This is a genomic window from Helicobacter pylori, assembly GCF_011140715.1.
GTDB lineage: Bacteria > Campylobacterota > Campylobacteria > Campylobacterales > Helicobacteraceae > Helicobacter > Helicobacter pylori_DA.
The window spans coordinates 1-96,367 of the sequence record NZ_SFZZ01000075.1; the positions used below are offsets into that span (position 1 = coordinate 1).

Here is a 96,367-nt window from a genome sequence, read left to right on the forward strand (position 1 = left end):
GAGAGAAAGAGAGAGCCAGAGGGATTTTTTGATTTTCATGTTTTCTCCTTTTAATAGATTTTTGTTGGTTTCGCATTCCCATGATAGTCATGTTTATGAAATTTCGCCATTTTACCACACAATTCTTATTTTTAACTTAAAATTTATATTTTGAAAAAAAAAAAAAACAATTTTAAGTATTTTTTACAATAAAATATCATATAGCTTGATTTAAGAAAAGGGATTTTATCCGGTTTGAAATTGGTTTTTAAATCTTTGGTTACAATCAAGCCATTCTAATGGGAAAGAAAGGCATGTTGGAAAAGATACAAAAAGAATGGTTGAGTAACATTCAAAAAGATTTGTTGTCTGGTTTTGTGGTGGGGCTTTCTGTGATCCCAGAGACGGCCGGCTTTGCGATCATGGTGGGTTTAGATGTGGGCGTGGCGTTTTATACGACCTTTTATATGGCTTTTGTGTTGTCTCTTTTTGGGGCTAGAAAGGCGATGATTAGTGCAGCGGCCGGCTCAGTGGCGCTCATTTTGGTGGGCGTGGTTAAAAACTATGGGCTTGAATACGCGGGCGTGGCGACTCTTATGGCAGGAATGTTGCAAATTCTTTTAGGCTATTTGAAAATAGGGAATCTTTTAAGATTTATCCCTCAATCAGTGATGTATGGCTTTGTGAACGCGCTAGGCATTTTGCTTTTAATGGAGCAATTCAAATTCCTTCAAAACCAAAATTTAGGGGTGTTTATTTTGCTTTTTATTGGAATATTGATCATTTATCTCTTCCCTTTAATCACTAAAAAAATCCCCTCTAATCTGATTTGTATCCTTGCAGTGAGCGCGATCGCTTTAATTTTTGATATGCATGCGCCGAATTTGGGGAGCATTGAGCAAGGGGTTTCAGGCTTTCATTTCATCATTATCCCCAAAAATTTGGATTTTAAAATCGTTATAGGATTGTTGCCTTACGCTTTTTCTTTAGCACTAGTGGGCACGATAGAAAGCTTATTGACCGCTAAAACTTTAGATGTCATTTTAAAAGACGGCATGAGCGATAAAAATAGAGAAACTAAAGCGCAAGGCTTGGGGAATATCATCTCAGGGCTTTTGGGGGGAATGACAGGGTGCGCTTTAGTGGGGCAGTCTATCATTAACGCAAAATCCGGGGCCAAAACAAGGCTTTCTACTTTTTTTGCCGGCTTTTCTTTAATGGTGCTAATATTAGTGTTTAATGAATATGTGGTTAAGATCCCCATTGTGGCGGTTGTGGCGGTGATGGTGATGATTTCTTTCACCACTTTTAATTTCCAATCCGTTATGAACATTAAAACAATCAAGCTCTATGACACGCTCAACATGCTCTTAGTCGTGGCGGTGGTTTTATACACGCATAATTTAGCGATAGGGGTTGTGGTGGGGGTGTTAGTCAATGCGTTATGGATCAAATCAAAAGGGATTGCGTGAATTTTTGTTGTAAAAAGAAAAAAGATGGGTTAAAAGTATGGCTCCAGATGTAGGATTCGAACCTACGACCAAGCGGTTAACAGCCGCCTACTCTACCGCTGAGCTAATCTGGAATTTCGCTCAAAAATGAAAAGAAATTTTAGTGTGTTTTTTGTAGAAAGTCAAGTAAAATGATGCCGTTATTCATTGAGAGCCAAAAGATTGGCTTTGTCCTCATTAGTAATGAGAACCGATTCAATATCAATAAGCCAAAACATAATTGAAATACACGCTATAAAGTCTTCTATAGGCTAATTTAGCGCCCATGAAAGAATAGTAATTGGTGTTGATCGTGGGGATTTTCACGCCTAATTCAATGCCATGGTGAATCCCTTGAAGCCTTAAACCGGTATTGAATAAGAATTGGAAATTGGTGTTGTTGATTTTAGCGTTGTAGGCGCTATTGGTGATTTTTAAATTCGCAGATTGGTTATTAAGCCATGTCGTGCCGGCTAATGCGATGCCCCCAAAAATGCCAAAAGAGACTTTGCGGTTTTTATCGGATCCGCCATTGATGAAATTCAATAAAAGATCACTGCCCGCACCATAGGTGAAAACATTGGAAGCGGAGTTAAAAAAGTTGGATTTGATATAGGCATGGTTGTAATCAAAAAAGGCATAATACCGGATCCCAAAAAATTTATTTTTCCCAAAGAATTGCTTATAGCCTAATTGCACGCCCACGCCATTCATCGCCCCGTTATTGCTTTGAGAGTTAATCAATCCCACGCTTCTAAAAGGGTTATGGCCAAACTCTTTGGTGGTAGTTTGGAATTCAGAATATTGGGTTTCGTTGAGGGAATAACTATAGCTAGATCGGCTCACCAAACTGTGAAACCCTTTAGAACCGGGCGTTTTTTGAAGGGTGTTATAGATGGTTGCTAAATTGTCCCCTTTGAGGTAAGAGATCGTATCGTTAATAACGCTTGATACTTGATTAAGGTTTTTATTGAAATCAGCGTTGGTAAACGCGCTTGGTTGGTTTGGACTTTCTGGGTCAGTTCTTCGGGCTTCTGCGGCGGCTTTTTTAGCGCTATCAATCATACTAGTAATGGCGTTAAAGGTGCTGCCAAAAATAGCGCATGCGTTCCCGCTTGCATTAATGCCCCATGGTTTGCCATTGCCCCCGTCTATTCCTGGGCATTGGCTTTGAAGGGTATTAATAATGGTGCTAGCTTGCCCTAAAAGATGTTCGTAGTCATTTCCAATAGTGAGATTATTGTTTTTATTTTCTAGAGTATTTTGGAGCAATTGAGAAATCGCATTGATTTTGTCGTATTCATTAGTGGGTAGCGTACCACTAGCTAAATTAGAGGCTACCACTTGCCACATGCCCACCGCAGAGCTGAGCGCTGAAGACACGGCTTGATTGGCACTATTAGGGGTCGTTTTTAATCGGTTAGCGCTCTCTTTTAGATTATTAATCGCTTGAGTAGTGCTTGAATTGGTGTTAGAGGCCGTTTGTTTGAGCTCGTTTATAGCGGGTTAAAAGATTGTTCAAGTTTTCGTAAGCGTTGGAGACTTTTTGGATTTCGCCGGTGTTTTTCACCATTTGAGCGGCTTCGCCGATTTGATAGCCCACGCTCATAAAAACGCCGTCATCTTCAGCAAGGAGAGATGAAACCATAAGAGAAAGTAAAATCGTTTTTTTCATAAAATGTTCCTTAAAGTAATGTTTTATTTGTAAAATCGTATCAAATTGAAACTTTATTTACAATGAGTTTAAATTGTGCCATAAATTTATTGAATTTTTAATAAAATTGAGCAAAAATTAAGAAATTTTGCTTTTTTTTGGATTTAAAAAGAGGTTTTTAATGGTGAAAAATGCTTTGAGTGCTTTTTAAAATTTATCTCTCAAGGGGATTGGGGCTAAAAATTTTCAAAGCGTTTTGCAAATCTTCTTTGGTGTCAATGCCCACGCTTTGGCTTTGAACGATTTTTACTAGAATCTTTTTTTGGTAATACAAAGCCCTTAATTGCTCTAATTTTTCTGTATCCTCTAAAACGCAAGGTTTTAAAGCGCATAATTCTTCTAAGATTTCTTTATTGTGGAAGCCATAGATACCGATATGCCCTAAAAGGGGGGTTTGGCGTTTCGCATCAAAATCTCGTAAAAAGGGGATAAGGGAGCGCGAAAAATACAAGGCGTTATTTTGATTGTCTAAAACCACCTTGACTAAATTAGGGCTTTTGGCTTGCTCTTCATCAATGACCTTAGCGCAAGTCGCCATGAAAGGGGCGTTTTTGGTGGCTTCTAATAACGCTAAAATGACTTCTTTTTCTAAAAAAGGCTCATCGCCTTGCAAGTTTAAAACCCTTTCATCGTTTTTTAACCCTAAAATTCGCGCCGCTTCCAAACAGCGTTCTGTGCCGCTATTGTGGTGTTTGGAGGTTAGCACCGCTTTAATGTGGAATTTTTGGCATGTTTGCATGATGCTTTCATCATCGCAAGCGACTACGCATTCATCTACAAGATTTGCATTTTTAGCGCAACGGACTACCATAGGCAAGCCAAAAATATCTTCTAGCACTTTATTTTCAAAACGACTGGATTTTAACCTAGCAGGAATGATAATCATCTTTAAACCTTTTTAAGCCAAAATAGGGGATTTTATGGTATTATACCCATTAAAAGCTTATTCCTTTTATTGTAAGGGTTTATGCTATTGAACTTTAGGAGTTTTAATGATATTAAGAGCGAGTGTGTTGAGCGCGTTACTTCTTGTAGGCTTAGGGGCAGCCCCTAAACATTCAGTTTCAGCTAATGACAAACGGATGCAGGATAATTTAGTGAGCGTGATTGAAAAACAAACCAATAAAAAGGTGCGTATTTTAGAAATCAAGCCTTTAAAATCCAGCCAGGATTTAAAAATAGTCGTTATTGAAGATCCGGACACTAAATACAATATTCCGCTTGTAGTGAGTAAGGATGGTAATTTAGTCATAGGGCTTAGCAACATATTCTTTAGCAATAAAAGCGATGATGTGCAATTAGTCGCAGAAACCAATCAAAAAATCCAAGCCCTTAACGCTACGCAACAAAATAGTGCGAAATTGAACGCTATTTTTAATGAAATACCGGCTGATTATGCGATAGAGTTGCCCTCTACTAACGCTGCAAATAAGGATAAAATCCTTTATATTGTTTCTGATCCCATGTGCCCGCATTGCCAAAAAGAGCTCACTAAACTCAGGGATCACTTGAAAGAAAATACCGTGAGAATGGTTGTAGTGGGGTGGCTTGGAGTCAATTCAGCTAAAAAAGCGGCTTTGATCCAAGAAGAAATGGCGAAAGCTAGGGCTAGGGGAGCGAGCGTTGAAGATAAAATCTCTATCCTTGAAAAGATTTATTCCACCCAATACGATATTAACGCTCAAAAAGAGCCTGAAGATTTACGCACTAAAGTGGAAAATGTCACTAAAAAGATTTTTGAATCTGGCGTGATTAAGGGTGTGCCTTTCTTATACCATTATAAGGCATGATATAAGGCTACTCTCATGAAAAAACCCTACAGAAAGATTTCTGATTATGCGATCGTGGGTGGTTTGAGCGCGTTAGTGATGGTGAGCATTGTGGGGTGTAAGAGCAATGCCGATGACAAACCCAAAGAGCAAAGCTCTTTAAGTCAAAGCGTTCAAAAAGGCGCGTTTGTGATTTTAGAAGAGCAAAAGGATAAATCTTACAAGGTTGTTGAAGAATACCCTAGCTCAAGAACCCACATCATAGTGCGCGATTTGCAAGGCAATGAACGAGTGCTAAGCAATGAAGAGATTCAAAAGCTCATCAAAGAAGAAGAAGCCAAAATTGATAACGGCACGAGCAAGCTTGTCCAGCCTAATAATGGAGGGAGTAATGAAAGCTCAGGCTTTGGCTTGGGGAGTGCGATTTTAGGGAGCGCGGCGGGGGCGATTTTAGGGAGTTATATTGGCAATAAGCTTTTCAATAACCCTAATTATCAGCAAAATGCCCAACGGACCTACAAATCCCCACAAGCTTACCAACGCTCTCAAAATTCCTTTTCTAAAAGTGCACCCAGCACTTCAAGCATGGGCGGAGCGAGTAAGGGACAGAGCGGGTTTTTTGGCTCTAGTAGACCTACTAGCTCGCCGGCGGTAAGCTCTGGGACAAGGGGCTTTAACTCATAATTTAATTGATTCAAGGCTAAAAAATGCAAGTGATTCCTTTAAAACCTTTAGACAATAAGACCTTAGAAGAAATCGGCTTAGATTGGCACACGAATGATGACATGTCATCTTATATCGCTGATGAAATGGTGGTTGTTTCTCAAAAAGAAGCGGACACTTATTATGACGCTTGTAATGAGCTTTATGACATGTTTGTAGAAACGGCTGAAGAGGCCATTAAAAACGATCGCTTTTTTGAATTGGATATTCCTAACGCGCTCATTCCTATGATCAAACAGAGTTTTGAAGAGGAAGTGCATTGGCATATTTACGGGCGTTTTGATTTAGCCGGGGGGCTTGATGGCAAGCCCATTAAATTATTGGAATTTAACGCTGATACCCCTACCATGCTTTATGAAACCGCGCTGATCCAATGGGCGTTACTCAAAGCGAATGGCTATGATGAAAACAAGCAATTCAATAACCTTTATGAAGCGCTTGGCGAGAATTTTAAACGCATGGTAACTTTGGGCGAAGACACGAGCCGTTTTGAGGAAATGTATGAGGGGTGGAAAATCCTTTTTTCAAGCGTTAGGGGGAATATTGAAGAAGAGCGCACCATGCGTTTTTTGCAAGACGCTGCTCAGAGCGTGGGGTTTGAAACGGATTTTTCTTACATTGATGAAGTAGAGTTTAATGTAGAAGAGGGCGTGTTTAAAAACGGCTTGAATTATGAGTTTTTATTCAAACTGATCCCATGGGAAAACATCGCTATTGATGAGCCAGAATTAGCCCTTTTGATGCAAGGCATGATGGAAAATAAAAACACGATTTTTTTAAACCCGGCTTATACGATCCTTTTCCAATCCAAGCGTTTTTTAAAACTTTTATGGGACAGATACCCCAACCACCCCTTATTGTTAGAAACGAGTTATGAGCCTTTAACCCATAAAAAGCAAATCAAAAAAGTGGCTTTTGGTAGGGAAGGGGCGAATAGTGAAATCTTTGAAGCTTCCATGCAATCGCTTTTGAAAACGGACGGCGTTTATTCTAACCACAAACCCGTTTATCAAGAGTTTTACGAACTCAATTCGCATAATGGGTTGTATTATCAGCCGAATGTGTTTTTTGCTTATGAATCTTGCGCGTTAGGGTTTAGAAAAGGGGGGCTAGTCTTGGATAATTTTTCTAAATTCGTGAGCCACAGGTTGCAATAATGAGCGCAATGATGCGTTATTTTCACATTTATGCGACCACTTTTTTCTTCCCTTTGGCGCTTCTTTTTGCGGTTAGCGGGCTTTTATTGCTCTTTGGGGTGCGCCAAGACACCGGCGCTACTATCAAAGAGTGGGTTTTAGAAAAATCCTTAAAAAAAGAAGAACGATTGGATTTTTTGAAAGACTTTATAAAAGAAAACCATATCGCTATGCCTAAAAGGATAGAGCCTAGAGAGCATAGGGGAGCGTTAGTCATTGGCACGCCTTTGTATGAAATCAACCTTGAAACTAAAGGCGACCAAACAAAAATCAAAACCATTGAAAGGGGCTTTTTAGGCGTGCTCATCATGCTGCATAAGGCTAAGGTGGGCGTTGTGTTTAAGGTGCTTTTGGGGATTTTTTGCGTGTTTTTATTGTTGTTTTATTTGAGCGCGTTTTTAATGGTGGCTTTTAAGGACACTAAACGCATGTTTATAAGCGTTTTGATAGGGAGTGTGGTGTTCTTTGGAGCGATCTATTGGTCTTTGTAGGGTTTAAAAATATCAGCTCTGTTTTGGATATTGGTTATGAAATCTAAAAAATGCCTTTGGGTGTTTTGACAACCAAAATAAAAAAGCTTGCGAATTAAAAAAGGGGGTTGTAGGGGAATGATTTCAAAATACCCCTATTCTTTTATGAGTTTTAAAAACCCTATTTTTTAAAAATTAAAGAATAACTAAACCAACAAACCCCTAAAACTCTATCTTTAAACTAAAAGCGTTTTTATCTGTCTCATCTGACAACAATTTTTAAAAGAACGCTTGAAATTTAACTATTTTTCATTATTTTTATCAAGTCTTTTTATAGTGCATGCAATATCGCTCTGTTATCGTGTGATTCGTGTTTGTAGCGTGCTTATAATAGCAACCGCAAAAGCCATAAATTAAAATCATTGAAAAACACAACCAAACGCATATCTATCCCATAGCGCAAAAACACGCTAAAATGTTTTTATAGGACTTTTAAACCTAAAACCCACTTCAAGCTAACCTAACAAAAATTTACACTATAAAAACACGCTAACAAACACAACCAAACAACCGCAAAAAACATTCAAAAAGTTTTCTTTTTGAAAATAGACAAATCCCTAAAAACACTAAAGATTAAAAATTAATAGGGTGGGTTTCTGCTTTAGCTCTTAAAACAGAGCCAAATCTTTGAAAAGTTTTGAGTTAAATAACAGATGATAATTTAGGGGGTGGTTTAAATTTTCAATACCCCCTGAGTTTGGTGAGGTTTTCGCATGCCTGTTTCATGCCTAGCTTACAGCCCTTGTCATAAATCATTATGGCGTTTTCTTTATCTTTCATGTTGTAATACATGCCCGCTAGAGCGAAGCAACCCACTTCATCGCCCATATCGCAACCCCTTTCATAATTATCAAGGGCTTTCCTCAAGTCTTTTGGAACAGTGCCCCCTTGCGAATACATAAAGCCCATCCTAGAGCAGCTCACCGCGCTCCCCATATCGCATGCTTGTTTGAAATAATTAAAAGCCTTTTGAGGGTCTTTTTTGACATACCTGCCTAACATATACATAGAGCCTAAACTCGCGCAACCACCAGAATTGTTTAAAGCACAAGCTTTTTGCAAATAATCAAACGCTACTTCAAAATCTTCATCAAGCCCTGCATCGCCATTTTCAAACAAACTCCCTAACGCGCGGCAAGCCTGCCCATCATCCAATCGGCACGCTTTCAAATAATAGATGACGGCTTTATGGTTGCTCTGTTTGACTTCTAAAAAGCCTTTTTCATAAGCCACGCCCAAAACATAACACCCCTTAGCCATATCAAAATTACAGCTTTTTTGATAGTAGGTAACCGCTTGAGCGGCATTGCCTTTGATTTTTCTATCATAAATAATGCCTAAATTGTAGCAACTCTCAGGGTGTTTTAAAACGCACGCTTTAGCATAAGCGTCAATGGCCTCCTGATAATTTTGAGTCGTGCCTAACCCCTCATCATAAAGCCCCCCTAAACCAAAACACCCTTCCCTATCATCAGCTTGGCATGCGGTTTTATAATATTCTAGGGCTTTTTTATAATCTATTCTAGTGCCTTGCCCGTTTTCATAAATGATTCCTAATTGCGTGCAACCTTCACTCACCCCATCGTTGCATGCTTTTTTAAAATAAGACGCCGCTTTAGAATAATTCCCACTTTTATAGGCTCTTTCACCAATCCCCAAAAAGCTATTGTCTTGTTTCCCCCATAAATGGGCGTTCAAAAAAAATAACCCTCCAACTAATATTTTTAAAATTTTGATATTCATCTTTACCTTCTTTTAAATTCTGATTTTTAGAACCCTCTTCAATCAAAACAAAAATGCAACGCTCCATTTTAGCATAAATCAAGCGCTTTGATTAAGGCTTAGGAGAATCCTTATGCTCTTCTTTATGCTCTAAAGAGGTGATGTAAAGATAAATCGCTTGGATTTCTTCTAAATTCAGGTTGTATTTAGGCATCATGCCTTTGCCTAAACTCAAAGCGTCTTTAAAGGTTTTAAAATCTAAATGGTTGATTTTAGGGGCGTAGAGGATTTTTTTCTCGCCTTTTTCATAATAAAAGGTGATTTCTTGTTGTTCGCCTTTAATGCCATGGCATTTCGCGCACGCAACACCCCTAGGGTTTTTATAAAGAGCCAGCCCGTATTCAAAATCAGAGATGAAATCCGCTTCTTTAGCGCTCAAACTTAACCACCACAAGAACAAAACTAGCACGATAAACAAACGCATTAAAACAACTGCGCCTTTTCTAAAATCTCTTTAGCCCCGCTTTGTAAAAACGCTTCTAAAAGCTCTTGAACCAGATCAAGTGCCTTATTTTTATCCCCTTGCTTTTCTTTAGTGATGACTTCTTTCCCATTAGGCAAGCCTAAAACCGCATGGATTTTAACCCTATCGCCCATTAAGCTCGCATGCACGCCAATAGGGATCTGACACCCCCCATTAAGCCCTTTGATAAACTCCCTTTCTAAATGGCAGCAAAACGCGCTTTCTTCATCGTTGAGTTTTTGAAGCGTAATAAAATGCTTGTGGTTTTTGAGCATTTCCACCCCTAAAGCCCCCTGACCCATGCTAGGAATCATTTCTTCCACGCTAAAAGCCTTGCGGTATTTCGCTCCTTGAATTTCTAGGCGGCACAACCCGGCTTCAGCCAAAATGATAGCGTCAAATTCTCCGCATTCAAGCTTTTTCAAACGGGTTTGGACATTCCCCCTTAAGCTTTCTGTGTCCAAATCCTGGCGTTTTAGTTTGAGTTGCATGGAGCGCCTTAAAGAAGTCGTGCCAACCTTTGCTCCTTTAGGCAAGCTCATCAAATCAGGGAATTTCACGCTTAAAAAAGTGTCCCTCACATCAGCCCTTTTGGTGATGCATGCCAAGTCTAACCCCTTTTCAAACACGACCGGCACATCTTTTAAAGAATGCACCGCCAAATCAATTTCGCCTTTTAAAAGCAATTCTTCTAATTCCTTAGTGAATAGCCCCTTACCGCCAATCTTATTTAAAGGGGTGTCTAAGATTTTATCGCCCTTAGTCTTAACGATTTGAATCTCGCTTTCTATAAGGCATTCTTTTTTCAGGCGTTCTTTAATGTGATTTGCTTGCCATAAGGCTAATTCGCTCCCCCTAGAGCCAATCACTAAATTTCCCACTCTCTCCCCCTTATTCGCTTTCTAACATTTCTAAAATTTTTTCTTCTAATTCTGTGTCTTTAAGCGTTTGTTTTTCTAAATTAGCGCGTTTGATGCATTCAAATTCTTTACTCTCTAAAGTTTGCTTCCCAACAATGAGCGCTAGTCGTTCCCCAATCAATTCAAAATCCCTCATCTTCGCCCCAAAACGCGCATCTCTGTCGTCTAACAGCGCATCAACGCCCTTTTGACGCAGCCTTTCATACACTTCAAAAGCGAGTTTTTTTTGCGCTTCATCTTTCCAATTAGAAACCACGATCACCACATCAAAAGGAGCGGTATTTTTCGTCCATACACAGCCTAGATCATCGCTTTTTTGCTCTAAAATCGCGCTGAGTAATCGGCTAATGCCTATCCCATAGCACCCCATTTCAAAAAATTGCTCCTTGCCATTCTTATCCAAGAAACTAGCTTTCAAGCTTTTAGCATAGCCTTGCCCGAGTTTGAAAATATGCCCCACCTCCAAACTCTTATGGTATTTCAACGCTCCTTGACAATTAGGGCAACAATCGCTCTCTTTAACTTGGACAATATCTGCATAAACAAGGTTTTCAAACCCTTTTAAATCCACGCCCACCGCATGAAAATCCTTTTCATTAGCCCCAACGATCAAGCAATCGCCCTCTTTTAAATCTTCATCAAAAATGATGTAAGAAACATGCTTTTTCAAGCCATAAGGCCCTATAAAGCCCGCTATTAACCCTGCATTATCCAAATCTTTTTGACTTGCCTCTCTCAATTCTAAAGCGTTCGCTCCTATAATGTTCAAAGCGTTTAGTGCTTTAGTCTCCTCTAAATTGTCATCGCCCCTAGTAAAAAAGCACGCTAGGGTTTCTTTATCTTTATGGATCACTTTTCTAACAAGCGCTTTTAAAACAAAATAAGGCTCTGTTTTAAAAAACTCCGCCACGCTTTGAGCGCTGGTGGTATTAGGGGTAGGGAATTTCGCTAATTGCGCTTTGGGGACATTTAAAGGCTCAGGCCTTTTAGAGCGTTTAGCGATTTCAATATTGGCGGCATAATCGCAATTTTGACACACCACGATTGTGTCTTCCCCACACTCTGTTAAAACGACAAATTCCCTGCTTTTACTCCCCCCAATCGCCCCGCTATCCGCTTCCACAATGCGAAAATCCAAACCCAAATCGCTTAAAATCTCTTTATAAGCGTTTTGCGTGTTTAAAAATTCCTCATCCAAGCTTTCAGTATCTTCATGAAAGCTATAACCATCTTTCATGATAAATTCTCTCGCTCTCACCAGCCCAAATCTCGGGCGGATCTCATCACGGAATTTCGTGTGGATTTGATAGAGATGTACGGGTAATTGCTTGTAGCTTTTAATGAAATTAGCGGCAATTTCGGTGATATTTTCTTCTAAAGTGGGGCTTAAAACAAAATCATTGTCTTTTCGGTCTTTAAAAACCAATAATTCCTTGCCGTATTTATCCAAACGGCCTGATTTTTCCCACAAACTCGCCAAAACCACAAAACTCATTAAAATGTTTTGCGCCCCATGCTCTTGCATGCGTTTGTGCGTGATGTTTTCTATCTTGTCTAGCACTTTTTTAGCTAAGGGCAAAAAATTATAAATCCCGCTACCTACTTGATAAATGTATCCTGCTTGAGCTAGGTGTTTATGGCTTTTTAACACGGCATCTTTAGGGGGTTCTTTGAGGGTGGGGGCAAAGAGTTTTGAAAATAGCATGCATTATTCCTCGTAATATTCGCATTTATAGAGATTCAAATTCTGGGCATGGTTAGCGTTAGATTTGTCTAAATTAAACAAGTTTTTAATCGCGCCCACAAGCACATCGGATTCTTCTTTTTGAGCGTTCTTTTTTAAAGCGATAGTAGGGTGGTGTAAAAAAGTGTTGAAAGCGTTGTGCAAGATCTTTTCAATATTGCCTTCGTATTCTTTAGGCACATAGCGTTTTTTGAGCGCCTTTTGCAATTCCTTTTGGGCTGAAATCCTAGCCAATTCCCTTAAATCCTTAATCAAAGGCTCTATTTCTAAGCTTTGGATCCATTGGTAAAACTCCATTGTGGCAAGCCCTACAATCTCATAAGCTTTCGTCCGGCTTTCTTGCCTGTTTCCCACATTTTCTTTCACCATAGGCTCTAAATCATCCACGCTGTATAAGAAAATATTATTGAATACCGGCTTTTCAATATTTCGTGGCACGGCTAAATCAAACCAAAAACGCCTGAAAATCGTTTCTTTTAACATGGAATTTTGCACGATAAAGTTCGGCGAAGAAGTGGCGCAAAAAAGCAATGCGTATTCATTGATATAAGCGCTTAAATGTTCTATATTTTGAAAGCCCACTTTTTTAGGCTCTTCTAATTCCTTGACAAAATCTTCAAATTTAGCCGCATTACGCCCTAAGATGAGCGTTTCAAATTGCTTGTTTAAAAGGTGCTTGATGACCAATTGAGCCATCTCGCCAAGCCCTATCACAAGGGCTTTTTTATCCTTAATCTTTTCTTTTTCAAAAATACTAAGCGCTTCTTTGACCGCCACTGAAGAGATGGAGACCCCTTGCTTGGAAATGCCGGTTAAATTGCGCACTTTAGCGGCGCATTTGAAAGCAAAATGGAGCAATCGGGTTAAATCTTTGGAGCAAAATTTCTCTTCAAAGGCGAATTTATAGGCGTTTTTCATCTGCCCTGTGATTTGAGTTTCCCCCACCACTAGGCTATCCAAACTGCTGCACACGCTGAAGACATGATGGACCGCGCTTTCATCAGTGTTCATTAAAACGCATTTTTCTAAATCAGACACGCTCATTTTTTTATTTTGAGCCAAGATTTTTAATAGTGCGTTTTTTTGTTCATTAGCGTGAGTGCCATGCCTTAGGCTCGCATAGATTTCAAAGCGGTTGCATGTGGATAACACCATGCACTCTTTGATGTTAGGGCAATGGTTTTTAATGGTTTGTAAAAATTCTTTAAGCGTTGCGTTCGAATTGATAGCGAGTTTTTCGCGCATTTCTAAGCTCATGCTTTTATGCGTAAAGGCTAGGGTGAAATATTTTGACAAATGAGTTTCTAACTCCATTAAAAAGTCCTATAAATGACATCTTGCGCTAGTTTTTCTAAAATCAAATTGTTTTCCCCTTTAATGGCTTCAAGGGCCTTTTTAGAATAAACTTGAGCGATCTTAAGGGTTTCTTCTATGATACCATGTTGCTTGAATTTTTCCTTAGTCCACCCTATGATTTCATGGCTATCTTGTTTGAAATAGGAAATTAAAAGCCCTTGTTCATGCTGATTTAATTTTTCATATAAAAGCAAGTAGGGTAAAGTGGTCTTGCCCTCTTTAAAATCGCTAAAATTGGGCTTACCTAGAGTGTTGGCGTCTTGAGTGATGTCTAATAAATCATCAATGATTTGAAACGCCATGCCAAAATTTAATCCAAAATCCGCATATATTTTGGCGTCTTTATTTAAAAGAATCGCCATGCTCTTTAGGCTCGCTTCTATGAAATGAGCGGTCTTGTCTTCTAAAATACGCCAGTATTTTTGTTTGTCGCTATTAAAACTTCCCCCCACAAACACGTCTTCAATCTCGCCTCTAGAGAGCCTTAAAACCGCATTAGAGAGGATTTGAGCGATGGATTCACCCATTTTAGATAGTTCAAAAAAGGCTTTAGAATAAAACACATCCCCAAGCATCACGGCGTTAAAATTACCAAAAAGAGCGTTAATGCTAGGGAGTTTTCGGCGCATGGTCGCCTTATCAATCACATCATCATGCAATAAAGAAGCGGTCTGTATCATTTCCACAATCGCACACAAATTGAGTGCTTTATCTAATAAAATAGCGTCTATTTTTTCGTCTAACAAAGCGAGCATGAGTTTGGAACGCAACATTTTTGAAGGGCCAATCTTAGAAAACAATTCATCTATAAAGCCGCTTTCTATTTCTTTGATCCAAGAAGCGATTCTATTTTGAATGGCTTGAAGTTGTTTTTCTTGCATGCAAATTCCTTAAGGCTCTTTAGGGGAAAAAACAAGGGGCATGGGGGCTAAAAGCCTTAAAGTGGCTTTATCTTCTTTAAAATCTTTAAACACAAGCGACAGAGCGCTGTCAGAAGAAAAGTTTTTTTCAAAAACTTTAAGGTTGTAGGTGTTTCTCGCATGATCGGTGTATAAAATAAACTGGTAAGGGAAATGGTTAAAACGCATGTTAATGACTAAACCTTTATTTGCGTATAAAGTCCAATAGAGCGTAATTTCTTTGGTTTGTTCGTTAGAAGTGTCTTTGATGATCGCTTTAAAGACTTCATCTTTTTTTAATTCTAGCGTTTTATCGATCCCATAATCAAGCCCAAACGCCTTTAAAAAAACAAGGAATATCAAGCCATAGCGGATAAGCTCATTCATTCCCGCTGAGAATATTCGCCATGGATTGGATCACAATGTCTGTTTTCCTGCTCTCTATTTTTTGTTGCAACTCTTCATCCATTCTTAAAGCTTTGGCGAAAGATTCAAACTTTTCTTCCAAGTCTTCTTTTTCTATAAAAGTTTCCAAGAGAGCCAGAAGCTCCAAAAGCCTTTCTAGCTCTTTTTTAGAAAGCTTTCTGCTCGCATGAAAAATAATGTCATTCCACTTGTCTAAGGGGTTTCCCTCAAAAATTTCAAGCTCGCTATAATCCCTCATGCTGGCTTCTTTTTGATGGCTTAAGCTAAATGGGCTTCTAGCATCCAAATGGATTTTTGCAACTTGGCTAATTGATCATCCGCATAAGTTACGGTGACTTTATCACCTTCTTTTTCAGCGGTGTTAGAAAGCTCTTTAAATTCTTTTTCTAGGTGTTTGTAATCGCCTAGAATTTCTTTAAAGATGTCTTTAGAGTGGAAGCTCGTTTTAGTTTCTTCTTTAACACGAGTGAGTTTGAGCGCTTCAGATAAAGTCACTAAGGGGTGGTGTCCTAATTGAGCGATCCTTTCAGCGAGATCATCAAACATGTCCGCAAATTCTTCATAAATTTCTTCAGTGGCTTTATGCACATTGAAAAAATCAGTGCCTTTCACATTCCAATGGAAGTTATGCACTTTCATAAACAACACGATCGCATCCGCTTGCAAATGTTTTAAAATTTCAAATGTTTTCATCAAAAGTCCTTTTTTTATAAAATGTTTTAGGCTTTTATTTTCATAAAAACCTTGATCGCTATCCTACACCAAAAGAGTTAATAAAAAATTTTTTTGATCTTATTTTTGTCAAAAACTGATAAACCCTATTCAATTTAATATTCTTTAATCTTTTTAAAATTTTGTTTTATCGTAAAACTCATTTTTTAAGGGGGGATAATTATCCAAATTAAGAAGCGTTAAGAATCCTAATTTCAAAGGTTTTTTCTTGGTTTTCTAATAGCGCAATGCTCCCTTCATGGGCTTTAACCACTTGTAAAGACAGGGCTAACCCTAGGCCATTACCCTTTAATTTGGTGGTTTCAAAAGGCTCAAATAAAGCGCTTTTGTTTTCCACTTCCTTGCCGTTATCAATAATGGTGAAGACAATAAATTCATTTTGAATGAACGCTTCAATTTTGACCTGGCCCTGTTCGCTCTCTTCTAAGGCTTCAATCGCATCAATGGCGTTATACAAGAAATTTTGTAACACAATCCCCATTAAATCAAAGTCAAAAAACCCTTCTTCATCGCTAAAATTAAAAAGAAAATCAATGTCTTTAGAGTAAGTGTAGCAGTTTAGGGCTTCTTTGAGATCGCTCTCTAGCGTTTTCAAACTTTGCTTGGTGCGGTTGGCTTGAATGCCTTTAGAAAAAAGCAAGGTGGCTTTAATGATTCTTTCCACGCGCCATAAAGCTTTTTGCAATTCTACAACAATGGGCTTAGTCTTTTCGTTCGCATGCTTTAATAACACCGAAGCTAAAAGAGAGATAGAGCCTACGGGGTTTCTGATCTCATGGGCCAAATGCGCTGAGATTTTCCCCATAGAAGCGAGCCGCTCTTGGCGTTTTTGAGCGCTAATATCGGTTGCGGTGATGATTTGCTTGCCCTGAATGCTGTTTTGCTGGACTAAATAGCTTTTATTTTCATGTTCAATTTCGGTGTTAAAATTTCCTAATTTAGCCTTATTGAACACCTCATGGCTTTGATTGGCTAAAGAATTTTTATAAAAAAAGCTCCCGTTTTCATTCATCACCCAAATCGCTTGCGGTAAAATCTCTATGACCCATTCATAAAGGGCTTTATAATCCTTAAACTCCTTTTCCACCTTGTAGCTTTGTAAAATGAATTGGTTTAAAAGCTCTAATAACTCTTGCATGTCTTTTTTGTTGGAAAAATTTTCTAATAAATCTTCGCTCTCTTTGGGTTTAAAATTTTCTAATGAAATCACATTATTTTCGTTTTCTAACAACCCCTTGAAAGAAGAAGCCTTATCAGAGCGTTTCAAAGGGGAGTTTTTCAAGTGCTTGGATTTTTTCATGGTTTTTGTTTTTCTCGCTCTTTTAAGAAATTAAACAGCATTTCGCTATAACCAAAATTCCCGCTCAATTCTTTAGAAAGCGTGTCCTTATACATGGATGCATAAATCTCATCGCCTGGGGCTTTAGGATACAAAGGGTTATCCATTTTCATAGCGGTATCTAGCATGAATTTTAAAAGCAACGCTTCAAAAGAATCGGTTTGCTCTTTGAGGAGCTTGTCGTTTTTATTTTGAGCCAGCGCTTTTAATTTCTCTTCGCTCGCCAATTTAGAAACATTGTATTGCTCTAACATGGTTTTATTGTTGTTTATCATAGTATCTCCATTTCAGCGCTAATCGCGCCGCTTTTTTTTAGGGCTTGCAAGATTGAAACCATCCCCTTAGCGCTCACGCCAATTTTTTGTAAGGCTTTTACCACCCCGGCAATGGTGATGTTTTTCCCGTTAGAGCTCAGCGTGTTGTGAGCGGTGTCTAAGGACATGTTATTGTCTAAATCCTGCGTGTTTTTAGAATCATTTAAAGGCTCTTTAGTGATTTTAAGCGTGATGTCTTGGCTTGTAACCACTATAGGATGCACGATTATATCCACTCCTGAAACGATCGTTCCTGATTTTTCATCTACAATGATCTTATTTTTCGCGCTGTAGTTAATAGGGATTTCTTGCACTAAAGCTAAAAACTCCACCATAGAAAGACGCTCTGGGCGGGTGATTTGAATGGTTTTGGGATCTAGTGCTATGGCTACTTTATTGCCAAATACTTTATTTAGAGTGTTTTGCACTTGGATAGCGTTTTTAAAATTAGGGTTTTTCAGGCTTAAAGTCATGGCGTTTTTATGGAACAAATCATACGAAACTTCCCTTTCAATAGTCGCCCCATTGATGATATTGGCTGAGAGCAAGTTATTAGAATTGCCCGAAATAATAGCCCCTTGAGCGAGGGCGTAAATATTCCCATCTACCGCATTTAAAGGGGTCATCACTAAAGTCCCTCCTTGAATGGATTTCGCATCGCCAATAGAAGAAATGTGAATATCAATTTTATCGCCCTGTCTTGCAAAGGGGGGCAAGGAGGCCGTAATCATCACGGCAGCGACATTTTTAGATTTAATATCATCTGCAGAAATTTTAACGTTCACGCTCTCTAGCATGTTAGAAATGGATTGCATGGTGAATTTTGAGCCGGATTTATCCCCTGTGCCATTCAAACCAATCACAAGCCCATATCCAATCAGCTGGTTATCCCTTACGCCTACCACGCTCGCTATATCGCCTATTTTTTCGGCTAAAAGCTCGTGAAAGGCTAATACAAAAATAAGACACAAAAACACCCGTTTCAATCAAACCCTTTCATTTATTTACCCCATCATTTTAGCATAAGCCTTTTATAAAAACTTTAAACCTAATTGAGCGCATTTTTATGCTATACTCAAAAATCTTATAAACTTTAAATCAAAGATTTTAATTTTAGCCTTTTATCAGCTTAAAGTTTCAAATTAAATTGAGGTATGAATCTCCCATGGAATTGAATCAACCACCACTCCCTACAGAAATTGATGATGACGCTTATCATAAGCCGAGTTTTAATGACTTGGGCTTAAAAGAATCGGTTTTAAAATCCGTCTATGAAGCCGGTTTCACTTCCCCAAGCCCCATTCAAGAAAAGGCTATTCCGGCTGTTTTACAAGGCCGAGATGTGATCGCGCAAGCCCAAACAGGCACAGGAAAAACCGCCGCTTTCGCTCTGCCCATTATCAACAACCTTAAAAACAACCACACCATAGAGGCCTTAGTGATCACGCCCACCAGAGAATTAGCCATGCAAATTAGCGATGAGATTTTTAAATTGGGCAAACACACCAGGACTAAAACCGTGTGCGTGTATGGAGGCCAGAGCGTTAAAAAACAATGCGAATTTATTAAGAAAAACCCCCAAGTGATGATCGCTACACCAGGAAGACTGCTCGATCACTTAAAGAATGAGCGCATCCATAAATTTGTGCCTAAAGTGGTCGTTTTAGATGAAAGCGATGAAATGCTAGATATGGGATTTTTAGACGATATTGAAGAGATTTTTGACTACCTCCCTAGCGAAGCGCAGATTTTGCTTTTTTCAGCCACGATGCCAGAGCCGATTAAAAGATTAGCGGATAAGATTTTAGAAAACCCTATTAAAATCCATATTGCCCCCTCTAATATCACTAACACTGACATCACCCAACGCTTTTATGTGATCAACGAGCATGAGAGGGCTGAAGCGATCATGCGCCTTTTAGACACCCAAGCGCCCAAAAAGAGCATTGTTTTCACGCGCACCAAAAAAGAAGCCGATGAATTGCACCAATTCCTTGCTTCTAAAAATTACAAAAGTACCGCCTTGCATGGGGATATGGATCAAAGGGATCGCCGCTCTTCTATCATGGCGTTTAAAAAAAATGACGCTGATGTGTTGGTGGCTACAGATGTGGCGAGCCGTGGGCTAGACATTAGCGGTGTAAGCCATGTGTTTAACTACCACTTGCCTCTAAACACCGAGAGCTATATCCATCGCATTGGGAGAACCGGGCGAGCGGGCAAAAAAGGCATGGCGATCACTTTAGTAACCCCCTTAGAATACAAAGAACTTTTACGCATGCAAAAAGAAATTGATTCAGAGATTGAACTTTTTGAGATCCCCACCATTAACGAAAATCAGATCATCAAAACCTTGCATGACGCTAAAGTGTCTGAAGGAATCATCAGCCTTTATGAACAGCTTACCGAAATTTTTGAGCCGTCTCAATTGGTTTTAAAACTTTTGAGTTTGCAGTTTGAAACCAGCAAAATCGGCTTAAACCAGCAAGAAATTGATGCGATTCAAAACCCTAAAGAAAAAACGCCAAAACCCTCTAACAAAAAAACGCAGCATGAGCGAGCGCGTTCTTTCAAAAAGGGCCATTACAGAGAAAAAGGCTCTAAAACGAACCACCATTCTAAAAAACCCAAACGCCGTTAAAATATTTAAAAAGGAAATTCATGCCCATTGATTTGAACGAACATTTAAAAAAGAAAAATCCTCAAAGAGAAAACCCTACGCCCAACACGCCTAATAATGGGGGGCGTTTCATCCCGCCGTCTAATTCTTTTAATTCTAAAAAACTATCGGTTTTAATCGTCATTGTCCTTTTAGGCGTTATCGCTTTTTTGGCCAAGCCTTTTGAAGTGATCAGCTCAGGAGAAATTGGCATTAAAATCACCGCCGGGAAATACGAACCCACCCCCTTACAGCCAGGAATCCACTTTTTTGTGCCTATCATTCAAGACATTCTCATTGTGGATACAAGGATCAGGAATATCAATTTTTCACGCACCGAAGACATGGGCGTGGCGGGTAAAAACCAAGGGATTTTTAGAAACGACGCTATTAACGTGATGGATAGTAGGGGTTTGACCGTTTCTATTGAACTCACCGTGCAATACCGCCTAAACCCCCAAACCACCCCCCAAACGATCGCTACTTATGGCTTGTCTTGGGAGCAAAAAATCATCAACCCTGTAGTGCGCGATGTGGTGCGATCTGTCGTGGGGCGCTATCCGGCTGAAGATTTACCCATTAAGCGCAACGAAATCGCCGCTCTTATCAATAGCGGTATCAATAAAGAAGTTTCTAAGCTCCCCAACACCCCTGTGGAATTAAGCTCTATCCAATTGAGAGAAATCGTCTTGCCCGCTAAGATTAAAGAGCAAATTGAAAAAGTCCAAATCGCGCGCCAAGAATCAGAAAGGGTGAAATATGAGGTGGAGCGCTCTAAACAAGAAGCTCAAAAACAAGCCGCTCTGGCTAAAGGGGAAGCGGACGCTAACAGGATTAAGGCTCAGGGCGTGGCGGATGCGATCGTGATTGAGGCTAAGGCGAAATCTCAAGCTAATTTAAGCATTTCGCAAAGCTTGAGCGACAAGCTTTTAAGACTGCGCCAAATTGAAGTTCAAGGCCAGTTTAATGAAGCGTTAAAAACGAACAACAACGCTCAAATCATGCTCACTCCAGGCGGGGCTGTGCCTAACATTTGGATTGACACTAAAAGTAAGGTTAAATCTAGCATTGCCGAGAGTAAAGAGCCTTAAAAACGCATGGCGTCTCTTGCCTTTATCCAAGCTTTTTTGGAGTCTTTTAAGGGATTTTTAAGCCAAGCGACTTTAATCAGCGTTTTAATAGCGAGCGTTTTAATCCTTTTTTGTGCGATTTTGCTCCTTTTGGCTTTGCTTTTAAGAAACCGCATAGCTAGCTATATGGCAACAACAGCTTTTTTGGGTGCGTTTTTAAGCATGCCTTTTGTTTTGAAGGTTTTACTCACTCAAGCGATCTATCCCATAGAAACACGCATTTTACACGCTAACCCTTTAAGTTATAGCAACGCCTTTTCTTTGCAAGTGGGAGTCAAAAACATTTCCAAATTCAGTCTAAACAAATGCGTTTTACGCTTAGAAGTGCTTAAAAACCCTCACAATTTTGTAGAAGAGCATGCCTTTAAATGGTTTGTCAAAAAAAGCTATGAAAAAACCTTTAAAGAAAAGATTTTGCCCAAAGAATCTAAGGTCTTTTCATTCTTTATTGACGACTACCCTTATTCAAAAACAGCCCCCTATCAAGTTTCTTTGTTTTGTTTGTAGAAAACTCAAAGATAACGCCCATGCGTTTGAGTATTTTTTAAGAGCTAGCCCCCTTAAAGCCTGGATTCCAACAAACGCTTCGTATAAGCGTGCTTAGGGTTGTCAAACACTTCTTCAATAGCGCCTGTTTCTACGATTTTCCCCTCACTCACCACTAACACCCTATCGCAAAAAGCTTTGATCACATCTAAATCATGGCTGATAAACAAATAGCTCAAATCCTGCTTTTCTTGTAAATTCAACAATAATTCCAACACGCTTTTTTGAATGCTCTTATCCAAAGCGGAAGTGGGCTCATCTAAGAGAATGATTCTAGGTTTTAAAGCGATTGCCCTAGCGATCGCCACTCTTTGGCGTTCCCCTCCACTGAGTTCATAAGCGTAAAAGTTAAGCAATTCAGAATTCAAGCGCACTTCTTCTAAACAAAGTTCAGCTAAATGGTGCCATTCTTCTTTGGAAGCTTTAGGGTAAGCAAAGCGCAGAGCTTCTATTAAAATGCTTTGAATGCTTAAGCGAGGGTTTAACGATGCGTAAGGATCTTGAAACACCATTTGCAAGATCTTGCGGTAGGGTTTGAACGCCTTAGAATTTAAAGACCCCACGCTTTGGCCTAAAATCTTTTCTTCCCCGCTGTTTAGAGCGAGTTTTAAAAGCCCTAACGCTAGAGAGCTTTTCCCGCTCCCGCTTTCGCCAATGATGCCGATGTTTTCTTTAGCTTTGAGGGAAAAATCCACTGATGCGATAAGGGGTTTTTTTAAAGAAGATCTAAAGAAGCGTTTTTGCAAGTAATAAACGCTAAAATCTTTCACCTCTAAAAGCGTTTCATCTAGCACTTTTAAGTTTTTAGCGGGCAAGTTTGAAGCTTGAATCAAGAGTTTTGAATATTCGTGCTTAGGGTCATTAAAAAGCTCTTTAGTCAAATTGGTTTCTACTATCTCGCCTTTTTTTAGCACATAAACCCTATCAGCCAAGCGTTTGACCGCTTTTAAATCATGGCTAATGAACAAAAGGGCGATGTTTTTTTCCACGCTCAATTGCTTGAGCAAGTCTAAAATCTGGTTTTGGATTTGGGCATCTAGCGCGGTGGTAGGCTCATCGCAAATGAGCAATTTGGGCGCATTAATGATCCCCATAGCGATACACACCCTTTGGCGCTGCCCTCCGCTCAATTCATAAGGGTAACGATCCAAAAATTTTTCGTCTAATTGGACTTGTTTCATGGCGTTTAAAACTTGTTCTTTAAGGAGCGTTTGAGAAGCGTTTTTATGGTGTAAGAAATAGGCTTCACTCAGTTGCTTGCCGATTTTATGCAAGGGGTTTAGGCTGGATAGGGGGTCTTGAGCGATGTAAGCGATAATATTCCCCCTTAAATGCTGCATGAACGCTTCGCTTTCCTTTAAAAGATTGGTTGTTTCAAACAGAATTTCGCCATTATGAGGCTTGAATCTAGGGTTTAATCGCATGATGAGATTAGCGATAGAGCTTTTCCCGCTCCCGCTCTCGCCCACGATCGCCACCCTTTCACCATAATTTAAAGAAATATTGATGTTTTGGAGCGAAAAATGCGCGTTTAAAACGCAGTTTAAATTTTTGATTTCTAGCATGTAACCCCTTTATTTGAGCATGTTAGCGTTGAAAGCATCGCGCACCCCTTCGCCAATGAACACCAAAACAGAAAGCAACAAACTGATGGCTACAAAGGCTACGATGGCTAAATGGGGCGTGGTGAGATTATCTTTCCCTTGATTGACCAATTCGCCCAAACTCGCGCTCCCTATAGGCATGCCAAAACCCAAGAAATCCAAAGACACTAAAGTGGAAATACTAGCCGCCATTAAAAACGGCACATAAGTGATCGTCGCTACTAAAGCGTTGGGTAAAACATGGTAGAAAATGATTTTTAAATCATTCACCCCAAGCGCTCTAGCGGCTTTGGTGTAGTCCATATTCCTTGCTTTTAAAAACTCCGTGCGCACGACTTGAGAAAGCCCCATCCAGCTAAAGAGCAAGACTAAAAACAAGATGATCCAGAAATTAGAATTGAACGCGCTAGAAATCACAATGAGTAAAAAAAGCATAGGGATCGCACTCCAAATCTCGCTCAACCTTTGCCCCACTAAATCCACTAGCCCTCCATAATACCCCTGAAACGCTCCCAAACTCACGCCAATAAGAACGCTAAAAAGGGTGAGTAAAATCCCAAACACTAACGAAACACGATAGCCATAAACCAGCCTAGCTAACACATCTCTGGCTTGATCGTCTGTGCCTAAAAGGTGTTTGAAGCTTGGAGGGTTAGGGGCAGGCGAGTCTAAATCCATAATGATCGTATCGTAGCTATAAGGAATGAGCGCATGGATGATGAAAGCGTCTTTTAGAAGCGTGTTTTGCACATAAGGATCGTTATAGTCCGTAGGGGTGAAAAAATCGCCTCCAAACTCCACTTCCGCATAGTTTTTAAACATGGGGAAATACGCCTTATGATCTTTATAGATGAATAAGGGGCGATCATTCACCCACAAGGGGGCTAAAAGAGAAAGCGCTAATAAAGCGATAAAAAGATAGAGTGAAAACACCGCCCGCTTATTCTTTTTAAAACTCAGAATGCGCATTTTAAACAAACTGCTCACGCTCAAACTCCCTTGATGAAAAACAATTCCTAAGATTATAATTAATTATGGGTAATACTAGCAAGAAAATGGGTTTGATCCATAAAGAAAAAGGATAAGCGTAATAAATAATGGTGGAGTGTAGGGGGTTCGAACCCCTGACCTCAACGCTGCCAGCGTTGCGCTCTCCCAACTGAGCTAACACCCCAAATAAAATTAAGCGAGTATTATAACATTTTGCTCAAAAGATGTCAATTTGATGCTTTTTTGAAACACTTAATAGCAAATTAAGAATGATTGTTTTAAAATTAGAAAATTTCTTTTATGGATTAAGTAAAATCACTTATCAAAGCAAAAAGGATATTTTTGAAAAACCACTCCTTTAAAAAAATGATCGCTCTTTCCTTACTAGCGGGCATGTCTTTGTGTAACGCTGAAGAAGATGGGGCGTTTTTTGTCATAGATTACCAGACGAGTTTGGCCAGACAGGAATTGAAAAATCCAGGCTTCACCCAAGCGCAAGAATTAAAGCAGTTAATCAGAGATGGGGCTGTGAGGTTGCAAACTTCTGCCATTCCTTTATCCTACTACTTGGATATTTTAGGGAATAAAACAAAAATTCTCTTGAGTGAAAGCCTGAAAAACAGCTCACAAACGCAACCATCGCAACCAAACGGACAACCAAACCAAGCCTTAGTCAATTTAGAGCAATCTCTAGGGATTTTAGGAAAACTATTGGATCTATCCCAACAATACGCTTCAGAAGGTGTCATTAAGCCTTTGGTGGTGGATGTGGGGAACAAACAAATCGGTATCACTGATAGCATGCTCTTAGTGGCTCAAAACATCGTTTTAGCTTTAGGGCAAGTGGATTTGAGCAAAATCCAACAAAACAATAACGGACAGCTATACGAAAACATCATGAAAGTCATGCTTTTAGGCGCGGGCGGGACTAATGGAGCGTATAATGGCGTGAGTGTGGGCGATATTGCCACAGGCATGCAAAATTTTTCTTCGCAAACGGGCTTGATAGGGGCTAATTCTACGGTTAGCGAACTCAACGCTTTGATTAAGAGCGGGATTTCTTTGGATCGTGAGACTTTGAGGTTAGGGAGTTTTATTGAAAAAAATATTTGTAGCAGTGCATCGTCTTGTTTTAGTGGGAATCAGCTTGTTTATAGGAAAGGGCTAGACAGAGTCATAAATATCATTAACGCGAGTTTAGGCCAGTTTGAATCTTCGGCTAGTTCTCTTTATAAGATTTCTTATATCCCTAACCTCTTTTCGCTCAAAGATTACCAGTCAGCGAGCATGAATGGCTTTGGGGCTAAAATGGGCTATAAACAATTTTTCACCCATAAGAAAAATATTGGCTTAAGGTATTACGGGTTTTTGGATTATGGCTATGCGAATTTTGGCGATACGAATTTAAAAGTGGGAGCAAATCTCGTTACTTATGGGGTAGGAACGGATTTTTTATACAACGTGTATGAACGCTCTAGAAGGAGGGAAAGGACTACAATCGGTCTTTTCTTTGGCACTCAAATTGCAGGGCAAACTTGGAGCACGAATGTAACGAACTTGTTGAGCGGGCAAAGGCCTGATGTCAAGTCTAGTTCGTTCCAATTTTTGTTTGATTTGGGCGTGCGCACCAACTTTGCAAAAACCAATTTCAATAAGCACAGATTAGATCAAGGGATAGAATTTGGGGTGAAAATCCCTGTTATCGCTCATAAATATTTTGCAACCCAAGGCTCAAGCGCGAGCTATATGCGGAATTTTAGCTTCTATGTGGGCTATTCAGTCGGTTTTTAAGGAAGGCTCTTGATGAAAAATACCAATACAAAAGAGATAAAGAATACAAGAATGAAAAAAGGTCAATACCACGCGCTCAAAAAAGGGCTTTTAAAAACCGCTCTGCTTTTTAGCTTTCCTTTAAGCATGGCGTTAGCTGAAGACGATGGCTTTTATATGGGGGTGGGCTATCAAATCGGTGGTGCGCAACAAAACATCAATAACAAAGGCAGCACCCTAAGGAATAATGTCATTGATGATTTCCGCCAAGTGGGCGTAGGTATGGCAGGGGGTAATGGGCTTTTAACCTTAGCGACAAACACGACCATGGACGCTCTTTTAGGGATAGGCAATCAAATTGTCAATACTAATACAACTGTTGGCAACAATAACGCAGAATTAGCTCAGTTTGAAAAAATACTCCCCCAAATTGAGCAACGCTTTGAAACGAATAAAAACGCTTATAGCGTTCAAGCCTTGCAAGTGTATTTGAGTAATGTGTTGTATAACTTGGTTAATAATAGTAATAATGGCAGCAATAATGGAGTCGTTCCTGAATATGTAGGGATTATAAAAGTTCTCTATGGTTCTCAAAATGAATTCAGTCTCTTAGCCACGGAGAGTGTGGCGCTTCTAAACGCGCTCACAAGAGTGAATTTGGATAGTAATTCGGTGTTTTTAAAAGGGCTTTTAGCCCAAATGCAGCTTTTTAATGACACTTCTTCAGCAAAGCTAGGCCAGATCGCAGAAGGCTTGAATAAGAGCGGTGGTGCAGGGGCCATGCTCCAAAAGGATGTGAAAACCATCTCGGATCGAATCGCTACTTATCAAGAGAATCTAAAACAGCTAGGAGGAATGCTAAATAATTACGATGAGCCTTACTTGCCCCAATTTGGGCCAGGCAAAAGCTCTCAGCATGGGGTTATTAATGGCTTTGGCATTCAAATGGGCTATAAGCAATTTTTTGGGAACAAGAAGAATATAGGCTTACGATACTACGCTTTCTTTGATTACGGCTTTACGCAATTGGGCAGTCTTAGCAGCGCTGTTAAGGCGAATATCTTTACTTATGGCGCTGGCACAGACTTTTTATGGAATATCTTTAGAAGGGTTTTTAGCGATCAATCCTTGAATGTGGGGGTGTTTGGAGGCATTCAAATAGCGGGTAACACTTGGGATAGCTCTTTAAGAGGTCAAATTGAAAACTCGTTTAAAGAATACCCCACTCCCACGAATTTCCAATTTTTATTTAATTTGGGCTTAAGGGCTCATTTTGCCAGCACCATGCACCGCCGGTTTTTGAGCGCGTCTCAAAGCATTCAGCATGGGATAGAATTTGGCGTGAAAATCCCGGCTATCAATCAAAGGTATTTGAGAGCGAATGGGGCTGATGTGGATTACAGGCGTTTGTATGCGTTCTATATCAATTACACGATAGGTTTTTAAGCTCTTTTTAGGGCTTTATAAAGAGGCTTTTTACTTTTTTTTGGTATTCTAACAAGCTTTTAAACCATCCAATCTACTTTGTTTTAAGGATAATATTTTATGGCAGATGTCGTTGTGGGGATCCAGTGGGGAGATGAGGGGAAGGGAAAGATCGTTGATAGGATCGCTAAGGATTATGACTTTGTGGTGCGCTATCAAGGCGGGCATAATGCCGGGCATACCATTGTGCATAAGGGGGTTAAACATTCTTTGCATTTAATGCCCTCAGGGGTTTTATACCCACAATGCAAGAACATCATTTCTAGCGCGGTGGTCGTGAGCATCAAGGATTTGTGCGGAGAAATCAGCGCGTTTGAGGATTTAGAAAATCGTTTGTTCATCAGCGACAGAGCCCATGTGATCTTGCCTTATCATGCCAAAAAAGACGCTTTTAAAGAAAAATCTCAAAACATCGGCACGACTAAAAAAGGCATAGGTCCTTGCTATGAGGATAAAATGGCGAGGAGCGGGATAAGAATGGGGGATTTATTAGACGATAAGATCTTAGAAGAAAGGCTAAACGCTCATTTCAAAGCCATTGAGCCTTTTAAGGAAGCGTATGATTTGGGCGAGGATTACGAAAAAGATTTGAGGGAATATTTTAAGACTTACGCTCCAAAAATTTGCCCCTTTATCAAAGACACGACAAGCATGCTGATAGAAGCGAACCAAAAGGGTGAAAAAATCCTATTAGAAGGGGCACAAGGCACGCTTTTAGACATTGATTTAGGGACTTACCCTTTTGTAACAAGCTCTAACACCACGAGCGCTAGCGCATGCGTGAGCACCGGCTTAAACCCTAAAGCGATCAATGAAGTGATAGGTATCACGAAAGCCTACTCCACTCGTGTGGGTAATGGGCCTTTCCCTAGCGAAGACACTACACCCATGGGCGATCATTTAAGGACTAAGGGCGCGGAGTTTGGCACGACAACCAAGCGCCCAAGGCGTTGCGGGTGGCTGGATTTGGTGGCTTTAAAATACGCTTGCGCTTTGAATGGTTGCACGCAATTAGCTTTAATGAAATTAGATGTTTTGGATGGGATTGATGCGATTAAGGTGTGCGTGGCTTATGAAAGAAAGGGCGAAAGATTAGAGGCTTTCCCTAGCGATTTGAAAGATTGCATGCCTATTTATCAAACTTTTAAAGGCTGGGAAAAAAGCGTGGGCGTGAGAAAATTAGAGGATTTAGAGCCAAACGCTAGAGAGTATATCCGTTTTATTGAAAAAGAAGTGGGGGTGAAAATTGGCCTTATTTCTACAAGCCCTGAAAGAGAAGACACGATTTTTCTATGAAAAAATTCGCTTCTGTGTTGGTGCAATTAAAAACCCTTGCGTTAGAAAAAATAGAGCGAAAGCTTGAAAGCAAGCGTTTAGAATTGCAACAAAACGAGCGAGAAGTTTTGGAGAAACAAGCCCAATTGAGCGCGTTTAAAAACCCTGAGTTGGGGGGAATGAGCCTTTTTTTACAAACCCAGCAATTAAAAAGCGCTTTAAGATTGGAGATAGAATATTACCAACAAGAGGGCGAGAATTTAACTAAGGATTTAAAAATTTTAGAAAAAGATTATCTTTTGGCTAACCAGGAATTAGAAAAAGCTAAAATCATTTTAGAAAAGGAAAAGCAAAAAGAACAGAAAATTTTGGAAAAAAAAGAGCAGGCTCTTTTGGACGAAAACGCCATGATTTTACACTGGCAAAAAGAGGGTTTGCATGCGTAAAATCTTGTTAATGGGCTTGATTTTACAAGCGCTCTTTAGTGAAGAAGCCGCACAAGAATTGTTGCAATGCTCTGCGATTTTTGAATCTAAAAAAGCCGAATTAAAAGACGATTTGCGCCGATTGAGCGAAAAAGAGCAGTCTTTGAGGATCTTGCAAACTGAAAACGCCCGCCTTTTAGATGAAAAAAACGATCTGTTAAACCAAAAAGAAAAAGAAGTGGAAGAAAAACTGAAAAATTTAGCGGCTAAAGAAGAAGCCTTTAAAACCTTACAAACAGAAGAAAAGAAACGCCTTAAAAATTTGATAGAAGAAAATGAAGGCATTTTAAGAGAAATCAAGCAGGCTAAAGACAGCAAGATTGGCGAGACTTATTCTAAAATGAAAGATTCTAAATCGGCTCTGATTTTAGAAAATCTACCCACTCAAAACGCCTTAGAAATTTTAATGGCACTAAAACCCCAAGAATTAGGTAAAATTTTAGCCAAAATGGATCCTAAAAAAGCGGCGGCTTTGACAGAGTTGTGGCAAAAACCCCCAAAAGAAAATAAAGAAAATCAAAAAACCACAGATCCCACGCCCCCCACACCACCCACGCCTCCTAAAGAGCCAACCTTAAAAGATCCTAACACCAAAGAGCCTGCAGGGGTATGATGTTCATTGTAGCGGTTTTGATGCTGGCGTTTTTGATCTTTGTCCATGAGTTAGGGCATTTTATTATCGCTAGGATTTGTGGGGTGAAAGTAGAAGTGTTTAGCATTGGTTTTGGTAAAAAACTCTGTTTCTTTAAGCTTTTTGGCACGCAATTCGCTCTGTCTTTGATCCCGATTGGGGGCTATGTGAAATTAAAGGGCATGGATAAAGAAGAAAATGAAGAAAATGAAATTAATCAAGAGAATGATAGCTACGCGCAAAAAAGCCCTTTCCAAAAGCTATGGATATTGTTTGGGGGGGCGTTTTTCAATTTTCTTTTTGCGATTCTAGTGTATTTTGTTCTGGCATTGAGCGGGGAAAAAGTCTTACTGCCCGTCATTGGCGATTTAGACAAAAACGCACTAGAGGCCGGGCTGTTAAAGGGGGATAAAATCCTTTCTATCAACCATCAAAAAATAGCGAGTTTTAGAGAGATTAGAGGCATAGTGGCGCGTTCTCAAGGCGAGTTAATTTTAGAAATAGAGCGAAACAACCGGATTTTAGAAAAACGCCTAACCCCTAAAATCGTGGCGGTAATAAGCGAATCTAATGATCCTAATGAAATCATCAAATATAAAATAATAGGTATTAAACCGGACATGCAAAAAATGGGCGTTGTCTCTTATTCCGTGTTTCAAGCGTTTGAAAAGGCTTTGAGTCGGTTTAAAGAGGGCGTTGTTTTGATTGTGGATTCTTTAAGGCGTTTGATTATGGGGAGCGCTTCAGTTAAGGAATTGAGTGGGGTAATAGGCATTGTGGGGGCGTTAAGCCATGCCAATAGCGTGAGCATGCTTTTGTTGTTTGGGGCGTTTTTGTCTATCAATCTAGGGATTTTAAATTTATTACCCATTCCAGCCTTAGATGGGGCGCAAATGCTAGGGGTCGTTTTTAAAAATATTTTTCATATCGCTTTGCCAACGCCCATACAAAATGCGTTGTGGCTAGCGGGGGTGGGGTTTTTGGTTTTTGTCATGTTTTTAGGGCTTTTTAATGACATCACTCGTTTGCTATAAAAGGGGGAGTTGATGCATGTATTGAGCGTGAGCGAAATCAACGCGCAAATCAAAGCCCTTTTAGAAGCGACTTTTTTGCAAGTTAGGGTTCAAGGGGAAGTGAGTAATTTGACTATCCACAAGGTGAGCGGCCATGCGTATTTTTCGCTCAAAGACAGCCAGTCGGTTATTAAATGCGTGCTGTTTAAAGGGAACGCTAACAGGCTCAAATTCGCTTTAAAAGAAGGGCAGGAAGTGGTTGTTTTTGGGGGCATTAGCGTGTATGTCCCAAGGGGGGATTATCAAATCAATTGCTTTGAAATAGAGCCTAAAGAGATAGGTTCATTAACTTTAGCTTTAGAGCAATTGAAAGAAAAATTACGCCTTAAAGGCTATTTTGATGAAGAAAATAAATTACCCAAACCGCATTTTCCTAAACGAGTGGCAGTCATCACTTCTCAAAATTCAGCCGCTTGGGCGGACATGAAAAAGATCGCTTCCAAACGATGGCCGATATGCGAATTAGTCTGTATCAATACCTTAATGCAAGGGGAGGGGTGCGTTCAAAGCGTGGTGGAGAGCATCGCTTATGCGGATAGTTTTCATGACACAAAAAACGCTTTTGATGCGATTGTAATGGCTAGGGGTGGGGGGAGTATGGAGGATTTGTATTCTTTCAATGATGAAAAAATCGCTGATGCTCTGTATTTGGCTAAAACCTTCAGCATGTCAGCTATTGGGCATGAGAGCGATTTTTTATTGAGCGATTTAGTGGCGGATTTAAGGGCTTCTACGCCTTCAAACGCGATGGAGATCTTGCTCCCTAATAGCGATGAGTGGTTGCAAAGACTTGACGGGTTTAATGTGAAATTGCACCGCTCTTTTAAGATTTTACTCCATCAAAAAAAGGCGCATTTAGAGCATTTAGCGGCTTCTTTAAAACGATTGAGTTTTGAAAACAAGCACCATTTAAACGCTTTAAAACTAGAGAAATTAACAATCGCTTTAGACAATAAAACCCTAGAATTTTTACGCCTTAAAAAAACGCTTTTAGAAAAAATCTCTACCCAACTATCCACAAGCCCTTTTTTACAAACTAAAACAGAGCGCTTAAACAGGCTAGAAAACGCCCTTAAACTCGCTCATGCCAATTTGAAATTACCCCAATTCGGGGCGTTGGTGAGCAAAAATCATCAAGCGATAGAATTAGAGGCATTAAAAAGGGGCGATAAAATTGAATTGAGTAATGAAAAAGCCAGAGCGAGCGCTACTATTTTGAGCGTGGATAGGGTGTAAGGGTTTGAAAATCACTATCAAGACTTATGACTTTAAGCGATTAGTGCGGTTAGTGAATATTGGTGTTTGTTTTTAAAAAATTTGCTTCTTAAAACTTTGTTTTATCGTTTTAGACTTATTCTATGGCAAAACTCTTAAGAGGATAGAGGGTATTTTGAAATAACTCTTCTCTTTAATCCCTTATATAGAGCCAAAGGGATTTTAAAACACCAGCCATTATCAAAAAGTTTTGTATTATAATTTGATGGATCTCTATGGATTAAGGTGTTTGGATTGAGTTTAGCGGATATTATTTTAGAGCGTTTTAAAGATTTTATGAGAGAACGACCTGAGCCTTACAAGTTTTTACAGGTTTTTTACGCGCAAGAAAAAGAACGCTTTTTGAATAGTAAGATTAGCGATTATATGAAGCAAAATAAAAGCAAGGAAGAAGCCAGCATTTTAGCCAGACAAGGCTTTGTCAGCACCATAGGAAGGGTGTTAGAAAAAATCATAGAACTTTTATTAAAAGATTTTTGTATTAAAAACAATGTCAAAATGACGAACGATAAAACCTTAAGGGCTAAGCGCATTAATGGCGAATTAGATAAGGTCAAACGGGCTTTATTGGTGCATTTTGGAGGCTATAGCGTTTTGCCTGATGGAGATATAATTCTTTATCAAACCAACAAGGATAATGTCAAAATCCTAGCGATTTTATCGGTAAAAAATTCGTTTAGAGAGCGTTTCACAGAAACGCCTTATTGGAAATTAAAACTCTTACAATCGCCTATAACTTCTCACATTAAAGTCTTTATGATAACGCCGGATAACGATGATGAAATCAGCTTTAAAGACAAGCCTAAAAAGGCTAGGATCGTTATGGAGCATGAATTAGATGGCCTCTATTTAGCCAAAAGCCATTTTGATCAAAGCCCTAAAATCAAGGGCATAGAAAATTTGTTAGAAGATTTAAAGAGGCTTTTATGAAACCTTATTTCAGTTTGGAGAAATTGGATTTATACCATGGCGATGCGAGCGTTTTAGAGACTTTTGAAAAAGGTTTTTATGATTTGTGCGTTACTTCACCGCCCTATAATTTGAGCATTGAATATCAAGGGAGCAATGATTTTAGGGCTTATGATGATTATTTGAATTGGTGTAAAAATTGGCTTAAAAATTGTTATTTTTGGGGCAAGGAACAGGCGAGATTGTGCTTGAATGTCCCTTTAGATACGAATAAACACGGCAAGCAAAGTTTAGGGGCTGATATTACTATAGTGGCTAAAGAATGCGGTTGGAAATACCAAAATACGATCATTTGGAATGAAAGCAATATCTCAAGACGCACCGCTTGGGGGAGTTGGCTGCAAGCTAGTGCGCCCTATGCTATCGCTCCTGTGGAATTGATCGTCGTTTTTTATAAAAACGAATACAAACGCCAAAAACAAACTTCTACGATGAGTAGAGAGGAATTTTTACTCTACACGAACGGGCTTTGGAATTTTAGCGGTGAATCCAAAAAACGCCTAAAGCACCCAGCCCCATTCCCAAGGGAATTACCCAGGCGTTGCATCCAATTGTTTTCTTTTTTAGAAGACACGATTTTTGATCCTTTTAGCGGATCTGGAACGACTATTTTAGAGGCTAATGCTTTAGGGCGTTTTAGCGTGGGTTTAGAGATTGAAAAAGAATATTGCGAGTTGTCTAAAAAGCGTATTTTAGAGAGTTTGTCGTTAGTGTGAGCGTTTTAAAAACCTTTGAGGGTTAAAATAGTGTAAAATAGTAAAGATTTTAAAACTCAAAAAGGATTGATAATGAATTTATTTGAAAAAATGACTGACCAATTGCATGAGACTTTAGACAGCGCGCTCGCTTTAGCCTTGCACCATAAAAACGCTGAAGTAACGCCCTTGCACATGCTTTTTGCCATGCTCAATAATTCCCAAGGCATTCTTATTCAAGCCTTACAAAAAATGCCTGTGGATATTGAAGCTTTAAAACTTAGCGTTCAAAGCGAGTTGAATAAGTTCGCTAAAGTTTCACAAATCAGCAAGCAAAACATCCAATTAAACCAAGCTTTAATCCAAAGTTTAGAAAACGCTCAAGGCTTGATGGCTAAAATGGGCGATTCTTTCATCGCTACCGATGCGTATCTTTTGGCGAATATGAATCTTTTTGAAAGCGTTCTAAAGCCTTATTTAGACACTAAAGAATTGCAAAAAACTTTAGAATCTTTAAGAAAAGGCAGGACTATCCAGGATAAAAACGATGATTCTAACTTGGAAAGTTTAGAAAAATTTGGCATTGATTTGACGCAAAAAGCCCTAGAAAATAAGCTGGATCCCGTGATCGGAAGGGATGAAGAAATCATTCGCATGATGCAAATTTTGATCAGAAAAACAAAAAATAACCCTATTTTACTGGGCGAGCCTGGAGTGGGGAAGACAGCTGTTGTGGAAGGGTTAGCCCAACGCATTGTGAATAAGGAAGTGCCTAAAACGCTTTTAAACAAACGGGTTGTCGCTTTAGATTTAAGCTTATTGGTGGCTGGGGCGAAATACAGAGGCGAGTTTGAAGAGCGCCTGAAAAAGGTGATTGAAGAAGTTAAAAAAAGCGCGAATGTGATTTTATTCATTGATGAAATCCACACGATCGTAGGGGCTGGGGCTAGTGAGGGGGGCATGGATGCGGCTAATATTTTAAAACCCGCGCTCGCTAGGGGGGAATTGCACACGATTGGAGCGACCACTTTAAAAGAATACCGCAAGTATTTTGAAAAAGACATGGCGCTACAAAGGCGTTTCCAACCCATTTTACTCAATGAGCCTAGTATCAATGAAGCTTTACAGATTTTAAGGGGGTTAAAAGAAACTTTAGAAACGCACCATAATATCACCATCAATGACTCCGCGCTCATAGCGAGCGCTAAACTCTCCAGCCGTTATATCACCGATAGGTTTTTACCCGATAAAGCGATTGATTTGATTGATGAGGGGGCGGCCCAATTAAAAATGCAAATGGAATCAGAGCCGGCCAAACTCTCTAGCGTTAAGCGCTCCATTCAAAGACTAGAAATGGAAAAACAAGCCCTTGAAATGGAAAACAAAGAGAGCAACCACAAACGCATGCAAGAAATCCTTAAAGAATTGAGCGATTTGAAAGAGGAAAAAATCCAATTAGAAGCGCAATTTGAAAACGAAAAAGAAGTGTTCAAAGAAATTTCACGCTTGAAAATGGAAATGGAGAGCTTGAAAAAAGAGGCTGAAAGGTTTAAACGCAATGGGGATTACCAGCAAGCGGCTGAAATTGAATACTCTAAAATCCCTGAAAAGGAAAAGAAAGAAAAAGAATTGCAACATAAATGGGAAACGATGCAGCAAAACGGGGCGTTATTGCAAAACGCTTTAACCGAAAACAATATCGCTGAGATCGTGAGCCAATGGACGCATATCCCGGTCCAAAAAATGCTCCAAAGCGAAAAAAATAGGGTTTTAAACATTGAAAGCGAATTGCAAAAAAGAGTGGTGGGGCAAGAAAAAGCGCTCAAAGCGATCGCTAAAGCGATTAAAAGGAATAAGGCCGGGCTTAGCGATAGCAATAAACCTATAGGGAGTTTCCTCTTTTTAGGGCCAACAGGGGTGGGTAAAACCGAGAGCGCTAAAGCTTTGGCACAATTCTTGTTTGATAGCGATAAAAATCTTATAAGAATTGACATGAGCGAATATATGGAAAAGCATGCCATAAGCCGTCTTATTGGGGCCGCTCCTGGGTATGTGGGCTATGAAGAAGGCGGGCAGTTGACCGAAGCGGTGCGCAGAAAGCCTTATAGCGTGGTGTTGTTAGATGAAGTGGAAAAAGCCCATCCGGATGTGTTTAACCTCTTGTTGCAGGTTTTAGATGAAGGGCATTTAACCGATAGTAAGGGCGTGAGGGTGGATTTCAAAAACACGATTTTGATTTTAACCAGCAATGTGGCTAGCGGCGCGCTTTTAGAAGAAAATTTGAGTGAAGCTGATAAACAAAAAGCGATTAAAGAAAGCTTGAGGCAATTTTTCAAGCCGGAATTTTTAAACCGCTTAGATGAAATCATCTCCTTTAACGCTCTAGATAGTCATGCTATCATTAATATCGTGGGGATACTCTTTGAAAACATTCAAAAAAAAGCGCTTGAAAGGGGCATTAATATAACCCTAGACGAAAAAGCAAAAGAATTGATCGCCGAAGCGGGATTTGACAGATTTTATGGCGCTAGACCCCTAAAACGCGCACTCTATGAAATGGTAGAAGACAAGCTCGCTGAACTCATTTTAGAGGATAAAATTAAAGAGAATGACAGCGTGGCGTTTGTGGTAGAAAATAACGAGATTGTGCCTAAGATTAAGTGAGGTTTTGTTATTCTAAAAAATATAAAAAACGATTATTTTAAAAAAGGATTGGATGATGTTTGATAACACGCTTATCAATTTATTTGAGACAGCGCCTCTTTTAACTTCGCTTTTAGCTGGGATTTTAACTTTTTTAAGCCCTTGCGTGTTGCCTTTGATCCCGGCGTATATGTCTTATATCTCTCAAATTTCTTTAGAGGATATTAAAGATGGTAAGGCTAAAAGGGTTTCGGTTTTTTTAAAATCTTTGATGTTTGTGGTAGGGTTTTCGCTCGTGTTTTTGGGCGTGGGCATGTCTATGGCCAAGCTTATCCATAGCTTTTCGTTTTCCTGGGTGAATTATATCGCTGGGGGGATTGTGATCCTTTTTGGTTTGCATTTTTTAGGCGTGTTTCGTTTTGCATTTTTGTATAAAACTCAAAGCGTTCGTTTAGCGAGCAAATCTAATAGCATGCAACGCTTTTACCCCTTTCTTTTGGGCATGAGTTTCGCTTTAGGTTGGACGCCATGCATCGGGCCGATATTCACTTCCATAGTGATCATGAGCGCGAGCAAGGACGCTTATGGCTTAATCCTTATGGTGGTGTTTGTGATGGGCTTGGCGATCCCTTTTTTATTGGTGGCTTTAATGCTAGAAAGAGCGCTATTGTTTTTAAAATCTTTAAAAAAATACAACCGTGCGATTGAAATTGTTTCAGGGTTGGTGCTTATTTTAATGGGAATATTGATCATGACAAATTCTTTAGAAAGCCTGACTAACTTTTTACAAAATTAGGAGGGTTTGATGCTGTTAAAAAACGCTTCGTTTTATGATGATGAGGTTTTAAAAAGAGCGGATATTCGCTTAAAAGATTCTCTCATTATAGAGATTGAAGAAGACTTAAGCCCTATTAATAATGAAGAAGTGGTTGAGTGCGGGGATTTGTTCGTGTTGCCAAGCTTCATTGATTTGAGCGTTACTGATTTGGAGGGTTATGAAAATTTAAAACAAAAGGCTTTTAAAGGGGGGGTAGGGTTACTCAATGTTTTTAATTGCGACAAAAGCGGCATTAAAAATATTATGGCAATTAAAAACAACCAACTAGCCGACATCGCCACGCTTAAAAATAAAGGGGGGGAAATTTTAATCGCGCCATCTGACGCTTTTTTAGAACTCATCAGCCACTACGCCAAATCCTACAACTTGCCTCTTTTAGTCTCTTTAGAAAATTCTTTTGAAGCCCTAAATAGTGGGGAATTAGCCTATGAATTGGGGCAAAATTTTGTAGAAAATGCGTTTGAAAACACGCGCTTGGTGCGTTTCATGGAAGTTTCTAGAGCGTTACAAATCCCCATGCTTTTAGATAAAGTGAGTAGCATCGCCACGCTCAAACTCATTAAAGCCTTTAATGATTTAGGAGCGAAATTACAAGCCCAAACGCCCTTAAGCCATTTGATCTTAGATGAGAGCGTGTATGAAGATTATGAGCCACGATTTAAAATCGCCCCTCCTTTAAGGGATAAAGAAAGCCAAAACGCCCTAAAAGAAGCCCTAAAAAATAACGAAATTGCCATGCTTACAAGCCTTCATGCTTCTAAAAATTCTAACGCAGAGCTTTTTGAAGAAAGCGCGTTTGGGTGTGAGAGCATAGAGGACGCTTTTAGCGTGGCTTACACTTTTTTAGTTCAAAAGAAGGTCATTAGCTTCCAACAGCTCATTAAAGTCATGGCGATTAACCAAGCGGAGTTTTTAAAACTCAATGCAGGCGAGGTTAAAGAAAACCAATTAGCCAATTTGATGATTGTAGATTTAAACGCTCAAACAAGAGTAAGTAATCAAAATTCGCCCTTTTATGGTTTGGAATTGTATGGTGAAGTGCAAAGAATGATCTTAAAAGGGCAAACCACATTTATTAAGGAGAATGCATGCAAGAAATCATAGGAGCGTCTTTAGTTTTTTTGTGTAATGAAAAATGCGAAGTGTTAGAAGATTGTGGCGTGGTCTTTGATGAAAAGATTGTTGAAATAGGCGATTATCAAAGTTTAACGCTTAAATACCCCCACTTAAAGGCGCAGTTTTTTGAAAATTCCGTTCTGTTGCCCGCTTTTATCAACGCGCACACCCATTTTGAATTTTCCAACAACAAGGCGAGTTTTGATTACGGGAGTTTTTCTGGCTGGTTAGGGAGCGTGTTGAACAATGGGGGAGCGATTTTAGAAAATTGCCAAGGGGCTATCCAAAACGCTATCAGCACGCAATTAAAAAGCGGGGTGGGGAGCGTGGGAGCGATTTCTAACCACCTAATAGAAATTAATTTATTGAAAGAAAGCCCCTTGAATGCTGTCGTGTTTTTAGAGTTTTTAGGGAGCAGTTATTCTTTAGAAAAACTAAAAGCGTTTGAGGCGAAATTTAAAGAGTTAAAAGATTTGGAAGATAAAAAGCTTAAAGCAGCTTTGGCTGTGCATGCCCCTTATTCAGTCCAAAAAGACATGGCTTTGAGCGTCATCCAATTGGCTAAAGATTCACAAAGCCTGCTTTCTACGCATTTTTTAGAATCGCTTGAAGAACTAGAATGGGTAGAAAATTCTAAAGGGTGGTTTGAAAATTTTTACCAGCATTTTTTAAAAGAGTCTAATTTCAAATCGCTCTATAAGGGGGCGAACGATTACATTGACATGTTTAAAGACACGCACACTCTATTTGTGCATAACCAGTTCGCTTCTTTAGAAGTATTAAAAAGGATCAAGTCTCAAGTCAAAAACGCTTTTTTAATCACATGCCCCTTTTCTAACCGCCTATTGAGCGGGAAAGTGTTGGATTTAGAAAGAACCAAAGAGGCCGGTTTGAGCGTGAGCGTGGCCACCGATGGCTTGAGTTCTAATGTTTCGCTGAGCCTTTTAGACGAATTAAGGGCGTTCTTGCTCACCCATAACATGCCGTTATTGGAATTAGCCAAGATCGCTCTTTTAGGAGCGACTAGGCATGGGGCTAAGGCTTTAGCTTTAAATAATGGCGAGATAGAAGCCAACAAAAGAGCGGATTTGAGCGTGTTTGGTTTTAATGAAAAATTCACTAAAGAGCAGGCGGTTTTGCAATTTTTATTGCATGCTAAAGAAGTGGAACGCTTGTTTTTAGGGGGGAAAAGGGTAATCTAATTTGTTTTAAAGACAGAATGCGTTAAAATGAGAAATCTAAATCAATTAAGGAAAGAGTCAATGAAATTAGTTTTAGCCAAGAATACAAGAAAATCAGACGCTAAGAGCGTGGAATTAGAGGATTTGTACCACAAATTCAGTGAAGACAAGCGTTCTATTTTCTATTTTGCCCCCACAAACGCCCATAAAGACATGCTCAAAGCGGTGGATTTTTTCAAAGAAAAAGGCCATACGGCTTATTTAGATGAGGTGAGGGTCAGCACTGATGAAAAAGATTTTCTTTATGAATTGCACATTATTTAAAGGCTTGTATTGAAAGTTTATATTGAAACCATGGGTTGTGCGATGAATTCTAGGGATAGCGAGCATTTATTGAGCGAGCTGTCCAAACTAGACTATAAAGAGACTAGCGACCCTAAAACAGCGGATTTGATTTTAATCAACACTTGCAGCGTGCGCGAAAAACCCGAGAGAAAATTGTTTTCAGAAATCGGTCAATTCGCTAAAATCAAAAAACCCAACGCCAAAATCGGGGTTTGCGGGTGCACTGCAAGCCACATGGGAGCGGATATTTTGAAAAAAGCCCCGAGCGTGAGCTTTGTGTTAGGGGCTAGGAATGTGTCTAAAATCTCTCAGGTGATCCATAAAGAAAAAGCGGTTGAAGTGGCGATTGATTATGACGAAAGCGCGTATGCGTTTGAATTTTTTGAAAAAAAGGCTCAAATCCGATCGTTACTAAACATCTCTATAGGTTGCGATAAGAAATGCGCTTATTGCATTGTCCCACACACTAGGGGGAAAGAAATTTCTATCCCTATGGATTTGATTTTAAAAGAAGCTGAGAAATTGGCGAATAACGGCACTAAAGAGCTCATGCTTTTAGGGCAGAATGTGAATAATTACGGCGTTCGTTTCAGTAGCGAGCATGCGAAAGTGGGTTTTAGCGATTTGTTGGATAAATTGAGCGAAATCCCAGGCATTGAAAGGATACGATTCACTTCGCCTCACCCCTTGCACATGAATGATGCATTTTTAGAACGCTTTGCCAAAAACCCTAAAGTGTGCAAGAGTATCCACATGCCCTTACAGAGCGGATCTAGCGCGGTGTTAAAGATGATGCGAAGAGGTTATAGCAAAGAGTGGTTTTTAAATAGGGTGGAGAGGTTGAAAGCCTTAGTGCCTGAAGTGGGCATCAGCACGGATATTATCGTGGGCTTCCCTAATGAGAGCGATAAGGATTTTGAAGACACGATGGAGGTGCTAGAAAAAGTGCGCTTTGACACGCTCTATAGTTTCATTTATTCCCCACGCCCTTTCACTGAAGCGGGAGCTTGGAAAGAAAGAGTGCCATTAGAGGTTTCATCTTCAAGGTTAGAGAGGTTGCAAAACAGGCACAAAGAAATTTTAGAGGAAAAAGCCAAGCTAGAAGTGGGTAAAACGCATGTGGTGTTGGTGGAAAATAGGCGTGAAATGGATAATCAAATCGTGGGTTTTGAAGGGCGTAGCGATACGGGGAAATTCATTGAAGTAACTTGTAAGGAAAAAAGAAATCCGGGCGAGCTTGTAAAAGTGGAGATTGTTTCTCATTCCAAAGGGCGCTTGATAGCGGCCATTAAAGGCAACTAATCAAAATAACCAATGAAGAGCGGGTTTAAAGGCGAGAATTGAGCTTAAAATTTTTCAGGAAAAATATCGTTTTAAAGGTTGTCCCACGCTTGGCGTTTGGAGTCCTTTGGTTGTTGCATAAAACTTGTAAAAACCGCTATTTTTTAGCTCAAAATTTAAAAGAAAAACCCTTTATTGTAAGCTGTTGGCATGGGGAGCTTGGCATGATTGGGTTTGCGTATTTAAGGCTTCAAAAACCTTCTGTTTATGTGATCGCAAGCCAGCATTTTGACGGCTCTATTGCGGCGGGTTTGTTTGAAAGCTTTGGTTTTAAAAACATTAGAGGTTCTAGCAAAAAAGGGGGAGTTAAGGTTTTGATAGAAGGGCTTAAGCGTTTGAAAGAAGGTTGCGATGTCGCTATCACTCCTGATGGCCCCAAAGGCCCACGACACAGCATAGCGGATGGGGTGATCGCTTTAGCTCAAAAATCAGGCGTGGGGATTAGCGCTTGTCGGGTGGTTTGTAAAAACGCATGGCGGTTGAACACTTGGGATCAATTTGAAATCCCTAAGCCTTTTAGCGAAGTGCGCTATTACATGCTAGAATCGGTAATTATCCCTAAAGAATGGGAGCTTTCAAAGGCTAAAGAATATTTAAAGACGCGCATGGATTCTGTTGGATTTGAAGAATCTCAAAGGGGTTTGGGTGCTTAAGGGGTTAAAAAAAGCGCTTAAAGAGAAATTTTGCTCTCAAGTGTATATCTCTTTTAATGTGGATCACAATCTTTTATCCGCTCAAGTTTTAAGGGTTAAAAACCACCGCATCAAAGAGAAATTTTTTAAAACTTTTGAGACTAAAGTGGAGACTAAAAATGGTGAAGTCCCCATTCAAGCCTTAAAAATCGCCAGAACTTATAGCCAAAAATACCCCTACACTTATTTCAGCGCGATGAGTAAAGCTAAAGAGGTTTTATGCGAAAAGCAGGCGTTTGAACAAATCAAACAAGAAAATCAAGATTATCAGGCTTGTGAAGTCAATCAAAAGTATTGCGTTTATGTGGAATCTAAGGATTTTCTAAAGGATTTCAAGCGTTTTAAAATCCAGGATGTGGATTTTTTGTTTTCGCCTTTTAGCCTTATTTATGATTTTGTGCGCGATAATTTAGAAAACAAGCCTTTGTTGTATCTGCTTTTGGAGCGTTCAAGATTTTATTTTTTGATTGCGGATAAAAAAGAGATTTTTTTAGCCAAATCCGTGTTTTTAGAAGAACAACCTGAAGAGTTTATAGAGAGCAAAGAAGAAGATTCTATGGAAATGGATAATGAGGCTGTGAATTTGTTTTTGAGTGAAATCCAAGAAGATATTGACAGCCTTGAAGAAGCGATGGGGCTAGATAGCAGTAAGGATAATAGCGAAAAAAATAAGGACGCTTATAGTTTGATTGAAGGCATGACGAATATCCCCTTAATTGCAGATGTTTTGCAAGAGGGATTGCGCAGCGTCTATCATTCTAGAGAGATAGACTTTGTAGAAAAGGTGGTTGTTTTAGACAGTTGTCAAATCCACCACAAAGCGTTAATGCATTTGCAAGAAACTTTGATGATAGAAGTGGATAGGCTTGATTTTTCTTTAGTGGAGCGCTTGAATATTTTAGCGCGCATGGAGAATGAAAAGCATGCGTTTTAGCTATATTGAGCCAAGAGCGAAATACCTTATCAGCAAGCTTTCTAAAATTTGGGTTTTTTACATTTTTTTATCTTTTGTGGTGATAGGGGGGTTAGTGTGGTTTATGCACAACGCCATTAAAAACACTCAAGACAACGCGTCTAGTTTGACGATCCAAGAAAGGCTCTACCGCCATGAAATCAGCCGCTTGCAGGTTAAGACTGATGAAACCTTAAAACTCATTAAAGAAGCCAAAAAGCGTTTGAATTATAACGATGATATACGAGATGTTTTGCAAGGGCTTTTGAATATTGTGCCAGATTCCATCACTATTAATAGCATTGAAATAGACCAGCAAAGCGTGGTGGTTAGTGGTAAAACCCCTTCTAAAGAAGCCTTTTATTTTTTGTTTCAAAACAAACTAAACCCCATGTTTGATTATTCTAGGGCGGAATTTTTCCCTTTAAGCGACGGGTGGTTTAATTTTGTCTCCACCAACTTTTCTAATTCCTTACTGATAAAAAACCCGGAGTCTATTAAATGAAACCATTGCATTTTTCACACTTAGACAGAGAGCAATCAGGCGATGTAGGGTTTATCATCAAAAACCTTATTTTTTTAGGGGTTTTTTCCTTATTGGGTTGGCTCAATACTGAGTATTTTCTATGGCCTAGCATGCTGGAATTAAAAAAAATCCTTTTAGAAGAAAATCGTAAAAAAAGCGTTTTAGAATACGCGCAAAGGCATTTTGAAACAGCTCTAGCAAACTATCGCAATCAAAAAGAAACCAGCGAATCTTTGTTAAAGATTTTTAATGATGAAGAGTCCAGGCGGATTTTAGAAAAGATCTTAAAAAAATGTTTTGACGCCTATAAAATCAAACCCTTGCTCTCTCAAAACCCCTCCCAAAAAACCCAATTTTTTATCATGGCCAGAGCGAGCGAATTGGAAAAAACTTATCTTTTTTTCACCTTACTTAACAAGTATTTACCGAGCGCTCAAAGCCAATTGCCCTTAAAGATTTCTAAAGATAGCGACGGGCTGTTGGTGCAATTTGGCGTGAGTATTGATCTCCAATAGGATTAAGGGTGGTTTAATGCGAGATTTTGATTTCAGTTTTAATCATAGGGCATGCGAGGGTTGTGGGGCAAAGTGTTGCGTGGGAGAAAGCGGGTATATTTTTGTAACGATCCAAGAAATGCAACAAATTAGCGCTTTTTTAAAATTAGAATTAGAAGAATTCAGTCAAAAATACGTTAAAAAGGTGGGTTATAAGTTCTCTTTATTAGAAAAAGACGCTAAAGAGTTGGGTTTGGCGTGCGTGTTTTTGGATTTGGAGACGAAAAAATGCCAGATTTATAGCGTGCGCCCTAAACAATGCCAAACTTTTCCTTTTTGGGAGAGCGTGAAAACTTTCTCTAAAGAGCAAAAAGAAGCTTTTTATAAAAGCTGTCCGGGCATCACACAAAAAACCAAAGAAACTAAAGTGCGCTAAAATTCACTTCAGTGATACAAAAAAGGAAATAAAATAATGGATATTCAAATAAAGAAAAGGTTTTTAGCAAATTTGTTGCTTTTTAGCTTGTTTTCTTGCCTTAAGGCTGAAACCCTTTCAGAAGATCATCAAATCTTATTGAGTTCAGACGCTTTCCATAGAGGGGATTTTGCAGCCGCTCAAAAAGGGTATATGAATCTCTACAAACAAACCAATAAAGTGGTGTATGCTAAAGAAGCGGCCATTTCAGCGGCGAGTTTAGGGGACATTAAAACCGCTATGCATTTAGCCATGCTCTATCAAAAAATCACCAATAATCGTAACGATGTTTCTATCAATAAGATTTTAGTGGATGGCTATGCGCAAATGGGGCAGATTGATAAGGCGATTGAATTGCTGCACAAAATCCGTAAAGAAGAAAAGACCATAGCCACAGACAATGTGTTAGGGACTTTGTATTTGACGCAAAAGCGTTTGGATAAGGCTTTCCCCTTGTTGAATAAGTTTTATAACCAAGTGCATGATGAAGACAGCCTAGAAAAACTCATTACGATCTATTTTTTACAAAACCGCAAAAAAGAGGGATTAGATTTGTTGCAATCCCATATAGACAGGTATGGTTGCTCAGAGCAATTGTGCCAAAAAGCGCTCAACACCTTCACGCAATTTAACGAGCTTGATTTGGCTAAAACGACTTTCGCTCGTTTGTATGAAAAAAACCCTATTGTTCAAAACGCCCAATTTTACATAGGGGTATTAATCTTGTTAAAAGAGTTTGATAAAGCCCAGCAAATCGCAGAATTATTCCCCTTTGACAGGCGTTTGTTGCTAGACTTATACACCGCGCAAAAGAAATTTGATCAAGCTTCCAAACAGGCTTCTTTAATCTATCAAGAAAGAAAAGACCCTAAATTCTTAGGATTAGAGGCGATTTATCATTATGAAAGCTTGAGCGCGAATAAGAAAAAACTCACCAAAGAAGAGATGCTACCCATTATTCAAAAATTAGAGCAAGCCACCAAAGAGCGCCAAGCTTGGCTTGCTAAAACTAAAGATAAAGAAGACGCGCAAGACGCTTTCTTTTATAATTTTTTAGGGTATTCCTTAATAGATTATGACATGGATGTTAAAAGGGGCATGGATCTTGTGAGGAAAGCTTTAGCCCTAGACACTAGCGATTACAATTCAGCGATCTATTTAGACTCTTTGGCGTGGGGTTATTACAAATTAGGGAATTGCTTGGAGGCTAAAAAAATCTTTTCTAGCATCGCTAAAGAGTTTATCCAAACCGAACCCGAATTGAAAGAACACAATAAAATCATTCAAGAATGCAAGAAATAGGGATTTTAGAAAATTTACAAAAAAGCTTAGCCTTAAAAGAGGGCATGCTTTCTTATGAAATGTTAGGTAAAAGCCTGTCGTATAACCCTTACTTGCCTAGAGTCATTCCTCAAACCAAAGATTGTGTTTTTGTAACCCCTGATGAGGTTTTAGAAAAGCTTTTGAAAGAAAACACCCGCACCGATTGCGTCATTGTCAATTTCAAAGGATTATACGAAATAGGCGCACCAAGCGTGTTTGATTTAGAAGTTTTAGGGTTATTGCGCCGCCATGCGAGCTCTTTGATTGTCCATCAGGATTTTTTCATCAGCCATTACCAGCTTTTAGAATCGCTTGTTCAAGGCTCTGATGGGGTCATTTTAGATGAAGAGCTTTTAAAAGAAGATCTAAAAGGCATGGTAGAATTCGCTTGGCGTTTGGGCTTGAGCGTATTTGTAGAAACCCACAAACAAGACTACACCCATTTAAAAGATTTAGGGGTTTTAGGCGTGCTAGAAATTAGCCCCCATTCTTATAATCAAAAAAAAATAGTCTTTTTAGATTGAATTTTAAGCTAATTTAGAGTAAAAATCGTATTCAAACTTTTTAAAAGGAGTGAGTCATGTCATTATTGGTGAATGATGAATGCATTGCGTGCGATGCTTGCAGAGAAGAATGCCCTAGTGAGGCGATTGAAGAGGGCGATCCCATTTATAATATTGATCCAGACAGATGCACGGAGTGTTACGGGTATGATGATGATGAGCCTCGTTGCGTGAGCGTATGCCCTGTAGATGCGATTTTACCGGATCCTAACAATGCTGAGAGCAAAGAGGAATTGAAATACAAATACGAAAGCTTAAAAGAGCAAGATTAAAGGCTAGCAATGGCTAAAATCACAACCGTGATTGATATAGGCTCTAATTCAGTGCGTTTGGCAGTCTTTAAAAAGACGAGCCAGTTTGGGTTTTACTTGCTTTTTGAGACTAAGTCTAAGGTTAGGATTTCAGAGGGTTGTTATGCGTTTAATGGAATCTTACAAGAAATCCCCATGCAAAGAGCCGTTAAAGCCTTGAGCGAATTTAAAGAAATCGCTCTCAAATACAAAAGCAAAAAAATCCTGTGCGTGGCGACCTCAGCGGTGCGCGATGCCCCTAATCGGTTAGAGTTTGTAGCGAGGGTGAAAAAAGCTTGCGGTTTGCAAATCAAAATCATTGATGGGCAAAAAGAAGCGCTCTATGGCGGGATCGCGTGCGCGAATTTGTTGCATAAAAATTCAGGGATCACGATAGATATTGGAGGGGGTAGCACGGAGTGCGCGTTGATTGAAAAAGGCAAGATTAAGGATCTCATCTCGCTTGATATTGGCACGATTCGCATTAAAGAAATGTTTTTGGATAAAGCCTTGAATGCCAAAACCGCTAAAGCTTTTATCCAAAAAGAGGTCTCTAAACTGCCCTTTAAGCATAAAAATGCCTTTGGGGTGGGGGGGACGATCAGGGCGTTGAGTAAGGTGCTGATGAAACGCTTTTGTTACCCTATAGATTCTTTGCATGGCTATGAAATAGATGCGCATAAAAATTTAGCGTTCATTGAAAAAATCGTCATGCTCAAAGAAGATCAATTACGGCTTTTAGGGGTGAATGAAGAGCGTTTGGATAGTATCAGGAGCGGGGCGTTGATTTTATCAGTCGTTTTGGAGCATTTAAAAACTTCTTTAATGATCACCAGTGGGGTAGGGGTGAGAGAAGGCGTGTTTTTGAGCGATTTATTGCGCCACCATTACTATAAATTCCCCCCCAATATCAACCCCTCTCTCATCTCTTTAAAAGATCGCTTTTTGCCCCATGAAAAGCACAGCCAAAAGGTCAAAAAAGAATGCGTGAAATTGTTTGAAGCCTTATCGCCTTTGCATAAAATAGATGAAAAATACCTTTTCCATTTAAAGATTGCGGGGGAATTAGCGAGCATGGGCAAGATTTTAAGCGTCTATTTAGCCCACAAGCACAGCGCGTATTTTATTTTAAACGCTTTGAGTTATGGCTTTAGCCACCAGGATAGAGCGATCATTTGCTTATTAGCCCAATTCAGCCATAAAAAAATCCCTAAAGACAACGCTATCGCCCACATGAGCGCGATGATGCCAAGCCTTTTGACCTTGCAGTGGCTGAGTTTTATCCTTTCTTTAGCCGAAAATTTGTGCCTGACAGACAGTCATCATTTAAAATACACGCTAGAAAAAAACAAGCTTGTGATCCATTCTAATGACGCGCTTTACTTGGCTAAAGAAATGCTCCCCAAACTCATTAAGCCCATTCCTTTGACGATAGAGTTTGCTTGAAAATAGCGATTGTCAGGCTTTCAGCGCTTGGGGATATTATCGTGAGCGCGGTGTTTTTAGCGCTGATTAAAGAGCGTTTCACTGATGCTCAAATAGAATGGTTCGTGGATGAAAGATTTGGCGCGATTTTAGAGCATTCCCCCTATATTGATAAATTACACCCCATCGCTTTAAAAAGCGCGCTTACAACCTTTAACCCTTTGAAGATTTTCAAACTTTTTAAATCTTTAAGGGCTTATGAATACGATATAATCATTGACATGCAAGGCCTAGTCAAATCCGCCCTCATCACGCAAATGTTGAAAGCCCCTAAAAAAGTCGGCTTTGATTACGCTTCGGCTAGAGAGGGTTTGAGCACGTTTTTTTACTCGCAAAAAGTTTCCATCGCTTATGATGAGCCTATTTTAAAGCGCAATTTCACGCTCCTTTCTCATGCCCTAAACTTGCCCCAAAAAGAAATTTCAGAAGAAATTTCAGAGGGTTTAAGCTCTAGATTTAAAGTGTTTTCCTACCAAGATTCTCCAAAAATCAATGCGTTAAATTTGAATCAAAATAAACCAAAAATCCTTTTTGTTTTAGAAACTTCTAAAATCAATAAAACTTACCCTATAGAGCGTTTTAAAGAGCTGGCTTTGATGCTAGAAAATTTTCAAATTTGCTTGCTATGGCATGCTAATGAAGATAAGGCTAATGCGCTTTATGGCGCTTTAAAAAACCAGCGCGATGTGTTATTGCTCCCTAAACTCACTTTAAACGAAGTTAAGGCGTTGCTCTTTAAAATGGATTTGATTATTGGGGGCGATACGGGTATTACGCATTTAGCATGGGCGTTGCAAAAAGCTAGCATCACCCTTTATGGCAACACGCCCATGGAGCGTTTTAAATTAGAAAGCCCGATCAATGTTTCGCTCACCGGTAATTCAAACGCCAACTACCATAAGAAGGATTTTTCTATCCAAAACATAGATCCTAAAAAAATTAAAGAATGCGTTTTAAACCTTTTAAAGGAAAAAGAATGACTTATAAAGAACGACTCATACACGAAAAAATATTGAACCAAAACGATAAGGGTTTTAAAACGGAACTGCACATTTTGAGCGTTTTTATCGTGGAATTTTTAGTGAATATTTTGGGGTTTATTTTGGCTAAAATGCCTCATTTTTGGTTTTTAAGGTGCATTAAAGCTTTAGCGTGGCTGATGAGAACCTTTGATAGACGTCGTTATTTTGACGCTAAAGCCAATTTGGATTTTGTGTTTGGGGATTCTAAAAGCGAAGAAGAGAAAAAAAGGATCATTAAAAAGGGTTATGAAAATTTTGCTTTCATCATTTTAGAAACCATTAGAGTGATCTTTATCCCTAAAGATGAATACGACGCTCGTTTCACGCTCATCAATGAAGAAAATGTGTGGAAGTCTTTAAACAAGGAAGGCCAAGCGATCACTTTATGCATGCATTTTGGCTATTGGGAAGCGGTAGGCACGACTTTAGCACAATATTATAAGGATTATGGTAGGGGGTGCTTGGGGCGTTTGACTAAATTTGCCCCCATCAATCACATGATTATGAGCAGGCGAGAGGCGTTTGGGGTGCGTTTTGTCAATAAAATAGGAGCGATGAAAGAACTCATTAAAATGTATAATCAAGGCAACGGCCTTGTGGGGATTTTAGTGGATCAAAATGTCGTGCCTAAAGATGGGGTGGTGGTGAAATTCTTTAATAAAGACGCTACGCACACCACGATCGCTTCTATTTTATCGCGCCGTTACAATATAGACATCCAGCCGGTATTCATTGATTTTAATGACGATTATTCGCATTACACAGCGACCTATTACCCGAGTATCCGCTCTCAAATCACCGATAACGCGCAAAACGATATTTTAGAATGCACGCAAGCCCAAGCGAGTTTGTGCGAAGAGGTGATTAGAAACCACCCAGAAAGTTATTTTTGGTTCCACAGGCGTTTTAAAAGCACCCACCCTGAGATCTATCAAAGATAGGGTTTTGTTATCCTTGAATGGATACTCAAAACCTTACATTTTTTCAAAAAATAGGGTTTTTAAATTTAATTTTTATAGTAAAAACCTACTTCCTTAAGGGGATAGGGGGTATTTTGAAATAATTCCCCCTACAACCCCCTTAAATAACCCCCTAACCCAAGAAGACCGCTTTTTTTAAAAAGTTATCGCTTACTCACGCAAGCTCTTTGTCATTGATTGTAAAAAAATGCTTTTTAGTATTTTTTACATTTTACTACTCAATGCGAACAAAAGTGGTATTTTTCTAAAAATTCTTTTTTAAAACTCAAAAACCGCTTTTCTAAAATGGCGTTTCTAGCGTTCTTCACTAGCTCTAAATAAAAATGCAGATTGTGCAAGCTGGCTAAACGAGCGTAAGTGAGTTCTTTAGCCCTAAAGAGGTGGTGCAGATAGGCTTTAGAATAGCGTTTGCAAGTGTAACAAGTGCAATTTTCTTCAATAGGGGTATCATCCAATTTATAAGGCGCGTTTTTGATAGAAATTTTGCCAGAATGCGTGAAAAGGGTGGCGTTTCTGGCGTTTCTGGTGGGCATCACGCAATCAAACATATCCACCCCTAAACTGATAGCGTCTAGGATATTTTCAGGCGTGCCTACGCCCATTAAGTAGCGAGGCTTGTCTTTGGGGAGCAAGGGGGCGGTGTGCGCGATCGTTTCTAGCATTTCATCAGAGCTTTCCCCCACCGCTAAACCGCCTATAGCGTAGCCATCAAAACCTTTATGCGTTAATTCCACGCTTAAACTTCTCATTTTCAAATGCGTGCCGCCTTGGATAATGGCAAAAAGGTTGTTGTTGGGGCGGTTTTTTTCTTTGTGGTATTCTAGGCTAAGATTCGCCCATTTAGCGCTTCTTTTAATGGATTCTTCAAGGCGCTTTAAGGGAGCGGGCAAGCCCACTAAATCGTCTAAAACCATCATAATATCGCTATTCAAAGAATATTGAATGTCCAAAACTTTAGTGGGCGTGAATAAATGCTTGCTCCCATCAATATGGGATTTAAAAACAATCCCGTCTTCTTGCAATTTGACATTATCGCTCAAGCTAAAGGCTTGAAAACCCCCACTATCGGTTAAAAAACTCCCCTGAAATTGAGCGAAACGATGCAAGCCTCCTAATTGTTCAACCACTTTCTCACCCGGCCTTAAATACATGTAATAGGTGTTGGCTAAAATGAGTTTAGCGCCTAAAATTTCTTGCATATCCATAGCGTCTAAAGATTTGATGCAGCCTTGCGTGCCTACGGGCATAAAAACAGGCGTTGCCACTTGAGAATGGGCTAAATTTAAAAGACCAGCTCGCGCGTGTTTGTCAATAGCTTGGAGTTGAAAATCCATCGTTTAAGCCTTAATCTTGGATATAATGGCGTAATCATTTTTTAGGAAGTTTGGAATTGAAAAAAATCGCCCTTATTTTAGATGGCATTGTAGCAAAAAATTTTTTAGACTTGGTGCTAAGGCATTATTCTAATCATAATTTTTATATAGTGGTTGTCAAAGATGAGAGCCTTATCCCTAAAAATTATCCGAGCACTTTCGCTTTTTATTGTTTTGATGCGACTTCTAGTTTCAGGCTTTTGCAAGTGTTAAACGATGAGGTGAGCGACGCGTTTTTAATCATACAAGATTTTAAAGAACAGCGCATCATCCATAAAATCATTCAAACCCATTTCAAACGCATGCGCGTGGTTTTGAGCGTGAAAAAAGATGGTGAAAAAACTTTAGAAAATAATGAAGAAAATAAAGATGAAAAGCTTATTTTGATTGATGAATTTGAAGTTTTAGCCAATAAATTCATTTCTCGTTTGCCCAATATCCCTAGCACCCCTAGAGAGTTTGGGTTAGGCAAGGGCGAGATCATGGAGATTGATGTGCCTTTTGGGAGTGTTTTTGCTTACAGACACATTGGCTCTATCAGGCAAAAAGAATACAGGATTGTAGGGCTTTATCGCAACGATGTTTTGTTGCTCTCCACTAAATCTTTAGTTATCCAGCCGCGAGATATTCTTTTAGTGGCGGGTAATCCTGAAATTTTGAATGCGGTGTATCTTCAAGTCAAAAGCAATGTGGGGCAGTTCCCAGCCCCCTTTGGTAAGAGCATTTATTTATATATTGATATGCGTTTGCAGAACAGAAAAGCGATGATGCGCGATGTGTATCAAGCCTTGTTTTTGCACAAACATTTAAAGAGCTACAAGCTCTACATCCAGGTTTTACACCCCACTAGCCCTAAGTTTTACCATAAATTTTTATCGCTAGAAACCGAAAGTATTGAAGTGAATTTTGATTTTTACAGGAAAAGTTTTATCCAAAAACTCCATGAAGACCACCAGAAAAAAATGGGCCTAATCGTGGTAGGCAGAGAGCTTTTTTTATCTAAAAAACACCGAAAGGCCTTGTATAAAACAGCCACCCCAGTTTATAAAACCAACACTTCCGGCTTGTCTAAAACCTCTCAAAGCGTGGTGGTATTGAATGAAAGTTTGGATATTAATGAGGACATGTCTTCAGTGATCTTTGATGTGTCTATGCAAATGGATTTGGGCTTGTTGCTCTATGATTTTGACCCTAACAAGCGCTATAAAAACGAGATTGTCAATCATTATGAAAATTTAGCCAACACCTTTAACCGCAAGATTGAGATTTTCCAAACCGATATTAGAAATCCTATCATGTATCTCAATTCTTTAAGAAATCCCATTTTGCATTTCATGCCTTTTGAAGAGTGCATCACGCACACGCGCTTTTGGTGGTTTTTATCCACTAAAGTGGAAAAATTAGCGTTTTTAAACGATGATAACCCTCAAATTTTTATCCCTGTAGCGGAGTGAAAGAATGCAAGAAATTTTAATCCCCTTAAAAGAAAAAAGCTATAAAGTGTTTTTGGGGGAATTGCCCAAAATGGAATTGAAACAAAAAGCGCTCATCATTAGCGATAGCATCGTGGCCGGGTTGCATTTATCGTATTTATTAGAGCGCTTGAAAGCCTTAGAAGTCAGAGTGTGCGTGATAGAGTCTGGGGAAAAATACAAGAACTTTCATTCATTAGAGCGCATTTTAAACAACGCCTTTGAAATGCAATTAAACCGCCATTCTTTAATGATAGCCCTTGGTGGGGGAGTCATAAGCGATATGGTGGGGTTTGCGAGCAGTATTTATTTTAGGGGGATTGATTTTATTAATATCCCTACGACTTTACTCGCTCAAGTGGATGCGAGCGTGGGGGGGAAAACAGGGATCAATACGCCTTATGGCAAGAATTTAATCGGATCGTTCCACCAGCCTAAAGCGGTTTATATTGATTTAGCTTTTTTAAAAACCCTTGAAAAAAGGGAATTTCAAGCAGGGGTGGCTGAAATCATTAAAATGGCGGTGTGTTTTGATAAAAACTTGGTAGAAACATTGGAAACAAAGGATTTAAAAGATTGTTTAGAAGAAGTGGTTGTCCAAAGCGTCAGTATCAAAGCTCAAGTTATTATACAAGATGAAAAAGAGCAAAACATCAGGGCTGGGTTGAACTATGGGCATACCTTTGGGCATGCGATAGAAAAAGAGACTGATTATGAGCGATTTTTGCATGGCGAAGCGATCGCTATTGGCATGTGCATGGCTAATGATTTAGCCCTTTCTTTAGGCATGCTCACTCTAAAAGAATACGAACGCATAGAAAATTTATTGAAAAAATTTGATCTGATATTCAATTACCAAATCCTTGATCTTCAAAAATTTTACGAACGCTTGTTTTTAGACAAAAAAAGCGAGAACCAAACCCTAAAATTCATTTTGCCTAAAGGCGTTGGAGCGTTTGAGATTGCCTCTCATATCCCTAAAGAAACGATTTTAAAGGTGTTAGAAAAATGGCATTAAGGGTATTATTATTCTTTTGTTTTTTGTTTTTGCAAGCAGAAGATAAGAGCCAAGAATTATCCTCTATACAAAAACAAATGGCTTTGGTGGATAAAAAACTCGCCAAAGACGATAATGTGTGGTTGAAAAAGTTTGAAAACTATAAGATCTACAACCAAATTTATACCGAAAAAGAGAGCGTGAGGCAGGAATTAAGGCGTTTAAAAAATAAAAAAAGCAAGGATTTGTTAAAGATTAGCACCTTAGAGCACACCTTAAAGGCTTTAGAGTCCCAGCAAAAAATGTTTGAAAGCTATGGGGTCAATCCTTTTAAGGACTTGATAGAGCGCCCTAATATCCCCAATATCCCTAATATCGCTAACCCTATTGCGATCATTGATGGCATTTCTTTCATTAAAAGCATGCGTTTAAAGCATGAAAGTCTTAAAAATAACCAGAGCGCTTTAGAAGAAGTTTTAAGGCTTTTAGATCAAAAACACCAGCTTTTAAATCAGTGGCACGCTTTGGATAAAAGCACGAAATTAAGCGATGAAATTTATCAAACTCAAGCCAAACGCTTAGAATTGCAAGGGGCTCAAAATATTTTAAAAACCACGATTGGGATTTTCCAAAAAGACAGCGATGAGGCTATAAGCATCGTTAAATCTCAAGTTAAAAACCAGCTTTTTAAATTGGTTTATGTGTTTTTAGCAGCCCTTTTGAGCGTGGTGTTTGCTTGGATTTTAAAAATCATTTCCAGTAAATACATTGAAAATAATGAGCGCGTCTATACCGTGAATAAAGCCATTAACTTCGTGAATGTGAGCGTGATCATTTTAATCTTTCTTTTTTCGTATTTAGAAAATGTTACTTACTTGGTCACGGTTTTAGGTTTTGCGAGCGCGGGTTTAGCGATTGCGATGAAAGATTTGTTCATGAGCTTGCTTGGGTGGTTTATTATTTTGATTGGGGGGAGCGTGCATGTGGGCGATAGGGTGCGTATCGCTAAGGGGACGGATATTTTTATTGGCGATGTGTTGGATATTTCTATGTTGCACATTACGATTTTAGAAGACGTAACCTTTACCACTTATACGAACAACAGGAGAGCGGGCCGGATTATCTTTGTGCCTAACAATTACATTTTCACCACCATGTTTGCTAATTACAGCCATTTTGGGATGAAAACGGTTTGGGATGGGGTGGATTTTTGCGTTACATTTGATTCTGATTTTAAAAAAGCTTCTAAAATTGCGCTCAATGTCGCTACAGAATTGTCTAAAGAATACACGGATATTACCTATAAACAGCTCAATAAAATGCGCGACCGGTATTCTTTAAGGAGTTTGAGCGTGAAGCCTCGATGCTTTTTGATGCCTGAAAGTAACGGGATAAAGATTTCAGTGTGGTATCAAACCAATTCGTATGCGACCATGTCTTTAAGGAGCAAGATTGTGGCTGAAATTGTTGAAGCTTTTTTGAAAGAAGAAAATATCCATATCGCTTATACGACCAGCAAGCTGCTTAAAGTGGATGCTGATTTTCTAGGCGATGGCTTTGGGAATAAAAGGGAACAAAAATGAAAAAAGTCTATTTCAAAACTTTTGGGTGCAGGACGAATCTTTTTGACACGCAAGTGATGGGCGAGAATTTGAAGGATTTTAGCGCGACCTTAGAAGAACAAGAAGCCGATATTATTATCATCAATTCTTGCACCGTAACCAATGGGGCCGATAGCGCGGTAAGGAGTTACGCTAAAAAAATGGCACGATTAAATAAGGAAGTGCTATTTACTGGCTGTGGGGTGAAAACCCAAGGCAAGGAGCTTTTTGAAAAAGGGTTTTTAAAGGGCGTTTTTGGGCATGACAATAAAGAAAAGATTAACGCGCTTTTACAAGAAAAAAAGCGTTTTTTTATAGACGACAATTTAGAAAACAAGCACTTAGACACCACGATGGTGAGCGAGTTTGTGGGCAAGACTAGGGCGTTTATCAAGATCCAAGAAGGCTGTGATTTTGATTGCAATTATTGCATTATCCCAAGCGTGAGAGGGAGGGCTAGGAGTTTTGAAGAAAGGAAAATTTTAGAGCAAGTGGGCCTTTTATGCTCTAAAGGCGTTCAAGAAGTGGTTTTAACCGGCACCAATGTGGGGAGCTATGGGAAAGATAAAGAAAGCAATATCGCACGATTGATTAAAAAATTAAGCCAGATTGCTGGGTTAAAACGCATCAGAATTGGGAGCTTAGAGCCTAATCAAATTAACGATGAATTTTTAGAGCTTTTAGAAGAGGATTTTTTAGAAAAACATTTGCATATCGCTTTACAGCACAGCCATGATTTCATGCTAGAAAAGATGAACAGAAGAAACCGCACAAAAAGCGATAGGGAATTATTAGAGGTAATCGCTTCTAAGAATTTTGCTATCGGCACGGATTTTATTGTAGGGCATCCGGGCGAGAGTAAAAGCGTTTTTGAAGAAGCGTTTAAGAATTTAGAAAGCTTGCCCTTAACGCACATCCACCCTTTTATTTACAGCAAACGAAAAGACACCCCCTCTAGCTTGATGACTGATAGCGTGAGTTTGGAAGATTCTAAAAAGCGTTTGAATGCGATTAAAGATTTGATTTTATATAAAAATAAGGCGTTCAGGCAATTGCAACTCAAACTCAACACGCCCCTAAAAGCCTTAGTGGAAGCGCAAAAAGACGGCGAATTTAAAGCCCTAGATCAATTTTTCAACCCCATTAAAATCAAAAGCGATAAGCCTTTAAGGGCTAGTTTTTTAGAAATCAAAGAGTATGAAATTAAGGAGAGGGAAAATCATGCCGTTTTCTAAATTTTTAGAAAACCTCACCGCTCCCTTTAAACGCATCAAAAACCGCTCGCTTGTTTTGGCGTTAGGGTTTTTGATCCTTACTTTTTGCTTGCTTCTTTTTTTAGTTTTGAGCGATGTTTCTAGGCTCATATCGGGTAAGGACTTTTTTTATGTGATCCAATCCCACCCCAAACAAACTTTAATTGAAGATGAAAATTATTTTTATGCTAACAAGGGTCTTTATAAAACCAACAAAGAAGCCTTTTTAAGAGCCTATAAAATCCCAGAAAGCATGCCCATAGAAAGACGAGAAAATTTAAATAAGGTTTCTAAAATCTTTTTAGCGTTGCTTTTTTTCATTTCTAGCATGCTTTTTGGGATCTTTTGGCGCTTGCCCAAACGATTGGATACTAAAATGAGTTTAGAGAGCGCAACTAAAAACGAATTAGAAAATGCATTCCAGCGATACGATGCGCTAGGGGTGCGTTTTGAAGATATTGCAGGGGTGGATGAAGTTAAAGAAGAATTATTAGAAGTGATAGATTATTTAAAAAACCCTAAAAAATACCAGGATTTAGGGATTTTTCTCCCTAAAGGCGTGCTTTTAATCGGGCCTCCTGGAGTGGGGAAAACCATGATCGCTAAAGCCTTAGCGAGTGAAGCTAGAGTGCCGTTTTTTTATGAAAGCGGGAGCGCGTTTTCTCAAATTTATGTGGGGGCTGGGGCTAAAAAAGTGCATGAACTTTTCATGCACGCTAAAAGGCATGCCCCCTCTATTATTTTTATTGATGAAATTGACGCTCTGGGTAAGGCTAGGGGAGGGCATAGGAGCGATGAAAGAGAGGCCACGCTCAATCAGCTTTTAACCGAAATGGATGGGTTTTTGCAAAACGATGAGGTGGTGGTGATAGGAGCGACTAACCAAATGGAAGTGATGGATGAAGCGCTATTAAGGAGCAAGCGTTTTGATCGGCGCATTTTCATTTCTTTACCGGATCTACTAGAAAGGCAGAGCATTTTAGAAAAGCTTTTAGAAAACAAAAAGCATGCGCTCAATTACCTTAAGATCGCTAAAATTTGCGTGGGTTTTAGCGGGGCGATGTTAGCGACTTTAATCAATGAAAGTGCTCTAAACGCCCTAAAACACCAACGAACCGAAATCATTGAGAGCGACATTTTAGAAGTGAAAGACAAGATCGCTTACGGCAAGAAAAAGCCTCAAACCTTAGACGAAAACCAAAAAGAATTGGTCGCTTTATATCAAAGCGCGAAAGCCTTGAGCGCGTACTGGCTAGAAATTGAATTTGATAAAGCGCCAATATTAGGGGAATTTATCGCTTTTAATGAAAATAAAATCCATAGCGAGAGCGAGATTAAAAATTACATTAAAGTGTATTTGAGCGGGACAATTATTTTAGAGTTGCTCTATAAGGAGCGTTATAGTCTGTCTAAACAAGACTTGCAAAAAGCGAAATTTTTGAATGAATTTATGGCTAGCGAGCTTCTTTTAGCCCCTACAAAAGAGTCTTTAAGCGTTCTTTATGAAGAGCAACTGGAGTTTTTAAAGCCGCAAATTACAGCTTGCAAGCGGTTGAGCGCTCTGTTATTGGAGCAAGAATGTTTAGAACATTCTAATTTGTATGATTTATTGAACGGGTGAAAATGCGTTTTTTTAGTGGTTTTGGATTCATTAATGAAAGCGTTTTGTTTGAAGAGTGGCTTTTAAAAGGGGCTTATGATGTGTCAGGCTTTTCTATGGGAGCGATTAAGGCGATAGAATACGCTTATAATGAAATCTTGCAACAGCGCCGCATCAATTCTTTGTTATTGTTTTCGCCTTGCATGCTAGCGCATAAGAGTTTGGCGTTCAAACGCTTGCAACTTTCTTCGTTTCAAAAAGACCCGCAAAGCTACATGAATAACTTTTATGAAGAAGTGGGCTTGAGCGCTAAAATGGAGCGTTTTAAAAAAGAGGGTTCTTTAGAAGAATTAGAATTTTTATTGAATTACAAGTATAGTGATTCTATAATTAGAGTTTTATTAGAAAAAGGCGTGAAGATTGAAGCGTTTATCGGTTTAAAAGATAAAATCACTGACATTCAGGCCCTGTTAGAATTTTTTATGCCTTTAGTTCAAGTGTGGCAGTTTAAGGATTGTAACCATTTGTTGCAAAAATCTTAAAAAAGGTGGAAGATGAAAAAATTTGGTTTAGGGGTGTATTTGCTTCTTTTAGGTATTTTGGGCGGCTCTTTGATCATTCTAGGAGCGATAGTTGCGCCCATTGTTTTCAAAGCTTCAAGCATTTTACCTGAATTGAATCTGACTCCCTTTGAGAGCGGGAAGCTCATGGCGCAAATCTTTGTGCGTTTCAATTATGTTTTAGGCGCGATCGGTTTTGTGGTGTTACTTTATGAAATCATTTCCTTTATTTATGATAAAAGATCGTTAGTGTATTTGATCCTTGGCGTGGCGATAGGGGCGTTGTGTTTGCTCTTTGTTTTTTATTACACGCCTTATATTTTAAACGCACAAAAGGTGGGCGAAGTTGCGCTTCAAAGCGCTGAATTTGCCCGCTCGCATGCTCAAAGCGAATGGCTGTTTAAGGAATTGCTTGTGCTGGTGTGCACTTTGTTTTTTTGGCGTTTGTTTGGGAAAAATGCACTTTAGTCCCTTTGATTTAATCAAATGAGAGAGTTTTTGGCTACCATCTAGGAAATGAGAAAGTAGCATTTAATGAAAAAGTTTAAAAAGAAACCAAAAAGTATAAAACGATCGCATCAAAAAACAATCTTAAAGCGTCCTTTATGGCTTATGCCTTTACTCATCAGTGGGTTTGCTAGTGGGGTGTATGCTGATGGAACAGACATTTTGGGGCTTAGTTGGGGGGAAAAAAGCCAAAAGGTATGCGTGCATCATCCATGGTATGCTGTATGGAGTTGCGACAAATGGGAGGAAAAAACACAACAATACACAGGAAACCAACTCATAACAAAAACTTGGGCAGGGGGTAATGCGGCTAATTACTACCACACTCAAAACAACCAAAATATTACAGCCAATTTAAAAAATGATAACGGCACTTATTTTTTAAGCGGTCTGTATAACTACACCGGAGGGGAATATAATGGGGGGAATTTAGACATTGAATTAGGCAGTAACGCTACTTTTAATCTAGGTGCGAGTAGTGGGAATAGCTTCACTTCTTGGTATCCTAATGGGCATACTAATGTTACTTTTAGCGCTGGGACTATCAATGTGAATAACAGCGTAGAAGTGGGCAATCGTGTGGGATCGGGAGCTGGCATGCACACCGGCACAGCCACTTTAAACTTGAACGCTAATAAGGTTACTATCAATTCCAATATCAGCGCGTATAAAACTTCGCAAGTGAATGTAGGCAATGCTAACAGCGCCATTACCATTAATTCGGTTTCTTTAAGTGGGGATACTTGCAGTTCTTCAGTTAGCGTTGGGATAGGGGCTAATTGCTCCACTTCAGGGCCTAGCTATTCTTTTAAAGGGACGACTAACGCTACTAATACGACCTTTAGCAATGCAAGCGGTAGTTTCACTTTTGAAGAGAACGCCACTTTTAGTGGGGCGAAATGGAATGGGGGGGCATTCACTTTCAATAAAGAGTTTAAAGCCACCAATAACACCGCCTTTAATAGCGGTAGTTTTACTTTTAAAGGCGCAAGCTCTTTTAATGGTGCTTCGTTTAGTAACGCTTCCTATACTTTTAACAATCAAGCCACTTTCCAAAACAGCTCCTTTAATGGGGGGACTTTTACTTTTAACAACCAAAGTAATCCAACTAACAGCGCTCAGCACCCCCAAATTCTGTTTGAAAACAGCTCTTTTAGCGGCAGCACTACCACTCTTAAGGGTTCTGCGACTTTTGAGCAAGCCTTTAACAATTTAAACCAGCAATTGACGATACAAAACGCTTCGTTTGATAACGCCACTTTTAATAATACCGGTAAAATCACTATAGAAAAAGAGGCAAGTTTTAACAACACGACTTTTAACACTTCTATTAATACAAACAACATGAGTGTTACCGGTGGCGTTACTTTAAGCGGTAAGAATGATTTGAACAATGGCTCAACCCTTGATTTTGGGAGTTCTAAAATCACTCTCACTCAAGGGACGACTTTCAACCTCACAAGTTTAGGGGATAAAAATAGCGTAACGATTTTAAATTCTAGCGGTGGGATCACTTATAATCATCTTTTAAACCATGCGCTCAATAGCCTGACAAACGCCTTAAAAACAACTGAAAGCCCTTCAAAGCCGCAAAGTTTCGCTCAAGGTTTGTGGGATATGATCACTTACAATGGGGTTACTGGACAGCTTTTGAGCGAAAACGCTGCAACATCTAAACCCGCTGACTCTTCGCCCCCTAAATCCTCTTCAAACCCTACGCAAGTCTATCAAGTGGGCTACAAAATAGGGGATACTATCTACAAACTGCAAGAAACTTTTGGTCCTAATTCCATCATTATTCAAGCTTTAGAGAGCGGGACTTACACGCCACCCCCTGTCATTAACGGCTCCAAATTTGACTTATCCGCTTCAAATTATATCAATTCTAACATGCCTTGGTATGATCATAAATATTACATCCCCAAATCCCAAAATTTTACAGAGAGCGGGACTTATTACTTGCCGAGCGTTCAAATATGGGGGAGCTACACTAACTCGTTTAAACAGACCTTTAGCGCGAGTAATAGCAATCTGGTGATTGGGTATAACGCAACATGGACTGGAAATAGCGTTTCTTCTAGCGGCACGGTGTCTTTTGGGGACACTTCAGGGAGCGCTCTTAATGGGCATTGCGGGCCTTGGCCGTATTATCAATGCACAGGCACGACTAACGGCGCTTATAGCGCTTATCATGTGTATATCACAGCGAATCTGCGTTCTGGCAATCGTATAGGCACCGGTGGGGCAGCCAATCTCGTCTTTAATGGGGTAGATAGTATCAATATCGCTAACGCTACTATCACGCAACATAACGCCGGGATTTATTCAAGCTCCATGACTTTTTCCACGCAAAACATGGATAATTCGCAGAATTTGAGTGGCCTAAACGCTAACGGCAAACTTTCCGTGTATGGCGCAACTTTCACTAACCAAGCCAAAGACGGGAAATTCACTTTCAATGCGGGGCAAGCGACTTTTGAAAACACCAACTTTAATGGAGGGAGTTACCAATTCAGCGGCGATAGCTTGAATTTTTCAAATAACAACCAGTTTAATAGCGGTTCGTTTGAGATTGGCGCAAAAAACGCTTCGTTCAATAACGCTAACTTTAACAACAGCGCTTCTTTTAATTTCAATGATTCTAGCGCGACCACTTCGTTTGTGGGGGGTTTCACTAACGCTAATTCAAATTTGCAAATTGCCGGGAGTGCTGTTTTTGGGAACCCTACCAATAGTAATGACTCTCAAAATAACGCTAATTTTAATAATACCGGCTCTGTGAATATTTCAGGGAATGCAACCTTTGATAATGTGGTTTTTAATAGCCCTACGAACACAAGCGTGAAAGGGCAGGTTACTTTAAATAATATCACTTTAAAAAATTTAAACGCTCCTTTGTCTTTTGGCGATGGAACAATCACTTTTAACGCTCATTCTGTTATTAATATTGATGAATCTATCACTAATGGCAACCCTATCACCCTTGTAAGCTCTTCTAAAGAAATTGAATACAACAACGCTTTCAGTAAAAATCTATGGCAGCTCATCAACTACCAAGGGCATGGGGCAAGCAGTGAAAAGCTCGTCTCTAGCGCGGGTAATGGCGTCTATGATGTGGTGTATTCTTTCAATAACCAAACCTACAATTTCCAAGAAATTTTTTCACAAAACAGCATTTCTATCCGGCGTTTGGGCGTTGGCATGGTGTTTGATTATGTGGATATGGAAAAATCGGATCGTTTGTATTATCAAAACGCTCTCGGTTTTATGACCTACATGCCTAACAGCTATAACAATAATTTAGGGAATCCAAACAACACCATTTACTATTACGACAACAGCATTGATTTTTATGCGAGCGGGAAAACTCTATTCACTAAAGCGGAATTTTCTCAAACGTTCACCGGGCAAAACAGCACGATCGTTTTTGGGGCTAAAAATATATGGACGGATGCGAGCGATGTGCCGCAATCTAATGCAATCATTCGCTTTGGGGACAATAAGGGGGCAGGAAGTAATGATTCGAGCGGGCATTGCTGGAATTTGCAATGCATAGGCTTTATTACAGGGCATTATGAAGCGCAAAAGATTTACATCACCGGTAGCATTGAAAGCGGGAATCGCATTTCTAGCGGTGGGGGCGCGAACCTTAATTTTAACGGGCTTCAAGGCATTCTTTTAACGAACGCGACTTTGTATAACCGCGCTGCTGGCACGCAAAGCTCTTCTATGAATTTTGTTTCTAACAGCGCGAACATTCAGGCTCAAAACTCCTATTTTATAGACGATACCGCGCAAAATAAAGGCAACCCTAATTTTAGTTTCAACGCTTTGAATCTGGATTTTTCTAACAGCTCTTTTAGAGGCTATGTGGGGCAAACGCAATCTGTTTTTAAATTCAATGCCGTTAATGCGATCAGTTTCACTAACAGCTCTAATTTAAGCTCTGGTTTGTATCAAATGCAAGCTAAAAGCGTGTTGTTTGACAATTCCAATTTAAGCGTTTCAGTGGGGACAAGCAGCATTAAAGCCAATGCGATCAGTCTTTCTCAAAACGCCTCAATCAATGCGAGTAACCATTCAACCTTGGATCTTCAAGGCGATTTGAATTTGAACGACACCAGCTCGCTCAACCTCAACCAAAGCACCATTAATGTTTCTAACAATGCCACGATCAACGATTATGCGAGCTTGATTGCGAGTAATGGCTCTCACCTTAATTTTAACGGAGCGGTCCATTTCAATTCAGCGAATATTACTACGAGTTTGAGTGATTCCTCTATCGTGTTTAAGGGAGCGGTCTCTTTAGGAGGGCAGTTTAATTTAAGCAATAACTCTTCTTTAGATTTTCAAGGCTCTAGCACTATCACCTCTAACACGGCGTTTAATTTCTATGATAACGCTTTTTCTCAAAGCCCCATCACTTTCCATCAAGCCCTTGACATTAAAGCGCCCTTAAGTTTGGGAGGCAACCTCTTAACCCCTAACAACAGCAGCGTGCTGGATTTAAAAAACAGCCAGCTTGTTTTCAGCGATCAAGGGAGTTTGAATATCGCTAACATTGATTTACTAAGCGATCTAAACGATAATAAAGATCGTGTGTATAACATCATTCAAGCGGGTATGAACAATAATTGGTATGAGCGTATCAACTTCTTTGGCATGCGCATCAATGATGGGATCTATGATGCTATTAACCAGACTTATAGTTTCACTAACCCTCTCAATAACGCCCTAAAAATCACCGAGAGTTTTAAAGACAACCAATTAAGCGTTACGCTCTCTCAAATCCCGGGTATTAAAAACACGCTCTATAACATTGGCTCTGAAATCTTTAACTACCAAAAAGTTTATAACAACGCTAATGGCGTGTATTCTTATAGCGATGATGCAGAAGGCGTGTTTTATCTCACGAGCAATGTGAAAGGCTATTACAACCCTAACCAATCCTATCAAGCCAGCGGCAGCAATAACACCACGAAAAATAATAATCTCACCTCTGATTCTTCTGTCATCTCGCAAACCTATAACGCGCAAGGCAACCCTATTAGCGCGTTGCATGTCTATAACAAGGGCTATAATTTCAACAATATCAAAGCGTTAGGGCAAATGGCTCTCAAACTCTACCCTGAAATCAAAAAGATATTGGGGAATGATTTTTCGCTCTCAAGTTTGAGCGATCTAAATTCTAATGCGCTAAACCAGCTTACCAAACTCATCACGCCTAACGATTGGAAAAACATTAACGAGTTGATTGATAACGCAAATAATTCGGTGGTGCAAAATTTCAATAACGGCACTTTGATTGTGGGAGCGACTAAAATAGGGCAAACAAACACCAATAGCGCGGTTGTTTTTGGGGGATTGGGCTATCAAAAGCCTTGCGATTACACCGATATTGTGTGCCAAAAATTTAGAGGCACTTATTTGGGGCAGCTTTTGGAGTCCAGCTCGGCTGATTTGGGCTATATTGACACGACTTTTAACGCTAAAGAAATTTATCTTACCGGCACTTTAGGGAGTGGGAACGCATGGGGGACTGGGGGGAGCGCTAGCGTAACTTTTAACAGCCAAACTTCGCTCATTCTCAATCAGGCTAATATCGTAAGCTCGCAAACCGATGGGATCTTTAGCATGCTGGGTCAAGGGGGTATTAATAAGGTTTTCAATCAAGCCGGGCTCGCTAATATTTTGGGCGAAGTGGCGATGCAATCCATTAATAAAGCCGGGGGATTAGGGAATTTAATAGCAGATACGCTAGGGAGTGATAGCGTGATTGGAGGGTATTTAACGCCTGAACAAAAAAATCAAACCCTAAGCCAGCTTTTGGGGCAGAATAATTTTGATAACCTCATGAACGATAGCGGTTTGAATACGGCGATTAAGGATTTGATCAGACAAAAATTAGGCTTTTGGACGGGGCTAGTGGGGGGATTAGCCGGGTTGGGGGGCATTGATTTGCAAAACCCTGAAAAGCTTATAGGGAGCATGTCAATCAATGATTTATTAAATAAAAAAGGGTTGTTTAATCAGATCACCGGCTTTATTTCCGCTAACGATATAGGGCAAGTCATAAGCGTGATATTGCAAGATATTGTCAAACCGAGCAACGCTTTAAAAAACGATGCAGCCGCTTTAGGCAAACAAATGATTGGCGAATTTTTAGGCCAAGACACGCTCAATTCTTTAGAAAGCTTGTTGCAAAACCAGCAGATTAAAAGCGTTTTAGACAAAGTCCTAGCGGCTAAAGGTTTAGGGCCTATTTATGAACAAGGTTTGGGGGATTTGATCCCTAATCTTGGTAACAAGGGGCTTTTCGCTCCTTATGGCTTGAGTCAAGCGTGGCAAAAAGGGGATTTTAGTTTCAACGCGCAAGGCAATGTTTTTGTGCAAAATTCCACTTTCTCTAACGCCAATGGAGGTGCACTTAGTTTTAACGCAGGGAATTCGCTCATTTTTGCCGGAAACAATCATATTTCATTCACTAACCACGCTGGAACGCTTCAATTATTGTCCGATCAAGTTTCTAACATTAACATCACCACGCTTAATGCGAGCAACGGCCTTAAGATTAACGCCGCTAATAACAATGTTTCTGTGTCTCAAGGCAATCTGTTTATCAACGCTAGTTGCGCGCAACAAGGCACTCCAACGACAGCTAACGCTACAAACCCTTGCACCACCGCTCAAAATAACGCTTCTTCTAATAACGCGTCAAATAACGCGCCAATCGCCTTAAATAATAACGATGAGAGCTTGATGATTACGGCGAATGATTTCAATTTTTCAGGCAATATTTACGCTAACGGGGTGGTTGATTTTTCAAAGATTAAAGGCTCTGCAAACGTTAAAAACCTGTATCTTTACAATAACGCTCAATTCCAAGCCAACAACCTCACGATTTCCAACCAAGCGGTGTTAGAAAAAAACGCCAGCTTTGTAACGAATAATTTAAACATTCAAGGAGCGTTTAACAACAACGCCACGCAAAAAATAGAGGTGCTTCAAAATTTAGTGATCGCTTCAAACGCTTCTTTAAGTACCGGTGTTTATGGGTTAGGAGTAGGGGGGGCGTTGAATAATTTTGGAGCGATACATTTTAATTTAGAAAACATTCAAACGCCAGTACCGCTCATTCAAACAGAGGGGATCATTAATCTCAACACCACCCAAACGCCTTTTATGAATGTCAATAATGTCATGGCCAATAACACGACTTACACTTTATTAAAAAGCAGCCGTTACATTGATTACAATATCAACCCCGATAGCTTGCAATCGTATTTGAAGCTCTATACCTTAATCAATATCAACGGAAACCACATAGAGGAAAAAAACGGCGTGTTGACTTATTTGGGTCAACGGGTTTTATTACAAGATAAGGGGTTATTGTTAAGCGTAGCGCTGCCTAACTCAAATAATGCCTCTCAAAACCATATTTTAAGCCTTTCTGTCCTTCATGATCAGATAAAAATGTCTTATGGCAATAAGATCATGGATTTTACCCCCCCTACCTTACAAGATTACATTGCGGGCATTCAAGGGCAAAGCGCGCTCAATCAAATTGAAGCGATAGGGGGGAATAACGCTATCAAGTGGCTTTCAACATTGATGATAGACACTAAAGAAAACCCGCTTTTTGCACCAATTTATTTAGAAAACCACTCTTTGAATGAAATCTTAGGCGTAACAAAAGATCTTTTAAACACCGCAAGCTTGATTTCTAACCCTAATTTTAGGGATAACGCTACCAACCTTTTAGAATTGGCGAGTTACACCCAACAAACCAGCCGTTTAACCAAACTCTCTGATTTTAGGGCTAGAGAGGGAGAGTCTGATTTTTCTGAGCGCTTGTTAGAGCTTAAAAACAAGCGTTTTAGCGATCCTAATCCTGGAGAGGTTTTTGTCAAATACTCTCAACCTAGCAAACACCAAAATAACCTTTGGGTTCAAGGGATTGGGGGAGCGAGCTTTATTTCTGGGGGCAATGGCACGCTTTATGGCTTGAATGTGGGCTATGATCGGTTGGTTAAAAATGTGATCCTTGGGGGTTATGTGGCTTATGGGTATAGCGACTTTAATGGGAATATCATGCATTCTTTGGGTAATAATGTGGATGTGGGGATGTATGCGAGGGCCTTTTTAAAAAGAAACGAATTCACTTTGAGCACGAATGAAACTTATGGAGGCAATGCAACTAGTATCAATTCTTCTAATTCTTTGCTCTCTGTGTTGAACCAACGCTACAACTACAACACCTGGACAACGAGCGTGAATGGGAATTACGGCTATGATTTCATGTTCAAACAAAAAAGCGTGGTGCTAAAACCTCAAGTGGGCTTGAGCTATCATTTTATAGGCTTGAGCGGGATGAAAGGCAAAATGAATGATGCCGCTTACAAACAATTTCTCATGCATTCAAACCCCTCTAACGAATCGGTTTTAACGCTCAACATGGGGTTGGAGAGCCGTAAATATTTTGGCAAAAATTCCTATTATTTTGTAACAGCGATGTTGGGCAGGGATCTTTTAATCAAATCTAAAGGCGACAATGTGGTGCGTTTTGTGGGTGAAAACACTTTATTGTATCGCAAGGGGGAAATTTTTAACACTTTTGCGAGCGTGATCACAGGAGGCGAAATGCATTTGTGGCGTTTGATGTATGTGAATGCGGGGGTGGGGCTTAAAATGGGCTTGCAATACCAAGACATTAATATAACCGGGAATGTGGGCATGCGAGTGGCGTTTTAGCTTTTTTGCTATAATGCTTCGTTCAAATTTTATGGTTAGGTTTTTTCCATGTTTAATTATGAAGAGCTGTTTCAAACTCACAAAACCCCTTTTTACCTCTATGATTTTGACAAGATCAAACAGGCTTTTTTGAATTATAAAGAAGCGTTTAGGGGGCGTAAATCTTTGATTTGCTACGCTTTAAAGGCGAATTCCAATTTGAGTATTCTCTCTTTATTGGCGCATTTAGAGAGCGGGGCGGATTGCGTTTCCATAGGCGAGATACATAGGGCTTTAAAAGCCGGGATCAAGCCTTATAAAATCGTGTTTAGCGGGGTGGGTAAGAGCGCGTTTGAAATAGAACAAGCCCTAAAACTCAACATTTTATTTTTGAATGTAGAAAGTTTTATGGAATTAAAAACGATTGAAACAATCGCTCAATCTTTAGGGATAAAGGCTAGGATTTCCATTCGAATCAACCCTAACATTGACGCTAAAACGCACCCCTATATTTCTACCGGTTTGAAAGAAAATAAATTCGGCGTGGGAGAAAAAGAAGCTTTAGAAATGTTTCTTTGGGCTAAAAAAAGCGCGTTTTTAGAGCCTGTTAGCGTGCATTTTCATATCGGCTCACAGCTCTTAGATTTAGATCCGATTATAGAAGCGAGCCAAAAGGTGGCTAAAATCGCTAAATCTTTGATCGCTCTAGGGATAGATTTGCGTTTTTTTGATGTGGGCGGAGGGATTGGCGTGAGCTATGAAAATGAAGAGACTATCAAGCTTTATGATTACGCGCAAGGGATTTTAAACGCGCTTCAAGGCTTGGATTTGACCATTATTTGTGAGCCGGGCCGATCCATCGTGGCTGAGAGTGGGGAATTGATCACGCAGGTTTTGTATGAAAAAAAGGCTCAAAACAAGCGCTTTGTAATCGTAGATGCGGGCATGAATGATTTTTTACGCCCGAGTTTGTATCATGCTAAGCATGCCATAAGGGTTATAACGCCCTCTAAGGGGCGTAAGATCTCGCCTTGCGATGTGGTAGGGCCTGTGTGCGAGAGCAGCGACACTTTTTTAAAAGATGTCCATTTGCCAGAATTAGATCCAGGCGATAAAATAGTCATAGAAAAGGTTGGAGCTTATGGCTCTAGCATGGCCAGTCAATACAATTCGCGCCCCAAACTCTTAGAATTAGCCCTAGAAGATCATAAAATCAGAGTGATAAGAAAAAGAGAGGCTTTAGAAGATTTATGGCGGTTAGAAGAAGAAGGCTTAAAAGGGGTTTGATTAGATGCAAAAGAATTTGGATAGTCTTTTAGAAAATTTAAGGGCTGAAATTGATGCGTTGGATAATGAATTGAGCGATCTTTTAGACAAACGCTTAGAAATCGCTTTAAAAATCGCTCTCATCAAACAAGAAAGCCCCATTTATTGCCCTAAAAGAGAGCGAGAAATTTTAAAACGACTCAGCCAAAGGGACTTCAAACATTTGAATGGAGAAATTCTTACGGGTTTTTATGCAGAGGTTTTTAAGATTTCTAGAAAATTTCAAGAAAACGCCCTCAAAGAGTTAAAAAAATAAAAGAGAGTTGTTATGTTTGAAAAAATTGCCCTAGCGCATAAGGACTTGTTTTCAAGGTTTTTAAGCGCTCAAAAAATCGTTTTATCGGATGTGAGTTTTACCAATTGTTTCTTGTGGCAGCACGCAAGGCTCATTCAAGTGGCGGTGATTAGGGATTGTTTGGTGATTCAAACCACTTATGAAAATCAAAAACCCTTTTATTTCTACCCTATCGGTAAGAGGCCGCATGAATGCGTGAAAGAGCTTTTGAAATTAGAAAAAAATTTAAGATTCCACTCCCTGACTTTAGAGCAAAAAGACGATTTGAAAGACAATTTTGTAGGGGTGTTTGATTTCACTTACAACCGAGACAGGAGCGATTATGTTTATTCTATTGAAGAATTGATCGCTTTAAAAGGGAAAAAATACCATAAGAAAAAAAACCACTTAAACCAGTTTCTAACCAATCATGCGAATTTTGTTTATGAAAAAATTTCTCCTCAAAATAAAAAGGAAGTTCTAGAAGCTTCTCAAGCGTGGTTTTTAGAAAGCCAAACCGATGATATAGGGTTAATCAATGAAAATAAGGGCATTCAAAGCGTGTTAGAAAATTATGAAAGCTTGGATGTGAAAGGGGGGCTTATTAGGGTTAATGGGGAAATAGTCTCGTTTAGTTTTGGAGAAGTTTTAAACGAAGAGAGCGCGCTCATCCACATTGAAAAAGCCCGCGCAGATATTGCAGGCGCGTATCAGATCATCAACCAACAATTGCTTTTGAATGAATTTAGCCATCTAACTTACGCTAACAGAGAAGAAGATCTAGGATTAGAGGGTTTGAGAAGGTCTAAAATGAGCTATAACCCGGTGTTTTTGATAGACAAATACGAAGCGGTTGCTAGAAATTAAATGATTTTTGGGGATTTTAAATATCAAAAAAGCGTTAAAAAACTCACAGCCACCAATCTTAACGAGCTTAAAAACGCCCTGGATTTCATCTCTCAAAATAGGGGGAAGGGGTATTTTGTGGGGTATCTTTTGTATGAAGCGCGATTAGCGTTTTTAGATGAAAATTTTCAAAGCCAAACCCCTTTTTTGTATTTTGAACAATTTTTAGAAAGAAAAAAATATTCTTTAGAGCCTTTAAAAGAGCATGCGTTTTACCCTAAAATCCACAGCTCTTTAGATCAAAAAACTTATTTCAAGCAGTTTAAGGCCGTTAAAGAGCATCTCAAAAACGGCGATACCTATCAAGTGAATTTGACAATGGATTTATTTTTAGACACTAAAGCCAAACTGAAGCATGTTTTTTGCGAGGTAGCGCACAACCAAAACACGCCTTTTAAGGCTTTGATAGAAAATGAGTTTGGGAGCGTTTTAAGCTTTTCGCCGGAATTGTTTTTTGAATTAGAGTTTTTAGACACAGCGATTAAGATTATCACAAAACCCATGAAAGGCACGATCGCTCGCTCAAAAAACCCCTTGATAGATGAAAAAAACCGATTGTTTTTGCAAAATGATGACAAAAATAGAAGCGAAAATGTGATGATCGTGGATTTATTGCGTAACGATTTGAGCCGCTTGGCCTTAAAAAATAGCGTGAAAGTCAATCAATTGTTTGAAATCATCAGCTTGCCGAGCGTGTATCAAATGATAAGCGAGATTGAAGCTCAATTGCCCCTAAAAACCAGTTTGTTTGAGATTTTTAAGGCGTTGTTCCCTTGCGGATCGGTTACCGGATGCCCTAAAATAAAAACCATGCAAATCATTGAAGATCTAGAAAAACGCCCTAGGGGGGTGTATTGCGGGGCGATAGGCATGGTTGAAGAAAAAAAAGCCCTTTTTAGCGTGCCTATCCGCACTTTAGAAAAAAGAGCGCGCGAAGATTTTTTGCATTTGGGGGTAGGGAGTGGGGTAACTTATAAAAGTAAAGCGCTAAAAGAATATGAAGAGAGCTTTTTAAAATCCTTTTTTGTGATGCCTAAAATAGAATTTGAGATTATAGAGACGATGAAAGTTATCAAAAGGGATCAAAAATTAGAGATCAATAATAAAAACGCCCATAAAGAACGCTTAATGCATAGCGCCCAATACTTTAATTTCAAATGCGATGAAAATCTTTTGGACTTTGAATTGGAAAAAGAAGGGGTTTTAAGGGTTTTATTGAATAAAAAGGGAAAGCTCATTAAAGAATATAGACCCCTAGAGCCTTTAAAAAGCCTAGAAATCCGTTTGAGTGAAGCCCCCATTGACAAACACAATGATTTTTTATACCACAAGACCACTTACGCCCCTTTTTATCAAAAGGCTCGAGCGCTCATTAAAAAAGGCGTTATGTTTGATGAAATCTTTTATAACCAGGATTTGGAACTCACTGAGGGCGCTAGGAGCAACCTTATTTTAGAAATCCATAACAGGCTTTTAACCCCTTATTTTAGCGCGGGTGCGTTAAACGGGACGGGTGTTATGGGATTGTTAAAAAAGGGTCTTGTTGGGCATGCCCCTTTAAAATTACAAGATTTGCAAAAAGCGGCTAAAATCTATTGCATTAATGCTTTATACGGCTTAGTGGAGGTGGGAATAAAATAACTATAAAAATAGAAGCGGCTAAAACCTCATTTTTAGAAATAGGTTACCAAATAGAACAAAAAAGTTAAAACTCGCCTATAATAATTATAATGATTAAAGTTTTCACATTCATTATAAATCCGTTTACACAATTATTTTATAAATTCAACAGAGGGTTTTTAGGAACTCTCATCAAAAAAATAAGGAACATAACATGAGACATGGAGATATTAGTAGCAGCCCCGATACTGTGGGTGTAGCGGTAGTTAATTATAAGATGCCTAGACTCCACACTAAAGAACAAGTGTTGGAAAATTGTCGCAATATCGCTAAGGTGATTGGTGGGGTCAAACAGGGTTTGCCTGGGTTGGATCTGATTATTTTCCCTGAATACAGCACGCATGGGATCATGTATGACAGACAAGAGATGTTTGACACAGCCGCAAGCGTTCCTGGAGAAGAAACCGCAATCTTTGCTGAGGCTTGTAAGAAAAACAAGGTTTGGGGAGTGTTCTCTTTGACTGGTGAAAAACACGAGCAAGCTAAAAAGAATCCCTATAATACTTTGATTCTTGTCAATGATAAGGGTGAGATCGTGCAAAAATACCGCAAAATCTTGCCTTGGTGCCCTATTGAATGCTGGTATCCTGGGGATAAAACCTATGTGGTTGATGGGCCTAAGGGCTTGAAAGTTTCTTTGATCATTTGCGATGATGGGAACTACCCTGAAATTTGGCGCGATTGCGCGATGCGTGGGGCAGAGCTTATTGTGCGCTGTCAAGGTTACATGTATCCGGCTAAGGAGCAACAAATTGCGATAGTGAAAGCCATGGCGTGGGCTAATCAATGTTATGTAGCGGTAGCGAATGCGACCGGCTTTGATGGGGTGTATTCCTATTTCGGGCATTCTAGCATTATTGGTTTTGACGGGCATACTTTGGGCGAATGCGGGGAAGAAGAAAATGGTCTTCAATACGCTCAACTTTCCGTGCAACAAATCCGTGATGCGAGGAAATACGACCAAAGCCAAAACCAACTCTTCAAACTCTTGCACAGAGGTTATAGTGGGGTTTTTGCTAGTGGCGATGGGGATAAGGGTGTGGCGGAATGCCCTTTTGAGTTCTATAAAACTTGGGTTAATGACCCCAAAAAAGCTCAAGAAAATGTAGAAAAAATCACTCGCCCAAGCGTGGGTGTGGCCGCTTGTCCTGTGGGCGATTTGCCCACGAAATAAGGGGCGAAAGGAGGGGGGCTTCATAGAAGCTTAAAGCATTTTTAATATCTCTTTTTAGAACGCTTAAAAACCACCAAAAGATTACAAGTATTTCGTTAAAGACAGATTATTGATTTTATTCGTGGAAGCCAGAACAGCGTTATAATTGTTAGTGAGATTGGAAAACTTGTTATAAGTTTCTGCCATATCCGTGCCGGTCGTTTCCCCACGAATGCTTTGAACTTGCGTTTTTAAAACTTCATTACGCCTGATAATGTTCTCAAACGCTTTACCATGAGCGCCGTTTTTAGCGATCATTTTTTCTATGTGATCGCTCAAGTGATCTATAAGGGTGATGCCGTTTTGAATGCCTAAATTACGCATATCGCTAGAATAAGTATCCCCTAAAGCGTCCGGGCGATAAATCCCTTTTCTTACAGAAGTGATGGTATTTTCTAATTGATCAAAAAAATTCACGCTTGGCTTGTCAATAATGAGAGCGTTATTAGCGTTTAATTTAAGGCTTGGTTTGTCGCTGTGCAAGGCGTTTTGAGAAAAATCATTCGCGTCTTTATCAAAAAGCATGAACTGCATTTTGGTGTTTGAGTGCATGTTGTCTTGGATAATGACTTTTCCCTCTTCATTCAAATTGACAGAAAGGTTGTCTTTAGCTTGTTTTAACAATTCAATAAATTGCTCCTTGCTTTCTTTTGAAGTAGGGTTATCGCTGATTTGTTGGTAGATTGCAGGGTCAGTATTGCTGTAATTGAGCGCGATACTCATCGCATCCATAAGTTGCCTGTAAGTTACTTCATTGGGTTTAGACGCTTGAATATCAGCGCTTGTGGGGTCATAAAGCGGGATTTTAACGCCATTAGACAAACTCAAAAAAGCCCCATTAGGATCCAAATTCATTTGCGCTTCTAAAAACGAACCATTCACATCGTTTAATTTCATGTTAAAAACGCTATTTTCTAAACTCCCCTTAGAGACTTCACTCAGTTTAGTAGAGCCATTAGCCACGCCATTTTGAGCGGTTTGAGCGACATTGCTTTCTAATTTTGCCCCTTCTTTATTGAAATAGGTTTTTTGGTATTCGCTCGCGTTATTAGTGGGGATACCGGCCACTTCTAGCCCTTTTTGATCTAGGGTGCTTAAAGCCAAAGAAATAGGCGATTCTTTAGAAGAATTATCAATGATCCTCAAACGCCCGTTTGTTGCAATTTCCACATCCACTTCATTATTAAAGCGTTCTTTAATCGCATCTTTCAGATCTTTAATCGTAGAGTTTTTCACGTCTAAAAGAATGGGAATGTCCAAATAAACAGGGAGGTTTGGGATTTGAATAGCACTTTCATCGCCCAAACGGCTGGCGTTGATTTTTAAAGTTTCCACCTTATCGCCAAAAATCTCGCTCAATTTGGTGTTTTTGTTGGCTAAAACATTGTCTTTAGTGATAAACACGCTAGGGATTTCAAGCACCTTGGGGTTATACATACTAGGCACCGCTTTAACTTGGCTCAAACTCCTATCCGTTACAAACGCGCTTTTGACATATTCAGTAACCCTTTTGCCGCTCGAACGCAAGGCGTCTAAATCATCAAAATCCCCATCGCTAGAAATCAAATGAAAATCCAAATTTTCACTGCCAGGCGTTAGGTTTTTGATCTCAATTTGCCCCCAATTGTTCAAACTCACATCCACGACTTTATTTTGCGAAGTGTTCCCGTAAGCATGACCGATTTTATCTAATAAATCGCTCACTTTAGTCGCACTTTCTTTGCTCTGGTAGGCTTTATCCAGCGCGAATTTTTCTTTAAAACTGGAGCCATCAGGCCTAATGCCCTGCAAATAAAAAAACTCTTTAGGGTCGTTGGTGGGGTCTTTATCGTTATCGCCGATGAGTTCTCGCAAGGTATCACCGGGTTTAATAAAAACTTCTTCAGGCAATGAAGAATGCTCTAAAGCGTCCATCACATCAGGGTGGAGCTTGTTTTGATTGAATAATTTAATGTTGGTGGTGATGAGCTTGTGTTTGTCTTTATCTGTGCCTAAAAACAAATCTTGCCCGCTGATATTATAAGGCACAAGGTTATCAGAGCTAATAAGCGCGTTTAAATCTTCACCATTGCCATGGTATTTCCCATTACTATCAATGGGAGGTCTATCCACCTTACTGCCCCCAAATAAAAATTCCCCCCCTATGGAGGTGTTAGCGACATTTATCATATGCTCCCTCAAGCGTTCTAAATCGTTAGCGATAGCGGCGCGAGAAGTTTCTGAATGCACATCGTTAGCGGATTGGATGAGTTTGGTTTTAAACGCCTCCATCGTTTTAGAAAATTCTTGCAAGGCTTTGTCGGTATTGAGCGTTGAAGTGTAAGCGTTTTGAGCCACATCAATGCCTTGATCCAAGGTGTTTTCTTCGTATTGGAATTTTAAATTCTGGTTATTAATGTCGCTGTTTTGATAACCATAACGGATTTTTAGCCCTGAAGCGATCTGCGTGTTAGCGTCGTTGATTTTATTTTGTAAAGCGTTTTGGTAGTGATTCATTTGGTTGTATTTAGAGCCAAAGGTAACGCGCATGATCAAATCCTTATTGGTTTTTTAACAAACAAGCTAAAAGTATTCCAAAACAAGTTAATAGCAATTGTAAGTGGTTTGAGTGGGGCAATGCGGGTTAATAATGGTGGGTTAAATGGGGTGTTTTTGAGTAAAAAAATTCTTTTAATGTGGATTTAATCTCAATTTAAAGTTAAATTTTAGCAAATACTCACTATAATAAGCGTTTATTTTAAAAAGAGCGTTCAATTTTTAAGGAATAGAAATGTCATACGCAATATTCAAACATGGCGGTAAGCAGTATAAAGTCGTTGAAGGCGATATTGTTTTACTGGATAAAATGGATAAAGAGCCTAAGGCTTTAGTGGAATTAGTGGAAGTGTTAGCCGTATCCAAAGAGGGCAAGCTCTCTTGCGGGAAACCCTTTGTGAATGGGGCTAAAATTGAAGCGGAAGTGATCAATGAAGGGCGTGGCAAAAAAGTCATCACTTTCAAAAAACGCCGCCGAAAAGACAGCAAAACCAAGCGTGGTTTTAGAAGAGATTTCACTCGTGTGAGAATCACTAAAATTGTAGCATAAAGGAGTATTAAACAATGGCACACAAGAAAGGTCAAGGGAGCACACAGAATAACAGAGATTCTGCAGGAAGACGCTTAGGCGTGAAAAAATTTGGCTCAGAATTTGTGAGAGCAGGGAATATTATCGTGCGCCAAAGAGGCACTAAAATGCATCCTGGTAATAATGTGGGCATGGGGAAAGACCATACCTTATACGCGCTCATAGATGGCGTTGTGAAGTTTGAGCATAAAGACAGAAACCGCAAAAAGGTTTCTGTGGTTAGTCAAAATTTTGGGGAGTAGGGTAACCTTTTTAGAATAAATTAAGTTTTAGGTGTTCATTAAGCACCTATAAATGCGATAAAGTATTTATAATTTAGTTCTCTACTCTTTGTAGAATATGTTGTGGAGGCTAGTTTATGAATAATGTTTTTGTTAAGGGTTTGTTTTTTTTTCTTTTTTTGTTTGGGTTCTTTTTGAAAGCATCAGAAAGCCCAAACGCCACTCTTAATCCATCTAAAGAAAATATTTCTGTTGAAGAGCAAAAGCGTTTTGGAGGCGTTTTGGTTTTTGCAAGAGGCGCTGATGGCTCAAGCATGGATCCTGCCTTAGTAACTGATGGCGAAAGCTATGTGGCAACGGGCAATATTTATGACACGCTCGTGCAATTCAAATACGGCACCACAGAAATTGAACCCGCCTTAGCGACAAGCTGGGAAATATCCCCAGATGGTCTTGTATATACCTTTCATTTACGCAAAGGGGTTTATTTCCACCAGACGAAGTATTGGAATAAAAAAGTAGAGTTTAGCGCTAAAGATGTGCTGTTTTCGTTTGAGCGCCAGATGGATAAGGCTAAACGATACTATAGCCCAGGGGCTAAAAGCTATAAATACTGGGAAGGCATGGGCATGTCTCATATTATCAAGAGCATTGAAGCTTTAGATGACTATACCATTAGATTCACGCTTAATGAGCCAGAAGCCCCGTTTTTAGCCAATTTAGGCATGGACTTTTTGAGCATTTTGAGTAAGGATTACGCTGATTATTTAGAACAAAATAATAAAAAAGACGAGTTAGCCAAAAAACCTGTTGGGACAGGGCCTTTCAAATTCTTTTTGTGGAATAAAGATGAAAAAATCATTCTTCTAAAAAATCAGGATTATTGGGGGCCTAAAGCTTATTTGGATAAGGTGGTGGTGCGCACCATTCCTAATTCTTCCACTCGCGCTTTGGCGCTGCGCACCGGTGAGATTATGCTCATGACCGGGCCTAACCTCAATGAAGTGGAGCAGTTAGAAAAACTTCCTAATATCGTGGTGGATAAAAGCCCTGGGTTGTTGGCGAGTTGGCTTTCATTGAACACGCAAAAAAAGTATTTTAACAACCCTTTAGTGCGTTTAGCCATCAACCATGCGATTAATGTTGATGATTACATTAAAGTGATTTATGAAGGCTTTGCCCAAAAAATGGTCAATCCTTTCCCGCCCACCATATGGGGTTATAACTACAGCATCAAACCCTATGAATACGATTTGGAAAAGGCTAAAGAGTTATTGAAACAAGCGGGGTATCCTAACGGCTTTAAAACCACCATTTTTACCACTTCCACTCGTAACCCAAAAGGAGCGGTGTTCATACAAGCGAGCCTAGCTAAAATTGGCATTGATGTGAAAATTGAAGTGTATGAGTGGGGGGCTTATTTGAAAAGAACGGGTCTGGGCGAGCATGAAATGGCGTTTGCAGGCTGGATGGCAGACATTGCAGATCCGGATAATTTCTTATACACCTTATGGAGCAAGCAAGCAGCCTCAGCTATACCCACTCAAAATGGTTCCTTTTATAAGAGCGACGCCTTTTCAGATCTTCTTTTAAAGGCTAAACGAGTATCGGATCAAAAGGAGAGGGAAGCCCTTTATTTAAAGGCTCAAGAAATTATCCATAAAGATGCGCCCTATGTGCCTTTAGCCTACCCTTATTCAGTGGTGCCGCATTTGTCTAAAGTTAAGGGTTATAAGACGACTGGAGTGAATGTGAATCGCTTCTTTAAGGTGTATTTAGAAAAATGAAAGGGGTTGTATGCTGAGTTTTATCATTAAGCGTATTTTATGGGCGATCCCCACGCTGTTTGGAGTGAGCATTATCGTGTTTATGATGGTGCATTTAGTGCCAGGAGATCCGGCGTTAGTGATTTTAGGCGAAAAGGCCAATCAAGCCGCTATTGACGCTTTAAGAGAGCAATTTGGCTTGAATAAGCCCTTGATAGAGCAGTATTTTTTCTTTATCAATAATGTGTTGCATGGCAATTTTGGCACTTCTATCATGACCGGTGAGCCTGTGATGCATGAGTTTTGGCAACGCTTCCCGGCTACGGTGGAATTAGCTTTGATCGCTCTGTTTATGGCTCTTGTTTTGGGTATTAGTGTTGGCGTGTTAGCCGCGATCAAACGCTATAGCGTGTTTGATTATTCCAGCATGACTTTCGCTTTAGCCGGGATTTCTATGCCCGTGTTTTGGCTAGGGCTTATGCTGATTTATATCTTCAGCGTGCAATTGGGGTGGTTGCCTGTTTTTGGGCGTTTGAGCGATGTGTATTATTTAGATGGCCCTACAGGTTTTTATTTGATAGACAGCTTGATCGCAAGGGATTATGGGGCGTTTGTGGATACGATCAAGCACTTGATTTTGCCTAGCATCGTGTTAGCCACGGTTTCTACCGCTGTTATCGCGAGGATGACTCGCGCGAGCATGGCAGAAGTGTCTAAAGAAGATTATGTGCGCACCGCTAAAGCTAAGGGGTGCAGCTCCTTTAGGGTGATTTTTGTGCACACTTTGCGTAACGCTTTAATCCCTGTAACGACTATCGCAGGCTTGATGCTGGCTGGGCTTTTAGGGGGAAGCATGATAACTGAAACGGTTTTCTCATGGCCTGGGATTGGTAAGTGGATCGTTAATGCGCTCAACCAACGCGATTTCCCGATTATCCAATCCATGTCTTTGATTATTGCCATGATGTATATTGGGGCTAACCTTTTAGTAGATGTTTTATACGCTTTTATTGATCCTAGAATAAGGTTGTCATAATGGAGTCTTTTAGAGAATTTATCCAACAATTCAAAAAAAATAAGGCGGCGGTCGTTGGGGCATGGATTGTGCTTTTATTGGTGGTTTGCGCGATTTTTGCGCCCCTTTTGGCCCCGCATGATCCTTATGCGCAAAATGCGCAAGATCGCCTTTTAAAGCCTATATGGGAGCATGGAGGGAATGCTAAATACCTTTTAGGTACCGATGATTTGGGGCGCGATATTTTGAGCCGCTTGATCTATGGGGCTAGGATTTCTTTAACCATAGGGATTGTTTCTATGGGGATTGCGGTGTTTTTTGGCACGATATTAGGGCTGATAGCGGGGTATTTTGGAGGGAAAACAGATGCAATTATCATGCGTATCATGGACATTATGTTCGCTTTGCCCTCTATTTTATTGATCGTGATTGTGGTCGCTGTGTTAGGGCCTTCACTCACTAACGCCATGCTCGCTATTGGGTTTGTAGGGATTCCTGGATTTGCAAGATTGGTGCGCAGTTCCGTGTTGGGCGAAAAAGAAAAAGAATATGTGATCGCTTCTAAAATCAATGGCTCTTCGCATCTTCGTTTGATGTGTAAGGTGATTTTCCCTAATTGCATTATCCCTTTAATCGTGCAAACGACAATGGGTTTTGCTTCCACGGTTTTAGAAGCGGCCGCGCTGAGCTTCTTAGGTCTTGGGGCCCAACCTCCCAAACCTGAATGGGGAGCGATGCTGATGAACTCCATGCAATACATCGCTACCGCTCCTTGGATGCTTGTTTTCCCTGGGGTGATGATTTTTTTAACGGTTATGAGTTTTAATCTGGTAGGCGATGGCATCATGGACGCTTTAGATCCTAAACGCGCCTCTTAAAAGGAGCTTGCATGATTTTAGAAGTTAAAGATTTAAAAACTTATTTTTTCACCGATAAGGGCGTGAATAAAGCGGTGGATGGCGTGAGTTTTGGCTTGAAAAAGTCTCAAACGCTCTGCATTGTGGGGGAGAGCGGGAGTGGGAAAAGCATCACTTCGCTTTCTATTTTGGGGTTGATTGAAAAACCCGGTCAAATTGTAGGGGGGAGTATTCAATTTTTAGGGCAGGATTTGTTGCAACTCAAAGAAAAACAGATGCAAAAAGAAATCAGGGGCAAGAAAATTGGCATGATCTTTCAAGAGCCTATGACGAGTCTAAACCCTTCCTACACGGTGGGGTTTCAAATCAATGAAGTGTTGAAAATCCACCACCCAAGCCTTAATAAAAAAGAACGCTTAGAAAGGGTGGTCTATGAATTAGAGCGCGTAGGCATCCCCCATGCCGGGGATAAATACCACGAATACCCTTTCAATCTCAGCGGGGGGCAACGCCAAAGGGTGATGATCGCTATGGCTATGGTGTGTGAGCCTGAAATCTTGATCGCTGATGAGCCGACGACGGCGTTAGATGTAACCATTCAAGCGCAGATTTTAGAATTGATGAAGGAATTGCAGCAAAAAAAAGGCACTTCTATTTTGTTTATCACCCACGATTTAGGCGTGGTGGCGCAGATCGCTGATGAAGTGGTGGTGATGTATAAAGGGCATGTGGTGGAGCAAGCGAGCGCCAAAGAGCTTTTTGCTGATCCAAGACACCCTTACACGAAAGCTCTTTTAAGCGCGATCCCTAAACCGGGCAAAGAATACCGCAAAAAACGCTTAGAAACCGTGGATGAAACCGTGGATTATTTGAGTTTTCAAAAGGAGTTACGATGAAGCTCTTAGAAGTTAAAGAATTGAAAAAATCCTATGCGATAGACAGGGGGTTATTCAAGCCTAAAAGAGTGATTCATGCGCTCAATGGGATCAGTTTTGAAGTGGAACAAAATGAAGTTTTAAGCATCGTGGGGGAGAGCGGTTGCGGGAAAAGCACGACGGCGAAAATTTTAGCCGGGATTGAAAGGCAAGATAGCGGGGCGATTTATTTCAATGGCAAGCGCCATTTGCATTTTAGCAAACAGGATTGGTTTGATTACCGCAAAAAGGTGCAAATGATTTTTCAAGATCCTTATTCTAGCCTAAACCCTCGGTGGAAAGTGGGCGAGATCATCGCTGAACCCTTGCTGTTAAATTCTCATTTTTCAAAAAAAGAAATCAAAACAAAAGTGCTAGAGATCATGCAAAAGGTGGGCTTGAAATTAGAATGGATCGATCGTTACCCTCACCAATTTTCAGGCGGTCAAAGGCAACGAATCGGCATTGCTAGGGCGCTCATTTTGCATCCTAGCGTGGTGATTTGCGATGAGCCTGTGTCTGCGTTAGACGTGTCCATTCAAGCGCAAGTGTTGAATTTGCTCTTGGATTTGCAAAAAGAAATGGGGCTGACTTATATTTTTATCAGCCATGATTTAGGGGTGGTGGAGCATATAAGCGATAAAATCATCGTAATGAATCAAGGGCAAATCGTAGAAACGGGAGATGTGGATAGCGTGATAAGCGCTCCAAAGCACCCTTATACGCAGAAATTACTCAATGCGGTGCCGCATTTGGAAAAATCCATGCAAAGATTTGCCAAATAAAAGAAAGGATTTTTAAGCTGTGTTTGTAGATAGCGTGGAAATCATCATCGCTTCGGGTAAGGGGGGGCCTGGAATGGTGAGTTTTAGGCGAGAAAAGTTTGTCATCAAAGGAGGCCCTGATGGGGGCGATGGGGGCGATGGAGGCGATGTGTATTTTGAAGTGGATAACAATACCGACACTTTAGCGAATTTTAGAGGCACTAAACACCATAAGGCTAAAAACGGGGCTCCAGGAGGCACACGAAATTGCGCGGGCAAAAAGGGCGAAGACAAAATTATTGTCGTGCCGCCAGGAACGCAAGTTTTTGTAGATGACAAGTTGTGGCTTGATTTGATCGCACCTAAAGAAAGGGTGTTAGCCTTAAAAGGAGGCAAGGGGGGGTTAGGGAATGCACATTTTAAAAGCGCGACTAAACAGCAACCCACTTATGCGCAAAAAGGCTTAGAGGGGGTTGAAAAATGCGTGCGTTTGGAATTAAAGCTCATCGCTGATATAGGGTTAGTGGGCTTCCCTAATGCGGGTAAATCCACGCTCATTTCCACCATCTCTAACGCTAAGCCTAAAATCGCTAACTATGAATTTACGACTTTAGTGCCTAATTTAGGGGTTGTGAGCGTAGATGAGAAAAGCGAATTTCTAATGGCGGATATTCCTGGCATTATTGAAGGGGCTAGTCAGGGAAAAGGCTTAGGGATTAGCTTTTTAAAGCATATTGAACGCACCAAAGTTCTAGCTTTTGTTTTAGACGCTTCCAGGTTGGATTTGGGCATTAAAGAGCAATACCAACGCTTGAGATTGGAGTTGGAAAAATTTTCACCCGCTTTAGCCAATAAGCCTTTTGGGGTGTTGCTCAATAAATGCGATGTTGTAGAAAACATTGATAAGATGACTAAGGATTTTTGCGCCTTTTTAAATTTAGAAGTGCAAAAATTAAACGCGTTTGATTTAGAGCCGTATTTAGGGTTTTTGCACCCCAATTTAACCAGCGATTTTGAAAATAACCCTGAAAATGACCCTAATGAAAAATCAGTACTCTTTGTCTTACCCCTTTCAGCGGTTAGTGCTCTTAATGTGCATGTGCTTAAATTTGTGTTGTTGAAAGCGTTACCCTAAAACGCTATTTTTAAAATGGTAGGTAACTTAAAATTTCTTGATGAGAGTTTAGGTTATCTTAATATTAGACTATTCTAATTCAAAACAAGAGTAAGTATTTAAAATGTTTTCTTTTTTAATATTTGGCAAGTGAACTTGTATTATACCAGTTGGAAAATCAAATTTATTAGGTTCTATTCCTTGCTCTATGTTAGAACGTATTCTTCTTTCTGAATCTGTGGTATATTGCGGAGTCCAAAAAAGTGGTACTTTTGGTGGCATCAAAAAATTGGAAATCGTTTAAGTCTATAGGTATAAATTGAAAATTTTCATTATAATTCAATTCTAAGACAATAGAATTTTCTATATCGATACTACTCCAATAGCCACCTACTATATTCTTTTTTGTTTTGATAAGATGATCAAATTCTTTTTTATCGTTAATTTCGCATGTCTTTTTGCCATCATGTTTCATAAAAGCATAAATTAATCCGGGTAAAGACATACTATTCAAATCATTGTATGATTTTAAAAGAAAATTATATAGTTCTGTCAACTCTTTATTCTTTTCTAAAAATCTACTTTTATTGAAATTAGGCTGATAGATTCTGTTGTTTTCAATAATTTTTAAAATATTTCTGTCTTGTATAGTCCAAAATTTCATGTTTATCCTTTGCTAACAGCTCATTAAAATTTCTTAAAAAAAATATTAACTTAAAAAATACTAATTATGTTCTTATTTAGTTTAATTAAGAAATTTTCAGATCACATCATAAAACAACTAAATATTATGCATGTTTTAAAACAAAAGCTACTTTAGAAGACTATTTTGATTTAAATCGTAGGCATTTTAATTTGAGCAGTATGATTATATTTGAAAATGGTTTAATCAAATAAGACATGCTTTTGTTGATTGTAGCGTGGTGGGGATTATAAAGAATGCTTCATAAGATGCACAAAGACACACGCATGCAAGGGTGTTGGGGTTTTGTCGTATTTTTAAAATAAATTCAAATAAAGGCGTGGAATGAAAAGATTTGTTTTATTTTTATCACTCGTGGGTGTTTGCGTTTGCGTTCAAGCTTACGCTGAGCAAGATTACTTTTTTAGGGATTTTAAATCTAGAGATTTGCCCCAAAAACTCCATCTTGATAAAAAGCTCTCCCAAACAATACAGCCATGCGTGCAACTTAACGCATCAAAACACTACACTTCTACCGGGGTTAGAGAGCCTGATGCATGCACAAAGAGTTTTAAAAAATCCGCTATCATGTCTTATGACTTAGCGTTAGGCTATTTAGTGAGCAAAAACAAACAATACGGCTTAAAGGCTATAGAAATTTTAAACGCTTGGGCTAAAGAGCTTCAAAGCGTGGATACTTATCAGAGCGAGGACAATATCAATTTTTACATGCCTTATATGAACATGGCTTATTGGTTTGTCAAAAAGGCGTTTCCTAGCCCAGAATATGAAGATTTCATTAAGCGGATGCGCCAGTATTCACAATCAGCTCTTAACACTAACCATGGGGCGTGGGGCATTCTCTTTGATGTAAGCTCTGCACTAGCGTTAGATGATCATGCTCTTTTGCAAAACAGCGCTAATCGGTGGCAAGAGTGGGTGTTTAAAGCCATAGATGAGAATGGGGTTATTCCTAGCGCGATCACTAGGAGCGATACGAGCGATTATCATGGTGGCCCCACAAAAGGCATTAAAGGGATAGCTTATACCAATTTTGCACTTCTTGCGCTAACCATATCAGGCGAATTGCTTTTTGAAAACGGGTATGATTTGTGGGGTAGTGGGGCCGGGAAAAGGCTCTCTGTGGCGTATAACAAAGTCGCAACATGGATTTTAAACCCTGAAACTTTCCCTTATTTCCAGCCTAACCTTATCGGGGTGCATAACAACGCCTATTTCATTATTTTAGCCAAGCATTATTCTAGCCCTAGTGCAGATGAGCTTTTAAAGCAAGGCGATTTACACGAAGATGGTTTCAGGCTGAAACTCCGATCGCTGTGAATTTTTTTTGTATTCAAGGTTATAGCCTTAAGGATAGCCCCATGCACTTTAATCTTTTTATGAATGGTTTAGAAAGTTTGGTTCAGTCAGCATTATTTACAAAAAGAGTTTAAAATAAACGCAATTGTATCTCTTAAAGTCGTCTTTAGAGTGCAAATGATTATCAAAATGAATCGTTTTAGTTGTAAGCGTTCTTAATTTACACTAAAATAATAAGCGTTATTGATAAGACCACATTAAAGGATAATGAATGAAAAAAATGGTTTTGGTATCGGTTTTACTAGCAGGGTTTTTGCAAGCGGTGAATTTGGATTTATCTTCGGCTAAGCTAACATGGACAGCCTTTAAAACTAAGGCTAAAACGCCAGTAAATGGGAGTTTTGAAAGCATTACTTATAAACTGGGTAAATCTCAAGATAGTTTGAAAACCCTTTTAGAGGGAGCGAGCGCGAGCATGGATAGCTTGAAAGTCAATTTAGGCGATGAATTGAAAAATAAAAATGTTAAAGAAGCTTTTTTCGCTCTTTTTAAAAACACTAACATCAAAGTAACTTTTAGGAATGTGATAGAAGGCGATCATGCAGGTTCTCTCACGGCTTATGTGAGGATGAATGAAAAGCTGGTGAAAGTGCCTATGCAATACACGATTGCTGAGGATAAGCTCGTGGTTAAAGGGGTTTTGGATTTATTGAATTTTGGCTTGAAAAACGAATTAGCGAGCTTGGCTAAACGATGCGAGAGTTTTCATGAGGGCTTGACTTGGTCGCAAGTGGAAATCCAATTTGAAAGCATGATTAAGGGATAATGTAAAATCATGGAGTTGTTGCACAGCATTAATGATTTTAATGAAGCCAAGCAGGTGATCGCTGGGGGGGTCAATTCGCCTGTGAGAGCGTTTAAGAGCGTTAAAGGCACTCCCCCCTTTATTTTAAAAGGTAAGGGGGCGTATCTTTATGATGTGGATAACAACCATTATATAGATTTTGTGCAAAGCTGGGGGCCTTTGATTTTTGGGCATGCTGATGAAGAGATTGAAAAAAATATTATTAATGCATTAAAAAAAGGCACTTCTTTTGGCGCTCCCACGGAATTAGAAACCACTTTAGCTAAGGAAATCATTTCTTGTTATGAAGGCTTAGATAAGGTGCGTTTAGTCAGTAGCGGCACGGAAGCGACCATGAGCGCGATACGACTCGCTAGAGCTTATAGCCAAAAAGACGATTTGATCAAGTTTGAGGGGTGCTATCATGGGCATAGTGACTCTTTGTTGGTGAAAGCGGGTAGCGGGTGCGCTACTTTTGGATCGCCTTCTTCTTTAGGCGTGCCGAATGATTTTAGCAAACACACTCTAGTAGCTCGTTATAACGACTTGAACTCCACAGAAGAATGCTTTAAAAAAGGCGATGTGGGTTGCGTCATCATTGAACCCATTGCCGGGAATATGGGGTTAGTGCCGGCTCAAAAAGAGTTTTTACTAGGCTTAAAGGCTTTGTGTGAAAAATACCAAGCGGTGCTGATTTTAGATGAAGTGATGAGCGGGTTTAGAGCGAGTTTGAGCGGTTCGCAAGAATTTTATGGCGTGGTGCCGGATTTGGTAACCTTTGGTAAGGTGATAGGCGCTGGGCTTCCTTTGGCGTGTTTTGGGGGGCGTGCGGAAATTATGGACTTGCTCTCACCCATTGGAGGCGTGTATCAAGCAGGCACATTGAGCGGTAATCCTTTGGCGGTGTGCGCGGGGTTGAGCGCGCTTTATAAAATCAAAAGAGACAAAACCCTTTATACCCGCTTGAACGCTTTAGCCGTTCGTTTGACTCAAGGCTTACAAAAGAGTGCTCAAAGCTATAATATCGCTTTACAAACGCTCAACATGGGGAGCATGTTTGGCTTTTTCTTTAACGAAAATGCGGTGCATGATTTTGATGACGCTTTAAAAAGCGATACCGAAATGTTTGCGAAATTCCACCAAAAAATGCTCTTTAAGGGCGTGTATTTGGCATGTTCAAGCTTTGAAACCGGCTTTATTTGTGAGCCTATGACTGAAGAGATGATTGATTTGGTGGTTGCAAAAGCCGATGAAAGTTTTGATGAAATCATAAAAGGTGTGTGAATTTTTTGAAAAAGCCAAAGTATTATAAATTCATAGAGGGGGCGAATTATTTGAGCTTGGGGCTTTCTATGGTGGTAGCGATCCTTATGGGCGTGGCTATAGGCTATGGGCTTAAAAAGCTCACTCACATTTCGTGGCTTTTTTGGCTTGGGGTTATTTGGGGCGTGTTAGCGAGCTTTCTCAATGTCTATAAAGCTTATAAAAACATGCAAAAAGATTATGAAGAATTAGCCAAAGACCCTAAATACACGCAAAATAAAACAAAATAAATACCATAAAAGCCCATGTGCCAAATCCAATGCTTGCTTGTTTTACTTTCTATCAATATAGTTAGCGCGATCATCGTTTATTTTTTCCAAGCATTTCAAGGGGTTTTGAATTTTGAAGGGGGGTTTTTAGGGTTTTTTATCGTGGCGTTGTCTTCGTATTACGGCGTTAAAAAGCGTTTGGATTTAAGGAAACAAAATGGAGAAAAAGAAGAAAAGCAAAAATTCCAAAAATTCGCCCTGGGTTTGGAAATGTCTTTCAATGTGTGGCGTTTAGGGGGGTATGGGGTTTTACTAGGCATTTTAGGAACGCTTTTATTCTTGCATCTTTTTAACGGATTGTCGTTTCTTATCGGCGTGTTTGTGAGCTCGCTCTCTAGCGCGTTATTACGATTCTTAAACAATAATGGTAAGTTTTGACACAAACTCACATGGATTTTAACCCCTTTAATCCTCTTTTAATTTTTAATCCTATACAATAAAAACAAAAATGGGAGTGGATCTTGAAAACAAAAAATCCCGCTAAAAGAATCCTAAAAACCGCCGTGATTCAAATGCAATCCAAACCCTACGCCTTAAATGAAAACCTGCAATTAGCACTCAACCTAGCCAAAGAAGCCCACAACAAAGGTGCGAATCTCATTGTTTTACCGGAATTGTTTGATAGTGGTTATTGCGTGAATGATAAAGACGCAGAGTTTGGGATAGATTTTAAAGCGATAGAGCATGGAAAGGAAACGCTAAAAAGCGAGTCGTTGAGCGCGTTAAGTAATTTTGCAAAATCTAATAAAGTGCATCTAGTGGCGTGTAGCATTGAAAAAACGAATAAAAAACTCTACGACAGCGCTTATATCATTCCACCAAAAGGAAAAATCGTTGGAAAACACCGCAAGATTTATTTGTGGGGCGATGAAAAATCACGCTTCAAAAGGGGTAAAAAATACGAGGTTTTTACGCTGGATTTTGGGGATTTTAGCACGAAAGTGGGTTTGCAAATTTGCTATGAAATCGGCTTTGGCGTGGGTGCGAATCTTTTAGCGTTACAAGGGGCTGAGATTTTAATCTATCCTAGCGCGTTTGGCAAGGCTAGGGCTTATAATTGGGATTTATTGAGCAGGGCTAGAGCGTTAGAGAATGGCTGTTTTGTGTGCGCTTGCAATCATAGTGGGGAAGAAACTAACGCTCAATTGAAACAAACGCTAGAGTTTGCCGGCGATTCAAGAATCATTGCGCCCAATGGGAAAATCATCGTGCAAGCCACCAAGCTTAATGAAGTCGTTATCGCTGAAATGGATTTAAACGAAGTGGCACTGCAACGCCAAAAAATCCCTTATTTACAAGATTTTGACACCAAACTCACCAAAAAGGGGTTTGGAAAACTCACTTAAAAAGGAGCGATTATGGCAAAAGAAATTTTAGTGGCTTATGGCGTGGATATTGATGCGGTGGCTGGTTGGTTAGGGAGCTATGGCGGGGAGGATTCGCCTGATGATATTTCGCGCGGGCTTTTTGCGGGTGAAGTGGGGATCCCACGGCTTTTGAAATTGTTTAAAAAATACCATCTCCCTGCGACTTGGTTTGCACCTGGGCATTCTATTGAAACTTTTCCAGAGCAAATGAAAATGATCGTGGATGCAGGGCATGAAGTGGGTGCTCATGGGTATTCGCATGAAAATCCTATCGCTATGAGTGCCAAGCAAGAAGAAGATGTTTTGTTAAAAAGCGTTGAATTGATTAAAGATCTCACCGGCAAAGCCCCTACAGGCTATGTGGCACCGTGGTGGGAGTTTTCCAATATCACTAATGAATTGCTTTTAAAACACGGCTTCAAATACGACCACTCGCTCATGCACAATGATTTCACGCCTTATTTCGTGCGCGTGGGGGATAGTTGGAGCAAGATTGATTATAGTTTGGAGGCTAAGGATTGGATGAAGCCCTTAATCCGTGGGGTGGAAACCGATTTGGTGGAAATCCCTGCGAATTGGTATTTGGACGATTTACCGCCGATGATGTTTATCAAAAAATCCCCCAATAGCTTTGGTTTTGTAAGCCCGCGCGATATAGGGCAAATGTGGATCGATCAATTTGATTGGGTTTATCGTGAGATGGATTATGCGGTGTTTAGCATGACAATCCACCCTGATGTGAGCGCTCGCCCGCAAGTGTTGCTCATGCATGAAAAAATCATTGAGCATATCAACAAGCACGAGGGCGTGCGTTGGGTAACGTTCAATGAAATCGCTGATGATTTCTTAAAACGAAACCCTAGAAAAAAATAGCGGTTGGAATTGTCTCTAAGTTGGTGTGAATTTAGCGATTCACACCAATTGCTACAAATAAACTTTCAATTCATTCTCCATTAGTTTGATTGCTTTAATGAGAATCTGTTCATCTAAAGGTTTGAAATATTTGTGTATGGGTTTGTTTATATCTCTTTCGCCTTTGAGTAAGGTTACTATATTCAGATTCACGCTTTCAAAGTAGCTCATTATAGCATGCGTGGATTTTGATCCCAATGGGGTTTCTGGTAAAGCTGAATAATCCCCTCCTAATTGACTTTCTAGCTGAAATAAATAACAAGATATATTTGGATATAAAGTTTTAAGGAGATGAAAATCTACTAATATTCGCTTTAGCATAGCATTTTCCGTATAGTTTTTACACTCTATCCCCATAACCAATTGATTATCCACAAATATATGTTTATCAACGCTCAATCCGTAATAATAATCTTTCTTACGCTCTAATATATATGCCCTTACTTGTTTGTTAGCTATATTTTCTATGTAGCTGTCTTTGATAGGAATCTTTATTTTTTTAGAATTTATTTCAAGCCTATTAGCTTTAGCGCCAATATTTTGCCACGCTATTTTTACAATCTCTTCGCTGATATCTTCTAGTAATTTGCCTTTAGTGCTTCTTATAACTCCACCATACGCCCTGCTACCTTGCCCTGAAGCATCTTTATCAATATCTTTAACCACGCTATTATAGACTTGTATAATATCTTTTATAGAACTCAAATCACATCTTTCAATTAAATAAATTTGTTACTTCTTTTAGTCTTGCTCTTGCTACTTCACAATACTTTTCACTAATGTCTATGCCTATGAATCTGCGCCCTAATTGTTTGGCGACTTTTGTCGTTGTCCCTGCACCATTAAATGGATCTAATATAATATCATTTTGATAGGAAAATAATTTTAAACACCGCTTTACTAATTCTTCTGGAAACATTGCATCATGCCCATATTGTTTCATGTTGCGTTCTGGGGCAAAGTTCCACTTTCCATAAACCCACTTTTTAAATTCATCATCGGTTATGTCAATGCTGTCTTTATCGCCTTCTTTTTTAAGGTTATTTTTGCAAAAAATTTCAATAAATTCCCACGAATATTTTAAATATGGTGCAGCAGGGCTTTTCCAGCTTCCCCAAGTGCAGTATTTGCAGTTGTAGTTATTCTTTTCCCATAAAATCTCGCCTTTCCAAATAAGCCCTTCATCAACAAAAAATTTGCTGATAAAATGGTGTGTAGGGATATAATCGCTAAACATAGGCTGGATATTGACAATGATTCGCCCTCCGCTTTTTAATACGCGAATACACTCTTTAAAAATGGCAAAAAGCGTGTTGAAATACTCTTGCCAAAGATTTGCATCCTGCGTTGTGCTGTAGTTGATACCAAAGTTGTAGGGTGGCGAAGTTAGCACTATATCTATGCAATTATTTGGGAGCTTTTTTAAAAACTCCAAGCTATCTTCGCAGTAAATTTGATTAAGACAGCTTTGAATCTCATTTGTCTCCTTGCTAAACTCTTTTTTGTAAGATTCGTAAGCCAATCTTGCCTTTGCGTTTTGCTTCTTGTTGGCGACTTTTTTGGCTTTGTTGAAGCTTTTAAATACGATTTTGCCATTTTGACTGGAAAATGAGCGAATTTTATACAACTCCTCTAATGTCTTTTGAACCAGCGTATTTTGTGTAGTAGATTCAAGCATTTTTAAATCCACAATGTCAAAATTAAGCGTGATATTTGAAGGATTGACAATCGATTCAATACCGCAAGATTGTAACAATGAAAGCGCATCTGTTATTTCATCTGGTGTGTAAATATTTTCTAGCGTAAGAGTTCTATGATCCTGCATTAAATTCCCTATAATAAACAATTAAATAGCACTAGATTTATTCTTGTTTTTTTCAGTAAAATTGTAGCATGATTTAGGTTTAAAAGGTTGAAAGATGTGCGTTTTATGCGGGGAGCTTATCAGTTCTTTTCACTGGAGTGATGAAAATTATGGGAGTGATAGTTATGAGATTGATGAGGGCTTGAAAGAGCCAAATGCGCTTATTAGCACTAATGAAAACGCCAGAGAACGCAAAAGAGCACGGCTCAAACGAGTGGGATTGCTCAATCAAATTCTAGCGTTTTATGGGCTAAAAATTAATGATTGGCAAGGCGCGAAGTTTGTGCTGTGCGATAAAAAAGGGCAGAGCGTGATCGTGAATGATTTAGGCGATTTGTGGGGTAAGGCGCAAAACTTAGCCAAAAAAAAGATGGACGCGCTAGATTCTCATCTATTAGCGTTTTTAAATCAAAATACACAAGCCACTCGCTGATGCCCAAAATCCCTATCACGCTCATCACCGGTTTTTTAGGCAGCGGTAAAACGAGTTTTTTAAGCGAATATTTAAACCAAACAGATCACCAAGGCGTTGCCCTTATCATCAATGAAATCGGTCAAGCCGCTTTGGATCAACGCATCTTAAGCGTTCAATATTGCGGTGAAAAAATGCTCTATCTTAACGCAGGGTGTGTGTGTTGCAACAAACGCTTAGATTTAGTGGAGTCTCTAAAAGCCACGCTCAACAACTATGAATGGCGTGGCGAAATTTTAAAGCGCATCATCATTGAAACCACCGGTTTAGCCAACCCGGCGCCGATTTTATGGACGATTTTGAGCGACACTTTTTTAGGGGTGCATTTTGAGATTCAAAGCGTGGTGGTTTGCGTGGATGCATTGAATGCTAGAATGCATTTAACCAACAATGAAGCTAAAGAGCAAATCGTTTTTGCTGATAGTATTTTATTGACCAAAACGGATTTGCAAAACGACAGCGTGGCTTTAATCAAATTAAAAGAGCGCTTGCAATCCATTAACCCTAGTGCAGAAATTTTTGACAAGAAAAATATCCATTACGAAAGCTTTTTTTCACGCAAAAATAGGGCGCATCGTGTGATCTTGCCAGCAAAAGATTCGCACTCGCAAGGCTTTGAAACTTTGAGCATTAATTTTGAAGGGGCGATGGAATGGAGCGCGTTTGGGATTTGGCTGAGTTTGTTGTTGCATCAATACGGCACGCAGATTTTACGCATAAAGGGGATTATTGATATTGGAAGCGATCTTTTGGTGAGCATTAACGGCGTGATGCATATCATTTACCCGCCTAAGCACATTTTAAAGGATCAAAACGGCTCTAACCTCGTTTTTATCATGCGCCATTTAGAGCGTGAAAAAATCTTAAATTCATTAAAGGGTTTTAAGGATTTTCTCGGCATTAAGGGTTTTGAAACCCAATAATTTTTCTATTGATTGATGGCTGTTTGCATTTTGATAGGGAAAAGAACGATAAAGCTTAAAACCAAACACACCCCACAAATGACAAAAATCAAAAGATAGCCCAAATCCCCTAAAAAGATCGTGAAAAGATACGAAAAAAGCGCTTGGAAAATGCCAAAAGAAAACACCACCCACGAAGACGCTTTAGCGAAATGCTTTGCGCCTGCAATTTTTAAAGCCATCATGCTGAATAAATTGATATTGGCGGTTGTGGCCGCTCCCATTATAAAGATGCTTAAATTGAGTAAAGAGATTTGGTGGAAAAAAATGGGCAAAAAGCATGCGATAGATTTTAAAATAAGGATAAAGATATTGGCGTTTTTAGCCCCTAGTTTTTGAGCCATGGGGCCGCTGATTAAAGAGCCAAGCGTGGCCCCAAAACCAAAAAACGCCCATGAAGTTCCAGCGATAGCGGGGGAGATATTTAAATGGCGGATCAAATAATCCACCCAAAAAAGCGTGTGCGGTAAAAAACCAATCGCATTGAGCGCGCAAGAAATGAGCAATAACCACAAATGAAAGGGGATTTTAAACGCGCTTTCTTCTTTTTTAACGGATTTTTTCCTTAAAGAACGGGTTTTTAACCCCACTAAGGAAAGGATAAAGGCTATCAAACAACTGCCCCCTAAAAAAATCCATGCCCATTTGATATTATAAGAGCTAATCCATGGCAGAACAAACCCGCTAAAGACAGATCCAATGCCTACAGCGCTAAAAATAAGCCCTCCCACTAAGGCTTTTTTATGTTCTTTGACATAGGGCAAAGAAAGAGGAGCGACTAAAATCATTAGCGCGCTGCTAGCCACACCGGCGATAAAACGCCAGATCCAAAGCCAAAAAAAAGGGATACTATCAAAATAACAGACTAAAAAACTCAAAGCGATTAAGCCAAAACTGATTTTAGCGATGCTTTCTAATGACATTAACGGGCTTAAAAATTGGATTAAAAAACTCCCAAAAACATAGCCCATTAACACCGCAATACCCAGTTGGAAGCTTTGGTGTGGGGTTAAACTCCCTGATAAAATGAGTAGGGGGATTAAAACCACATAGCCAAAACGAGCCAAGCCGTTAGACACAAAAACCCCTAAAAAGCAAACAAACACGCGCATTTTGATCCTTAACAAATGACAAGTTATAAAAAAACAAGATCTTATATTATATTGAAACTTGTTAATTGATAGTGCATAATAAAAGCAAAATAAGAATAAACTTTTAAGGAGCGTTCTTTATCAATACCCGTATTATTAAAGAGGCCCCACGATTGAATGAAAAAGAGTTGGTTATTAGCGTTATAGGGCTTGTTTCAAAAGCGCTTCATAAAAACAAGGCTTCTATTAAAATAAAGCTTCTTTGCGGTATCATTGCTGAAACAGACGCTAATAACTATGGGCTAGGCTTAAAGGAGAGCATCACTGAGAAAAAGTAGAGTTGAACGCTTAAGTTATTTTTTTATAGTGGTTTAGAAGGTTAGCATGCGATTGTTGCGTTCTTTTTAAGCGTTATGGGTAGTTTATAAAACAGCTCGCTGTGACTGCCTAGTCTTACTAAAAAAAGCGTTGCTTTTCACTCTATAAGTGCCAAGAATTTTAAAAATTTGGCTAAACGCTAGGATTTCACAATCTCAGTAAAATCGCTAAAGTCCTCTACCTTAAACGCTCTAATATCCCTAACAGACTTTTTAAACCACTCAATTTGAGAAAGTTTATTGATCGCTTTATAGACTTGCACTAGAGTGTTTTCTTGTTTTTTAAATAGACAAGCAATAAATCCGGTTTTAGGTGGCATTCCCTAAAATCTTTTATAAAGCGCCTTTGAGTGGGTGGTCTTTGTATTTGGGTTCTAGGGGTTGCTCTGTGGCTAAATTTCCAACCACTTTATATAAAAGCTTTAAATCATTTTTAACAAGAATTTTAAGATCCTTATCAAATTTTTTACTGGTTTCAATCATCAGCATTTTTAAATCTCATTTATAAGTTTTCACAATGTTTTTTAAAATCCTCTACGCTTTTAAAACAAAAGTGGTTCTTGGTGTCTTTAGCCCTTGCTAAGATTTCTCGCTCTTCTTCTATGGTGTATCCATTTTCGGTTAAGTTTAGCGCTTTAAATTGGAGCGCTTTTTTAATCCTTTGTTTTTGAGTTTGAATTTCTTTCAATTTTTCTAACGCTCTTTTTTGCTTAACCTTGATAGAATTTAAAAAATTAAAAAGCTGTTTTTGGCTGTATTTTGTGTAATCTTTGTTGGTGGTATTTGGCATATTTTATTCCTTTAAAATATAAGATCAGTTCATTATAGCGCAAGCGATAGAGCAAGATTAAAAAGGCTAGAAAAATCAAAAACTTTGTTTTGTGAAAAAACTTAAAAAAACAGATGAAAAATCAGTGAAAAACTTAAAGAATAAAAACTTAAAGATTAAAAAAATAAAAGTTCTGTGAGTGAAAAATAATCGTTTTAGCTCTCATTTTGTTGTAAAAATCATTTTATTAAAGTTTCGTTTTCTTAAAGTTTTATTTTATTCTCTTAAAGAGATAGGAAGCATTTGAAACCATTCTCCCCCTTTTAATCTCCAACTTAATCCCCCTAATATAAAGAAGCGCTTTTTAAAAACTATCGCTTAAATTAGTATCAAGTTTTCCACTAACCAAATCGTCAAAAACGCTAAAAAAGATTTTTCATCAAAATCCCCCAAAAATAAAAACTTAAAAAGCGGGTTAAAAAATCAGAAAAAAGAAAAGGATCAAAACCCCCCCAAAAAAAGAAATCCCTTAAAAAAGAAAGTTTAAAACAAACCCCCCCAAAAAAGAGGGTTAAAAAAGGGGGTTCCACAAAGGGCTAAATGTCAATAAGCGAACACG

88 protein-coding genes, 2 tRNA genes and 3 pseudogenes are annotated in these 96,367 nt (G+C 39.4%); 66 read left to right on the forward strand and 27 right to left on the reverse strand.

What is annotated here, in order from left to right; genetic code table 11:
* Positions 1 to 293: 293 nt before the first annotated feature.
* Positions 294 to 1,451: a SulP family inorganic anion transporter gene (locus tag EWZ81_RS07275; RefSeq protein WP_165549505.1), complete on the forward strand. Its 1,158-nt coding sequence runs from the start codon at positions 294 to 296 to the stop codon at positions 1,449 to 1,451.
* Between the two features lie 38 nt (positions 1,452 to 1,489).
* Here the strand turns inward: EWZ81_RS07275 and EWZ81_RS07280 are convergent.
* The 3 genes and pseudogenes from EWZ81_RS07280 to kdsB all read right to left on the reverse strand — a co-directional run bounded on the left by EWZ81_RS07280 (position 1,490) and on the right by kdsB (position 4,069).
* Positions 1,490 to 1,564: transfer RNA gene (locus EWZ81_RS07280), tRNA-Asn, on the reverse strand.
* A gap of 127 nt (positions 1,565 to 1,691) precedes the next feature.
* Positions 1,692 to 3,144, reverse strand: a pseudogene (gene hopA / locus EWZ81_RS07285) (porin HopA).
* A gap of 193 nt (positions 3,145 to 3,337) precedes the next feature.
* Positions 3,338 to 4,069 (reverse strand): 3-deoxy-manno-octulosonate cytidylyltransferase, encoded by a 732-nt coding sequence (gene kdsB, locus EWZ81_RS07290; protein ID WP_165549506.1) that lies wholly within the window; start codon positions 4,067 to 4,069, stop codon positions 3,338 to 3,340.
* A 106-nt stretch (positions 4,070 to 4,175) separates the two neighbouring features.
* Between kdsB and dsbK the strand changes: the two genes are divergently transcribed.
* The 4 genes from dsbK to EWZ81_RS07310 are packed head-to-tail and all read left to right on the forward strand — an operon-like array spanning position 4,176 to position 7,362.
* Positions 4,176 to 4,973, forward strand: coding sequence for a protein disulfide-isomerase DsbK (dsbK, locus tag EWZ81_RS07295; RefSeq protein ID WP_165549507.1), 798 nt, complete (start codon positions 4,176 to 4,178; stop codon positions 4,971 to 4,973).
* A gap of 15 nt (positions 4,974 to 4,988) precedes the next feature.
* Positions 4,989 to 5,636, forward strand: a complete 648-nt coding sequence (locus EWZ81_RS07300) for a UPF0323 family lipoprotein (RefSeq protein ID WP_165549508.1) — start codon at positions 4,989 to 4,991, stop codon at positions 5,634 to 5,636.
* Between the two features lie 23 nt (positions 5,637 to 5,659).
* The gene (locus EWZ81_RS07305; protein WP_165549509.1) at positions 5,660 to 6,832 is read left to right on the forward strand and encodes a glutathionylspermidine synthase family protein; all 1,173 of its coding nucleotides are present in this window, start codon (positions 5,660 to 5,662) and stop codon (positions 6,830 to 6,832) included.
* Positions 6,832 to 7,362, forward strand: coding sequence for a PepSY-associated TM helix domain-containing protein (locus EWZ81_RS07310; protein ID WP_165549510.1), 531 nt, complete (start codon positions 6,832 to 6,834; stop codon positions 7,360 to 7,362). Before EWZ81_RS07305 ends, EWZ81_RS07310 begins: the two co-directional genes overlap by 1 nt.
* A gap of 720 nt (positions 7,363 to 8,082) precedes the next feature.
* Here the strand turns inward: EWZ81_RS07310 and hcpE are convergent.
* The 12 genes from hcpE to flgI all read right to left on the reverse strand — a co-directional run bounded on the left by hcpE (position 8,083) and on the right by flgI (position 18,362).
* Positions 8,083 to 9,144 (reverse strand): Sel1-like repeat protein HcpE, encoded by a 1,062-nt coding sequence (hcpE, locus tag EWZ81_RS07315; RefSeq protein WP_165549511.1) that lies wholly within the window; start codon positions 9,142 to 9,144, stop codon positions 8,083 to 8,085.
* Between the two features lie 91 nt (positions 9,145 to 9,235).
* Positions 9,236 to 9,607: a c-type cytochrome gene (locus EWZ81_RS07320; RefSeq protein ID WP_165549512.1), complete on the reverse strand. Its 372-nt coding sequence runs from the start codon at positions 9,605 to 9,607 to the stop codon at positions 9,236 to 9,238.
* Positions 9,607 to 10,527 carry a hydroxymethylbilane synthase gene (gene hemC, locus EWZ81_RS07325; RefSeq protein WP_165549513.1) on the reverse strand — a complete coding sequence of 307 codons (921 nt, stop codon included), beginning with the start codon at positions 10,525 to 10,527 and terminating at the stop codon, positions 9,607 to 9,609. The genes EWZ81_RS07320 and hemC overlap by 1 nt, the downstream gene beginning before the upstream one ends.
* A 10-nt stretch (positions 10,528 to 10,537) precedes the next feature.
* Complete coding sequence (gene proS / locus EWZ81_RS07330; protein WP_165549514.1) at positions 10,538 to 12,271, reverse strand: proline--tRNA ligase; 1,734 nt, start codon at positions 12,269 to 12,271, stop codon at positions 10,538 to 10,540.
* A gap of 3 nt (positions 12,272 to 12,274) precedes the next feature.
* Entirely contained in the window at positions 12,275 to 13,624 is a 1,350-nt protein-coding gene (gene hemA, locus EWZ81_RS07335; protein WP_165549515.1) for a glutamyl-tRNA reductase, read from the reverse strand.
* Complete coding sequence (locus tag EWZ81_RS07340; protein ID WP_165549516.1) at positions 13,624 to 14,547, reverse strand: polyprenyl synthetase family protein; 924 nt, start codon at positions 14,545 to 14,547, stop codon at positions 13,624 to 13,626. Before EWZ81_RS07340 ends, hemA begins: the two co-directional genes overlap by 1 nt.
* A 9-nt stretch (positions 14,548 to 14,556) precedes the next feature.
* Positions 14,557 to 14,952, reverse strand: a complete 396-nt coding sequence (locus tag EWZ81_RS07345) for a hypothetical protein (protein WP_165549517.1) — start codon at positions 14,950 to 14,952, stop codon at positions 14,557 to 14,559.
* Positions 14,945 to 15,229, reverse strand: coding sequence for a DUF2018 family protein (locus EWZ81_RS07350; RefSeq protein WP_001206072.1), 285 nt, complete (start codon positions 15,227 to 15,229; stop codon positions 14,945 to 14,947). Before EWZ81_RS07350 ends, EWZ81_RS07345 begins: the two co-directional genes overlap by 8 nt.
* A gap of 20 nt (positions 15,230 to 15,249) precedes the next feature.
* Positions 15,250 to 15,684, reverse strand: a complete 435-nt coding sequence (gene dps, locus EWZ81_RS07355) for a DNA starvation/stationary phase protection protein (protein WP_000846455.1) — start codon at positions 15,682 to 15,684, stop codon at positions 15,250 to 15,252.
* A gap of 208 nt (positions 15,685 to 15,892) precedes the next feature.
* Complete coding sequence (gene flgS, locus EWZ81_RS07360; RefSeq protein WP_165549518.1) at positions 15,893 to 17,023, reverse strand: acid survival sensor histidine kinase; 1,131 nt, start codon at positions 17,021 to 17,023, stop codon at positions 15,893 to 15,895.
* Positions 17,020 to 17,337, reverse strand: a complete 318-nt coding sequence (locus EWZ81_RS07365; RefSeq protein ID WP_165549519.1) for a hypothetical protein — start codon at positions 17,335 to 17,337, stop codon at positions 17,020 to 17,022. Before EWZ81_RS07365 ends, flgS begins: the two co-directional genes overlap by 4 nt.
* A complete protein-coding gene (gene flgI / locus EWZ81_RS07370) occupies positions 17,334 to 18,362 on the reverse strand; it encodes a flagellar basal body P-ring protein FlgI (RefSeq protein WP_000832014.1) in 1,029 nt (342 codons plus the stop codon). The genes EWZ81_RS07365 and flgI overlap by 4 nt, the downstream gene beginning before the upstream one ends.
* A 179-nt stretch (positions 18,363 to 18,541) precedes the next feature.
* Here flgI and EWZ81_RS07375 point away from each other — a divergent pair, with 179 nt between their 5' ends.
* From EWZ81_RS07375 to EWZ81_RS07385, 3 genes are read left to right on the forward strand one after another with little or no spacing between them, the layout of a single operon-like run.
* Positions 18,542 to 20,017, forward strand: a complete 1,476-nt coding sequence (locus EWZ81_RS07375; protein ID WP_078267069.1) for a DEAD/DEAH box helicase — start codon at positions 18,542 to 18,544, stop codon at positions 20,015 to 20,017.
* Positions 20,018 to 20,037: 20 nt separating this feature from the next.
* Positions 20,038 to 21,126 carry a prohibitin family protein gene (locus tag EWZ81_RS07380; protein ID WP_001121046.1) on the forward strand — a complete coding sequence of 363 codons (1,089 nt, stop codon included), beginning with the start codon at positions 20,038 to 20,040 and terminating at the stop codon, positions 21,124 to 21,126.
* Between the two features lie 6 nt (positions 21,127 to 21,132).
* Entirely contained in the window at positions 21,133 to 21,672 is a 540-nt protein-coding gene (locus EWZ81_RS07385) for a DUF2393 domain-containing protein (RefSeq protein WP_165549520.1), read from the forward strand.
* 53 nt (positions 21,673 to 21,725) lie between these two features.
* On the opposite strand, the gene nikE is transcribed toward EWZ81_RS07385, so the two are convergent.
* The 3 genes from nikE to EWZ81_RS07400 all read right to left on the reverse strand — a co-directional run bounded on the left by nikE (position 21,726) and on the right by EWZ81_RS07400 (position 24,489).
* Positions 21,726 to 23,276 carry a nickel ABC transporter ATP-binding protein NikE gene (gene nikE / locus EWZ81_RS07390; RefSeq protein WP_165549521.1) on the reverse strand — a complete coding sequence of 517 codons (1,551 nt, stop codon included), beginning with the start codon at positions 23,274 to 23,276 and terminating at the stop codon, positions 21,726 to 21,728.
* 9 nt (positions 23,277 to 23,285) lie between these two features.
* Entirely contained in the window at positions 23,286 to 24,308 is a 1,023-nt protein-coding gene (locus EWZ81_RS07395) for an ABC transporter permease (RefSeq protein ID WP_000116825.1), read from the reverse strand.
* A 105-nt stretch (positions 24,309 to 24,413) separates the two neighbouring features.
* A tRNA-Ala gene (locus EWZ81_RS07400) sits at positions 24,414 to 24,489 on the reverse strand.
* Positions 24,490 to 24,647: 158 nt separating this feature from the next.
* On the opposite strand from EWZ81_RS07400, the gene hopF reads away from it, so the two are divergent.
* From hopF to EWZ81_RS07530, 26 genes are all read left to right on the forward strand, one after another.
* Entirely contained in the window at positions 24,648 to 26,096 is a 1,449-nt protein-coding gene (gene hopF / locus EWZ81_RS07405; protein ID WP_165549522.1) for a Hop family outer membrane protein HopF, read from the forward strand.
* Between the two features lie 12 nt (positions 26,097 to 26,108).
* The gene (gene hopG, locus EWZ81_RS07410) at positions 26,109 to 27,521 is read left to right on the forward strand and encodes a Hop family outer membrane protein HopG (protein ID WP_165549523.1); all 1,413 of its coding nucleotides are present in this window, start codon (positions 26,109 to 26,111) and stop codon (positions 27,519 to 27,521) included.
* Positions 27,522 to 27,620: 99 nt separating this feature from the next.
* A complete protein-coding gene (gene purA, locus EWZ81_RS07415) occupies positions 27,621 to 28,856 on the forward strand; it encodes an adenylosuccinate synthase (protein ID WP_165549524.1) in 1,236 nt (411 codons plus the stop codon).
* Positions 28,853 to 29,281, forward strand: a complete 429-nt coding sequence (locus tag EWZ81_RS07420; protein WP_077657496.1) for a flagellar export protein FliJ — start codon at positions 28,853 to 28,855, stop codon at positions 29,279 to 29,281. The genes purA and EWZ81_RS07420 overlap by 4 nt, the downstream gene beginning before the upstream one ends.
* Entirely contained in the window at positions 29,274 to 29,933 is a 660-nt protein-coding gene (locus EWZ81_RS07425; RefSeq protein WP_001226705.1) for a MotE family protein, read from the forward strand. The genes EWZ81_RS07420 and EWZ81_RS07425 overlap by 8 nt, the downstream gene beginning before the upstream one ends.
* Complete coding sequence (gene rseP, locus EWZ81_RS07430; RefSeq protein ID WP_165549525.1) at positions 29,930 to 30,985, forward strand: RIP metalloprotease RseP; 1,056 nt, start codon at positions 29,930 to 29,932, stop codon at positions 30,983 to 30,985. The genes EWZ81_RS07425 and rseP overlap by 4 nt, the downstream gene beginning before the upstream one ends.
* Positions 30,986 to 30,997: 12 nt before the next feature.
* Positions 30,998 to 32,260, forward strand: coding sequence for an exodeoxyribonuclease VII large subunit (gene xseA, locus EWZ81_RS07435; protein WP_165549526.1), 1,263 nt, complete (start codon positions 30,998 to 31,000; stop codon positions 32,258 to 32,260).
* A 273-nt stretch (positions 32,261 to 32,533) separates the two neighbouring features.
* On the forward strand, positions 32,534 to 33,229 hold the full coding sequence (locus EWZ81_RS07440) for a BsaWI family type II restriction enzyme (RefSeq protein ID WP_165549527.1): 696 nt from the start codon (positions 32,534 to 32,536) through the stop codon (positions 33,227 to 33,229).
* Positions 33,226 to 33,984, forward strand: coding sequence for a DNA-methyltransferase (locus EWZ81_RS07445; protein ID WP_001948853.1), 759 nt, complete (start codon positions 33,226 to 33,228; stop codon positions 33,982 to 33,984). The genes EWZ81_RS07440 and EWZ81_RS07445 overlap by 4 nt, the downstream gene beginning before the upstream one ends.
* Positions 33,985 to 34,056: 72 nt before the next feature.
* A complete protein-coding gene (locus EWZ81_RS07450) occupies positions 34,057 to 36,627 on the forward strand; it encodes an ATP-dependent Clp protease ATP-binding subunit (RefSeq protein ID WP_165549528.1) in 2,571 nt (856 codons plus the stop codon).
* Between the two features lie 55 nt (positions 36,628 to 36,682).
* A complete protein-coding gene (locus EWZ81_RS07455) occupies positions 36,683 to 37,402 on the forward strand; it encodes a cytochrome c biogenesis protein CcdA (protein ID WP_001876446.1) in 720 nt (239 codons plus the stop codon).
* A gap of 9 nt (positions 37,403 to 37,411) precedes the next feature.
* Positions 37,412 to 38,548, forward strand: coding sequence for an amidohydrolase family protein (locus EWZ81_RS07460; RefSeq protein WP_165549529.1), 1,137 nt, complete (start codon positions 37,412 to 37,414; stop codon positions 38,546 to 38,548).
* Positions 38,533 to 39,762 (forward strand): adenosine deaminase, encoded by a 1,230-nt coding sequence (locus EWZ81_RS07465; RefSeq protein WP_165549530.1) that lies wholly within the window; start codon positions 38,533 to 38,535, stop codon positions 39,760 to 39,762. The genes EWZ81_RS07460 and EWZ81_RS07465 overlap by 16 nt, the downstream gene beginning before the upstream one ends.
* 60 nt (positions 39,763 to 39,822) lie before the next feature.
* Positions 39,823 to 40,065, forward strand: a complete 243-nt coding sequence (locus EWZ81_RS07470; RefSeq protein ID WP_000780044.1) for a nuclease — start codon at positions 39,823 to 39,825, stop codon at positions 40,063 to 40,065.
* Between the two features lie 9 nt (positions 40,066 to 40,074).
* Positions 40,075 to 41,388 (forward strand): tRNA (N6-isopentenyl adenosine(37)-C2)-methylthiotransferase MiaB, encoded by a 1,314-nt coding sequence (miaB, locus tag EWZ81_RS07475; protein WP_165549531.1) that lies wholly within the window; start codon positions 40,075 to 40,077, stop codon positions 41,386 to 41,388.
* Positions 41,389 to 41,426: 38 nt separating this feature from the next.
* Entirely contained in the window at positions 41,427 to 42,080 is a 654-nt protein-coding gene (locus EWZ81_RS07480; protein ID WP_000053536.1) for a lysophospholipid acyltransferase family protein, read from the forward strand.
* Positions 42,073 to 43,053, forward strand: coding sequence for a PilM family protein (gene pilM / locus EWZ81_RS07485; protein WP_165549532.1), 981 nt, complete (start codon positions 42,073 to 42,075; stop codon positions 43,051 to 43,053). The genes EWZ81_RS07480 and pilM overlap by 8 nt, the downstream gene beginning before the upstream one ends.
* Positions 43,043 to 43,576 (forward strand): PilN family protein, encoded by a 534-nt coding sequence (locus EWZ81_RS07490; protein WP_001903519.1) that lies wholly within the window; start codon positions 43,043 to 43,045, stop codon positions 43,574 to 43,576. Before pilM ends, EWZ81_RS07490 begins: the two co-directional genes overlap by 11 nt.
* Entirely contained in the window at positions 43,573 to 44,112 is a 540-nt protein-coding gene (gene pilO, locus EWZ81_RS07495) for a PilO family protein (protein ID WP_000803096.1), read from the forward strand. The genes EWZ81_RS07490 and pilO overlap by 4 nt, the downstream gene beginning before the upstream one ends.
* A gap of 16 nt (positions 44,113 to 44,128) precedes the next feature.
* The gene (locus tag EWZ81_RS07500; protein ID WP_165549533.1) at positions 44,129 to 44,527 is read left to right on the forward strand and encodes a YkgJ family cysteine cluster protein; all 399 of its coding nucleotides are present in this window, start codon (positions 44,129 to 44,131) and stop codon (positions 44,525 to 44,527) included.
* 36 nt (positions 44,528 to 44,563) lie between these two features.
* On the forward strand, positions 44,564 to 45,868 hold the full coding sequence (locus EWZ81_RS07505; protein WP_165549534.1) for a tetratricopeptide repeat protein: 1,305 nt from the start codon (positions 44,564 to 44,566) through the stop codon (positions 45,866 to 45,868).
* Positions 45,856 to 46,413: a beta/alpha barrel domain-containing protein gene (locus tag EWZ81_RS07510; RefSeq protein WP_165549535.1), complete on the forward strand. Its 558-nt coding sequence runs from the start codon at positions 45,856 to 45,858 to the stop codon at positions 46,411 to 46,413. Before EWZ81_RS07505 ends, EWZ81_RS07510 begins: the two co-directional genes overlap by 13 nt.
* Positions 46,414 to 46,469: 56 nt before the next feature.
* Positions 46,470 to 46,724: a YfhL family 4Fe-4S dicluster ferredoxin gene (locus EWZ81_RS07515; protein ID WP_000055463.1), complete on the forward strand. Its 255-nt coding sequence runs from the start codon at positions 46,470 to 46,472 to the stop codon at positions 46,722 to 46,724.
* Positions 46,725 to 46,733: 9 nt separating this feature from the next.
* The gene (locus EWZ81_RS07520; protein WP_165549536.1) at positions 46,734 to 48,188 is read left to right on the forward strand and encodes a Ppx/GppA family phosphatase; all 1,455 of its coding nucleotides are present in this window, start codon (positions 46,734 to 46,736) and stop codon (positions 48,186 to 48,188) included.
* Positions 48,185 to 49,207, forward strand: coding sequence for a lipopolysaccharide heptosyltransferase I (gene waaC / locus EWZ81_RS07525; protein WP_165549537.1), 1,023 nt, complete (start codon positions 48,185 to 48,187; stop codon positions 49,205 to 49,207). The genes EWZ81_RS07520 and waaC overlap by 4 nt, the downstream gene beginning before the upstream one ends.
* Entirely contained in the window at positions 49,204 to 50,190 is a 987-nt protein-coding gene (locus EWZ81_RS07530; RefSeq protein ID WP_165549538.1) for a lipid A biosynthesis lauroyl acyltransferase, read from the forward strand. The genes waaC and EWZ81_RS07530 overlap by 4 nt, the downstream gene beginning before the upstream one ends.
* Positions 50,191 to 50,447: 257 nt before the next feature.
* On the opposite strand, the gene tgt is transcribed toward EWZ81_RS07530, so the two are convergent.
* Complete coding sequence (gene tgt / locus EWZ81_RS07535; protein ID WP_165549539.1) at positions 50,448 to 51,563, reverse strand: tRNA guanosine(34) transglycosylase Tgt; 1,116 nt, start codon at positions 51,561 to 51,563, stop codon at positions 50,448 to 50,450.
* Between the two features lie 56 nt (positions 51,564 to 51,619).
* Here tgt and EWZ81_RS07540 point away from each other — a divergent pair, with 56 nt between their 5' ends.
* From EWZ81_RS07540 to EWZ81_RS07600, 13 genes are all read left to right on the forward strand, one after another.
* Positions 51,620 to 53,056: a COG3400 family protein gene (locus EWZ81_RS07540; RefSeq protein WP_165549540.1), complete on the forward strand. Its 1,437-nt coding sequence runs from the start codon at positions 51,620 to 51,622 to the stop codon at positions 53,054 to 53,056.
* A 4-nt stretch (positions 53,057 to 53,060) separates the two neighbouring features.
* On the forward strand, positions 53,061 to 54,092 hold the full coding sequence (aroB, locus tag EWZ81_RS07545; protein ID WP_165549541.1) for a 3-dehydroquinate synthase: 1,032 nt from the start codon (positions 53,061 to 53,063) through the stop codon (positions 54,090 to 54,092).
* The gene (locus tag EWZ81_RS07550) at positions 54,083 to 55,654 is read left to right on the forward strand and encodes a mechanosensitive ion channel family protein (RefSeq protein ID WP_165549542.1); all 1,572 of its coding nucleotides are present in this window, start codon (positions 54,083 to 54,085) and stop codon (positions 55,652 to 55,654) included. Before aroB ends, EWZ81_RS07550 begins: the two co-directional genes overlap by 10 nt.
* Positions 55,651 to 56,907, forward strand: a complete 1,257-nt coding sequence (gene mtaB / locus EWZ81_RS07555) for a tRNA (N(6)-L-threonylcarbamoyladenosine(37)-C(2))-methylthiotransferase MtaB (protein WP_165549543.1) — start codon at positions 55,651 to 55,653, stop codon at positions 56,905 to 56,907. Before EWZ81_RS07550 ends, mtaB begins: the two co-directional genes overlap by 4 nt.
* The gene (locus EWZ81_RS07560) at positions 56,894 to 58,546 is read left to right on the forward strand and encodes an AAA family ATPase (RefSeq protein WP_165549544.1); all 1,653 of its coding nucleotides are present in this window, start codon (positions 56,894 to 56,896) and stop codon (positions 58,544 to 58,546) included. The genes mtaB and EWZ81_RS07560 overlap by 14 nt, the downstream gene beginning before the upstream one ends.
* Before the next feature lie 2 nt (positions 58,547 to 58,548).
* The gene (bioV, locus tag EWZ81_RS07565) at positions 58,549 to 59,067 is read left to right on the forward strand and encodes a pimeloyl-ACP methyl ester esterase BioV (protein WP_165549545.1); all 519 of its coding nucleotides are present in this window, start codon (positions 58,549 to 58,551) and stop codon (positions 59,065 to 59,067) included.
* Between the two features lie 12 nt (positions 59,068 to 59,079).
* Positions 59,080 to 59,553 carry a DUF4149 domain-containing protein gene (locus EWZ81_RS07570; protein ID WP_165549546.1) on the forward strand — a complete coding sequence of 158 codons (474 nt, stop codon included), beginning with the start codon at positions 59,080 to 59,082 and terminating at the stop codon, positions 59,551 to 59,553.
* Positions 59,554 to 59,619: 66 nt separating this feature from the next.
* On the forward strand, positions 59,620 to 68,343 hold the full coding sequence (gene imaA, locus EWZ81_RS07575) for an immunomodulatory autotransporter protein ImaA (RefSeq protein WP_165549547.1): 8,724 nt from the start codon (positions 59,620 to 59,622) through the stop codon (positions 68,341 to 68,343).
* 48 nt (positions 68,344 to 68,391) lie between these two features.
* Entirely contained in the window at positions 68,392 to 69,609 is a 1,218-nt protein-coding gene (gene lysA / locus EWZ81_RS07580; protein ID WP_165549548.1) for a diaminopimelate decarboxylase, read from the forward strand.
* Between the two features lie 4 nt (positions 69,610 to 69,613).
* Positions 69,614 to 69,904: a chorismate mutase gene (locus tag EWZ81_RS07585; RefSeq protein WP_001171389.1), complete on the forward strand. Its 291-nt coding sequence runs from the start codon at positions 69,614 to 69,616 to the stop codon at positions 69,902 to 69,904.
* Between the two features lie 12 nt (positions 69,905 to 69,916).
* On the forward strand, positions 69,917 to 70,789 hold the full coding sequence (locus EWZ81_RS07590; RefSeq protein WP_165549549.1) for a DUF2156 domain-containing protein: 873 nt from the start codon (positions 69,917 to 69,919) through the stop codon (positions 70,787 to 70,789).
* Positions 70,790 to 72,469, forward strand: coding sequence for a bifunctional chorismate-binding protein/class IV aminotransferase (locus tag EWZ81_RS07595; RefSeq protein ID WP_165549550.1), 1,680 nt, complete (start codon positions 70,790 to 70,792; stop codon positions 72,467 to 72,469).
* Positions 72,470 to 72,662: 193 nt separating this feature from the next.
* Positions 72,663 to 73,682: an aliphatic amidase gene (locus EWZ81_RS07600; RefSeq protein ID WP_001215710.1), complete on the forward strand. Its 1,020-nt coding sequence runs from the start codon at positions 72,663 to 72,665 to the stop codon at positions 73,680 to 73,682.
* Between the two features lie 81 nt (positions 73,683 to 73,763).
* Here EWZ81_RS07600 and flgL read toward each other — a convergent pair whose 3' ends face one another.
* Positions 73,764 to 76,250: a flagellar hook-associated protein FlgL gene (flgL, locus tag EWZ81_RS07605; RefSeq protein ID WP_165549551.1), complete on the reverse strand. Its 2,487-nt coding sequence runs from the start codon at positions 76,248 to 76,250 to the stop codon at positions 73,764 to 73,766.
* Between flgL and EWZ81_RS08535 the strand changes: the two genes are divergently transcribed.
* The 9 genes from EWZ81_RS08535 to obgE all read left to right on the forward strand — a co-directional run bounded on the left by EWZ81_RS08535 (position 76,209) and on the right by obgE (position 83,517).
* Positions 76,209 to 76,406 carry a hypothetical protein gene (locus EWZ81_RS08535; RefSeq protein WP_108340102.1) on the forward strand — a complete coding sequence of 66 codons (198 nt, stop codon included), beginning with the start codon at positions 76,209 to 76,211 and terminating at the stop codon, positions 76,404 to 76,406. The genes flgL and EWZ81_RS08535 overlap by 42 nt on opposite strands.
* Positions 76,407 to 76,491: 85 nt before the next feature.
* Positions 76,492 to 76,806, forward strand: coding sequence for a 50S ribosomal protein L21 (gene rplU / locus EWZ81_RS07610; protein ID WP_000119318.1), 315 nt, complete (start codon positions 76,492 to 76,494; stop codon positions 76,804 to 76,806).
* A 14-nt stretch (positions 76,807 to 76,820) separates the two neighbouring features.
* Positions 76,821 to 77,087, forward strand: a complete 267-nt coding sequence (rpmA, locus tag EWZ81_RS07615) for a 50S ribosomal protein L27 (protein WP_000940618.1) — start codon at positions 76,821 to 76,823, stop codon at positions 77,085 to 77,087.
* 116 nt (positions 77,088 to 77,203) lie between these two features.
* Positions 77,204 to 78,853, forward strand: a complete 1,650-nt coding sequence (locus tag EWZ81_RS07620) for an ABC transporter substrate-binding protein (protein WP_165549552.1) — start codon at positions 77,204 to 77,206, stop codon at positions 78,851 to 78,853.
* 10 nt (positions 78,854 to 78,863) lie between these two features.
* Positions 78,864 to 79,868: an ABC transporter permease gene (locus EWZ81_RS07625; RefSeq protein ID WP_165549553.1), complete on the forward strand. Its 1,005-nt coding sequence runs from the start codon at positions 78,864 to 78,866 to the stop codon at positions 79,866 to 79,868.
* Positions 79,868 to 80,725, forward strand: a complete 858-nt coding sequence (locus EWZ81_RS07630) for an ABC transporter permease (protein WP_000443363.1) — start codon at positions 79,868 to 79,870, stop codon at positions 80,723 to 80,725. The genes EWZ81_RS07625 and EWZ81_RS07630 overlap by 1 nt, the downstream gene beginning before the upstream one ends.
* Positions 80,726 to 80,736: 11 nt before the next feature.
* The gene (locus tag EWZ81_RS07635; RefSeq protein WP_165549554.1) at positions 80,737 to 81,600 is read left to right on the forward strand and encodes an ABC transporter ATP-binding protein; all 864 of its coding nucleotides are present in this window, start codon (positions 80,737 to 80,739) and stop codon (positions 81,598 to 81,600) included.
* Complete coding sequence (locus EWZ81_RS07640; protein WP_000770531.1) at positions 81,597 to 82,403, forward strand: ABC transporter ATP-binding protein; 807 nt, start codon at positions 81,597 to 81,599, stop codon at positions 82,401 to 82,403. The genes EWZ81_RS07635 and EWZ81_RS07640 overlap by 4 nt, the downstream gene beginning before the upstream one ends.
* 19 nt (positions 82,404 to 82,422) lie before the next feature.
* Entirely contained in the window at positions 82,423 to 83,517 is a 1,095-nt protein-coding gene (gene obgE / locus EWZ81_RS07645) for a GTPase ObgE (RefSeq protein ID WP_165549555.1), read from the forward strand.
* Positions 83,518 to 83,707: 190 nt separating this feature from the next.
* Here obgE and EWZ81_RS07650 read toward each other — a convergent pair whose 3' ends face one another.
* On the reverse strand, positions 83,708 to 84,160 hold the full coding sequence (locus tag EWZ81_RS07650) for a hypothetical protein (protein ID WP_165549556.1): 453 nt from the start codon (positions 84,158 to 84,160) through the stop codon (positions 83,708 to 83,710).
* A 363-nt stretch (positions 84,161 to 84,523) separates the two neighbouring features.
* Between EWZ81_RS07650 and EWZ81_RS07655 the strand changes: the two genes are divergently transcribed.
* From EWZ81_RS07655 to EWZ81_RS07685, 7 genes are all read left to right on the forward strand, one after another.
* Complete coding sequence (locus EWZ81_RS07655; protein WP_165549557.1) at positions 84,524 to 85,519, forward strand: alginate lyase family protein; 996 nt, start codon at positions 84,524 to 84,526, stop codon at positions 85,517 to 85,519.
* A gap of 250 nt (positions 85,520 to 85,769) precedes the next feature.
* Positions 85,770 to 86,324, forward strand: coding sequence for a YceI family protein (locus EWZ81_RS07660; RefSeq protein WP_000738965.1), 555 nt, complete (start codon positions 85,770 to 85,772; stop codon positions 86,322 to 86,324).
* Between the two features lie 9 nt (positions 86,325 to 86,333).
* On the forward strand, positions 86,334 to 87,626 hold the full coding sequence (hemL, locus tag EWZ81_RS07665; RefSeq protein WP_156578151.1) for a glutamate-1-semialdehyde 2,1-aminomutase: 1,293 nt from the start codon (positions 86,334 to 86,336) through the stop codon (positions 87,624 to 87,626).
* Between the two features lie 5 nt (positions 87,627 to 87,631).
* Positions 87,632 to 87,895 carry an AtpZ/AtpI family protein gene (locus tag EWZ81_RS07670; protein ID WP_000743087.1) on the forward strand — a complete coding sequence of 88 codons (264 nt, stop codon included), beginning with the start codon at positions 87,632 to 87,634 and terminating at the stop codon, positions 87,893 to 87,895.
* Between the two features lie 15 nt (positions 87,896 to 87,910).
* On the forward strand, positions 87,911 to 88,312 hold the full coding sequence (locus tag EWZ81_RS07675) for a hypothetical protein (protein WP_165549558.1): 402 nt from the start codon (positions 87,911 to 87,913) through the stop codon (positions 88,310 to 88,312).
* An 83-nt stretch (positions 88,313 to 88,395) separates the two neighbouring features.
* Positions 88,396 to 89,280 (forward strand): carbon-nitrogen hydrolase family protein, encoded by an 885-nt coding sequence (locus EWZ81_RS07680; protein ID WP_165549559.1) that lies wholly within the window; start codon positions 88,396 to 88,398, stop codon positions 89,278 to 89,280.
* A gap of 12 nt (positions 89,281 to 89,292) precedes the next feature.
* Positions 89,293 to 90,174, forward strand: coding sequence for a polysaccharide deacetylase family protein (locus tag EWZ81_RS07685; RefSeq protein WP_078280418.1), 882 nt, complete (start codon positions 89,293 to 89,295; stop codon positions 90,172 to 90,174).
* 51 nt (positions 90,175 to 90,225) lie between these two features.
* Here the strand turns inward: EWZ81_RS07685 and EWZ81_RS07690 are convergent, their stop codons facing one another.
* Positions 90,226 to 90,918: a restriction endonuclease gene (locus tag EWZ81_RS07690; protein WP_165549560.1), complete on the reverse strand. Its 693-nt coding sequence runs from the start codon at positions 90,916 to 90,918 to the stop codon at positions 90,226 to 90,228.
* Positions 90,919 to 90,928: 10 nt separating this feature from the next.
* Complete coding sequence (locus tag EWZ81_RS07695) at positions 90,929 to 92,038, reverse strand: DNA-methyltransferase (RefSeq protein WP_165549561.1); 1,110 nt, start codon at positions 92,036 to 92,038, stop codon at positions 90,929 to 90,931.
* Positions 92,039 to 92,132: 94 nt separating this feature from the next.
* Here EWZ81_RS07695 and EWZ81_RS07700 point away from each other — a divergent pair, with 94 nt between their 5' ends.
* A complete protein-coding gene (locus tag EWZ81_RS07700) occupies positions 92,133 to 92,510 on the forward strand; it encodes a hypothetical protein (RefSeq protein WP_165549562.1) in 378 nt (125 codons plus the stop codon).
* Positions 92,510 to 93,472 (forward strand): CobW family GTP-binding protein, encoded by a 963-nt coding sequence (locus EWZ81_RS07705; protein ID WP_165549563.1) that lies wholly within the window; start codon positions 92,510 to 92,512, stop codon positions 93,470 to 93,472. Before EWZ81_RS07700 ends, EWZ81_RS07705 begins: the two co-directional genes overlap by 1 nt.
* Before the next feature lie 5 nt (positions 93,473 to 93,477).
* Here EWZ81_RS07705 and EWZ81_RS07710 read toward each other — a convergent pair whose 3' ends face one another.
* Complete coding sequence (locus EWZ81_RS07710) at positions 93,478 to 94,623, reverse strand: YbfB/YjiJ family MFS transporter (RefSeq protein WP_165549564.1); 1,146 nt, start codon at positions 94,621 to 94,623, stop codon at positions 93,478 to 93,480.
* A 152-nt stretch (positions 94,624 to 94,775) separates the two neighbouring features.
* On the opposite strand from EWZ81_RS07710, the gene EWZ81_RS07715 reads away from it, so the two are divergent.
* On the forward strand, positions 94,776 to 94,940 hold the full coding sequence (locus EWZ81_RS07715; protein ID WP_165549565.1) for a tautomerase family protein: 165 nt from the start codon (positions 94,776 to 94,778) through the stop codon (positions 94,938 to 94,940).
* A 179-nt stretch (positions 94,941 to 95,119) separates the two neighbouring features.
* On the opposite strand, the pseudogene vapD reads toward EWZ81_RS07715, so the two are convergent.
* The 3 genes and pseudogenes from vapD to EWZ81_RS07725 all read right to left on the reverse strand — a co-directional run.
* A pseudogene (vapD, locus tag EWZ81_RS08755) lies at positions 95,120 to 95,257 on the reverse strand (endoribonuclease VapD); the annotation flags it as partial.
* Positions 95,242 to 95,468: pseudogene (locus EWZ81_RS08540) on the reverse strand (type II toxin-antitoxin system RelE/ParE family toxin). The pseudogenes EWZ81_RS08540 and vapD, both read right to left, overlap by 16 nt.
* Before the next feature lie 13 nt (positions 95,469 to 95,481).
* The gene (locus tag EWZ81_RS07725; RefSeq protein ID WP_165549282.1) at positions 95,482 to 95,769 is read right to left on the reverse strand and encodes a type II toxin-antitoxin system antitoxin; all 288 of its coding nucleotides are present in this window, start codon (positions 95,767 to 95,769) and stop codon (positions 95,482 to 95,484) included.
* Positions 95,770 to 96,367: the final 598 nt, after the last annotated feature.

Excerpts from the sequence above, each read along its gene's own strand:
- EWZ81_RS07500 (WP_165549533.1), top strand. The coding sequence starts at position 44,129 with ATGCGAGATTTTGATTTCAGTTTTAATCATAGGGCATGCGAGGGTTGT.
- EWZ81_RS07365 (WP_165549519.1), bottom strand. The coding sequence starts at position 17,337 with ATGATAAACAACAATAAAACCATGTTAGAGCAATACAATGTTTCTAAA.
- EWZ81_RS07490 (WP_001903519.1), top strand. The coding sequence starts at position 43,043 with ATGCGTTTTAGCTATATTGAGCCAAGAGCGAAATACCTTATCAGCAAG.
- EWZ81_RS07700 (WP_165549562.1), top strand. The coding sequence starts at position 92,133 with ATGTGCGTTTTATGCGGGGAGCTTATCAGTTCTTTTCACTGGAGTGAT.
- EWZ81_RS07320 (WP_165549512.1), bottom strand. The coding sequence starts at position 9,607 with ATGCGTTTGTTTATCGTGCTAGTTTTGTTCTTGTGGTGGTTAAGTTTG.
- EWZ81_RS07620 (WP_165549552.1), top strand. The coding sequence starts at position 77,204 with ATGAATAATGTTTTTGTTAAGGGTTTGTTTTTTTTTCTTTTTTTGTTT.
- EWZ81_RS07585 (WP_001171389.1), top strand. The coding sequence starts at position 69,614 with ATGCAAAAGAATTTGGATAGTCTTTTAGAAAATTTAAGGGCTGAAATT.
- EWZ81_RS07515 (WP_000055463.1), top strand. The coding sequence starts at position 46,470 with ATGTCATTATTGGTGAATGATGAATGCATTGCGTGCGATGCTTGCAGA.
- EWZ81_RS07375 (WP_078267069.1), top strand. The coding sequence starts at position 18,542 with ATGGAATTGAATCAACCACCACTCCCTACAGAAATTGATGATGACGCT.
- purA (WP_165549524.1), top strand. The coding sequence starts at position 27,621 with ATGGCAGATGTCGTTGTGGGGATCCAGTGGGGAGATGAGGGGAAGGGA.
- EWZ81_RS07595 (WP_165549550.1), top strand. The coding sequence starts at position 70,790 with ATGATTTTTGGGGATTTTAAATATCAAAAAAGCGTTAAAAAACTCACA.
- nikE (WP_165549521.1), bottom strand. The coding sequence starts at position 23,276 with ATGCTAGAAATCAAAAATTTAAACTGCGTTTTAAACGCGCATTTTTCG.
- EWZ81_RS07530 (WP_165549538.1), top strand. The coding sequence starts at position 49,204 with ATGACTTATAAAGAACGACTCATACACGAAAAAATATTGAACCAAAAC.
- EWZ81_RS07275 (WP_165549505.1), top strand. The coding sequence starts at position 294 with ATGTTGGAAAAGATACAAAAAGAATGGTTGAGTAACATTCAAAAAGAT.
- EWZ81_RS07625 (WP_165549553.1), top strand. The coding sequence starts at position 78,864 with ATGCTGAGTTTTATCATTAAGCGTATTTTATGGGCGATCCCCACGCTG.
- mtaB (WP_165549543.1), top strand. The coding sequence starts at position 55,651 with ATGAAAAAAGTCTATTTCAAAACTTTTGGGTGCAGGACGAATCTTTTT.
- EWZ81_RS07470 (WP_000780044.1), top strand. The coding sequence starts at position 39,823 with ATGAAATTAGTTTTAGCCAAGAATACAAGAAAATCAGACGCTAAGAGC.
- hopG (WP_165549523.1), top strand. The coding sequence starts at position 26,109 with ATGAAAAATACCAATACAAAAGAGATAAAGAATACAAGAATGAAAAAA.
- EWZ81_RS07560 (WP_165549544.1), top strand. The coding sequence starts at position 56,894 with ATGCCGTTTTCTAAATTTTTAGAAAACCTCACCGCTCCCTTTAAACGC.
- EWZ81_RS07345 (WP_165549517.1), bottom strand. The coding sequence starts at position 14,952 with ATGAATGAGCTTATCCGCTATGGCTTGATATTCCTTGTTTTTTTAAAG.
- EWZ81_RS07310 (WP_165549510.1), top strand. The coding sequence starts at position 6,832 with ATGAGCGCAATGATGCGTTATTTTCACATTTATGCGACCACTTTTTTC.
- EWZ81_RS07510 (WP_165549535.1), top strand. The coding sequence starts at position 45,856 with ATGCAAGAAATAGGGATTTTAGAAAATTTACAAAAAAGCTTAGCCTTA.
- dps (WP_000846455.1), bottom strand. The coding sequence starts at position 15,684 with ATGAAAACATTTGAAATTTTAAAACATTTGCAAGCGGATGCGATCGTG.
- EWZ81_RS07590 (WP_165549549.1), top strand. The coding sequence starts at position 69,917 with ATGTTTGAAAAAATTGCCCTAGCGCATAAGGACTTGTTTTCAAGGTTT.
- EWZ81_RS07655 (WP_165549557.1), top strand. The coding sequence starts at position 84,524 with ATGAAAAGATTTGTTTTATTTTTATCACTCGTGGGTGTTTGCGTTTGC.
- pilO (WP_000803096.1), top strand. The coding sequence starts at position 43,573 with ATGAAACCATTGCATTTTTCACACTTAGACAGAGAGCAATCAGGCGAT.
- EWZ81_RS07520 (WP_165549536.1), top strand. The coding sequence starts at position 46,734 with ATGGCTAAAATCACAACCGTGATTGATATAGGCTCTAATTCAGTGCGT.
- bioV (WP_165549545.1), top strand. The coding sequence starts at position 58,549 with ATGCGTTTTTTTAGTGGTTTTGGATTCATTAATGAAAGCGTTTTGTTT.
- rplU (WP_000119318.1), top strand. The coding sequence starts at position 76,492 with ATGTCATACGCAATATTCAAACATGGCGGTAAGCAGTATAAAGTCGTT.
- tgt (WP_165549539.1), bottom strand. The coding sequence starts at position 51,563 with ATGGATTTTCAACTCCAAGCTATTGACAAACACGCGCGAGCTGGTCTT.
- EWZ81_RS07685 (WP_078280418.1), top strand. The coding sequence starts at position 89,293 with ATGGCAAAAGAAATTTTAGTGGCTTATGGCGTGGATATTGATGCGGTG.
- EWZ81_RS07445 (WP_001948853.1), top strand. The coding sequence starts at position 33,226 with ATGAAACCTTATTTCAGTTTGGAGAAATTGGATTTATACCATGGCGAT.
- flgS (WP_165549518.1), bottom strand. The coding sequence starts at position 17,023 with ATGAAAAAATCCAAGCACTTGAAAAACTCCCCTTTGAAACGCTCTGAT.
- EWZ81_RS07300 (WP_165549508.1), top strand. The coding sequence starts at position 4,989 with ATGAAAAAACCCTACAGAAAGATTTCTGATTATGCGATCGTGGGTGGT.
- hcpE (WP_165549511.1), bottom strand. The coding sequence starts at position 9,144 with ATGAATATCAAAATTTTAAAAATATTAGTTGGAGGGTTATTTTTTTTG.
- EWZ81_RS07570 (WP_165549546.1), top strand. The coding sequence starts at position 59,080 with ATGAAAAAATTTGGTTTAGGGGTGTATTTGCTTCTTTTAGGTATTTTG.
- EWZ81_RS07420 (WP_077657496.1), top strand. The coding sequence starts at position 28,853 with ATGAAAAAATTCGCTTCTGTGTTGGTGCAATTAAAAACCCTTGCGTTA.
- EWZ81_RS07460 (WP_165549529.1), top strand. The coding sequence starts at position 37,412 with ATGCTGTTAAAAAACGCTTCGTTTTATGATGATGAGGTTTTAAAAAGA.
- EWZ81_RS07675 (WP_165549558.1), top strand. The coding sequence starts at position 87,911 with ATGTGCCAAATCCAATGCTTGCTTGTTTTACTTTCTATCAATATAGTT.
- aroB (WP_165549541.1), top strand. The coding sequence starts at position 53,061 with ATGCAAGAAATTTTAATCCCCTTAAAAGAAAAAAGCTATAAAGTGTTT.
- EWZ81_RS07705 (WP_165549563.1), top strand. The coding sequence starts at position 92,510 with ATGCCCAAAATCCCTATCACGCTCATCACCGGTTTTTTAGGCAGCGGT.
- EWZ81_RS07710 (WP_165549564.1), bottom strand. The coding sequence starts at position 94,623 with ATGCGCGTGTTTGTTTGCTTTTTAGGGGTTTTTGTGTCTAACGGCTTG.
- hemL (WP_156578151.1), top strand. The coding sequence starts at position 86,334 with ATGGAGTTGTTGCACAGCATTAATGATTTTAATGAAGCCAAGCAGGTG.
- EWZ81_RS07630 (WP_000443363.1), top strand. The coding sequence starts at position 79,868 with ATGGAGTCTTTTAGAGAATTTATCCAACAATTCAAAAAAAATAAGGCG.
- EWZ81_RS07660 (WP_000738965.1), top strand. The coding sequence starts at position 85,770 with ATGAAAAAAATGGTTTTGGTATCGGTTTTACTAGCAGGGTTTTTGCAA.
- EWZ81_RS07450 (WP_165549528.1), top strand. The coding sequence starts at position 34,057 with ATGAATTTATTTGAAAAAATGACTGACCAATTGCATGAGACTTTAGAC.
- EWZ81_RS07505 (WP_165549534.1), top strand. The coding sequence starts at position 44,564 with ATGGATATTCAAATAAAGAAAAGGTTTTTAGCAAATTTGTTGCTTTTT.
- EWZ81_RS07550 (WP_165549542.1), top strand. The coding sequence starts at position 54,083 with ATGGCATTAAGGGTATTATTATTCTTTTGTTTTTTGTTTTTGCAAGCA.
- EWZ81_RS07640 (WP_000770531.1), top strand. The coding sequence starts at position 81,597 with ATGAAGCTCTTAGAAGTTAAAGAATTGAAAAAATCCTATGCGATAGAC.
- EWZ81_RS07380 (WP_001121046.1), top strand. The coding sequence starts at position 20,038 with ATGCCCATTGATTTGAACGAACATTTAAAAAAGAAAAATCCTCAAAGA.
- EWZ81_RS07305 (WP_165549509.1), top strand. The coding sequence starts at position 5,660 with ATGCAAGTGATTCCTTTAAAACCTTTAGACAATAAGACCTTAGAAGAA.
- EWZ81_RS07455 (WP_001876446.1), top strand. The coding sequence starts at position 36,683 with ATGTTTGATAACACGCTTATCAATTTATTTGAGACAGCGCCTCTTTTA.
- EWZ81_RS07600 (WP_001215710.1), top strand. The coding sequence starts at position 72,663 with ATGAGACATGGAGATATTAGTAGCAGCCCCGATACTGTGGGTGTAGCG.
- EWZ81_RS07650 (WP_165549556.1), bottom strand. The coding sequence starts at position 84,160 with ATGAAATTTTGGACTATACAAGACAGAAATATTTTAAAAATTATTGAA.
- EWZ81_RS07695 (WP_165549561.1), bottom strand. The coding sequence starts at position 92,038 with ATGCAGGATCATAGAACTCTTACGCTAGAAAATATTTACACACCAGAT.
- dsbK (WP_165549507.1), top strand. The coding sequence starts at position 4,176 with ATGATATTAAGAGCGAGTGTGTTGAGCGCGTTACTTCTTGTAGGCTTA.
- EWZ81_RS07385 (WP_165549520.1), top strand. The coding sequence starts at position 21,133 with ATGGCGTCTCTTGCCTTTATCCAAGCTTTTTTGGAGTCTTTTAAGGGA.
- EWZ81_RS07425 (WP_001226705.1), top strand. The coding sequence starts at position 29,274 with ATGCGTAAAATCTTGTTAATGGGCTTGATTTTACAAGCGCTCTTTAGT.
- imaA (WP_165549547.1), top strand. The coding sequence starts at position 59,620 with ATGAAAAAGTTTAAAAAGAAACCAAAAAGTATAAAACGATCGCATCAA.
- rpmA (WP_000940618.1), top strand. The coding sequence starts at position 76,821 with ATGGCACACAAGAAAGGTCAAGGGAGCACACAGAATAACAGAGATTCT.
- hemA (WP_165549515.1), bottom strand. The coding sequence starts at position 13,624 with ATGGAGTTAGAAACTCATTTGTCAAAATATTTCACCCTAGCCTTTACG.
- xseA (WP_165549526.1), top strand. The coding sequence starts at position 30,998 with ATGCATGTATTGAGCGTGAGCGAAATCAACGCGCAAATCAAAGCCCTT.
- flgL (WP_165549551.1), bottom strand. The coding sequence starts at position 76,250 with ATGCGCGTTACCTTTGGCTCTAAATACAACCAAATGAATCACTACCAA.
- EWZ81_RS07350 (WP_001206072.1), bottom strand. The coding sequence starts at position 15,229 with ATGAGGGATTATAGCGAGCTTGAAATTTTTGAGGGAAACCCCTTAGAC.
- proS (WP_165549514.1), bottom strand. The coding sequence starts at position 12,271 with ATGCTATTTTCAAAACTCTTTGCCCCCACCCTCAAAGAACCCCCTAAA.
- EWZ81_RS07465 (WP_165549530.1), top strand. The coding sequence starts at position 38,533 with ATGCAAGAAATCATAGGAGCGTCTTTAGTTTTTTTGTGTAATGAAAAA.
- EWZ81_RS07635 (WP_165549554.1), top strand. The coding sequence starts at position 80,737 with ATGATTTTAGAAGTTAAAGATTTAAAAACTTATTTTTTCACCGATAAG.
- EWZ81_RS07340 (WP_165549516.1), bottom strand. The coding sequence starts at position 14,547 with ATGCAAGAAAAACAACTTCAAGCCATTCAAAATAGAATCGCTTCTTGG.
- rseP (WP_165549525.1), top strand. The coding sequence starts at position 29,930 with ATGATGTTCATTGTAGCGGTTTTGATGCTGGCGTTTTTGATCTTTGTC.
- lysA (WP_165549548.1), top strand. The coding sequence starts at position 68,392 with ATGTTTAATTATGAAGAGCTGTTTCAAACTCACAAAACCCCTTTTTAC.
- kdsB (WP_165549506.1), bottom strand. The coding sequence starts at position 4,069 with ATGATTATCATTCCTGCTAGGTTAAAATCCAGTCGTTTTGAAAATAAA.
- EWZ81_RS07725 (WP_165549282.1), bottom strand. The coding sequence starts at position 95,769 with ATGCCAAATACCACCAACAAAGATTACACAAAATACAGCCAAAAACAG.